The sequence below is a fragment of the Kosakonia oryzae genome, from assembly GCF_001658025.2.
Taxonomy (GTDB): Bacteria; Pseudomonadota; Gammaproteobacteria; order Enterobacterales; family Enterobacteriaceae; genus Kosakonia; species Kosakonia oryzae.
This window is the reverse complement of record NZ_CP014007.2, coordinates 1-115343: the sequence shown is the minus strand read 5'-3', so window position 1 is coordinate 115343 and position 115343 is coordinate 1. Positions and strand designations below refer to the sequence as shown.

General features: G+C 53.1%; 110 protein-coding genes, 1 tRNA gene and 2 pseudogenes (1 of these 113 running past the window's edge). 54 read left to right on the top strand and 59 right to left on the bottom strand.

The annotated features are described in order from the left end of the window. The 6 genes in view from rfaD to AWR26_RS00540 are tightly spaced (at most 4 nt apart) and all read left to right on the top strand, a layout consistent with a single transcriptional unit that may run on beyond the window. Nucleotides 1–97: the final stretch of an ADP-glyceromanno-heptose 6-epimerase gene (gene rfaD, locus AWR26_RS00565; RefSeq protein WP_064562760.1), read on the top strand. 836 nt of this gene lie to the left of the window's left edge; only the last 97 of its 933 coding nucleotides appear in the window; its start codon lies off the left edge, out of view; the stop codon is at nucleotides 95–97. A gap of 2 nt (nucleotides 98–99) precedes the next feature. Further along, nucleotides 100–1146: an ADP-heptose--LPS heptosyltransferase RfaF gene (gene rfaF, locus AWR26_RS00560; RefSeq protein ID WP_064562757.1), complete on the top strand. Its 1047-nt coding sequence runs from the start codon at nucleotides 100–102 to the stop codon at nucleotides 1144–1146. A gap of 3 nt (nucleotides 1147–1149) precedes the next feature. Then, on the top strand, nucleotides 1150–2130 hold the full coding sequence (gene rfaC / locus AWR26_RS00555) for a lipopolysaccharide heptosyltransferase RfaC (protein ID WP_064562755.1): 981 nt from the start codon (nucleotides 1150–1152) through the stop codon (nucleotides 2128–2130). Between the two features lie 3 nt (nucleotides 2131–2133). Then, nucleotides 2134–3243, top strand: a complete 1110-nt coding sequence (locus AWR26_RS00550; RefSeq protein ID WP_064562752.1) for a glycosyltransferase family 9 protein — start codon at nucleotides 2134–2136, stop codon at nucleotides 3241–3243. A 4-nt stretch (nucleotides 3244–3247) separates the two neighbouring features. Continuing rightward, complete coding sequence (locus AWR26_RS00545) at nucleotides 3248–4156, top strand: glycosyltransferase family 2 protein (RefSeq protein ID WP_064562750.1); 909 nt, start codon at nucleotides 3248–3250, stop codon at nucleotides 4154–4156. Beyond that, nucleotides 4144–5352 carry an O-antigen ligase family protein gene (locus AWR26_RS00540; RefSeq protein WP_064562744.1) on the top strand — a complete coding sequence of 403 codons (1209 nt, stop codon included), beginning with the start codon at nucleotides 4144–4146 and terminating at the stop codon, nucleotides 5350–5352. Before AWR26_RS00545 ends, AWR26_RS00540 begins: the two co-directional genes overlap by 13 nt. Nucleotides 5353–5385: 33 nt before the next feature. On the opposite strand, the gene AWR26_RS00535 is transcribed toward AWR26_RS00540, so the two are convergent. After that, nucleotides 5386–6339, bottom strand: a complete 954-nt coding sequence (locus tag AWR26_RS00535; protein ID WP_064568933.1) for a polysaccharide deacetylase family protein — start codon at nucleotides 6337–6339, stop codon at nucleotides 5386–5388. Nucleotides 6340–6492: 153 nt separating this feature from the next. Here AWR26_RS00535 and rfaQ point away from each other — a divergent pair, with 153 nt between their 5' ends. The 7 genes from rfaQ (at nucleotide 6493) to coaD (ending at nucleotide 13388) form a co-directional block, all read left to right on the top strand. Then, nucleotides 6493–7560: a putative lipopolysaccharide heptosyltransferase III gene (rfaQ, locus tag AWR26_RS00530; RefSeq protein WP_064562741.1), complete on the top strand. Its 1068-nt coding sequence runs from the start codon at nucleotides 6493–6495 to the stop codon at nucleotides 7558–7560. Beyond that, on the top strand, nucleotides 7557–8684 hold the full coding sequence (locus AWR26_RS00525) for a glycosyltransferase family 4 protein (RefSeq protein WP_064562738.1): 1128 nt from the start codon (nucleotides 7557–7559) through the stop codon (nucleotides 8682–8684). Before rfaQ ends, AWR26_RS00525 begins: the two co-directional genes overlap by 4 nt. Before the next feature lies 1 nt (nucleotide 8685). Then, entirely contained in the window at nucleotides 8686–9789 is a 1104-nt protein-coding gene (locus tag AWR26_RS00520) for a glycosyltransferase (RefSeq protein WP_064562735.1), read from the top strand. Nucleotides 9790–9800: 11 nt separating this feature from the next. Further along, a complete protein-coding gene (locus tag AWR26_RS00515; RefSeq protein ID WP_064562732.1) occupies nucleotides 9801–10790 on the top strand; it encodes a glycosyltransferase in 990 nt (329 codons plus the stop codon). Between the two features lie 67 nt (nucleotides 10791–10857). Next, nucleotides 10858–12132 carry a lipid IV(A) 3-deoxy-D-manno-octulosonic acid transferase gene (waaA, locus tag AWR26_RS00510; RefSeq protein WP_139227962.1) on the top strand — a complete coding sequence of 425 codons (1275 nt, stop codon included), beginning with the start codon at nucleotides 10858–10860 and terminating at the stop codon, nucleotides 12130–12132. Next, nucleotides 12132–12902, top strand: a complete 771-nt coding sequence (locus tag AWR26_RS00505; protein WP_064562726.1) for a glycosyltransferase family 2 protein — start codon at nucleotides 12132–12134, stop codon at nucleotides 12900–12902. Before waaA ends, AWR26_RS00505 begins: the two co-directional genes overlap by 1 nt. A 3-nt stretch (nucleotides 12903–12905) precedes the next feature. Then, nucleotides 12906–13388, top strand: a complete 483-nt coding sequence (coaD, locus tag AWR26_RS00500) for a pantetheine-phosphate adenylyltransferase (protein ID WP_064562724.1) — start codon at nucleotides 12906–12908, stop codon at nucleotides 13386–13388. Nucleotides 13389–13480: 92 nt separating this feature from the next. Here coaD and mutM read toward each other — a convergent pair whose 3' ends face one another. From mutM to radC, 4 genes are all read right to left on the bottom strand, one after another. Continuing rightward, nucleotides 13481–14290, bottom strand: a complete 810-nt coding sequence (mutM, locus tag AWR26_RS00495; RefSeq protein ID WP_064562721.1) for a bifunctional DNA-formamidopyrimidine glycosylase/DNA-(apurinic or apyrimidinic site) lyase — start codon at nucleotides 14288–14290, stop codon at nucleotides 13481–13483. Nucleotides 14291–14364: 74 nt separating this feature from the next. Beyond that, on the bottom strand, nucleotides 14365–14532 hold the full coding sequence (gene rpmG, locus AWR26_RS00490; protein WP_003024094.1) for a 50S ribosomal protein L33: 168 nt from the start codon (nucleotides 14530–14532) through the stop codon (nucleotides 14365–14367). Nucleotides 14533–14552: 20 nt separating this feature from the next. After that, complete coding sequence (rpmB, locus tag AWR26_RS00485; RefSeq protein ID WP_002436699.1) at nucleotides 14553–14789, bottom strand: 50S ribosomal protein L28; 237 nt, start codon at nucleotides 14787–14789, stop codon at nucleotides 14553–14555. 339 nt (nucleotides 14790–15128) lie between these two features. Further along, nucleotides 15129–15797, bottom strand: coding sequence for a RadC family protein (radC, locus tag AWR26_RS00480; protein ID WP_064562717.1), 669 nt, complete (start codon nucleotides 15795–15797; stop codon nucleotides 15129–15131). Between the two features lie 170 nt (nucleotides 15798–15967). Here radC and coaBC point away from each other — a divergent pair, with 170 nt between their 5' ends. The 3 genes from coaBC to slmA all read left to right on the top strand — a co-directional run bounded on the left by coaBC (nucleotide 15968) and on the right by slmA (nucleotide 18339). Then, nucleotides 15968–17182, top strand: a complete 1215-nt coding sequence (gene coaBC, locus AWR26_RS00475; RefSeq protein ID WP_064562713.1) for a bifunctional phosphopantothenoylcysteine decarboxylase/phosphopantothenate--cysteine ligase CoaBC — start codon at nucleotides 15968–15970, stop codon at nucleotides 17180–17182. Next, nucleotides 17160–17618 (top strand): dUTP diphosphatase, encoded by a 459-nt coding sequence (gene dut / locus AWR26_RS00470; protein WP_035886792.1) that lies wholly within the window; start codon nucleotides 17160–17162, stop codon nucleotides 17616–17618. The genes coaBC and dut overlap by 23 nt, the downstream gene beginning before the upstream one ends. Nucleotides 17619–17742: 124 nt before the next feature. Beyond that, on the top strand, nucleotides 17743–18339 hold the full coding sequence (gene slmA, locus AWR26_RS00465) for a nucleoid occlusion factor SlmA (RefSeq protein WP_064562711.1): 597 nt from the start codon (nucleotides 17743–17745) through the stop codon (nucleotides 18337–18339). 181 nt (nucleotides 18340–18520) lie between these two features. Here slmA and pyrE read toward each other — a convergent pair whose 3' ends face one another. Continuing rightward, entirely contained in the window at nucleotides 18521–19162 is a 642-nt protein-coding gene (gene pyrE / locus AWR26_RS00460; protein ID WP_064562708.1) for an orotate phosphoribosyltransferase, read from the bottom strand. A 150-nt stretch (nucleotides 19163–19312) separates the two neighbouring features. Continuing rightward, a complete protein-coding gene (gene rph / locus AWR26_RS00455; protein WP_064562705.1) occupies nucleotides 19313–20029 on the bottom strand; it encodes a ribonuclease PH in 717 nt (238 codons plus the stop codon). Nucleotides 20030–20151: 122 nt separating this feature from the next. Between rph and AWR26_RS00450 the strand changes: the two genes are divergently transcribed. Then, a complete protein-coding gene (locus AWR26_RS00450) occupies nucleotides 20152–21015 on the top strand; it encodes a YicC/YloC family endoribonuclease (protein WP_064562702.1) in 864 nt (287 codons plus the stop codon). 178 nt (nucleotides 21016–21193) lie between these two features. Here the strand turns inward: AWR26_RS00450 and AWR26_RS00445 are convergent, their stop codons facing one another. Then, nucleotides 21194–23737 (bottom strand): two-partner secretion domain-containing protein, encoded by a 2544-nt coding sequence (locus tag AWR26_RS00445; RefSeq protein ID WP_064562699.1) that lies wholly within the window; start codon nucleotides 23735–23737, stop codon nucleotides 21194–21196. Nucleotides 23738–24375: 638 nt separating this feature from the next. On the opposite strand from AWR26_RS00445, the gene AWR26_RS00440 reads away from it, so the two are divergent. Further along, nucleotides 24376–24651 carry a hypothetical protein gene (locus AWR26_RS00440; RefSeq protein WP_064562696.1) on the top strand — a complete coding sequence of 92 codons (276 nt, stop codon included), beginning with the start codon at nucleotides 24376–24378 and terminating at the stop codon, nucleotides 24649–24651. 124 nt (nucleotides 24652–24775) lie between these two features. On the opposite strand, the gene ligB is transcribed toward AWR26_RS00440, so the two are convergent. Continuing rightward, entirely contained in the window at nucleotides 24776–26467 is a 1692-nt protein-coding gene (gene ligB / locus AWR26_RS00435; protein WP_244256222.1) for an NAD-dependent DNA ligase LigB, read from the bottom strand. A 258-nt stretch (nucleotides 26468–26725) separates the two neighbouring features. On the opposite strand from ligB, the gene gmk reads away from it, so the two are divergent. The 8 genes from gmk (at nucleotide 26726) to lpxO (ending at nucleotide 36974) form a co-directional block, all read left to right on the top strand. After that, nucleotides 26726–27349 (top strand): guanylate kinase, encoded by a 624-nt coding sequence (gene gmk / locus AWR26_RS00430; RefSeq protein ID WP_043956075.1) that lies wholly within the window; start codon nucleotides 26726–26728, stop codon nucleotides 27347–27349. A gap of 54 nt (nucleotides 27350–27403) precedes the next feature. Continuing rightward, entirely contained in the window at nucleotides 27404–27679 is a 276-nt protein-coding gene (gene rpoZ / locus AWR26_RS00425; RefSeq protein WP_007369481.1) for a DNA-directed RNA polymerase subunit omega, read from the top strand. Between the two features lie 18 nt (nucleotides 27680–27697). Further along, complete coding sequence (spoT, locus tag AWR26_RS00420) at nucleotides 27698–29818, top strand: bifunctional GTP diphosphokinase/guanosine-3',5'-bis pyrophosphate 3'-pyrophosphohydrolase (RefSeq protein ID WP_007369480.1); 2121 nt, start codon at nucleotides 27698–27700, stop codon at nucleotides 29816–29818. A 4-nt stretch (nucleotides 29819–29822) separates the two neighbouring features. Then, nucleotides 29823–30512, top strand: coding sequence for a tRNA (guanosine(18)-2'-O)-methyltransferase TrmH (gene trmH / locus AWR26_RS00415; protein ID WP_043956074.1), 690 nt, complete (start codon nucleotides 29823–29825; stop codon nucleotides 30510–30512). Nucleotides 30513–30515: 3 nt separating this feature from the next. Next, on the top strand, nucleotides 30516–32597 hold the full coding sequence (recG, locus tag AWR26_RS00410; protein ID WP_064562693.1) for an ATP-dependent DNA helicase RecG: 2082 nt from the start codon (nucleotides 30516–30518) through the stop codon (nucleotides 32595–32597). Between the two features lie 124 nt (nucleotides 32598–32721). After that, nucleotides 32722–34107 carry a nucleobase:cation symporter-2 family protein gene (locus AWR26_RS00405; protein WP_064562690.1) on the top strand — a complete coding sequence of 462 codons (1386 nt, stop codon included), beginning with the start codon at nucleotides 32722–32724 and terminating at the stop codon, nucleotides 34105–34107. 120 nt (nucleotides 34108–34227) lie between these two features. Continuing rightward, complete coding sequence (locus AWR26_RS00400) at nucleotides 34228–35964, top strand: AsmA family protein (RefSeq protein ID WP_064562687.1); 1737 nt, start codon at nucleotides 34228–34230, stop codon at nucleotides 35962–35964. 101 nt (nucleotides 35965–36065) lie between these two features. Then, nucleotides 36066–36974: a lipid A hydroxylase LpxO gene (lpxO, locus tag AWR26_RS00395; RefSeq protein ID WP_064562684.1), complete on the top strand. Its 909-nt coding sequence runs from the start codon at nucleotides 36066–36068 to the stop codon at nucleotides 36972–36974. Nucleotides 36975–37017: 43 nt separating this feature from the next. On the opposite strand, the gene yicI is transcribed toward lpxO, so the two are convergent. Both yicI and AWR26_RS00385 read right to left on the bottom strand, forming a co-directional pair. Then, nucleotides 37018–39336, bottom strand: coding sequence for an alpha-xylosidase (gene yicI / locus AWR26_RS00390; protein WP_064562681.1), 2319 nt, complete (start codon nucleotides 39334–39336; stop codon nucleotides 37018–37020). 10 nt (nucleotides 39337–39346) lie between these two features. Next, nucleotides 39347–40738 carry a glycoside-pentoside-hexuronide family transporter gene (locus AWR26_RS00385; protein ID WP_064562678.1) on the bottom strand — a complete coding sequence of 464 codons (1392 nt, stop codon included), beginning with the start codon at nucleotides 40736–40738 and terminating at the stop codon, nucleotides 39347–39349. Between the two features lie 289 nt (nucleotides 40739–41027). Here AWR26_RS00385 and AWR26_RS00380 point away from each other — a divergent pair. The 3 genes from AWR26_RS00380 (at nucleotide 41028) to AWR26_RS00370 (ending at nucleotide 43136) form a co-directional block, all read left to right on the top strand. After that, nucleotides 41028–41122 (top strand) — tRNA-Sec (locus tag AWR26_RS00380). Nucleotides 41123–41209: 87 nt separating this feature from the next. Continuing rightward, the gene (locus tag AWR26_RS00375) at nucleotides 41210–42319 is read left to right on the top strand and encodes a DUF262 domain-containing protein (RefSeq protein ID WP_064562675.1); all 1110 of its coding nucleotides are present in this window, start codon (nucleotides 41210–41212) and stop codon (nucleotides 42317–42319) included. Further along, nucleotides 42309–43136, top strand: a complete 828-nt coding sequence (locus AWR26_RS00370; protein WP_064562672.1) for a HEPN domain-containing protein — start codon at nucleotides 42309–42311, stop codon at nucleotides 43134–43136. Before AWR26_RS00375 ends, AWR26_RS00370 begins: the two co-directional genes overlap by 11 nt. Here AWR26_RS00370 and AWR26_RS00365 read toward each other — a convergent pair. Next, nucleotides 43129–43344 (bottom strand): hypothetical protein, encoded by a 216-nt coding sequence (locus AWR26_RS00365; protein ID WP_064568931.1) that lies wholly within the window; start codon nucleotides 43342–43344, stop codon nucleotides 43129–43131. The genes AWR26_RS00370 and AWR26_RS00365 overlap by 8 nt on opposite strands. Nucleotides 43345–43480: 136 nt before the next feature. Here AWR26_RS00365 and AWR26_RS00360 point away from each other — a divergent pair, with 136 nt between their 5' ends. Then, a complete protein-coding gene (locus AWR26_RS00360) occupies nucleotides 43481–43789 on the top strand; it encodes a SymE family type I addiction module toxin (RefSeq protein ID WP_007369470.1) in 309 nt (102 codons plus the stop codon). Nucleotides 43790–43896: 107 nt separating this feature from the next. After that, nucleotides 43897–44441: pseudogene (rhuM, locus tag AWR26_RS00355) on the top strand (RhuM family protein). A 143-nt stretch (nucleotides 44442–44584) separates the two neighbouring features. Here the strand turns inward: rhuM and AWR26_RS00350 are convergent. Beyond that, nucleotides 44585–45268, bottom strand: a complete 684-nt coding sequence (locus tag AWR26_RS00350; protein WP_064562669.1) for a hypothetical protein — start codon at nucleotides 45266–45268, stop codon at nucleotides 44585–44587. Nucleotides 45269–45737: 469 nt separating this feature from the next. Here AWR26_RS00350 and AWR26_RS00345 point away from each other — a divergent pair, with 469 nt between their 5' ends. Further along, nucleotides 45738–46019, top strand: coding sequence for a hypothetical protein (locus tag AWR26_RS00345; protein ID WP_064562667.1), 282 nt, complete (start codon nucleotides 45738–45740; stop codon nucleotides 46017–46019). A 101-nt stretch (nucleotides 46020–46120) separates the two neighbouring features. On the opposite strand, the gene AWR26_RS00340 is transcribed toward AWR26_RS00345, so the two are convergent. After that, nucleotides 46121–46750 carry a LuxR C-terminal-related transcriptional regulator gene (locus AWR26_RS00340; RefSeq protein ID WP_064562665.1) on the bottom strand — a complete coding sequence of 210 codons (630 nt, stop codon included), beginning with the start codon at nucleotides 46748–46750 and terminating at the stop codon, nucleotides 46121–46123. 758 nt (nucleotides 46751–47508) lie between these two features. Between AWR26_RS00340 and AWR26_RS00335 the strand changes: the two genes are divergently transcribed. Then, nucleotides 47509–48561: an AbrB family transcriptional regulator gene (locus AWR26_RS00335; RefSeq protein ID WP_064562662.1), complete on the top strand. Its 1053-nt coding sequence runs from the start codon at nucleotides 47509–47511 to the stop codon at nucleotides 48559–48561. Between the two features lie 32 nt (nucleotides 48562–48593). Here the strand turns inward: AWR26_RS00335 and AWR26_RS00330 are convergent, their stop codons facing one another. Together AWR26_RS00330 and AWR26_RS00325 are read right to left on the bottom strand one after the other, a co-directional pair. Further along, nucleotides 48594–49481: a dihydrodipicolinate synthase family protein gene (locus AWR26_RS00330; protein ID WP_064562660.1), complete on the bottom strand. Its 888-nt coding sequence runs from the start codon at nucleotides 49479–49481 to the stop codon at nucleotides 48594–48596. Between the two features lie 18 nt (nucleotides 49482–49499). Further along, nucleotides 49500–49744, bottom strand: a pseudogene (locus tag AWR26_RS00325) (hypothetical protein); the annotation flags it as partial. Between the two features lie 169 nt (nucleotides 49745–49913). On the opposite strand from AWR26_RS00325, the gene AWR26_RS00320 reads away from it, so the two are divergent. After that, nucleotides 49914–51080, top strand: coding sequence for a multidrug effflux MFS transporter (locus tag AWR26_RS00320; RefSeq protein ID WP_064562658.1), 1167 nt, complete (start codon nucleotides 49914–49916; stop codon nucleotides 51078–51080). A 163-nt stretch (nucleotides 51081–51243) separates the two neighbouring features. After that, on the top strand, nucleotides 51244–51639 hold the full coding sequence (locus tag AWR26_RS00315; protein ID WP_064562656.1) for a (R)-mandelonitrile lyase: 396 nt from the start codon (nucleotides 51244–51246) through the stop codon (nucleotides 51637–51639). A 130-nt stretch (nucleotides 51640–51769) separates the two neighbouring features. Here AWR26_RS00315 and AWR26_RS00310 read toward each other — a convergent pair whose 3' ends face one another. From AWR26_RS00310 to AWR26_RS00280, 7 genes are all read right to left on the bottom strand, one after another. Continuing rightward, entirely contained in the window at nucleotides 51770–52651 is an 882-nt protein-coding gene (locus tag AWR26_RS00310; RefSeq protein WP_064562654.1) for a hypothetical protein, read from the bottom strand. After that, entirely contained in the window at nucleotides 52651–53391 is a 741-nt protein-coding gene (locus tag AWR26_RS00305) for a DUF3944 domain-containing protein (RefSeq protein ID WP_064562651.1), read from the bottom strand. Before AWR26_RS00305 ends, AWR26_RS00310 begins: the two co-directional genes overlap by 1 nt. Next, a complete protein-coding gene (locus AWR26_RS00300; RefSeq protein ID WP_043956053.1) occupies nucleotides 53381–54067 on the bottom strand; it encodes an OmpA/MotB family protein in 687 nt (228 codons plus the stop codon). Before AWR26_RS00300 ends, AWR26_RS00305 begins: the two co-directional genes overlap by 11 nt. An 8-nt stretch (nucleotides 54068–54075) precedes the next feature. Further along, nucleotides 54076–55830 (bottom strand): YggN family protein, encoded by a 1755-nt coding sequence (locus AWR26_RS00295; protein ID WP_064562648.1) that lies wholly within the window; start codon nucleotides 55828–55830, stop codon nucleotides 54076–54078. After that, nucleotides 55827–57092, bottom strand: a complete 1266-nt coding sequence (locus AWR26_RS00290; protein WP_064562644.1) for a hypothetical protein — start codon at nucleotides 57090–57092, stop codon at nucleotides 55827–55829. Before AWR26_RS00290 ends, AWR26_RS00295 begins: the two co-directional genes overlap by 4 nt. Before the next feature lie 12 nt (nucleotides 57093–57104). Next, nucleotides 57105–58034, bottom strand: a complete 930-nt coding sequence (locus tag AWR26_RS00285; protein WP_244256221.1) for an ATP-binding protein — start codon at nucleotides 58032–58034, stop codon at nucleotides 57105–57107. Between the two features lie 81 nt (nucleotides 58035–58115). Beyond that, entirely contained in the window at nucleotides 58116–58997 is an 882-nt protein-coding gene (locus AWR26_RS00280) for a helix-turn-helix transcriptional regulator (RefSeq protein ID WP_064562638.1), read from the bottom strand. 371 nt (nucleotides 58998–59368) lie between these two features. Between AWR26_RS00280 and AWR26_RS00275 the strand changes: the two genes are divergently transcribed. Further along, nucleotides 59369–60262, top strand: a complete 894-nt coding sequence (locus AWR26_RS00275) for an extracellular solute-binding protein (protein ID WP_407658799.1) — start codon at nucleotides 59369–59371, stop codon at nucleotides 60260–60262. A 17-nt stretch (nucleotides 60263–60279) separates the two neighbouring features. Then, nucleotides 60280–61032 (top strand): molybdate ABC transporter permease subunit, encoded by a 753-nt coding sequence (locus tag AWR26_RS00270; protein ID WP_064568929.1) that lies wholly within the window; start codon nucleotides 60280–60282, stop codon nucleotides 61030–61032. A gap of 118 nt (nucleotides 61033–61150) precedes the next feature. Here the strand turns inward: AWR26_RS00270 and AWR26_RS00265 are convergent, their stop codons facing one another. The 4 genes from AWR26_RS00265 to AWR26_RS00250 form a co-directional block, all read right to left on the bottom strand. Further along, entirely contained in the window at nucleotides 61151–61324 is a 174-nt protein-coding gene (locus AWR26_RS00265; RefSeq protein ID WP_167287388.1) for a hypothetical protein, read from the bottom strand. Between the two features lie 154 nt (nucleotides 61325–61478). Beyond that, nucleotides 61479–61988 carry a hypothetical protein gene (locus AWR26_RS00260; RefSeq protein ID WP_139227961.1) on the bottom strand — a complete coding sequence of 170 codons (510 nt, stop codon included), beginning with the start codon at nucleotides 61986–61988 and terminating at the stop codon, nucleotides 61479–61481. Nucleotides 61989–62108: 120 nt separating this feature from the next. Then, complete coding sequence (locus AWR26_RS00255; protein ID WP_064562635.1) at nucleotides 62109–63062, bottom strand: aldo/keto reductase; 954 nt, start codon at nucleotides 63060–63062, stop codon at nucleotides 62109–62111. Between the two features lie 79 nt (nucleotides 63063–63141). Next, nucleotides 63142–64077 (bottom strand): LysR family transcriptional regulator, encoded by a 936-nt coding sequence (locus AWR26_RS00250; protein ID WP_064562633.1) that lies wholly within the window; start codon nucleotides 64075–64077, stop codon nucleotides 63142–63144. 188 nt (nucleotides 64078–64265) lie between these two features. On the opposite strand from AWR26_RS00250, the gene nfsB reads away from it, so the two are divergent. Beyond that, a complete protein-coding gene (nfsB, locus tag AWR26_RS00245; RefSeq protein ID WP_064562630.1) occupies nucleotides 64266–64919 on the top strand; it encodes an oxygen-insensitive NAD(P)H nitroreductase in 654 nt (217 codons plus the stop codon). Between the two features lie 153 nt (nucleotides 64920–65072). On the opposite strand, the gene AWR26_RS00240 is transcribed toward nfsB, so the two are convergent. After that, entirely contained in the window at nucleotides 65073–65978 is a 906-nt protein-coding gene (locus AWR26_RS00240) for an AraC family transcriptional regulator (RefSeq protein ID WP_064562627.1), read from the bottom strand. Nucleotides 65979–66103: 125 nt separating this feature from the next. Here AWR26_RS00240 and AWR26_RS00235 point away from each other — a divergent pair, with 125 nt between their 5' ends. Further along, entirely contained in the window at nucleotides 66104–66640 is a 537-nt protein-coding gene (locus AWR26_RS00235) for a carboxymuconolactone decarboxylase family protein (protein ID WP_007369443.1), read from the top strand. Nucleotides 66641–66669: 29 nt separating this feature from the next. On the opposite strand, the gene AWR26_RS00230 is transcribed toward AWR26_RS00235, so the two are convergent. The 10 genes from AWR26_RS00230 to AWR26_RS00185 all read right to left on the bottom strand — a co-directional run bounded on the left by AWR26_RS00230 (nucleotide 66670) and on the right by AWR26_RS00185 (nucleotide 76891). Beyond that, nucleotides 66670–67647: an ABC transporter ATP-binding protein gene (locus AWR26_RS00230; RefSeq protein ID WP_064562624.1), complete on the bottom strand. Its 978-nt coding sequence runs from the start codon at nucleotides 67645–67647 to the stop codon at nucleotides 66670–66672. Further along, nucleotides 67644–68624, bottom strand: coding sequence for an ABC transporter ATP-binding protein (locus AWR26_RS00225; protein ID WP_064562621.1), 981 nt, complete (start codon nucleotides 68622–68624; stop codon nucleotides 67644–67646). The genes AWR26_RS00230 and AWR26_RS00225 overlap by 4 nt, the downstream gene beginning before the upstream one ends. Next, nucleotides 68621–69568, bottom strand: coding sequence for an oligopeptide ABC transporter permease (gene opp4C / locus AWR26_RS00220; protein WP_064562618.1), 948 nt, complete (start codon nucleotides 69566–69568; stop codon nucleotides 68621–68623). Before opp4C ends, AWR26_RS00225 begins: the two co-directional genes overlap by 4 nt. Continuing rightward, nucleotides 69568–70527, bottom strand: coding sequence for an ABC transporter permease (locus tag AWR26_RS00215; RefSeq protein WP_064562616.1), 960 nt, complete (start codon nucleotides 70525–70527; stop codon nucleotides 69568–69570). The genes opp4C and AWR26_RS00215 overlap by 1 nt, the downstream gene beginning before the upstream one ends. Nucleotides 70528–70572: 45 nt before the next feature. Beyond that, a complete protein-coding gene (locus AWR26_RS00210) occupies nucleotides 70573–72276 on the bottom strand; it encodes an ABC transporter substrate-binding protein (protein WP_043956034.1) in 1704 nt (567 codons plus the stop codon). A gap of 389 nt (nucleotides 72277–72665) precedes the next feature. Next, nucleotides 72666–72866, bottom strand: a complete 201-nt coding sequence (locus tag AWR26_RS00205) for a hypothetical protein (RefSeq protein ID WP_139227960.1) — start codon at nucleotides 72864–72866, stop codon at nucleotides 72666–72668. 11 nt (nucleotides 72867–72877) lie between these two features. Continuing rightward, nucleotides 72878–73948, bottom strand: coding sequence for a butyrate kinase (gene buk / locus AWR26_RS00200; protein WP_064562610.1), 1071 nt, complete (start codon nucleotides 73946–73948; stop codon nucleotides 72878–72880). Between the two features lie 2 nt (nucleotides 73949–73950). Further along, nucleotides 73951–74841: a phosphate acyltransferase gene (locus AWR26_RS00195; RefSeq protein WP_064562607.1), complete on the bottom strand. Its 891-nt coding sequence runs from the start codon at nucleotides 74839–74841 to the stop codon at nucleotides 73951–73953. Nucleotides 74842–74922: 81 nt separating this feature from the next. Next, the gene (phbB, locus tag AWR26_RS00190; RefSeq protein ID WP_064562603.1) at nucleotides 74923–75663 is read right to left on the bottom strand and encodes an acetoacetyl-CoA reductase; all 741 of its coding nucleotides are present in this window, start codon (nucleotides 75661–75663) and stop codon (nucleotides 74923–74925) included. A gap of 40 nt (nucleotides 75664–75703) precedes the next feature. Next, nucleotides 75704–76891 (bottom strand): acetyl-CoA C-acetyltransferase, encoded by a 1188-nt coding sequence (locus tag AWR26_RS00185; RefSeq protein ID WP_064562600.1) that lies wholly within the window; start codon nucleotides 76889–76891, stop codon nucleotides 75704–75706. Nucleotides 76892–77127: 236 nt separating this feature from the next. Between AWR26_RS00185 and AWR26_RS00180 the strand changes: the two genes are divergently transcribed. Together AWR26_RS00180 and fabV are read left to right on the top strand one after the other, a co-directional pair. Next, nucleotides 77128–77550 (top strand): MaoC family dehydratase, encoded by a 423-nt coding sequence (locus tag AWR26_RS00180; RefSeq protein ID WP_064562597.1) that lies wholly within the window; start codon nucleotides 77128–77130, stop codon nucleotides 77548–77550. A gap of 16 nt (nucleotides 77551–77566) precedes the next feature. After that, nucleotides 77567–78760 carry an enoyl-ACP reductase FabV gene (fabV, locus tag AWR26_RS00175; protein ID WP_064562595.1) on the top strand — a complete coding sequence of 398 codons (1194 nt, stop codon included), beginning with the start codon at nucleotides 77567–77569 and terminating at the stop codon, nucleotides 78758–78760. A 48-nt stretch (nucleotides 78761–78808) separates the two neighbouring features. On the opposite strand, the gene AWR26_RS00170 is transcribed toward fabV, so the two are convergent. Then, nucleotides 78809–79765 carry a LacI family DNA-binding transcriptional regulator gene (locus AWR26_RS00170; RefSeq protein WP_064562592.1) on the bottom strand — a complete coding sequence of 319 codons (957 nt, stop codon included), beginning with the start codon at nucleotides 79763–79765 and terminating at the stop codon, nucleotides 78809–78811. 296 nt (nucleotides 79766–80061) lie between these two features. On the opposite strand from AWR26_RS00170, the gene AWR26_RS00165 reads away from it, so the two are divergent. The 6 genes from AWR26_RS00165 (at nucleotide 80062) to AWR26_RS00140 (ending at nucleotide 86557) form a co-directional block, all read left to right on the top strand. Continuing rightward, entirely contained in the window at nucleotides 80062–80376 is a 315-nt protein-coding gene (locus AWR26_RS00165; protein WP_064562589.1) for a PTS sugar transporter subunit IIB, read from the top strand. Nucleotides 80377–80388: 12 nt separating this feature from the next. Beyond that, a complete protein-coding gene (locus AWR26_RS00160) occupies nucleotides 80389–81717 on the top strand; it encodes a PTS sugar transporter subunit IIC (RefSeq protein ID WP_064562586.1) in 1329 nt (442 codons plus the stop codon). A gap of 37 nt (nucleotides 81718–81754) precedes the next feature. Beyond that, nucleotides 81755–83143, top strand: a complete 1389-nt coding sequence (locus tag AWR26_RS00155; RefSeq protein ID WP_064562583.1) for a glycoside hydrolase family 1 protein — start codon at nucleotides 81755–81757, stop codon at nucleotides 83141–83143. 5 nt (nucleotides 83144–83148) lie between these two features. Beyond that, nucleotides 83149–83460 carry a PTS lactose/cellobiose transporter subunit IIA gene (locus AWR26_RS00150; RefSeq protein WP_175518632.1) on the top strand — a complete coding sequence of 104 codons (312 nt, stop codon included), beginning with the start codon at nucleotides 83149–83151 and terminating at the stop codon, nucleotides 83458–83460. A gap of 146 nt (nucleotides 83461–83606) precedes the next feature. After that, entirely contained in the window at nucleotides 83607–84986 is a 1380-nt protein-coding gene (locus AWR26_RS00145) for a carbohydrate porin (protein ID WP_064562580.1), read from the top strand. Between the two features lie 359 nt (nucleotides 84987–85345). Further along, nucleotides 85346–86557 carry an oxalate decarboxylase family bicupin gene (locus tag AWR26_RS00140; protein WP_064562577.1) on the top strand — a complete coding sequence of 404 codons (1212 nt, stop codon included), beginning with the start codon at nucleotides 85346–85348 and terminating at the stop codon, nucleotides 86555–86557. A gap of 126 nt (nucleotides 86558–86683) precedes the next feature. Here the strand turns inward: AWR26_RS00140 and nepI are convergent, their stop codons facing one another. From nepI to ivbL, 5 genes are all read right to left on the bottom strand, one after another. Beyond that, nucleotides 86684–87862: a purine ribonucleoside efflux pump NepI gene (gene nepI, locus AWR26_RS00135; RefSeq protein ID WP_064562574.1), complete on the bottom strand. Its 1179-nt coding sequence runs from the start codon at nucleotides 87860–87862 to the stop codon at nucleotides 86684–86686. Between the two features lie 98 nt (nucleotides 87863–87960). Beyond that, the gene (locus tag AWR26_RS00130) at nucleotides 87961–88413 is read right to left on the bottom strand and encodes a DUF1198 domain-containing protein (RefSeq protein WP_007369421.1); all 453 of its coding nucleotides are present in this window, start codon (nucleotides 88411–88413) and stop codon (nucleotides 87961–87963) included. A 126-nt stretch (nucleotides 88414–88539) separates the two neighbouring features. After that, entirely contained in the window at nucleotides 88540–88824 is a 285-nt protein-coding gene (gene ilvN, locus AWR26_RS00125; RefSeq protein ID WP_064562571.1) for an acetolactate synthase small subunit, read from the bottom strand. 3 nt (nucleotides 88825–88827) lie between these two features. Continuing rightward, a complete protein-coding gene (gene ilvB, locus AWR26_RS00120) occupies nucleotides 88828–90516 on the bottom strand; it encodes an acetolactate synthase large subunit (RefSeq protein WP_064562568.1) in 1689 nt (562 codons plus the stop codon). Nucleotides 90517–90619: 103 nt separating this feature from the next. Then, complete coding sequence (gene ivbL, locus AWR26_RS00115; protein WP_139227959.1) at nucleotides 90620–90718, bottom strand: ilvB operon leader peptide IvbL; 99 nt, start codon at nucleotides 90716–90718, stop codon at nucleotides 90620–90622. A gap of 514 nt (nucleotides 90719–91232) precedes the next feature. On the opposite strand from ivbL, the gene tisB reads away from it, so the two are divergent. The 3 genes from tisB (at nucleotide 91233) to emrD (ending at nucleotide 93637) form a co-directional block, all read left to right on the top strand. After that, nucleotides 91233–91322: a type I toxin-antitoxin system toxin TisB gene (gene tisB, locus AWR26_RS00110; protein WP_064562565.1), complete on the top strand. Its 90-nt coding sequence runs from the start codon at nucleotides 91233–91235 to the stop codon at nucleotides 91320–91322. Nucleotides 91323–91441: 119 nt separating this feature from the next. Further along, entirely contained in the window at nucleotides 91442–92275 is an 834-nt protein-coding gene (locus AWR26_RS00105; RefSeq protein ID WP_064568927.1) for a DMT family transporter, read from the top strand. 177 nt (nucleotides 92276–92452) lie between these two features. Further along, entirely contained in the window at nucleotides 92453–93637 is a 1185-nt protein-coding gene (gene emrD / locus AWR26_RS00100; protein WP_064562561.1) for a multidrug efflux MFS transporter EmrD, read from the top strand. Here emrD and AWR26_RS00095 read toward each other — a convergent pair. Next, on the bottom strand, nucleotides 93540–94628 hold the full coding sequence (locus AWR26_RS00095; protein ID WP_064562556.1) for a cellulase family glycosylhydrolase: 1089 nt from the start codon (nucleotides 94626–94628) through the stop codon (nucleotides 93540–93542). The two genes, emrD and AWR26_RS00095, sit on opposite strands and share 98 nt — an antisense overlap. Before the next feature lie 160 nt (nucleotides 94629–94788). Here AWR26_RS00095 and AWR26_RS00090 point away from each other — a divergent pair, with 160 nt between their 5' ends. Next, nucleotides 94789–96105, top strand: coding sequence for a D-serine ammonia-lyase (locus AWR26_RS00090; protein ID WP_064562554.1), 1317 nt, complete (start codon nucleotides 94789–94791; stop codon nucleotides 96103–96105). Nucleotide 96106: 1 nt separating this feature from the next. On the opposite strand, the gene AWR26_RS00085 is transcribed toward AWR26_RS00090, so the two are convergent. From AWR26_RS00085 to AWR26_RS00065, 5 genes are all read right to left on the bottom strand, one after another. Then, nucleotides 96107–97210: an anaerobic sulfatase maturase gene (locus AWR26_RS00085; protein ID WP_064568926.1), complete on the bottom strand. Its 1104-nt coding sequence runs from the start codon at nucleotides 97208–97210 to the stop codon at nucleotides 96107–96109. Nucleotides 97211–97238: 28 nt separating this feature from the next. Beyond that, a complete protein-coding gene (locus AWR26_RS00080) occupies nucleotides 97239–97589 on the bottom strand; it encodes a DUF202 domain-containing protein (protein WP_007369412.1) in 351 nt (116 codons plus the stop codon). Next, a complete protein-coding gene (locus AWR26_RS00075; RefSeq protein ID WP_064562552.1) occupies nucleotides 97579–97926 on the bottom strand; it encodes a YidH family protein in 348 nt (115 codons plus the stop codon). Before AWR26_RS00075 ends, AWR26_RS00080 begins: the two co-directional genes overlap by 11 nt. A gap of 162 nt (nucleotides 97927–98088) precedes the next feature. Next, nucleotides 98089–99411 (bottom strand): 6-phospho-alpha-glucosidase, encoded by a 1323-nt coding sequence (locus tag AWR26_RS00070; protein WP_064562550.1) that lies wholly within the window; start codon nucleotides 99409–99411, stop codon nucleotides 98089–98091. Then, nucleotides 99408–101024: an alpha-glucoside-specific PTS transporter subunit IIBC gene (locus AWR26_RS00065; RefSeq protein WP_064568925.1), complete on the bottom strand. Its 1617-nt coding sequence runs from the start codon at nucleotides 101022–101024 to the stop codon at nucleotides 99408–99410. Before AWR26_RS00065 ends, AWR26_RS00070 begins: the two co-directional genes overlap by 4 nt. 222 nt (nucleotides 101025–101246) lie before the next feature. Between AWR26_RS00065 and AWR26_RS00060 the strand changes: the two genes are divergently transcribed. Then, nucleotides 101247–102014, top strand: coding sequence for a GntR family transcriptional regulator (locus AWR26_RS00060; protein WP_064562548.1), 768 nt, complete (start codon nucleotides 101247–101249; stop codon nucleotides 102012–102014). On the opposite strand, the gene AWR26_RS00055 is transcribed toward AWR26_RS00060, so the two are convergent. Continuing rightward, on the bottom strand, nucleotides 101961–103622 hold the full coding sequence (locus AWR26_RS00055; RefSeq protein WP_064562546.1) for a putative transporter: 1662 nt from the start codon (nucleotides 103620–103622) through the stop codon (nucleotides 101961–101963). The two genes, AWR26_RS00060 and AWR26_RS00055, sit on opposite strands and share 54 nt — an antisense overlap. Before the next feature lie 276 nt (nucleotides 103623–103898). Between AWR26_RS00055 and oxlT the strand changes: the two genes are divergently transcribed. Next, complete coding sequence (gene oxlT / locus AWR26_RS00050) at nucleotides 103899–105161, top strand: oxalate/formate MFS antiporter (RefSeq protein ID WP_064562544.1); 1263 nt, start codon at nucleotides 103899–103901, stop codon at nucleotides 105159–105161. A 42-nt stretch (nucleotides 105162–105203) separates the two neighbouring features. Here oxlT and ibpB read toward each other — a convergent pair whose 3' ends face one another. Both ibpB and ibpA read right to left on the bottom strand, forming a co-directional pair. Further along, the gene (gene ibpB, locus AWR26_RS00045; protein WP_064562540.1) at nucleotides 105204–105632 is read right to left on the bottom strand and encodes a small heat shock chaperone IbpB; all 429 of its coding nucleotides are present in this window, start codon (nucleotides 105630–105632) and stop codon (nucleotides 105204–105206) included. Between the two features lie 111 nt (nucleotides 105633–105743). Continuing rightward, a complete protein-coding gene (gene ibpA / locus AWR26_RS00040) occupies nucleotides 105744–106157 on the bottom strand; it encodes a small heat shock chaperone IbpA (protein WP_007369404.1) in 414 nt (137 codons plus the stop codon). Nucleotides 106158–106469: 312 nt separating this feature from the next. Here ibpA and AWR26_RS00035 point away from each other — a divergent pair, with 312 nt between their 5' ends. Continuing rightward, nucleotides 106470–106799 (top strand): YceK/YidQ family lipoprotein, encoded by a 330-nt coding sequence (locus AWR26_RS00035; protein WP_043956006.1) that lies wholly within the window; start codon nucleotides 106470–106472, stop codon nucleotides 106797–106799. Between the two features lies 1 nt (nucleotide 106800). Here the strand turns inward: AWR26_RS00035 and AWR26_RS00030 are convergent, their stop codons facing one another. The 6 genes from AWR26_RS00030 to dnaA all read right to left on the bottom strand — a co-directional run bounded on the left by AWR26_RS00030 (nucleotide 106801) and on the right by dnaA (nucleotide 115343). Beyond that, nucleotides 106801–108027 (bottom strand): DUF3748 domain-containing protein, encoded by a 1227-nt coding sequence (locus AWR26_RS00030; RefSeq protein ID WP_064562538.1) that lies wholly within the window; start codon nucleotides 108025–108027, stop codon nucleotides 106801–106803. A 115-nt stretch (nucleotides 108028–108142) separates the two neighbouring features. After that, nucleotides 108143–108955: a sugar-phosphatase gene (gene yidA, locus AWR26_RS00025; RefSeq protein WP_064562536.1), complete on the bottom strand. Its 813-nt coding sequence runs from the start codon at nucleotides 108953–108955 to the stop codon at nucleotides 108143–108145. A gap of 223 nt (nucleotides 108956–109178) precedes the next feature. Then, nucleotides 109179–111593 carry a DNA topoisomerase (ATP-hydrolyzing) subunit B gene (gene gyrB, locus AWR26_RS00020; protein ID WP_064562529.1) on the bottom strand — a complete coding sequence of 805 codons (2415 nt, stop codon included), beginning with the start codon at nucleotides 111591–111593 and terminating at the stop codon, nucleotides 109179–109181. A 28-nt stretch (nucleotides 111594–111621) separates the two neighbouring features. After that, the gene (gene recF / locus AWR26_RS00015; RefSeq protein WP_007369399.1) at nucleotides 111622–112695 is read right to left on the bottom strand and encodes a DNA replication/repair protein RecF; all 1074 of its coding nucleotides are present in this window, start codon (nucleotides 112693–112695) and stop codon (nucleotides 111622–111624) included. A 145-nt stretch (nucleotides 112696–112840) separates the two neighbouring features. Further along, nucleotides 112841–113941 (bottom strand): DNA polymerase III subunit beta, encoded by a 1101-nt coding sequence (gene dnaN / locus AWR26_RS00010; protein WP_007369398.1) that lies wholly within the window; start codon nucleotides 113939–113941, stop codon nucleotides 112841–112843. A gap of 4 nt (nucleotides 113942–113945) precedes the next feature. Next, nucleotides 113946–115343 carry a chromosomal replication initiator protein DnaA gene (gene dnaA / locus AWR26_RS00005; RefSeq protein ID WP_043956000.1) on the bottom strand — a complete coding sequence of 466 codons (1398 nt, stop codon included), beginning with the start codon at nucleotides 115341–115343 and terminating at the stop codon, nucleotides 113946–113948.

Sequence of the window (115343 nt, the reverse complement as noted above, 5' to 3'; positions counted from 1 at the left end):
TCTCACCAACCTGCGCAAAACGGGCTATGACAAGCCGTTTAAAACCGTTGCCGAAGGCGTAACCGAGTATATGGCCTGGCTGAACCGCGACGCGTAAGTATGAAAATTTTGGTCATTGGCCCGTCCTGGGTCGGCGACATGATGATGTCGCAAAGTCTCTATCGCACGCTCAAAGCGCGCTTTCCCCAGGCGATAATCGATGTGATGGCACCCGCGTGGTGCCGTCCTCTTTTATCACGTATGCCGGAAGTCAACGAAGCGATCCCGATGCCACTGGGCCACGGCGCGCTGGAAATTGGCGAGCGCCGTAAGCTGGGCCATAGCCTGCGGGAAAAACGCTATGACCGGGCATACGTCCTGCCAAACTCCTTTAAATCGGCGCTGGTCCCCTTCTTCGCCCGAATCCCTCATCGTACCGGCTGGCGTGGCGAGATGCGTTATGGCCTGCTGAACGATGCACGGGTACTGGATAAGCAAGCCTGGCCGCTGATGGTCGAACGCTACGTCGCGCTGGCCTACGACAAAGGCACCATGGCCTCGGCGAGGGATTTACCGCAGCCGCTGCTGTGGCCGCAGTTGCAGGTCAATGACGGGGAAAAATCACAGGCCTGTGCCGCGTTTGCCCTCTCAGCAGAGCGCCCGATAATTGGCTTCTGCCCCGGCGCGGAGTTCGGCCCGGCCAAACGCTGGCCGCACTATCACTATGCGGAACTGGCAAAGCAGTTGATTGACGAAGGTTATCAGGTGGTGCTGTTCGGTTCCGCGAAAGACCATGAAGCGGGCAACGAGATCCTCGCCGCGCTGAATATCGAGCAACAAGCCTGGTGCCGCAATCTGGCCGGGGAAACCCAGCTGGAACAAGCCGTGGTGTTGATCGCCGCCTGCAAAGCGGTTGTCTCCAACGACTCCGGTCTGATGCACGTCGCCGCCGCGCTCAACCGCCCGCTGGTGGCGCTGTATGGCCCAAGCAGCCCGGATTTTACCCCGCCGCTGTCGCACAAAGCGCGCGTCATCCGTTTGATTTCCGGCTATCACAAAGTGCGTAAAGGTGATGCTGCCGAAGGCTATCACCAGAGCCTGATCGATATTACGCCGCAACGCGTACTGGAAGAGTTAAATGCACTGCTGCTGGATGCGGAAGGATAATCAATGCGGGTATTGATCGTGAAAACCTCCTCGATGGGCGATGTGCTGCATACCTTGCCCGCGCTGACAGATGCCATGCAGGCGATTGCTGGGGTCCGCTTTGACTGGGTGGTCGAAGAGGGATTTGCCCAGATCCCCTCCTGGCATGCCGCCGTTGATCGCGTCATTCCGGTGGCAATCCGCCGCTGGCGTAAAGCCTGGTTTTCCGCGCCCATTGCGGCAGAGCGCAAAGCCTTCCGCGAAGCCGTGCAGGCCGAACGGTACGATGCCATCATTGATGCGCAAGGATTGGTGAAAAGCGCCGCGCTGGTCACCCGGCTGGCGCACGGAGTGAAACACGGGCTGGACTGGAGCAGCGCACGCGAGCCGCTGGCAAGCCTGTTTTACAATCGTCGCCACCACATCGCAAAACAGCAACATGCGGTGGAACGTATCCGCGAGCTGTTTGCCAAAAGCCTCGGTTACGCAAAACCGCAAACCCAGGGTGATTATGCGATTGCACGCCATTTTGCCGCTGCCGATACGGCGCATCCGCCGTATGCCATCTTTTTGCACGCCACCACCCGCGACGATAAACATTGGCCGGAGAACCGCTGGCGCGAGCTGCTGGCCTTAATGCAACCAAGCGGCATCCATATTAAACTCCCCTGGGGCGCAGAACATGAACGCCAACGAGCGGAACGGATGGCTGCAGGCTTTGATCATGTTGAAGTTTTGCCTAAACTTTCGCTGGCGCAGGTTGCGGCACAACTTGCCGGCGCGCAGACTGTCGTTTCCGTCGATACGGGGCTGAGCCACTTAACGGCCGCGCTCGATCGCCCTAATATCACGCTGTTTGGCCCAACCGATCCGGGGCTAATTGGCGGGTACGGCAAAAATCAGCATCAGGTGGTAAGCCCAACCGGGCGGATGGGAGATATAACAGCGGATGAGATTTTCACGTTTCTTCAGAACCACCAGCCACTGCGCGACAGAGATGCCTAATCAATGAGTTATATTTTTTTGCTGATTTTATTACTGCCGGTGAAAATTATCGGCAAGCTATCCCGTAAGAAAACCGGGCGCAATCTGGTCATTCAAACGGCTAAAATCGGCGATTTTATTAACGTGACCCCCTTACTGGCGTACCTGCAGAAAAGTGACGTACTGATGAGCCGAAGCGTCAGCATGCTGGCACAGCATGATGAGACCATTGAAACGGCTTTTTTTATTGAGCAGCGCAAACGCAATCTGTGGCAAAAACTCAGTTTCGCCTGTCATATCATGAACCGCTACGACAATGTTTATCTGCTGCAACCGAATAGCGCAAACCTGTTCTTTGCCGCTGTTTGTAATGCCAGTAATAAGCAATTCCTCAGTACCTACGCACGCAAGTGGTATCACTGGGTTTTCTATGCAACGGCAGACGGTATCGTCGATCATGGAAAAAAGACGCTGTCCGTAACCAACTATCTGCAACTGGCAGACCGCTCACTTTCCTGGGAGATGTCTCCCAAACACGCGACTAAACCGCTCTTCAGGCCTGCCGTCTATCCGGAGATCCTCGATAAACCTGGCGTCATTCGTATCGGTATCAGCATTTCCGCAGGTAACAAAGCCAAAACGGTTCCTCCGGTTATCTGGAAACGGATTGTTGATTGCCTGGCAACGCTACCCTGCGTGTTTTACGTGTTTGGAACGCCGAATGAACAGTCGTGGATGGATGACATTATCGCAGCCTACGGCAACTTCCCCAATTTCGTTAATATGATAGGTAAAGTCTCACTTGAAGAATTGCCCTGGGCTATTTCCAAAATGGACTGCTATATCGCTTCGGATTCGGGGAATATTTATATCGCCGATGCGGTTAATGTTCCGGTCGTTATGCTGTTCGGGCCGTGTTGTCATTACGAACAACGCCCCCTGGGCAAGACTCTTTTGATTGGTGATGATAAGAATATTTGCTCTTATGTTTTTGAAACACAATACTATTTTTCGCAGGATCGTGAGGAGTTATTCGCCGTTACTGATACCTCGCTTGAGCAGATTGAACAATTCATTCGTGAATTACCCAAAGCCAGCGCATTACTAAATGTTCGCGACGCACAAGGTAACTAATTCTATGGCTTTTCTTAGCGTCATCATCGCAGCACATAACGCTGAAAAAACACTTACCGCGACCCTTGAAAGCCTGCAGGCAGCAATCGACACATGTGCTGAAGATCTTGAAGTTATTATTTTTAACGACAGCTCAGAAGATGCAACGCAAACCATTATTGAGGCGTGGAAGGATAAACTCCCGCACGTTATTAGCCATCAGGTAAGCTACCGCAATGTCGGCCAGGTTCGTAATAGTGCTGTTTCCCTGGCCTCGGGTGAATACATCACCATGCTCGATAGTGATGACCAGCTAAAACCCAATAGTCTGCGTGATGCAGTGAATTTCCTCAAAGCACAGCAGCCAGATATGCTATTGACGCGTTTGCTTGAGATCCGCGATACCAGCAAAATTTCCACCTCGTGGCAGGGTTTTAATCCGATACCGTTATCAACCCATGATGCCGTGCGACGTTTTCTGCTGCATAAAGATTTTCAGGCGCATCTTATTGGGCAGTTTATACGCCGGGAGCTCTATAACAGCAATCCTATTCCTGCAATGATTTGTTATGAAGATTTTGCTGTCTTTCCCGGGATGTTGATGCAGGCTAAGAAAATATTTTATCAGCGTCAGGGATATTATTATTACATTAAACGTAACGACAGCCTCTCCAGCACCCTGAACGCCAGCAAAATTGCGCCGCTTATTGAATGTACGTTACAGATGGAAAAAACCTTTCCACGTCAATTCCGGCACCTGGTTAATTGCCACTGGTTTGATATTTACAGTAATCATAAAAAATATCTTACTGATAAACAGTTGCTCATAGTCAGGCAGCGTGTCAGCGAGCTTTATTCGCTTTCATTTTATCTGTCCAGCGATGTTCGTTTCAGCTATAAAAAAAGGGTCATTGAGGCACTATGGAAAAAGTAAGATTACGGCTTTATCAGTTCACACTTGTTTTAGCATTTGCCTCGGTGGCACTTGCCCTTGTCAATTCAGGCATGCAGAGACAATGCTTTTATATTGCCGTATACGCCAGTATTATTGGCTTACTTTTTGAATACAAAAGAATTTCTCTTCGTCCTTTTAGCATCGCACTGCCAATTTTACTTATCGGCGTGTTAAATCTGGCGTGGTACTTCATTTATGAGTACCAGACGGAAGGCATTAACAGATATAGCGACTACCTTGGCGCCAGCAAGAAGCTGATGCTGGCAAGTTTGTTAGTTTTCTATGTTGACCGATTTAAGTGCTATATAACCAAAGAGAACTTCCAGAAATATTTTCTGATCGCCACGGCAACGGGTTTTACGCTGGCAACGGCTTACGGCCTGTGGCAAGCCTCACAGAAAGTGGATCGCGTTATGATGGCGATTGATCGCCCAACCGTGGCCGCTTATGTATATTCCGTTCTTTCGTTGGCCTTCGTTTATAGCCTCTATTTGCAGCAAAGCGTAAAACTCTACGTGCTGGCTGGCGTTACTATTTTGCTTTCCTGGTTCATTATTCTGCTGACCGGTACGCGAGCGGCCATGGGTCTGTATTTAATTCTGGCCATTGTGCTGACACTTTACCATTTCCGTAAATTCCATCTTAAATCCATGGTGATTTTTTGCTGCATCGTGGCAGGTATTTTCCTCGTAAGCTATAAGCCGCTGATTGCGCCTAAGATTGCACAAACGCAATCGGAGATTGAGGATTACCAGCAGGGCCAGGATGGCACTTCGCTCGGCGCGCGCTTCTCCATGTGGATTATTGGCGTACAAAACGGCCTTGCACATCCATTGGGGCAATCCATCGGGAGCCGTGAAGTCTGGTCGCAGAATTACGTCAAAGAGGGGCATCCTCATCTTGTGGCCTCGCTGCACTACATCAGGATTCATTTGCACAATGAATTTATCGAGAAGTACTCGCTTCAGGGTATCCCGGGATTGCTGCTGCTCTTGTTCTTCTTTATTTCGGTGATTGCTAACGCCATCCGCAATAATAACGGGTTGCTGTTGGTAACGGTGCTGCTTTTGCTACTGTACGGAATGACTGACGTCATACTTCTGAGTTCGGAGGCGGTGCTATTCTTTATGGCCATCTTTGCGCTGGCCACATCCTTTTCGCGAAAGGAAGCGTGACGATAAAAAAATGCCCGATAAATCGGGCATTTTTTATTTCTGCTGCTGATAAAACCCGGCCAGCGTCATACCTTGTGTTCTGGCAGCCAGCCACTCAAACAACTCTTCAAGATCCCGGTACAGCCCCTCGATCGCGGCTTCATCCTTAAAGGTTGGGCTGCCGCCCGGCATAAATTCCGATGAATGCAGCATAAACTCGACGTATCCATTCCCTTGCGCCAGACATTTTTGCGCAACATCAATCATCTGTGCTGTATTCCCGCCGGAAGGGCGTAGCCAGTTCACCGAAGGCGAACGGTATTTGCCGCGCAACCGATCGTAACTCTGCTTAATCGCATTGAGCCACGCGGGATGCTTATATTGAATGCTCATCGGAACCTCAAGCAGAGAACTGGTTCCGGGCTTAGAAATATCATCAACATCAAGGAAATAGGCGTGTTGCGGGAAGTGCTGGTAATCCGTACCGCCAAAACCTTGCGGCGCGCCTTTCGCATTGCGCCAGTTAACACGAGGTGTAACCGAACAGTCTACTTGGTAGCCCAGTTCGATAAGCAATTTCGCGTAGCGGCTGTCGAACGCCCAGCGTCCGGCGCGATGACTCAACATTTTGGTGCTGAATGTATCCTCAAGTAACTGCGTCATAAAACAGACTTTTTCACGCAATACTGCCGAGGGATACTCAATCAGATAGGGCTGCCAGCGCCAGTCATCGCCCGTTAAATCATGATCCGGGGGGCTATTCCACGCATGAAGGTGCATGCCAACCTCCCCTTCCCCCCGGGCAATGACATCTTTCGCGAACTCAACAAACACCGGATCGGTTGCCATTTCATAATTGGTTAGCCAGACAGGTTTAAACCCGAAACGCTCACACAATGACTGAAAACGTGCCAGATACCGCGCGTTCTCCGTTTTGATCTCGCGGCGATTTTGCCAGAGGTTATCACCCTCTGTATCAATCGTGATGATAAACGCCGGTTTATCCATATTTAGCCCAGGTAAAATAAAGGTCAGCGCTATGTTACGCACTCTCATCACAATGAGTAAACCCTTAGAGATAAAATCCTGACGGCATGGAGAAAGAGTGCAAGACAACAGCAGGTCTATTAGAATTGCAGGCAGGTTGTTGCCGATAAGACGATGATGAATAACATACTGAATACGCCTGATTTACGCATTTTATTGATTAAGCTTCGTCATCATGGCGACATGCTGCTGACGACACCGGTGATAAACTCGCTTCGCCAGCGCTTGCCGGGCGCGCAAATTGATGTCCTGCTGTACGAAGAAACACGCGATATGCTGGCAGCGCACCCGGCGATTAATACGATTTATGGTATCGATCGCAAATGGAAGCAACTTGGTACGCTCAAACATTTGCAAAAAGAGTGGCAGTTGCTGTGCGCCCTCAGGGCCCGCCAATATCATCTGGTGATAAACCTTGCCGATCAATGGCGCAGCGCTATCGTTACTCGCTTTACCGGCGCACCGGTTCGTCTCGGCTTCGGCTTCAATAAGCGTAAAAACGCCTTTTGGCGCTTTTGTCATACCGAACTGGTTTCCGTTGCAAACCATAATGCGCTGCATACCGTCGAGCAGAATTTATCTATTCTTTCTCCCTTATCGGTTCCTCCCGTTTCCACAGTGACGATGAGTTACAGCGCGGATGACTGGAATGTCGCCCGGCAACAGCTGGCAGCACAGGGCATCAGCGATCGCTATATCGTCATTCAGCCGACATCACGCTGGTTCTTCAAGTGCTGGGATGAAAACAAAATGGCGCAAACTATCACGGCGCTGCGGCAGGAAGGCCATACCATTGTGTTGACGGCCGGACCGGATAAAAAAGAGCTGTCGATGGTCGATAGGATCCTTAGCGCATCGCCGCAGACCGGCGTTATCTCGCTGGCAGGCCAGCTCTCGCTGCGCCAGCTTGCGTCGCTTATCGATCATGCCGACCTGTTTATCGGCGTTGATTCTGTGCCCATGCATATGGCCGCAGCATTGCAAACACCCTGCGTTGCGCTTTTCGGCCCGTCAAAACTCACGTTCTGGTCGCCCTGGCAGGTCAATGGCGAAGTGATCTGGGCGGGTAATTTTGGACCGCTTCCCGACCCTGACGCCGTTGATACCAAAACCAGTGAACGTTATCTCGATGCCATCCCCGTTGATGCGGTTGTCGATGCAGCGAAGAGGTGTCTGGCATGAAACGTCATCGTCTGGCTATTGTTCGTCAAAAATATCGTCCTGATGGCGGAGCGGAGCGCTTTGTTTCCCGTGCGCTCATGGCGCTGGGTGATCAGGATCTGGAATTAAACGTCATCACCCGCGAATGGCAAGGGGAGCGCCAGGACGACTGGCACATCCATATTTGCAATCCTGCCAAATGGGGGCGTATTAGCCGGGAACGGGGCTTTGCTAACGCTGCGCGCGCGCTATGGCAGGAGCAGCAATTTGATATCGTTCAGAGTCACGAGCGTATTGCGGGATGCGATATCTATCGCGCCGGCGACGGCGTGCACCAACGTTGGCTCCAGCAGCGTTCGCGTATTCTTCCCGGTTGGCGTGCCAAAATGCTGATGCATGACCGCTATCACCGCTATGTCATGCACGCCGAACGCGAAATGTATCAATCGCCAGAGCTGAAAGCCGTCATCTGCAATGCGGAGATGATTAAGCGGGAAATCATCGAAGACTTTTCCGTTGACGCAAAAAATATTCACGTCATTTATAATTCAATAGATTCCAGCCGTTTCATTCCGGCGGAGAGCGCACAGCGTGCAGCGTTGCGCCAGCAGTATGGGCTTCCTGCTGCGGCAACTGTTTTTTGCTTTGTTGGCTCAGGTTTTGAACGAAAAGGCCTCGCGGCGGCGATTGAGGCGGTAGCAGGGACTACGGCTTATCTGATTGTCATAGGCCAGGATAAAGCAGAAAAGCGTTATCAGGCGCTTGCCCAGTCACTGGGCTGTAAAGAACAGATCCGGTTTATGGGTATGCAAAAAGAGACGTTGCCTTTTTATCAACTTTCCGATGGCCTGTTGCTACCAACGTTGTATGATCCTTTCCCAAACGTCATTCTGGAAGCGATGGCATGCGGTTTACCCGTCATCACTTCGAATAGCTGCGGTGGAGCGGAATTTATAGAACAAGGAAGGAATGGTTTCTTCTGTGATGCCCTTGATATCGGCAGGTTAAGAGAGGCTGTGATGGCCATTCCATCACTGGAAAAGAGTAATGACATGGGCAGGAAAGCCCGCGATAAGGTTAAGGACTCAACCCCAGGAAAGCTGTCAAGCCAGCTAATTTCGCTTTATCAAAATATTCTGGATTAATATGCGCATCCTGATGATTATTGATGGCTTACCCGGTGGAGGCGCAGAAAAAACCGTCCTCACGCTCTCCAGCGGCTTAGTGGAAATGGGACACCAGGTCTCGCTTTTCTCACTGCGTAAAGTGTGCGATTACCCCATTCCCGAAGGTGTGGATTTCCAGGTAATTCAGGATAAATGCAAAAAACCCTGGCGCAAGCTTACAGAGATCCCGCGTCGGGCAAAGCTGTTAGATGAAGCGATTACTACGGCAGAACGTAGCGGAAAGTTTGATATTATTTTTTCCCATCTACATAAAACTGACCGTATTGTCGCCCACAGCCGCGCGCTTGATCGCGACAAAGTCTGGTTTTGTATTCACGGCATGTTCTCATTTTCCTACCTTTACCACCGCCGTGGGTTTTCCCGCTGGTTTAAACATCTGAAGATTCGGCACATCTACGAAAACCGCAATGTGGTGGCCGTCTCGTCAGCCGTGCTGCACGATCTTTCCGACACGCTGGCAATCCCTCTGCGTCGCAGCGCGGTTATCCATAACCCCTTCGATATTGAAGCTATCCAGCAACTGGCCGGACAGCCGTTTGAAATGCAGGGGCAGGATTACCTGATTCACGTTGGGCGTTTCCACGAACACAAAAGGCACGACCGCTTGCTGCGCGCTTATGCGCTTAGCAAAATCGAGGCGCCTTTAGTGATGATGGGTAACGGCTCAGAAGCAAAAATCGCCCAGTTAAAGGCGCTTGCAAGCAGTCTTGGAATTGCTGACAGAGTGGTGTTTCGTTCATTTGTACCTAACCCCTATCCCTGGATCAAAGGCGCCCGCCTCTTAGTGTTAAGCTCAGACTGCGAAGGTTTTGGTAATGTTCTGGTCGAGGCGATTATCTGCCAGACACCACCGGTCAGCACTAACTGCCCTGGTGGGCCTGCGGAGATTTTGACCGGGCCACTTGCTCGCGGCCTTAGCGGCCTGAGCGACGAGTCGCTGGCAAAAACGTTATCCGATATGTATGCCAATACTTCCCATGGAATAGATGGCGAGAAAATTTCATCTTACGGTATCAACGCGATTTGCCAGCAGTATCTTGCTCTGGCGGAAAATAATAAGTAATCAGGTTTCTTATGCAAATTTCAGCGCCAATGTTAAGCGTGGTGGTTGCCGTCTATAACGGCGAAGCATTCCTCGACCAGTTTTTCACTTGCCTCGTCGCGCAAAAAATCGACAGCATGGAAGTGATCATCGTTAATGATGGTTCTACGGATGGATCGATGCGGATCGTGGAGCAATGGCGCGATCGACTACCGCAATTACAGATTATTGAGCAAGAAAACCAGGGCGTATCGGTTGCCCGCAATTCCGGGCTGGCCTGCGCAAAGGGAAAATACCTCTCTTTCCCGGATATTGATGACGTTTTCAAACCCGGTATGTATCAGCGCCTGCTTGATATGGCCAACACGGGGAATCTGGATGTTGCGACCTGTAACGGTAACTATGTCTGGGAAAATGATAAAAAACCCACCCGTCCGATTTTTCCGCCTGAAAAATTACAGTCAACGGGTGTAATGACCGGCCCGGCCTGGCTTAAGCAGGCTCTGGATTCACGTAAATTCCTGCATGTCACCTGGCTGAATATCTATCGCCACGATTTCATTCGTCAGCATAATTTTCATTTCGAACCGGGCCTTCGCCATCAGGATATTCCCTGGACAACAGAAGTCCTGCTCGCTGCCGAGCGCGTGCAATACACCAGTGAGCAATTTTACGATTACTACATCCACTCAGCGTCTGTTTCGCACATGCCGGACACTGACGACACGCTGATTCGCTCGGCGCGCCACTACATGAAAATCCTGCAAATGCTGGACGCCATTAACCAGCGCTATGCGGATAAAGTGAAAAATATACCGGCATGTTACTGGCAGATAGCCAAAGAAGGGCTCGGCATTATCCATACCTTTGATAACATGAAGGATGAAAGCAAGAAGGCGATGATCATTCGCGAGTTTTTCGAGAAAGGCATCTGGAAGCTCATCTGGAAAAGCGCAAAAAGTCCGCGTTTGCGCTGGCGCCTTGGTCGCCGCTACTTCCGTCTCAAAAGGTATCTGGCATAAGGTATAGCTTTAGCTGCCCTAAATGCTTAGAATTTGCCCGCCGAATCTTAAAAAAACGGATAGTCGCTTGGAATTGTTGTATACCACCCTGCTTTACTTAATACAGCCTCTGGTGTGGTTGCGATTATTACTTCGCAGCCGCAAAGCCCCTGCTTACCGTAAGCGCTGGGCTGAACGCTATGGATTTTGTCGTAACAAAGTGAAGCCGGACGGTATTTTGCTGCATTCCGTCTCGGTAGGCGAAACGCTGGCGGCCATCCCGCTGGTGCGCGCGCTGCGTCATCGCTACCCTGCATTACCGATCACCGTCACCACCATGACACCAACCGGCTCGGAACGCGTGATGTCCGCGTTTGGTAAAGACGTTCATCACGTTTATTTGCCCTACGATCTACCGTGTGCCATGAACCGTTTCCTGAATACCGTGCGCCCGAAGCTGGTGATCGTAATGGAAACTGAGCTATGGCCGAATATGATTTCTGCCCTTCATGCCCGGCAAATTCCGTTGGTAATTGCTAACGCGCGCCTTTCCGAGCGCTCGGCGAAAGGCTATGCCCGGTTGGGTAAAGCAATGCGTCGTCTGCTCAGCAAAATCACCTTAATTGCCGCGCAAAATCAGGAAGATGGCGACCGTTTCCTGCAACTGGGCCTGAAACGCAATCAGCTGACCGTCACCGGTAGCCTGAAGTTTGATATTTCTGTGACGCCGGAACTTGCCGCGCGCGCCGTGACTCTGCGCCGCCAGTGGGCGCCGCGCCGTAAAGTATGGATTGCCACCAGTACGCACGACGGTGAAGAAACCATCATTTTACAGGCGCACCGCAAGCTGCTGGAAACCTTCCCCGATTTGCTGTTGATCCTGGTTCCTCGCCACCCTGAGCGTTTTCCGGATGCGCGCAACATGACGCAAAAAGCCGGATTCAGCTATATCCTGCGCAGCTCGGGCGAGATCCCGTCCGGCAGCACCCAGGTGGTCATTGGCGATACCATGGGCGAACTGATGCTGCTGTATGGTATTGCCGATATTGCTTTCGTCGGCGGCAGCCTGGTTGAGCGCGGCGGTCATAATCCTCTGGAACCCGCAGCCCATGCCATTCCGGTGCTGATGGGGCCATATACCTTTAACTTCAAAGATATTTGCGCGCGTTTGCAGGAAGCGGAAGGGTTGATCACTGTGACCGATGCCGATTCGCTGGTGAAAGAAGTTTCCACACTGCTGACGGATGAAGACTACCGCTTATGGTACGGTCGCCATGCCGTTGAGGTTCTGCACCAGAACCAGGGCGCGCTGGCGCGTCTGCTGCAACTCCTGCAACCGTATTTGCCTCAGCGGAGCCATTAATGTCCAGACGTTTGTCGGTGGTGATGATCGCCAAAGATGCGGCGGATCTGCTGCCCGATTGCCTTGCGTCAGTGGCCTGGGCAGATGAAATCGTGCTGCTCGATTCCGGCAGCAGCGACGACACTTCCGGCATTGCCAGCCGCGCCGGGGCTAAAGTCTTCAGCCATACCGACTGGCAGGGCTATGGCATTCAGCGTCAAATTGCCCAGCGTTATGCCAGCGGCGACTATATTCTGATGATTGATACCGACGAGCGCGTAACCCCTGAGCTGGCAGAACAACTGCGTCAGACGCTGGCTGCGCCGCAGCCCGGCGCGGTTTACAGTATTGCCCGTCGCAATTACTTTCTCGGGCGTTTTATGCGCCACAGCGGCTGGTATCCGGATCGCGTCACGCGCCTGTACGAACGCGAACGTTACCAGTACAACGATAACCGCGTTCATGAGTCACTCGATGCACCGCAGGCGCAGACCATCGCCCTGAGCGGTGATTTACTGCATCTGACCTGTCGTGATTTCGCCAGCTTCCAGCGCAAGCAGCTCAATTACGCCACGGCGTGGGCGCAGGAACGCCATCAGCGCGGGAAAAAAACCTCGCTGCCGGGGATTTTCGCTCATACTTTGGGCGCATTCGCAAAAACATTGCTGCTGCGCGGCGGCGTGCTCGATGGCAAACAGGGCTGGCTGCTGGCGGTGGTTAACGCGCAGTATACGTTTAATAAATATACCGAGCTGTGGGCGCTGAACCACGGTTATTCCGAGAAAGGATAAGCGATGAGTACAAAAGCGATTTATCCAGGTACTTTCGATCCGATCACCAATGGCCACATTGATATCGTGACCCGCGCTGCAAACATGTTTACTGAAGTTGTACTGGCCATTGCCGCCAGCCCAAGTAAGAAGCCGATGTTCAACCTTGAAGAACGCGTAGCGCTGGCACAATCAGCGACGGCGCATTTGCCGAACGTTACCGTGGTGGGATTCAGTGATTTGATGGCGAACTTTGCCCGCGCACAGCAGGCAAATATTCTGATCCGCGGTCTGCGTGCCGTTGCAGATTTCGAGTACGAAATGCAGCTGGCGCATATGAACCGCCATCTGATGCCGGAACTGGAAAGCGTGTTTCTGATGCCGTCGAAAGAGTGGTCGTTTATCTCTTCATCGCTGGTGAAAGAAGTGGCGCGCCACCAGGGCGATGTCGCGCACTTCCTGCCGCCGAACGTGCACCAGGCGTTGCTGGAAAAGCTTAGTGCCTGATGGCGCTTCGCTTATCAGGCTTGCAACACCGGTGTGCCTGAAAAACAGAGCTGCCATTTAGTAAAGCACAAAGCATCCGGCAAAAAACGCGCTTATTTCTGGCAGCGGCGACAGTAAAACGTTGAGCGCTGTGCGTGCTTAGCGGCCATAATCGGCGTACCGCAGACGCGACAAGGTTCCCCTTCCCGCCCGTACACCTGTAACTCCTGCGCAAAATAGCCTGGTTTCCCGTCGCTTTGCAGAAAATCTTTCAGCGTAGTTCCGCCCTGCTCAATGGATCGCAACAGTACGGCTTTGATCACCCGCACCAGCATTTCACACTCCTGACGCGACAGCGAAGAGGCCAGGCGATCCGGATGGATCCCGGCAGCGAACAGCGATTCGCTGGCGTAGATGTTTCCGACGCCGACCACCAGCTTATTATCCATCAGCCAGGGTTTGATGGCCGTTTTTTTCTTCGCGCACTTCTGCTGCAAATAATCGGCATTAAAAGCTTCGCTTAACGGTTCAGGGCCAAGATGTGCCAGCACATTGTGGCCTTCCAGCTCTTTGGTCCACAGCCATGCGCCAAAGCGGCGAGGATCGGTGTAACGCAGCACTTTGCCGTTGCTCATCACCAGATCAACATGGTCATGCTTTTCAGCCGGAAGCTCATGGGGAAGAATGCGTAAGCTGCCGGACATACCCAGGTGGATGATGATCCAGCCATCCGGCAGCTCCAGCAGCAGATATTTCGCGCGACGCTGAACGCTCAGCACCGGTTTATCGCTCAGGGCGTGGATCTCATCGGAAACCGGCCAGCGTAATCGCCCGTTGCGTACCACCGCATGAAGAATGGTTTCGCCAACCAGGTGCGGTTCGATACCCCGGCGGCTGGTTTCTACTTCGGGTAATTCAGGCATCTCATCTCCGCTTGCGGGTTATCAGAAATGCAAAAACCCCGACAGTGCGGGGTTTTTGTGCAAGAAAACTAAAATTATTTGATTTTAGCTTCTTTGTACAGCACGTGCTGACGGACAACTGGATCGAATTTTTTCAGTTCCAGTTTTTCCGGCTTAGTACGTTTGTTCTTCGTGGTGGTGTAGAAGTGACCAGTACCAGCGGAAGAAACCAGCTTGATTTTCTCACGAATACCTTTAGCCATGATTTATATCCTCTAAGTACTTAGTACTTTTCGCCACGGGCACGCAGTTCAGACAGAACTGTATCGATGCCTTTCTTATCAATTACACGCATACCTTTAGCAGATACGCGCAGGGTGACAAAACGCTTCTCGCTCTCAACCCAGAAACGGTGAGAGTGCAGGTTCGGCAGGAAACGGCGTTTAGTCGCGTTCAGTGCGTGGGAACGGTTGTTACCGGTCACCGGACGCTTGCCAGTAACTTGGCAGACTCGGGACATGTCTATTCTCCAAAAATCAAATTAGCTCGAGCTTCGTATGGGGTATCGGCGCCTCGTCAGGCTTTACAGCCCGGTCATCGCAGTTCTACACGTCATCCTTCAGGCTGCTTCTGCATTGGCTGCACTCGCTTATCCAGGTCACGTACTTCTGTACGCTCGCAGGGATTCACTCTCTTGCCGCCTTGATGCAACTTGAATGATTTAGCGTCTAAGTGAACTCTCGATTGCCAGGCCCAAATGCCAAACCCGAGATTCTCAAAGGTGGCGTAGTATACGCTGAGTCGGCGGTGTGCTCAAGTCCCGAACAGACAAAGATCCCGATGGATCGTCTAAAATGACTTAAATCCAGCCGCGTTCTGCAAACGAAACGCACTCTCCGCGACCAACGATCAGGTGATCAAGCACACGGATGCCCATGAACTGGCAGCATTTTATCACTCGCTCAGTGATTTGCTTATCCGCCTTGCTTGGCTCAGCGTTACCTGAAGGGTGATTATGCGCGAGGATCACGGCGGCTGCATTCACTTTTAACGCTTCACGCAGAATTTCCCGCGGATGCACTTCGACATGGTTAATGGTGCCACTAAACAATCGGCAGTGCTTCAGTATCCGGTTCTGGTTATCCATCAGGATCACCATAAAGATCTCGCGCTCTTCTCCCGCTAACTGACTCTGCAGGAATTCACGCGTCATATCAGGACTCAGCAGCGAGCTCTCTTCCAGCAGGCGCGCATTATAGTAACGACGCGCCAGCTCGCCGATGCCTCTTAACTGCGCATATTTCGCCACGCCGATTCCGTGTACATCCTGAAAATCTTCCAGCTCAGAAGAGAGTAATGTATAAAGCGAACCAAATTGCTTCAGCAGCTCGCGGGCAACGGTTAATACACACTTTCCTCGCGTTCCGGTGCGCAGAAAAAGCGCTAATAACTCCACATCCGATAGTGCCTCAATGCCGTACTGCAGCATCTTTTCGCGCGGCTTCTGGGGTGTCAAAACAATGTCCATATTCCCTCCTCCCGATCCCACATTTATGTTGCCATTTCACGCTCCCTCCTTCGACAGCCAATTTCAAAGCCTGCGTAGCGCCTCGCAAAGTGCTCTGCGGGCAAAAGCACGACAACATCAGGATTGTGATAAAATGCCCAGCTTCTGGTGAAATCCAACAGGAAAGAATCATGATCAGTCTGGCGGGTAAAAAAATTGTCCTCGGCGTAAGCGGCGGTATTGCGGCTTACAAAGCGCCTGAGCTGGTGCGCCGTTTGCGCGATCGCGGCGCGGAAGTTCGCGTGGTAATGACCGAAGGTGCTAAAGCTTTCATTACCCCGCTGAGCCTGCAAGCCGTTTCCGGGTATCCGGTTTCCGATAGCCTGCTCGATCCCGCTGCCGAAGCGGCAATGGGTCATATCGAGCTCGGTAAATGGGCCGATCTGGTGATCCTGGCGCCCGCCACCGCCGATTTGATTGCCCGCGTCGCTGCCGGAATGGCCAACGACCTGGTTTCCACGATTTGCCTCGCTACCCCTTCGCCTGTCGCGGTAGTACCGGCGATGAACCAGCAAATGTATCGCGCCGCAGCAACCCAGCATAATTTGCAGGTACTGGCCTCACGCGGTCTGCTGCTGTGGGGGCCGGACAGCGGCAGTCAGGCCTGTGGCGATGTTGGCCCTGGCCGCATGCTGGATCCGCTGACGATCGTTGATATGGCAGCCGCGTATTTTTCGCCTGTCAAAGATCTGCAACATCTGAACATCATGATTACCGCCGGCCCAACCCGTGAGCCGTTGGATCCGGTGCGTTACATTACTAATCTCAGCTCCGGTAAGATGGGCTTCGCTATTGCCGCCGCTGCCGCCAGCCGCGGAGCGAACGTTACGCTGGTTGCAGGCCCGGTCACGCTGCCAACACCTGCGCTGGTGCAACGCGTAGATGTCACCACCGCGCTGGAGATGGAAGCGGCCGTGCAGCGTAGCGCTCAGCAACAGCACATTTTTATCGGCTGCGCCGCCGTCGCGGATTACCGCGCTGCCAGCGTGGCGGAAGAGAAAATTAAAAAACAAGGCGATGAAATCACGATAAAAATGGTAAAAAACCCGGATATCGTCGCTGGTGTTGCCGCACTTTCTGAACATCGTCCCTTTGTTGTGGGGTTTGCCGCCGAAACAAATAATGTGGAAGAATATGCCCGGCAGAAACGCGCCCGCAAAAACCTTGACCTGATTTGCGCTAATGATGTTTCTCAATCAGATCAAGGCTTTAATAGCGACAACAACGCCTTACATCTTTTCTGGCAGGAAGGCGACAAACGCCTGCCGCTGGAACGCAAAGAACTTCTGGGCCACCAATTACTGGACGAGATCGTTACCCGTTATGATGAAAAAAATCGACGTTAAGATTCTGGACCCGCGTGTCGGCAAGCAATTTCCGCTACCGACTTATGCCACCTCCGGTTCCGCCGGACTTGACCTGCGCGCCTGTCTCGACGACGCCGTAGAGCTGGCGCCTGGCGCAACAACGTTGCTGCCAACCGGTCTGGCAATCCATATTGCCGATCCGTCGCTCGCTGCGGTTATTCTGCCGCGTTCGGGGCTGGGCCATAAGCATGGCGTGGTGCTGGGTAATCTGGTTGGTCTGATTGACTCGGATTACCAGGGGCAACTGATGGTTTCCGTCTGGAACCGCGGCCAGGACAGCTTCACTATCGTTCCGGGCGAGCGCATCGCGCAAATGGTGTTTGTACCCGTTGTACAGGCAGAATTTAATCTGGTGGAAGAGTTCGACGCGACTGAACGCGGCGAAGGCGGCTTTGGCCATTCCGGGCGTCAGTAAACCGCTCTATTTAACGCATCACACGGCGAAATAACGCGATAACATCACCGCAAACGCACATTGTTTGCGGTCGCCGTGTGGTCGCTCGCCTGACAAGTGTTTATTTTCAGGGGTATTTTAGAACATGGCAGAAAAACAAACTGCGAAAAGGAATCGCCGCGAGGAAATACTTCAGTCTCTGGCGCTGATGCTGGAATCCAGCGATGGAAGCCAGCGTATTACTACCGCGAAACTGGCCGCTTCCGTTGGCGTATCCGAAGCCGCGCTGTACCGTCATTTCCCCAGTAAAACGCGCATGTTCGATAGCCTGATTGAGTTTATCGAGGATAGCCTTATCAGCCGCATTAACCTGATTTTAAAGGATGAGAAAGACACAACTACGCGCCTGCGCCTGATTGTGCAGCTAATCCTCGGCTTCGGTGAACGTAATCCTGGCTTAACGCGCATTATGACTGGCCATGCGCTGATGTTTGAGCAGGATCGCTTGCAAGGGCGCATTAACCAGCTATTCGAACGTATTGAAGCGCAACTGCGCCAGGTTCTGCGCGAGCGCAAAATGCGTGAAGGCGAAGCCTATGCCACTGACGAAACGCTGCTGGCAGGCCAGCTGCTGGCGTTTTGTGAAGGGATGCTCTCGCGCTATGTGCGCAGTGAATTTAAATACAGCCCAACCGACGACTTTGACGCTCGCTGGCCGCTGCTCGCCGCGCAACTGCAATAACCTTTCTTTATGCAGCCTTTGTGGCTGCATTCTCACTTTCCGGCAATCTGTGAAAAAAGCAACGCAATTCGTTGACTGTTGATGGCCTCAAGCACTTCAGTTTATTTACTCTATGTGAACGCGCAGGGCACAAAACTGTTATGGCACACGCCCGGCAGGCACCTCCTGCCGGGCGCTACGGTTATACGCCGTACTGTTCGCGATACGCGCGAACCGCAGCCAGGTGATCGGCCATCTCCGGCTTCTCTTCCAGATACGCAATCAAATCTTTCAGCGTAATGATTGAAATGACTTTGCAGCCGTAATCACGCTCCACTTCCTGAATCGCGGAAATATCAGCGCGGCCGCGTTCCTGGCGATCCAGCGAAATCAGCACGCCAGCCAGCGTCGCGCCATTGGCCTGAATAACTTCCATCGACTCGCGGATAGCGGTGCCCGCAGTGATAACGTCATCCACCAGCATCACACGCCCCTGCAATGCGCTGCCAACCAGATTACCGCCTTCACCGTGATCTTTCGCCTCTTTACGGTTAAAGCAGTACGGCACATCGCGCTCATGATGTTCCGCCAGCGCCACCGCGGTGGTAGTCGCAATCGGAATACCTTTATAAGCCGGGCCAAACAGCAGGTCGAAATCAATCCCGGAATCCACCAACGCTTCGGCATAAAAACGGCCTAACAGAGCCAGATCGCGCCCGGTATTAAACAGCCCGGCGTTGAAGAAATAGGGGCTTTTACGCCCGGATTTCAGCGTGAATTCGCCAAACTTCAGTACCTGCTTATTAAGCGCAAATTCAATAAACTGACGCTGATACGCTTTCATGGATTCGCTCCTCATCTCACTTTTCAATTTACAGATTACGCAAAATAGTTCGCGCAGCAATGTGCAGGCAACCAGAGCCTGCCGCTGACAAAAAGGCTGCGTGAATTATGACGCGCAAAAAAAAGGGCGACTCTCAGTCGCCCTTGATAATTAATTCGCCAGCGCCGCTTTCTGCGTCGCGATAATCGATTCGATTCCCCCTCTGGCCAGCGCCAGCAGGGCCAATAACTCTTCATGGGAGAACGGCTCGCCTTCCGCCGTGCCCTGAACTTCAATCATGCGCCCATCTTCGGTCATCACCACGTTCATATCGGTCCCGGCGGCGGAGTCTTCCACATACTCCAGATCGCACACGGCCTCGCCGTTAACGATACCCACGGATACGGCGGCAACCATGCCTTTCATCGGATTGGTTTTCAGTTTCCCGGCCGCAACCAGTTTGTTCAGTGCATCCGCCAGCGCCACACAAGCACCGGTGATAGAAGCGGTACGGGTGCCGCCATCGGCCTGGAGCACATCGCAGTCGAGCGTAATGGTGAATTCACCTAATGCGTTCAGGTCAACTGCTGCACGCAGCGCACGCGCAATCAGACGCTGGATTTCCATGGTGCGACCGCCCTGTTTGCCTTTCGCGGCTTCACGCACGTTGCGGGTATGGGTGGAACGCGGCAGCATGCCATATTCCGCGGTGATCCAGCCCTGTCCCTGACCTTTCAGGAAACGCGGCACACCCTCTTCAATAGAGGCGGTGCACAGCACTTTGGTATCACCAAATTCAACCAGCACGGAGCCTTCAGCGTGTTTTGTATAGTTACGGGTCAGGGTGACGGGACGTACCTGAGTGGCGCTACGACCTGCTGGACGCATGATGATTTCTCCGGCTATTCGAATGTGGCTGCGCATTATACTGGCTTACCGTGGTTATTCCTATCCTGATAAGGCCACGAAAGCTATAATCCCCGCATATCTCTTTAATAACGGGAACGTCTATGATCCGCAGTATGACCGCCTACGCCCGGCGTGAAATCAAGGGTGAATGGGGCTCAGCCTCCTGGGAACTGCGCTCGGTAAACCAGCGTTATCTGGAAACTTACTTCCGCCTGCCGGAGCAATTCCGCAGCCTTGAACCGGTTGTCCGTGAACGTCTTCGTACCCGTCTGACCCGCGGCAAAGTGGAGTGCAACCTGCGTTTTGAACCCGATTCCAGCGCACAAGGGGAACTGATCCTCAACGAAAAACTGGCTAAACAGCTGGTATCTGCCGCTAACTGGATCAAATTGCAGAGTGACGAAGGGGAAATTAATCCGGTGGATATCCTGCGCTGGCCTGGCGTAATGGCCGCACAAGAACAGGATTTAGATGCCATTGCGACACAAATTCTCGCTGCGCTGGACGGCGCGCTGGATGACTTTATCGTCGCCCGTGAAACCGAAGGCCAGGCGCTGAAAGCGCTCATCGAGCAGCGTCTGGAAGGTGTGAGTACCGAAGTTGCCAAAGTGCGTACGCATATGCCGGAAATTCTGCAATGGCAGCGCGAACGGCTGGTTGCCAGGCTCGAAGAGGCGCAGGTACAACTGGAGAATAATCGCCTTGAGCAGGAACTGGTGCTGATGGCGCAGCGTATTGATGTGGCCGAAGAACTGGATCGGCTCGAAGCGCACGTAAAAGAAACCTACAACATTCTGAAGAAAAAAGAAGCCGTGGGTCGTCGCCTCGACTTTATGATGCAGGAATTTAATCGCGAGTCGAACACGCTGGCATCCAAGTCGATTAATGCTGAAGTCACCAATTCAGCTATTGAACTGAAAGTGTTGATTGAGCAGATGCGCGAGCAGATTCAAAATATCGAGTAATCTTTTTCGCTCTGTAGCGTTATCATTAAAAAAAGCCATTTAAAAATGGCTTTTTTGCTGAGTTTTATACCGGATAGAGAGCACATCATCCACGAATTCACTACGGATGATAATCGTCCGGTACTGTTCCATAAAAGCAGCATTGCTGCTGCTTTTATGTTGAACATGGATATCAGAATTACTTACCGACAACCGTACCCAAAATGTTGCTCACAGGAACACTGGAGTTTAATCCCTGAACACCGCCAATAACCCCGAGCAGGTTATTAATCGACTGTGCTGTGATATTGACTACACCGTTGCTGAAAAGGTTGCTGTAGTTATAAACACCGCCACCTGCATTGATATTAATAACTTTCCCGGCAAAAATATCACCATAGTTATTCAGATTGTTTGCTAAGTTAAAGTTCATTTCATTATCAGAAGAAATAGTATTTCTGTTAGTTAATGAACCCTTTGTCGTGGTAAACGAAACCTTATTTTTACCAACAAGGTATCCTTTGTTCTCAAAAGAATTGCTCATTGTCACGACCAAATCTTTATCCGCAGTGATAACACCCGTCAGATTGCCATTTTTGGCGCTACCGGAGCTATCGTTATCCAGTGACGCGGCGGTGATATTAACATCACCATAAGACTTGATAATGGCATAGTCATTATTTATAGCGTTAGCTTTAATATTTGCTGCCGCGCCTCCTAATGTCTGGCTATTTGCATTATAAAACAGGCCTGTGGTATTGATATCTAAAGTACCTGCCTGAGCAATAATGCGGCTATCTTCACTATAAATATTTTTAGCAGTCAGATTAACTGAACGTTTACCGATAAGCCCGCCTCTTTGGTCAGCCATGCCAAAATAGAAGCCATAGGGATCACCGTAGATATTACCATTATTATTGAAGAGGTTACCTTTAGTGGTAATGTTGATATCATTAACAGCAACAACCAGGGCTGCGTTACTATTCACATCACCTGTAGCAGTGATATTAATATCTTTACCGAGCAACAGACCGCCGTAGTTATCAATTAACCCGCCATTTATGTTCAGTATTCCTTCATCAGAGCGGAGCGCACCAACATAGTTTTCAAGCTTGTCGGATACCGAAAGACTCACATCGCCAATAGCACCAATGCTGCTTGCATAGTTAACCAGGTTTTTTGTCTCAATGTTAACTTTCTTCTCTGAAGAGATTTTCCCGTAGTGGTTATCGATATTGTAGCTGCTCTTGATATCGATATTACCATTCGCCGAAATCTGACCATTATTTTCCAGCGAATACGATGAAATCATAATGCCGCCATCGCCGGCAATAATCCCGCGAGAATCACTGCTGACAACATCGGCGGTCTTTGTATTATTGTTAATCAGCGTACTGTTTTTAGCATCAATTTTGATATGACCATTTACAGTACGGATACGACCACCGGTATTGTCGATAGTATTATAACTATTATTAACTAACTCGATATTCTGAATCGCATCCATAGTACCATTTCTGTTTGCTGTATTCAGAGAGTTAATGCCAATATAGCCGCCGTTAATCTGTCCATCGCTATTGTCAAAGAACCCTGTTTCGAGGGCAACGATCCCACCGGTCAGACCGTATGTTTTTTCCGTTCCGGAGTTACGCAGTGTATTACCATTGGTGTTGATCGCCAGCAACCCAGCCGAAGCCATTTTGCCATTCATGTTGTTCAGATAGCCGCTACTGATTGCAATGTCTTTACCTGCCTGGATATTACCGAGGCCAGAGTTGTCCAGCGTATTTTTTGCGGTATCAATATAGACTGATTCGTCACTGACAATACTGCCGCCAGAGTTATTAAGAACACCGGCCAGCTTCAGCAGAACAGTGGCGTTTGATTTAATAGCCGCATTTTTATTTTGTAACTGACCACGGGCATCAAGAGTAAAGCCACCCTTACCTGCGGCGATCACACCGCTATTATTGACGCCAGCGCCTTGTTCTGTGCTGATAAGCGTAATTTTGTCCGCATACATTCCGCCCAACTTAGCAACGTCGAGGCTATTGCTTTTACGGAAACCTTCAGCTCTCACGCTGCCCGTGATTTGATTGTTCGTATTGACATAATTATTACCCAGAACGAGTGTCAGATCTTTAGCTACGCCGACATAACCATTGACCGTTACAGAGCGAGTAATAAGTTCCGTTGGGGACTCATTAAGCAACTGAGCCTCAATGCTAATATCACCGCCATTAACGGCGTATCCTTTCAGTACACCATTCTGTACATCAGGCGTCCCGGAGGTTAACGTTACTTTATTCGTATTAATAAAACCGCAGCTTGAACAGGTTATGCCCGATGGGTTTGCAATGATCAGATGCGCTTCATCACCTGCGACTTCCAGCATGCCAGCCAGGTTTGTACGACCTGAACGTACTTCATTAAGAATAATTTTAGCGCTACCGGAAGTAAGGTTGCTGTTACCGCTTATCGCTCCACCGAGAATAGTATTGGTACCATTGGTGCTGTTATTAAATATTACACCTTCCTTTCCCACATTAAATTTGTCATAAATATTATGCGAAAGCCCATTTTCATTCGCTTTATTGATATCTATAACCGGCACATTATTAACAGCTCTGGCCGCTGCTGCGCGATTGCTGTTAATCATGTCCGCATGTACGGCCAACGGTAATGACAAGATAACCGCAGTAGCAATAGGTGTTACTTTAACTAAATAACGTTTTTGTTTCATTGTAACCTCTGAATATGATCTTTAGTTATTTGTGCATGTCTATATATGAAAGTTGTCGTCAATCAGTAATTAAAGAAAAACTGACACCCAGATAAATAAGTCAGTATTTGTCCGGGGAAAATAATTAAAGCCATGATTATAAATGCTGTTGCTATTCATTTAACAACCGCACCAATAAAATGAATTTAATAACACAACACAGTAAACATCTTAACGTCCTGTCACTTGTTATTCCTTCATTTATCGATAAACATCGACCCACAACTCCACCCACAAATAAAGTGACAATAGGCCATGCTCAAATCGCATTAAAATTCCGATAAACCATTACTATAAAATAAAAATTTCTATAGCCAGCCTTCCTTTATTTACCAAAGGCGATACTAATTGTATTGTCACAGTTCTGGCAAGCCTGTTTTATCCCGAGAACTAAAAATCATATTTTTCTCGCGCTCTGCATAAGACATATTGTCATAAAAAATAAAAACAATTAAATTATTAATATCAAGAAATAAACCACACCATTAAAAATAGAAAATGTTCGATAAATACAAATCAAAAGAATAAATATTGACTTGTCCTTCCGGAGAAAAATAAAATTAAAACGTCACCAATACATTTATTTATGGGAAAAAGAAATGCGTGAATTAAATACTCAAGAAATTGCAGCAGTATCCGGTGCCAGCCTGGCCTCCGTTGGAGGTTTTTTAGGTTTTCAGGCAGGAAATATTTTCGACTTCCTCACATCAAAAATTGGTCTGTCTACTAACTTCGGCAGCTATACCAGCCAGATTGGTACAGGTATCGGTCAATTATGTTCGCTGAATTTTACTGATGCTAAAGCAAACATTGCCAATGGTTATAACGGTCTGGTAAGTGCAGTAATTACAGCCATTGGTAACCTTTTTAAATAAAAAAACTGTAATTAACAGGAAGAGCCAGTGTATTACCGCTGGCTCTTTTTATTAAAAAACCGCATTGTTGTCCAAATTTAATGTGATGCTGTTCAATTGATTTATCTCTAAAAATATCGAATGGCTACTCACCGCCGACAGTAAATCCTTGTACTTTCTGTTTTGCCAACCAGTCCGCCAGAAATGTCACTTCCGGCAGACTCAACCAGCGCTGTATTTGTCGAAAACGCTCTGCCCCCACGCCAGGCAACGCAAGCCATTCTTGTTCTGTCTTGCCGATAAGTTCTTGCCAGCGGCTGATGCCCTGTGCATTTAATGCAGCCTGAGGCAAAGGAATTCCTAACGCGTTAATCCAACGGATAAAAGGATATTGACGTACTACGTTAAAACGATGCCAAAGCTTTAGCCCGCGGACAGGAGAAATGCCTGGCGTCGCCTGCAACTGCTCCTTTGTTAATGCCAGCCAGGAAAAGAGATGTTCGAAATGATGTGCTTTATGCAACATCCGCCAACCGCTTTCTCCCAGCCCTTCGATCCCCAGCGCCTTTGCAGAACTTAGCCATACCAGCCGGGCAATAAACTGTTCATTGCACTCTGCCGTGGCATAAAAGCAGCTAAGCGATGAAAAAAGCGGAGCCGGTGGAACGGGTTTTTCGCGAATAAGGCTGCGCCAGACCACGCGGTTAAGACGGGGAATCCCTTGCCCGGCAAGGCTCACGGAAACCTGATCGCCCGGTGCGATGTCCAGTTCCTGCCAGCGCCGGACAGAACCAAGATTTACCCTCTGAACGCGTTTATCATCCAGTTGTACAGCTTCAAGCTGTGCAACGACGGCAATTTTCCCGGTACGCCCAACGGTAAACTGAATATCTTTTACGCTGGCGACTTCCTCTATCGGATCATATTTCCATGCCACGACCCAATCACCGTGCCCAGGCAACCACGCCTTGCCCTGAGGTTCAGACCCCGAGCGAACGATGATACCGTCTGTCACGAAGGGCAAGGGGGAGGTAAACCAGCGGACACGTAAACGCTCTACGTCCTGCACAGTATTGACCGGCACGCTGTAATCGAGCACCTCACTAAATCCGCTCTTGCTCAGCGCAACCAGCCGTTGTGCCAGCGTTGTTGGGCCATCCGGCCATGCCCATACAAAGAAATCCAGTTCACGAAGCGGCTCTGGTGCGTCGCGTCGCATCATCGCACCTGCAACCCTGGCTCGGGCATTTAAGCCACCCGACTGCTTCTGGATATGGTTTTCACGGCGCAGAAAGAGTTCACCCTGCAAAACGCTGTTTGCCAGCTCGCCACTAACATTGTTGGGAATGGCCGGGATCGCGAGGACTTTTGCCGTCCAGTCCTCGCCCGCCAGCCCATTTCCACGGCTGATAGCCTGCACCAGCTTGCCCTGACGGTAGACCAGCGTGAGCGCTACGCCATCCACTTTTGGCTGTACCCAGAGATCTTTTTTCCCGGCCATCCACTGTTGCAGCAACTGCTTATTCGCCAGTTTGCGCACACCGGTATGCGCAACAGGATGAACGGTATTACCGCCAGGCGGTATTGATGAGTTGTAGGATATTTCGAGCGAAAAGCAGCGCTGCCAATAGGCAAGCCGGGCGTTTAGTCTATCGTAAACATCATCGCTGACGTCGCTTGCTCCCGATTTCCAGTACGCCTCATTCCACTGCGCGAGCTGCTGCTGCAAACGGCTTACTTCTTCCTGCGCCCGCGAAGGCGACCAGACAGGGCAAGTTGCAAAGCTGAATACGCTCCATAGCAACAGACAAACTGCAGCTCCGGCTCTTCTCCACATAGATATTTCTCCCTTTTGATAGCGCAATCGTTATAACGCCAGGAGGGAATGGCTTTCGATCAATAAACAGAGCTGTTGCGAGGCAGGTTCCGGAGATTCGCTACGGCGGTGAAAATTTGCAAACAAAACAGGAAAGCGGGCCGCAAAATGCCATACTGAGAGGGAAAAAGTGTGACAAATGCTACGTCACGTAGCGCTGATGTGTATAATAGGCACGTATGTAAGTTTCCTTTCGCAATTCACATACAAAAGACTCTCATGGCTCAAGGCACGCTATATATTGTTTCCGCCCCCAGCGGCGCGGGTAAATCAAGCCTCATCCAGGCTTTGCTGAAAACCCAACCGTTATACGACACTCAGGTTTCTGTTTCGCACACTACGCGCGCACCGCGCCCGGGTGAAGTGCACGGCGAACACTATTTCTTTGTTAATCATGACGAATTTAAAGCCATGATTGATGATGACGCGTTTCTTGAGCATGCCGAAGTATTTGGCAACTTTTACGGCACCTCCCGCGCAGCCATCGAGCAAGTGCTGGCGACCGGCGTGGATGTGTTCCTTGATATCGACTGGCAGGGCGCGCAGCAAATTCGCACCCGCATGCCGCAGGCGCGCAGCATCTTTATTCTGCCGCCGTCGAAGTTGGAGCTGGATCGCCGTCTGCGTGGACGCGGCCAGGACAGCGAAGAGGTAATTGCAAAGCGGATGGCGCAGGCCGTTGCGGAAATGAGCCATTACGCAGAATATGATTACCTGATTGTGAATGATGATTTCGATACCGCTCTGGGCGATCTGAAAACCATTATTCGCGCTGAACGCCTGCGTATGAGCCGCCAGAAGCAGCGACATGACGCTTTAATCAGCAAACTATTGGCAGACTGAGCCTGGTTTCAGTATCATGCCCAGTCATTTCTTCACCTGTGGAGCATTTTAAGTATGGCACGCGTAACTGTTCAGGACGCTGTAGAGAAAGTAGGTAACCGTTTTGACCTGGTGCTGGTCGCCGCGCGTCGCGCTCGTCAGATGCAGGTTGGCGGTAAAGATCCGTTAGTACCGGAAGAAAACGATAAAACCACCGTTATCGCGCTGCGCGAAATCGAAGAAGGTCTGATCAACAACCAGATCCTTGACGTGCGTGAGCGCCAGGAACAGCAAGAGCAGGAAGCCGCAGAACTGCAGGCCGTTACCGCCATTGCTGAAGGTCGTCGTTAATTAACCTGCAGGTCACCCTTGTATCTGTTTGAAAGCCTGAATCAACTGATTCAAAACTATCTGCCTGAAGATCAAATTAAACGTCTCAGGCAGGCGTATCTCGTTGCACGTGACGCTCACGAGGGCCAGACACGTTCAAGCGGTGAACCCTATATCACACACCCGGTAGCGGTGGCCTGTATTCTGGCCGAGATGAAACTCGACTACGAAACGCTGATGGCCGCGCTGCTGCATGACGTGATTGAAGATACCCCAGCCACTTACCAGGATATGGAACAACTGTTCGGCAAAAGCGTTGCCGAGCTGGTGGAAGGGGTATCCAAACTTGATAAGCTCAAGTTTCAGGATAAAAAAGAAGCGCAGGCCGAAAACTTTCGCAAGATGATCATGGCGATGGTGCAGGATATCCGCGTCATCCTGATCAAACTGGCCGACCGCACCCATAACATGCGCACGCTGGGCTCGCTTCGCCCGGACAAGCGTCGCCGCATCGCCCGTGAAACCCTCGAAATCTATAGTCCGCTGGCGCACCGTTTAGGTATTCACCACATCAAAACCGAGCTGGAAGAGCTGGGTTTCGAGGCGTTGTACCCGAACCGCTATCGCGTGATTAAAGAAGTGGTGAAAGCCGCGCGCGGCAACCGCAAAGAGATGATCCAAAAAATCCTCTCGGAAATCGAAGGGCGTTTACAGGAAGCGGGCATTCCCTGCCGCGTTAGCGGACGTGAAAAGCACCTCTATTCCATCTATTGCAAGATGGTGCTGAAAGAGCAACGCTTTCACTCGATCATGGATATTTACGCTTTCCGCGTTATCGTTCATGACCTGGATACCTGCTACCGCGTCCTGGGGCAGATGCACAGCCTGTACAAACCGCGTCCCGGTCGCGTGAAAGACTACATCGCCATTCCGAAGGCGAACGGCTATCAATCCCTGCATACCTCGATGATTGGTCCGCATGGCGTACCGGTCGAGGTGCAGATCCGTACTGAAGATATGGATCAAATGGCGGAAATGGGGGTTGCTGCGCACTGGGCCTATAAAGAGCACGGCGAGAGCAGCACCACCGCGCAAATCCGCGCCCAGCGCTGGATGCAAAGCCTGCTGGAGCTGCAACAGAGCGCCGGTAGCTCATTTGAATTTATCGAGAGCGTTAAATCTGATCTCTTCCCCGATGAGATTTATGTTTTCACCCCGGAAGGCCGCATTGTCGAGTTGCCCGCTGGCGCGACGCCGGTGGATTTTGCCTACGCGGTACACACGGATATCGGCCACGCCTGCGTCGGCGCACGCGTTGATCGCCAGCCATATCCGCTGTCGCAATCGCTCGCCAGCGGCCAGACGGTAGAGATTATTACCGCGCCGGGTGCCCGCCCGAATGCCGCATGGCTGAACTTTGTCGTCAGCTCAAAAGCGCGCGCGAAAATCCGTCAGATGTTGAAAAACCTCAAGCGTGACGACTCGGTAAGCCTCGGTCGCCGCCTGCTGAATCATGCGTTAGGCGGCAGCCGCAAGCTGGCCGAAATTCCGCAGGAGCATATTCAGCGCGAGCTTGAGCGTATGAAGCTGGCGACGCTCGACGATCTTTTGGCTGAAATCGGCCTTGGCAACGCCATGAGCGTCGTGGTCGCGAAAAACCTGCAGCAAGGGGAAGCGGTGCAAGCCGCGCCAACGCCGTCCAGCTCCAGCGGCAACGGTCATTTGCCGATTAAAGGCGCAGATGGCGTGCTGATCACCTTTGCCAAATGCTGCCGTCCGATCCCCGGCGACCCGATTGTCGCCCATGTCAGCCCCGGTAAAGGGCTGGTTATCCACCATGAGTCCTGCCGTAATATTCGTGGCTACCAGAAAGAGCCAGAGAAATTTATGGCTGTAGAGTGGGATAAAGAGACCGCGCAGGAATTTATCACCGAAATCAAGGTGGATATGTTCAACCATCAGGGAGCGCTGGCGAACCTCACGGCGGCAATTAATACGGCCTCATCCAATATTCAGAGTCTGAATACGGAAGAGAAAGATGGCCGCGTGTACAGCGCTTTCATCCGACTGACGGCGCGCGATCGCGTCCATCTGGCGAATATCATGCGTAAAATCCGCGTGATGCCGGATGTGATTAAAGTCACCCGTAACAGAAACTAATTGTATGAATTCTCAACGTTATGCGCGTATTCGCGAGATGCTCGCCAGACGTCAGCCCGATCTGACAGTTTGCATGGAGCAGGTTCACAAGCCCCATAACGTCTCTGCCATTATCCGCACCGCAGACGCCGTCGGCGTGCATGAGGTCCACGCTGTCTGGCCGGGCAACCGCATGCGCACCATGGCCTCCTCCGCCGCAGGCAGTAATAGCTGGGTGGAAGTGAAAACACACCGTACCATTGGCGATGCTGTCGGCGTGCTGAAAGCGCGCGGCATGCAGGTGCTCGCCACACATCTGTCGGACAACGCGGTCGACTTTCGCGAGATCGACTACACGCGCCCGACCTGCATTCTGATGGGCCAGGAGAAAACCGGGATCACGCAGGAAGCACTGGATCTGGCGGATCAGGACATCATCATTCCGATGATCGGCATGGTGCAGTCGCTCAACGTTTCCGTGGCCTCAGCATTAATTCTGTATGAAGCGCAACGTCAGCGGCAAAACGCCGGTATGTACCAGCGCGAAAACAGCATGCTGCCGGATGAAGAGCAGCAGCGCCTGCTGTTCGAAGGGGGTTACCCGGTGCTGGCGAAAGTCGCGAAACGCAAAGGGCTGCCTTACCCGCACGTCAATTCGGAAGGCCAGATCGAAGCCGATCCGACGTGGTGGGCCACTATGCAGGCGGCAGGATAACCGATGAAAGGTAAGCTGCTCGACGCGGTGCCCTTAAGTTCGCTGACCGGCGTCGGCGCGGCGCAGAGCAGCAAACTGGCGAAAATCGGCCTGCACACCGTGCAGGATCTGCTGCTTCACCTGCCACTGCGTTACGAAGATCGCACCCAGCTTTACCCCATTGCTGACCTGCTGCCGGGCATCTACGCCACGGTGGAAGGCGAAGTGCTGAACTGTAATATCACTTTCGGTGGTCGCCGAATGATGACCTGCCAGATCAGCGACGGTTCCGGCATCCTCACCATGCGCTTTTTCAACTTCAACGCGGCAATGAAAAACAGCCTCGCCACGGGCCGCCGCGTGCTGGCCTATGGCGAAGCAAAGCGCGGAAAGTATGGTGCGGAGATGATTCACCCGGAATACCGCGTGCAGGGCGATCTCAGTACTCCCGAATTACAGGAAACGCTTACGCCGGTTTACCCCACCACCGAAGGGATTAAGCAGGCGACATTGCGCAAACTGACCGACCAGGCGCTGGAACTGCTGGCGACCTGCGCCATCAGCGAACTGCTGCCGCCTGAGCTGGCACAGGGCATGATGAGCCTGCCGGAAGCGCTGCACACGCTGCATCGCCCGCCGCCGTCATTGCAACTGGCCGAACTTGAAGCGGGTACGCATCCGGCGCAGCGTCGTTTGATCCTTGAAGAATTACTGGCGCATAACCTGAGTATGCTGGCGCTGCGCGCCGGGGCTCAGCGCTATCATGCTCAGCCGCTCATTGCTAAAGATGAACTGAAGCAAGGCTTGCTGGCATCACTACCGTTTAAACCAACCGGCGCGCAAGCGCGGGTCGTGGCGGAGATCGAGCGCGATATGGCGCTGGATATCCCGATGATGCGCCTGGTTCAGGGCGATGTCGGCTCCGGTAAAACGCTGGTTGCCGCACTGGCCGCGTTACGGGCGATCGCCAACGGTAAGCAGGTGGCGATGATGGCACCAACCGAACTGCTGGCTGAGCAGCACGCCAACAATTTCCGCAACTGGTTTGCGCCGCTCGGTATCGAAGTGGGCTGGCTGGCGGGAAAACAAAAAGGGAAGGCGCGCCAGGCACAGCAGGATGCCATTGCCAATGGCGAAGTACAGATGGTGGTCGGCACGCACGCTATTTTCCAGGAGCAGGTGCAGTTTAACGGCCTCGCGCTGGTGATTATCGATGAGCAACACCGCTTTGGTGTCCACCAGCGTCTGGCATTGTGGGAGAAAGGCCAGCAGCAAGGATTCCATCCGCACCAGTTAATCATGACGGCCACCCCGATTCCGCGCACGCTGGCGATGACCGCCTACGCCGATCTCGATACGTCGGTTATCGACGAACTGCCACCGGGTCGCACACCGGTAACCACCGTCGCCATTCCGGATACTCGCCGCAATGAGATTATCGATCGCGTGCGCAACGCCTGCATCGACGAAGGCCGCCAGGCATACTGGGTATGTACGCTGATTGAAGAGTCCGATCTTCTGGAAGCGCAGGCGGCAGAAGCCACCTGGGAAGAGCTGAAGCTCGCGCTGCCAGAGCTGAATGTCGGGCTGGTGCATGGCCGCATGAAGCCAGCGGAAAAACAGGCAGTCATGCAGGCGTTCAAACAGGGTGAGCTGCATCTGCTGGTCGCGACCACGGTAATTGAAGTCGGTGTGGATGTGCCAAACTCCAGCCTGATGATTATCGAAAACCCGGAGCGGCTTGGCCTTGCGCAACTCCACCAGCTACGCGGGCGCGTCGGGCGCGGCGCGGTAGCCTCGCACTGCGTTTTGCTCTACAAATCCCCGCTCTCAAAGACAGCGCAAAAACGCTTACAGGTGCTGCGCGACAGCAACGACGGCTTTGTCATTGCGCAAAAAGATCTGGAAATTCGCGGCCCCGGCGAACTGCTGGGAACCCGCCAGACCGGCAATGCAGAATTCAAAGTCGCCGACCTGCTGCGCGACCAGGCGATGATCCCGGAAGTTCAGCGCGTCGCCCGCCATATTCACGAGCGTTATCCGCAGCTTGCAGCGGCATTAATCGAACGCTGGATGCCGGAAACAGAACGCTACTCCAACGCCTGAGTTTCAGAACCTTATCCGGTAGAAAGAACATCCCTTCGAAAAGTGTGTTTTTAACATAGCAACCGTTTGCTTTTACCAAACAGTCCGATAAAATCAGCGCTTTTCCATCAGGGGATTGTCTGAGATGTCCTTAAACACCATCGAGTCCGAAAATGCGCAACCGGTTGCGCAGACTCAACCCAGCGAGCTGATCTATCGCCTTGAAGACCGCCCGCCGCTGCCGCAAACCCTGTTTGCCGCGCTGCAACACCTGCTGGCGATGTTTGTTGGCGTGATTACGCCCGCGCTGCTGATCTGCCAGGCGCTGGGGTTACCGGCTCAGGACACTCAGCACATCATCAGCATGTCGCTGTTCGCCTCCGGCGTCGCTTCCATCATCCAGATTAAAGCCTGGGGCCCGGTGGGTTCCGGTCTGCTGTCGATTCAGGGGACCAGCTTCAACTTCGTTGCGCCGTTAATCATGGGCGGCACGGCGCTGAAAACCGGCGGTGCGGATGTGCCAACCATGATGGCTGCGCTGTTCGGCACCCTGATGCTGGCAAGCTGTACCGAAATGGTTATCTCGCGCATTCTGCCGCTGGCACGCCGCATTATTACTCCGCTGGTTTCCGGCGTGGTGGTGATGATTATCGGCCTGTCGCTGATCCAGGTTGGCCTGACTTCCGTCGGCGGTGGTTTTGCCGCAATGGGCAACCACACCTTCGGCGCGCCGAAAAACCTGCTGCTGGCGGGCGTGGTGCTGGCGATCATTATTCTGCTCAACCGTCAGCGTAATCCGTACCTGCGTATTGCTTCACTGGTGATCGCCATGGCGGTCGGTTATGTTCTGGCGCTGTTTATGGGCATGCTGCCGGAATATAGCGCGCCAGCGAACGCCTTTATGGTACCAACGCCGCTCTATTACGGCCTGAGCATCGACTGGAACCTGCTGCTGCCGCTGATGCTGGTATTTATGATCACCTCGCTGGAAACCATCGGCGACATCACCGCCACCTCTGACGTTTCCGAGCAGCCCGTCGCCGGCCCGGTATACATGAAGCGCCTGAAAGGCGGCGTGCTGGCGAACGGCATCAACTCGTTTGTTTCGGCGGTGTTCAACACTTTCCCGAACTCCTGCTTTGGCCAGAACAACGGCGTGATTCAGTTGACCGGCGTCGCCAGCCGCTATATCGGTTTCTTCGTGGCGCTGATGCTGGTTGTGCTGGGTCTGTTCCCGGCGGTCAGCGCTTTCGTTCAGCAGTTGCCTGAGCCAGTGCTCGGCGGCGCAACGCTGGTGATGTTCGGTACGATTGCCGCATCCGGCGTGCGTATCGTCTCCCGCGAGCCGCTGAACCGCCGCGCGATTATGATTATCGCGCTGTCGCTGGCCGTGGGCCTTGGCGTTTCCCAGCAGCCGCAGATCCTGCAATTCGCGCCAGACTGGCTGAAAAACCTGCTCTCCTCCGGTATCGCCGCAGGCGGTATCACCGCAATTGTATTGAATCTGATTTTTCCGCCAGAGAAAAACTGACCGCGCCACGGCAGCCGGGCTTACCGGCTGCCGCTGTCATCTCCTTTCATCATTCCGCCCTTGAGCATTGCGCATAAATCGTGCATAACTGCCTGATTGACACTTCGGGGATGGAAGATCATGAAATTTCTTGGAAAGCTGCTTTTAGTTGTCGTTATCGTCCTGCTACTGGCGATAGTGGCCGCTTATTTTCTGCTGCAAACCCGTTGGGGCGCGACACAGGTCAGCAACTGGGTAAATGACAACAGCGACTATCACCTCACCTTCGACGTGATTGATCACCGCTTCTCCTCGCCTTCCCATGTGTTACTGAAAAACGTCAATTTCGGCCGCAAAGGTAACCCGGCGACACTGGTCGCTAAAACCGTGGATATTGGCCTGAGCAGCCGCCAGTTGACCGATCCGCTGCACGCCGACACTATTTTATTGCAGGATGGCACGCTCAATTTCTCCCCGTCTGCCGCGCCGCTTCCCTTCCAGGCCGATCGCCTGCAGCTCAATAATATGGCGTTCAATAGCCCGACCACGGGCTGGGATCTGAGCGCGCAACGGGTGATGGGCGGCGTCTCGCCCTGGCAGCCGGTGGCCGGCAATGTGCTGGGCAGTAAAACGCAAATTCAGATGAGCGCCGGTTCGCTGACGTTAAACGGTGTTCCGGCCAGCAACGTGCTCATTCAGGGCAGTATTGACAAAGATGTTGTTACCCTGACGACTATCGGCGCGGACATGGCGCGCGGCTCGCTGACCGGCGATGCAAAACGCACTGCTGATGGCGGCTGGGTGGTGAATAACCTGCGCCTGAACGATATTCGCCTGCAAAGCGATAAAACCCTGCTCGATTTCTTCAATCCGCTGACCACGTTACCGTCATTACAGATTGGCCGTGTCGACGTGACGGACGCGCGTTTACAGGGGCCGGGCTGGGCGGTTACCGACCTCGATCTGAGCCTGAGCAATTTGACGCTGATTAAGGGTGACTGGCAGAGCGACGACGGCAGGCTGTCGATGAACGCCAGCGAGTTTATTTACGGCTCGCTGCATCTGTTCGACCCGATCCTGAATGCCAACTTTTCTCCGCAGGGAATTGCGCTACAACAGTTCACCTCGCGCTGGGAAAACGGCATGGTGCGCACCTCCGGTAACTGGTATCGCGCGGGCCATGCGCTGGTGCTCGACGACGCCGCGTTCGCCGGGCTGGAGTACACGCTGCCGGAAAACTGGAAGCAACTGTGGATGGACGATCTACCGCCGTGGCTGAACACGGTAACGCTGAAGAAATTCAGCGCCAGCCGCAACCTGGTGATTGATATCGATCCGACGTTCCCGTGGCAGCTCACCGCGCTGGATGGTTATGGCGACAATCTGCAACTGGTGCGCGAAGGAAAATGGGGCGTCTGGAGCGGTAGCGCAAAACTGAATGCCGCAGCGGCAACATTCAACCGCGTGGACGTGCGCCGCCCGTCGCTGGCGCTGAATGCCAACGGCAACGTGGTCAATATTACCGAACTGAGCGCTTTCACCGACAAGGGGTTGCTGGAAGCGAAAGCCGTGGTCTCGCAAACGCCGGATCGCAGCGTCAATGTCAGCCTTAACGGACGCGGCGTACCGCTGAATGTGCTCCAGGAGTGGGGCTGGCCAGCGTTACCGATTAGCGGAGATGGCAACCTGCAACTGACCGCCAGCGGCAGCATACGCGCCGATGCCCCGCTGAAGCCCAGCGTTAACGGCGAGTTATCTGCGGTGAACGTACAGAAACAGCAGGTAAAACAGAGCATGCATGGCGGCGTGGTATCGGGCGGCGTAGTGGCGCCTCCCGCAACTGAGGCTCCCGCACAGCCCGCCCCTGCCCAGCCCTGAAACATTGCTTTAACAAAAATTGCGCCTTCCCCGTGCGAATGTGGAAGGCTTTTTAACGGTGATCTACGCTTCTTCTCAATTTTTCAGGAAGGACTGTTACGATGACCGCCGTTATCATTCTCGCCGTTTTTCTTATCAGCGTGTTTTATGCGCATTCCCGCGGCATAGAGAAACAAAAGCTTTCGCGCCAGTTGTTTGATCATTCGACGTTTATGGCGCCGATCAATATGTTTATGACCGGTTTTTCGCGCCTGCCGCCAAAGCAGCCTTTTTTTGATACCGCCGAGTTTCCCGAGTTACAGCCAATTACGGATAACTGGCAGGTAATACGTGAAGAAGCACTGCGTTTGCAGGATCACATCAAAGCAGCGCAGACCAATAATGACGCCGGTTTTAACACCTTCTTTAAACGCGGCTGGAAGCGTTTTTATCTGAAATGGTACGACGATGCCCATCCTTCGGCGCAGGCGCTCTGCCCGGTCACTACCCGGCTGGTAAACCAGATCCCCTCCATTAAGGCGGCGATGTTTGCCGAGCTTCCTCCGGGGGCTTATCTTGGTAAACACCGCGACCCGTATGCCGGTTCCGTGCGTTACCACTTAGGCTTATCCACGCCGAATGACAATCGTTGTTTTATCGAGGTCGATCGCCAACGCCACAGCTGGCGCGACGGAGAAGCCGTGATTTTTGACGAAACATATGTTCACTGGGCGGAAAACAAAACGGACCAGACACGCATTATTCTGTTCTGCGACATCGAACGGCCAATGAAATGGCGATGGGCGCAGGCGATCAACCATTGGGTTGGTGCCACGCTGATGTCTGCCGCCAGTTCGCCGAACGACGAAGGCGACCGTACCGGCGCCATCAACCGGATCTTCAAATATGTTTATGCCCTGCGAGAAGGCGGCCAGCGCCTTAAAAAACGCAGCCGCAAGCTCTACTATGCGTTGAAATACCTGGTTATTATCGCGATTTTCGCCGCGATTATTGTGCCGGGTTTACTGTAATCGCTCCCTCTCCCGGCCAGGAGAGGGAAATACCCCCGCAAAATTAGAGCGTAATACGCACTTCACTCCCTTGCGGCGTAATCACCACACCCAGCTCGCTGCCGGACTGCGTTGCGCCCTGCACTCCGGCAATCTGCGCAATATTGCGCAGGCACAGCGTCCAGTTACGCCCTGCACCGTCAGCCTGAATCGTAATCACGCCATTTGCACGTTTCGCCCGCAGACGGAAGATCACCGCGCCGCGGGCATCCGGTACTTCGCACAACGCTTCGTGCCCATCATCCAGCGCGAAAAGCTGAAATGCCGTACCCTCGTGCCAGGCATAATCCGGGCGTTGATCGTTACTGCCCAGCGCCAGCAGCGTGTTATCGCGCACGTAAACCGGCAGGCTCATAAAGTTGTGGCGCTGTTTATGCCAGCGGTTGCCGATCTGTACGTCGTTATGCCACAGATGCGTCCAGCATCCTTCCGGCAAGTAAAACTGCACATCGCCCGCTTCGCTGAACACCGGCGCGACCAGCAGCGCATCGCCGAGCATATACTGCCTGTCGAGATAGTCGCAGGCCGGATCGTCCGGGAAGGCCAGCACCATGGCACGCATCATCGGCACGCCAGATTCATGCGCCTGCGCAGCCTGGCGATAAAGGTATGGCATCAGGCAGCATTTCAACTGTGTGAAGTGGCGTACCACATCGCAGGACTCTTCATCGTACGCCCACGGCACGCGGTAGGATTTGCTGCCATGCAGGCGACTGTGGCTGGAGAACAGCCCGAACGCGCACCAGCGTTTGTAAACATGCGCAGGCGCAGTATTTTCGAAGCCGCCGATATCGTGGCTCCAGAAGCCAAAACCGGAAAGACCAATCGATAACCCGCCGCGCAAGCTTTCGGCCATCGATTCGTAGTTGGCGTAGCAGTCGCCGCCCCAGTGGACCGGGAACTGTTGCGCGCCCACGGAAGCCGAGCGGGCAAACAGCACCGCTTCCTGCTCGCCAACCGTCTCTTTCAGCACATTCCACACCAGTTCGTTGTAGATGTACGCATAATGGTTGTGCATCTTCTGCGGGCACGCGCCGTTATGCCACGCAACATCGGTCGGAATGCGTTCGCCGAAATCGGTTTTGAAGCAGTCCACGCCCATCGCCACCAGGCCTTTGAGCTTATCGGCATACCACTGGCAGGCTTCCGGGTTGGTAAAGTCGTAAATCGCCAGCCCCGGCTGCCATTTGTCCCACTGCCACAGCGAGCCATCCGGGCGTTTCAGCAAGTAACCCTTCTCTTTAAGCTCGCGGAAAACGGGCGATTTTTGCCCGATATAGGGGTTAATCCAGACACAGATTTTCAGCCCGCGCGCTTTCAGCCGCTTCATCATGCCGGCCGGATCCGGGAAGGTCAGCGGGTCCCATTCGAAATCGCACCACTGGAAGGCTTTCATCCAGAAGCAGTCAAAGTGGAACACATGCAGCGGCAACTGGCGTTCGGCCATGCCATCGATAAAGCTGTTCACCGTCGTTTCGTCGTAGTTGGTGGTGAACGAAGTGGTCAGCCACAGGCCGAATGACCACGCGGGCGGCAGCGCCGGACGGCCAGTGAAGCGGGTATAGCGATCCAGCACCGTCTGCGGCGTCGGCCCGTCGATAACGAAATACTCCAGATACTCGCCTTCAACGCTGAACTGCACTTTGGAGACCTTCTCCGAACCGATTTCAAATTCCACGGCTTCCGGGTGATTAACCAGCACGCCATAACCACGATTGGTCAGGTAGAAGGGGATATTTTTGTACGACTGCTCGGTGCTGGTGCCGCCATCGCGGTTCCAGGTTTCCACCGCCTGGCCGTTGCGCACCAGCGCGGTAAAGCGCTCGCCGAGGCCATACACCGTTTCACCCACGCCGAGATCCAGCCGCTCAAAAAGGTAGTTGCGCCCGCTGTTGCCATTCTGCACATAGCCATTATTTTTCAACTGGCTGCCGGTGATGCGCTCGCCATCGCGCAGAAAATCGATCGCCCAGTTGTCGCCTTTCCCCACGCGAACACTAAGCGAACCGCTTTGCAGCTCGGCAAACGCTTCCGTGTTACGTATCTCCACGTGAACGTTTTGCGCAACGTTAAGCGGGAAGTGCGGGCCGTTATCCAGCGCGCCCTGAAAGTGCTCAATGCGCACACCGATAATCCCTTCCTGCGGCGAGGAAAAGCGCAGCGTAAACAAAGGGGTATCCAGTTGCCAGGTGCGCTCACGCACATCGCGCGGTGCGGCATAGACCACCATCTCATTGCCCTGTTGTTCAACCTCAAATACCTGAACCGGCTGGATTAACGTCAACCCCGGCTGGATAAGCCAGTTGCCATCACTAATTTTCATCTGTCACTCCTTACAGTAATTCTTCCCGGGCAGAAACATGGCCAAACCCCTGTTTGCCGCGGTACTCGCCACGCGCCAGTTGCGCCATGATCGCTTTCAGGAACGGCGTTTTCAGCGTGTAAAAGCGTTTGGCGATAATGGCGCTGAGCAGGTAGCAAAGCGCCGGAACCAGCGTGAACAAGGCAATAATGATGCTGATGGTGGTACTGTTCTGGCTGTGAGCCGCGGCATCGTAACCGCCACCAGCCAGCGCCCAGCCAATCAACGCGCCGCCAAATGCAAGGCCGAGTTTCAGCACAAACAGCGTACCGGCAAAGCTGATGCCGGTAAGGCGCTTACCGTTGCACCATTCGCCGTAATCGACGGTGTCGGACATCATCACCCACTGGATTGGCGTCACCAGCTGGTGCAGCACGCCGATGACAAAGATAAAGATGAACATGGTGACGCTGGCCTGGATCGGCACGAAGAACATGGCGATGCTCAGCACGGTGAGCGCGGCGTTAGTCCACCAGAAGATGGTGACTTTGCATTTCCAGTCGGTCAGCGGTTTCGCCAGCGCGCTGCCAATCAGGTTGCCGACGCAGTAGGTGGTGAGGAACGCGGTAAAAATAGCGGCATCGCCCATGATCCAGGTGACGTAATACATCATCGCGCCGCCGCGCACGCAGACGGCGAGGATGTTGAGGATGGTCAGCACGCCGACGATGCGCCACTGGTCGTTCTGCCAGATATCGCGCAGATCTTCACGCATTGAGGTGGTGCTCGGCGGTGCCTGGATACGCTCTTTGGTGGTGAAGAAGCAGAACGCCAGCATCATAAAGGCGACCACCGAGAGCACCGCTATCCCGCCCTGGAAACCGGCGACTTTGTCTTCGCCGCCAATTAATTTCACCAGCGGCATCATCAGCACCGTAGAGAGCATGCCGCCTGCGGTGGCGAGAACGAAGCGCCAGGATTGCAGCGAGATGCGCTGTGTCGGGTCATTAGTGATAACGCCGCCGAGCGCGCAATAGGGAATATTGACCACGGTGTAAAGCAGGGTGAGTAACGTATAAGTTACAGCGGCATAAATCATTTTGCCGCTCATGCTGAGATCCGGCGTGCTGTAGGCCAGCACGCAGACCACGCCAAACGGCAGCGCGCCGAAGATGATCCACGGGCGGAATTTCCCCCAGCGGCTGCGTGTGCGGTCGGCAAGCAGCCCCATGCACGGGTCGGAAATGGCGTCTAAGGCGCGCGCCAGCAGGAACATGGTGCCGACAAACCCGGCGGGAATACCGAAAATATCGGTATAGAAAAACATCATGTACAACATCACGTTATCGAAGACGATATGGCTGGCGGCATCGCCCATCCCGTAGCCAATTTTTTCTTTCACAGAAATAATCTGACTGTCCATTTTTGTTTCCTTTACGCGTGAAAAGTGCACAGAGAGCGGTTTCACACGTTGTAAACGATTGGTTTTCAGCCGGGTATTGCGATTTCTTGTTATCAATTTACGTTTATTCTTTTCTGTGATCGCTCCCCCTTTCACCGAAGCGAAGCGGCTAAGCAATGGAAAAGATAGGGATTTATCTTAAACGGTCTATTTTACTGGCCGCACAATGAGAAAAATTCTGATGAGGGTATGTGGTAAATGACTGAAAGTAGCTATAATGCGCCCCGCCTCCATGTAGCAATGCAGGCGCGGAAGATCGTCATCTCCGGTGAGGTGGCTGGACTTCAAATCCAGTTGGGGCCGCCAGCGGTCCCGGGCAGGTTCGACTCCTGTGATCTTCCGCCAAAGTTGCCAATATATTTATTTCCAATTCCACCTCTAAAGTATTATTTTATCATCTCATGTATTAATAAGAGATTGAGAGTTTAGGATATGGAAGAGCAAATTTATAACGTTGCGCCTGATGACGAGCAGACATCTAATGAATCAATAGTCCAAACGGAAGAAGAAATTGATGATGCTCCTTTTGTAGAATTTGATATCTCCGTTTCGCCAGCAGATCCCACTTTAGAATTACTTGTAAATCAAATCAATAGAAACGACATAATTATACCTTTTTACCAAAGGAATTATGTATGGAAAATAGAACAAGCATCAAAACTTATTGAGTCCTTTTTAATGGGGTTACCTGTTCCACAAATATTCTTATATGTAAACGACGATGATCAACTTGAAGTCATTGATGGTCAACAGAGAATTATGTCGGTAAAATATTTCATCGATGGATATTTCGGTGATGAGATAAAAGGGAAAAGACAAATATTTAAGTTAAAAGGTTTGTCTGAAGTATCTCAATATAACGGTTTAACTTTTGCTGATTTATCGCCAAAGGATCAACGAAAAATAAGGAATTCAACATTACGTGCAATACATATCAAGCAATTAAAGCCAAGTAAACGAAATGATAGTGTATTCCATATTTTTGAACGACTTAACACCGGAGGGACACAACTGAAACCTCAAGAAATACGGAATGCTGTTTATCGAGGGCCGATTGTCGAAGAGTTAAAAGAATTATGCAATGACCCAAACTGGAGGAAAATATTAAATATTAAAACCGGTGATAAACATCAAAAAGATATGGAAATTCTCCTGCGCGTTTTCTCATTATTTCAGAGCTGGAGAGAATATGAAAAACCTATGATTCGTTTTCTCAATAATACAATGCAAGAAGAAAGAACGTTCAATAGTCATAAGGCTACAGTTTTCAAAGAAAGATTTCCTCAAGCTATTAAATTTATTATTGAAAAACTTGAAAGACCATTTAGACCAAGAAATGTCGTTAATTTAGCTGTCCTGGATTCTATATTAGTTACTTTGCTCGAAAACCCACAATTTATGAATGATAAATTTGAGGAAAAATATTTTTCTCTTGTAGGTGATCAACGGTTTATAAACAACTCCTCAATTTCAACAGCAGATGTATCTGTGCTGCATGAACGCTTTCACCTTGCAAAGGAGTTACTTCAAGATGATGAATAGCTGTTTGGTTGAATATTTTAGAAAAATAGATATTCTTTTTTTAGAGCTTGATAAATTAGCTCCTGAAAACGATGTAAAGAATCGTTCAATTCGGAATGAATTTGCAGGTTTAATGGTCATTAGTTTAGCTGCAAACTATGAAAATTGTGTTAAAACTATTTTAATAAACTATGCTGATCTTTTTCATGATAAATTCTCTCATCAAGTTGAAAGGAAATACAGCTATCTTAATAGTAGGATTAAATACGAAACACTAAAGGAATATTTAAGCCATTTCGATGGCGATCTTTTTAATTTTGAGAACAAAGTTTCCAAGTATTCTATAAAACTCAAAAATGAAATCAATAAAACTTATGATCAAATATTAACTTGGCGGCACTCTTACGCTCATGCAAATTCAGTGATAACTTCATTAACTGACGCGTATAAGGCACACCGATATGCCAAATATATTCTTTATTCTTTCGAGGATTCGTTATTAGGCCATGCAAAGAGAGATAGCGTTAGGCTGATAAATATTTTCAATCGTAATTCTTCCTTTGCATTTGATGCAATTGAAAGCAACTATGAAAAAATTAAAGACAGGATCAATAATGAAACTAATTTAATTGCACAGAAAGATGAGGCCAACTACCTTTTAGCAACCGCGAGGAAATTCAAAACTATTTGTGAAGAGGCGCAGCAGAAAGCTAATGAATGTTCCATTAACATTCTTCCATCAATTTTAAACCAAGCTCAAAATGCTGCGACAGAATGCCAAAAAGCCTCAAAAGCATTCTCAGCATTAAAAAATGGATTATGCCAAGCGGCTACTTAGAGATTTTGCTAAGTTCAGCATTTAACGGCTCAACACCCAACCTTTCCAGTTCCTTTCTACCAAGGGTTTTGAGCCAATTCCCCAAACTCATCCCCGCGTCATTTGCAGCCGCTTCAAACTGCGCTTTCAACTCTGGTGTGATCCTAATTTGAAATGTGGGAGCTTTGCCGCATTTTGACTGATTAGTGTCACGTTTAGCTTTTGTCATGTACGTACCTAAAGCATAATCTTTAACCACTCAGGCACGTCCCCTGGCATAAGTCGTCCTGACATTTAAACGCCCTCGCCAGGTACTTGCGATACCAGACGAGAGCTAACCATCCCCAACTATCAAGGAGTTGATAATGGCTGATCCGCATTCTACCCCAGACTTTACGCCCACCGGAACCGAGCACAGTGTAATTGTGCGCTATCGCCCGAATCAGGGCGACACCAGTACGCCGTGCATTATGCTTTCCGGCAAGTGGTTGCGCGATGCCGGGTTTGATACCGGGCAACATCTGCTGGTGAAAGTGATGCAGGGTTGCATTGTGCTAACCAAACACAGCGAGAAGGAAGAGTGGCTGGCAAGCGAGCTGGATAAAACCCGCAGGCAACTCAGGGAAGTGAAAAGCGTCATGAAAAACGCCTATCTGCAATCAAAGCCTAACTGAGCGCCCTTTCTCCTTTATCTTCATAGTGGTTGCGCTAATGAAATGCAGTATGAGTATCTGGCATACTGCATAGCTTATTCAGCAATCAGAACGCATATCGCGCAGGCATGGCAGATGAACGCTTAACCCAATCCCCGGCAGGTGAATTTATCATGTTCGCCAGCGGTGACGGGAAAGTACGCATTACATGCCGCTTCGAGCATGAAACCTTATGGCTCCCGCAGGCGTCCATTGCCGCACTTTACCAGGTCAGCCCGCAAGCAATAACCCAACATATCAAAGCCATTTATGAAGAAGGAGAGCTTGAACAAAACACAACCTGTAAGTCTTAATTACAGGTTCAGCAGGCAGAACCCGCCAGGTTAGCGAACTCAACCGCGTGGTCAATATGTGGCTGGACTTTGCCGAAGACCAGGCCCGCCGTCGTCAGCAGGTATTTCTGCGTGACTGGCAGTTAAAGTTGGATCAATTTCTGCAATTCAACGACCGTGATGTTCTGCAAGATGCAGGAAAAATAACTAAAAAAGCAGCAGATGAAAAAGCACAAACGGAATACGTCCAGTTTGCTGAGCAACAGCGGCGCTTAAAAGAGTCGGAAGGAGAGAAAAGCATCGCAGATTTACTTCCGTGGAGTAAAAAGCCACGTGAATAGTGGAATCTTTTATTTTCATTAATATAATGGCTAAAGAAATAATCACAATTTTATATATAATAAAATTGTTTTTTAATACCCTTGATTGTCAATCGGAGGTATAAAACACCCCCGAGACGTTATGGTTCATCAGTTTTTTATAATCACGATCTTGTTTTTTTCAAGCGCATAAAAACATGTCCATCCCAGCGCAGATCATAGTTTATATTTCCGATACCGGATAAACCAAGGTTATGGGCGATAACATTAAAAACAGTTTCGCATGAGCAGGCACTATTTTTTCTCAGCCTGTAAACCCCCTCGTTAACATCAAATAAATAAACCGATCCGCCACAATTTAACAGTGCCGTAGAATGTGAAAAGCTGGAATACGTATGCTCAAGGGGATGCAGGATCCTTTCGCTTAATGCCGTGGATATAACAATGGCAGTATTATTATATGCTGGGACATTGTTCAGAATACATTCCATGTGAAATCTCGCAGCAGTATCGCCCGCCAACTCATAATGTAATCTGTAACCGGCTCGCTTTGCTAATAAATCCTCCTGCCTGTTTAACGTTTGCAGAAGTTGTATACGCCCTTCTGTTGTTCTGTGCATTTTTATGGCAGAATTTTGCACATAATTACCAAAATCAAAAAAACGCTGTTTGTCATTAATGGCAAATCCAACTGTATTTTTATCATTGGCAATTTCTCGCAGCGCATCAGAAGTCCAGTACAGCGAGGAACCGAAGCAAATACCATTAAGCTGATGCTTATCAAGATAATTATTGTAATCCCTATAAATATCGACGCACTTCTCAAATCCATTTAATATTTCATTCATTTACATTGCACCTTAATTTTATAAGTTATTAACCCATTAAAAAGTACATTAAGATCTGATCGCATGAATGAAAACTATATAAGTATGCACTGTAAGAATCTTCTAAAAACGCTTTAAATAAGAATTACAATAAACACTAACGCGTTTAACACAATGATTTTTATTTGATGATTTGTTATTTGCGTTAAGACGCAACGCAAACTGCATTAACAATGCAATACACTATTTTCCCTTCACCTCTAATGGGCCCTTCTGTATTTGCAAGGGTGACGATAATAATAGAGGATGAGGAAAATATTACCGTATTCGCCAAACGCGCCCGGCCAGCAAGACGAACCCCGTCCTCACCAACGTTATCTGCGCATAAAACAACCGATATCGGGCGCCACCGTGATTTATCACTCAGGGCGTTCAGGAGTAACATAGGCACTCCAAAAACCGATAGATAACAACCAACAGACAACAACCGATGAAACGCTCATTTTTTATCGTCGCCACCGTTTTTTACTTCAACACCGCTTTTGCCGCAGCACCGTTACCGAAAGATGTCAGTGATTTCCGCGCGCTTGCCGAGCAGTGCGAACATTTTGCCAGCGAACAGGACAGCGATCTCGATGAGCAACAGCAAAAAGCGCTGGATGCCAACCTTGAAGCCACCTGCGGCAAAGCCGTGGTTCAGCTCAAAACGTTACGGGAAAAGTATAAAAACGACGAGGAATTAATGAAGATCATCAATGCCTATGATTTTTGATGGCCCTGATGGCGTGAATACGTCACGAAGATCCAACAGAATCTCCTGGTACGTGGTAGTGGCAGTGCACCAGGTGACCTGAACCGTTTTGTGAATAAGTCTTATTGCATATGCATTAACAAACGTCGGGTAGGGGGAGCAGGGAAATTGTAGCGCGTCGGGGATCTGACCATTTTCAACTCGTTGCTGTCTTTGCGCTCCTGAAAGGTCGCCTCCGGTACAACTTTACCGGCAATACAGCAAAAACAGTCATTCCAGTTATTGTAGATCTGGATCAGTTCCGCGACGCTGTTTAACCCGAGTTTTCGCAGGATCGAGTTTTTGTAATTACTGACGATTTTCTTATCCAAACCGAGCGCTTGCGCAATTTCATCACCCGCCTGGTAATCCAGAAGCAGGAGTAAAATTTTATGCTCCGTTTTATTCAGGTGGATTTCTCGGGTAATATCAAACTTTGATTTTCCTTTCAATAACTTAATGGTTTTCTTAAGCTCATGCTTCAGGAAAGATAAAGAGGAAGATTTATCCACTTTTATGAATCGTGAACATATAAACGAAGGAAAACTTTTTTCTTCACTCAGGATTAAAATGAGTTTATCCACGCTAAAGAATAATATTTGTTCATCCCCACGATCGTACGCAATCAATGTATGTGTTGCGCAAGGATTAATCGTTTTGAGCAGTATATCCATGCCCATCACAAAGTAACTATCTTGTGAGATGATATACATATTCAGCCTCCCGATAAGGTTATTTCTCGCCTCGTCCACATGACTGATACGTTTGTCAGAGTAGTGTTAACGTTTGCTGCAGGATTTACCTTTCCCATTGAAAAATAAAGGTTTTCCACCCATAATATTATGAATAAATAATGACCAGGTATTCTACTCTACCGTCTCGCCTGCACCGTTAGAGTTGTTAATAATACATTATATTTCCGTTAAAAACTTCGCAAGCTAATCGGTAAAATAAAACGAAAAAAAATAACTGGAATATATCAAAGCAATGCACTATGAGCGCTAAAGCGCTTATTCATACGGAATTTTGTAACACCGTATTAATTAACAGGTTGATTAACGTATCTTAATTATTAAAAAAGAAAAAAATGGATGAAGGGAAAATTTTATTTTCTAACTTTTGCTACCTGTCGAATAGTTACCTACTAAAATTAGTTATCTTTTTCTTAATAGCAAGAATGCCGATCATGTTTTAGGATTTTTCATACAGCAAGCGAATGATTAAGAAATTAATTAACAATTGCAGATTACACAAAGCTGACAAACGACGTTGTTAACCAGCCTCTTAAATTTTATCTGTAATAGTCAAAAGCGAACTCTGCTGCCCAGTGCCAGATGAAAGATTGCACTACCCGTATAGAACGCTTACATTCGAAAGACATGCCTTGCTTTTCAAACTGTTATTGTTCAGGGAGTGTTATGTCTTTCGCTGATCCCACGGTTATCACTGCCACTCATCCGGAGTGCTGCTGATGGCGATGCCCAAACTGCGTAACTGGTTGCCGCTACTTTTCCTCTCACTGCTCTTTGTCGCCATGATGGAGCGGGTCCATCTGCCCGCTGCGCTCCTGCTGGGGCCGATGTTTGCCGGGATTATTCTCGCCATCCTTAACCGACCGGTAGTGGTAAGCAAAACCAGTTTCGGCGTTGCGCAGGCGGTGGTTGGCGCAATGATCGCCCATGCCATTCCCCCCTCGGTGTTCGGTCGTATTGCTGCCGACTGGCCGCTGTTTATCAGTTGCATTGTCTCGGTGATTTTCGCCAGCGCCATTCTCGGCTGGATTATGGCGAAGCTACAGGTTTTTCCAGGCTCCACGGCGATCTGGGGGTCGTCGCCGGGCGCGGCGGCAGCCATGACCATTATGGCTGAGAGTTTCGGTGCCGATGTCCGCCTGGTGGCATTTATGCAGTATCTGCGGGTAATGATTGTGGCGCTGGTCGCGGTGCTGGTAACCCGCATATGGATGGGCGCGACCAGCCCGGATCACGCGGTTGCGACATTTACCCTGTTCGGCCCGGTGCGCTGGCTGCCGTTTGCCGGTACGTTGCTGGTCATTGCGGCAGGTTATCTGATCGCCCGGCGAGTAAAACTTCCCTCCGGTCCGATGCTGATAACGTTAATACTGGGGACCATTATCGAAGATACCAGGGTGTTGTCGCTGGAATTGCCGCCGTGGCTGCTGGCGCTCTCCTACGCGGTGATTGGCTGGAGCATCGGGTTGCGCTTTACGCGGGAGATTGTCTGGTACGCCGCCCGCGCACTGCCGCGCGTGTTGCTGTCGGTGCTGACACTGGTAGCCGTGTGCTGCGGCTTTGCATTTTTGCTGGTGCAGTTCGCCGGTATCGATCCGCTCACCGCCTATCTCGCCACCAGCCCCGGCGGGGCAGACACGGTGGCGATCATCGCCTCTTCAAGCCACGTTGATATCTCGTTTGTGATGGCGATGCAGACCGGACGCTTTATTCTGGTGCTGATCACCGGCCCGGCGATTTCACGTTTTGTGGCGAAGAGGCTGGGAGCTTAACCCCGGCAGGAACGTCAATGCCGGGGCGACAATCACTCTGCAGCCAGACGCAGCCTTTCGATCACCCCAGCCACTTCACGGCGCGCGTCACCTTGCAGCGTCTGTAATGGCGGCGGCAGACACGGCGCCGTCACCACACCGAGCAATTCGGCGGCAGTTGCGATCACCCGCAGGCTGCCACCATAGCGTTTGAATAGATCCCACAGCGGTGCCAGCGCGTCGGAATGCGCCCGCGCCTGCGCCATGTCGCCAGCCTGCGCCGCGCGGGAGATGGCCAGCGCCGCTTGCGGGAAGAGTCCGCCCAGCACCGAATACCAGATCCCGCAACCAGCGCTCAGACCGTCCACTGCGATAGCATCGCCGCTGATGCCGAGCGTAATATGTGCCGGAATGTGCCCCCGCAGCGCCGCAATCCGCTCCTGCGCACCAAGGGGAGGAATTTTGATCGAGCCAATATTGGGTAACCGGGCGATGCGAGCAAGCAGCGCATCGCTGAAGGTGAAATGCGTCGCACCGGGATTATCGTAAACACATAGCGGCACCGACAATTCGCGAGTCACCGCCGCGTACAGGCCAAAGACTTCCTCTTCGGTTAACGCGTGATAGGAAACCGGCGCCAGCAGCACCGCGCTAACGCCCGCTTTTTGCGCATCCTCCGCCAGCCACAGCACATCGCGGGTACGCAGTGCGCCAATCCCGGCGATCACCGGCACCGCGCCGGAGTGCTCCGTCGCCAGACGCAGCGCGGCAGCGCGTTCATTACGGCTGAAATAGGGATAGCAACCCGTCGATCCTAACGCGCCAATCGAATCCACCCCGGCCACGCGGAGCTTCTCGATCAGCCGAACGTATGCAGCTTCATCCAGCCGCTCATCAACCAGCGGCGTCAGCGGAAATGCGCTCAGCCCCGTGAAATCCATGCTTTACCCCCTTCAGAGTCATAAACCCAGCGCTGTTTTCTCACAGCAATAGCCTGGCATCATACGTTGCAATCCGGCGAAAAGTTCGTCGCCTGCCTCACATAATGCAGCCTGCGGCATTTCCGGCAGGCTCTCGAGGATGAACCCCAATTTCCGTCGCCAACCGGAACAGCGTAGCGCAGGCGAATAGCGTTGTAGAGATCCACCACCGGGTGAATGGCCGGTACCACGCCGTAGCGCAAACAGATATCCCGCACCACTTGCCAGCCACCGCGCGCAGCCGGTGGTCTTTACCATAACGGCCAGCGAATGCCATTCATGAACATCGCTCATAACGTCATTATGATTTAATGACGTTATCATTTGTGTCGCTCTGATTAAGATAACGTTCCGCCTTTGTCGGTACCCTCCTCGTTATTGAATCAGGATCCTATGAGCAACAAGATACACGGGCCGCTGTTCCTCGCGATCCTCAGCGCGCTGATGGCCTTTACTTCTCTGTCGACAGATATCTATCTACCCGCCATGCCGCTAATGGCCAGCGAGCTGCAAGGGGATATCGAACTGACCATTACCGGTTTCTTAATCGGCTTCGCGCTGGCACAACTGGTATGGGGACCGATCAGCGACGCCATAGGCCGCCGTCGGCCGCTGTTTATCGGTATGCTGCTGTTTATTATCGGTTCCGCTGGCTGCGCCCTGTCGACGGATATTGAGCAAATTGTCTTCTGGCGCGTGTTTCAGGCCTTTGGCGCCTGTACCGGGCCGATGCTGGCGCGGGCGATGATCCGCGATCTGTTTGCCCGCACCCGCGCCGCGCAGATGCTCTCGACGCTGACCATCATTATGGCTATCGCCCCGATTATCGGGCCGCTGGCGGGCGGGCAAATCATTAAGATCACCAGTTGGCACGCCATTTTCTGGCTGCTGGCGGTGATTGGCGGGTTGATGTTCCTCTCCCTCTATGCGCTGCCGGAAACCCTGCCGCCGGAAAAACGGGTCAACACCTCGCTGGCGGGCGCATTTACCAACTATTTCTCGCTGCTGCACAATCGCGCCTTTATGCGTTTTACGCTGTGCCTGACTTTTTTCTACGTTTCCGCATACGCATTTATTACCGGGTCGCCATTCGTCTATATCCGCTATTACGGTATCGATCCGCAATATTACGGCTGGCTGTTCGCCATCAATATTGTGGGGCTGATGGGGATGAGCGTGGTGAACCGGCGGCTGGTACAGCGCCATCCGCTGGAACGGCTGCTGAAAATCGCTGTAGCGGGTGCGGCTGTTGCAGCCGTCGCATTGGCATTGGTGGTGAAGCTGCAACTGGGCGGCATTGCTGCGGTCGTTGTCTGCGTCTTCTTGTTCTTCTCGATGAACGGCATTATCGCTGCAACCTCCACCGCCGCGGCGCTTGATGCCGTACCAACCATTGCCGGGTCAGCCGCCGCATTAATGGGTTCCTTACAGTACGGCAGCGGCATCATTTCGTCCCTGCTGCTGACGTGGTTTCGCGACGGTACGCCGTGGACAATGGCATGGGTCATGGCACTCTTCACGCTCGCCAGCGCGGCGATGGTATTGCGCCGCCATTCATGATTCCGGCTCATAAGATCATGCCGATTTCCCCCAATAGTCGCAGGTAATTGGCAGGGCTATGATCGCTGTTCCCGGAAACCGTGCGGGGCATCGGTCATGCCAGCCGCCACCGATTTTCCGCCCGGTGAGTAAACTTAACGATAAGACCACACTGGAGAAAACCATGAAGATCACCCGCAATGCTTCCATTCCTTCCGCGCAAGGCCCGCAGGAATATTTCACTGGCCGCGTGCGGATCGACGCGCCGTTTAAGGCCGAAGAACCTGCCCGCGTGGGCGGCGCAACCGTGACGTTTGAACCGGGCGCGCGCACCGCGTGGCATACCCATCCGCTCGGCCAGACGCTGATCGTCACCCACGGTAAAGGCTGGATCCAGTGCGAAGGCGAAGCCATTCAGGAGATGAACCCGGGCGATATCGTCTGGATCCCGGAGGATGTTAAACACTGGCACGGCGCGACAGCAGATACGGCGATGACCCATATTGCCATCGCCGAGTCGTTAAATGGCAGCCCGGTGACCTGGCTTGAACAGGTTACCGACGAGCAATATCGCGGCTAACGAAGAAGTCATGAATAACGGTGAGAACAACGTGGTGGTGATCGCCGACGATGTGGATATCAACGAAATTCTCTTCCGCCCGACGCGGCAAGCGCTGTAAAACCGTGGCGCAGGGCGTGCCTGCGCCGGTTTAACGTGGCAACAATTCCGGCGTAAAACGCTGCAACTCACTCAGCAACAGCGGGTTATCCGGCGAGTTAAACAGGTCGCTCAGTTCCGTTTTTTTGTTATGGAAAGCCAGCGCTTCCGGGTTCGCTTTACCACTGATCGCCTGTTTCGCTTTACGGTTACACCATTGGCGGTACTCTTCCAGCGTGGCGCGGTAGCGCTGTGCATTCTCACGCATTAAGTGTTCAGCCAGCCGGAATTTGCCGTAGCGGTCGCAAAGCTGGCTTTCGATGTAGATCGCTTTCGGCAGGATATCCATCATCAGGGTGATAAAATCCAGCACCTGCTCAAGGTGGCGATCGGTCAGCTCATCGGCGAACGAGAGCAGATTATCAATCAGCGACAACACTTCATTACGCTCGCAGGCCAACTGCGCCAGCAGGCTTGCCGCTACGTCTTTGGTCTCTTCCACCAGCGCTTTATCCAGCAGCAACACGCGGGCCGATTCCACCACGCCAAAATAGCGCGACAGTTTTTCCATATAAAAGATGACGTTCTGCGCATGAATATCGGCGGAGATCACGTCAATGCTCTGCTGTAGCTTGTCGATTTTTTTCGCCAGATACAGGGTTTGCACCACAATTGCGCCGACAACAATACCCGTCGAAAGGCCGATCGCCGCCAGTTGCGTGGCTTGCGCCATCTGCACCAGTTGCTTCAATTCGGTGATGGATTCCGGGTTAAAAGGGATCTGTTTGAGCGGCATATGCTGCGCAATCCCTGATTTTTCCGCCAGTTCCGTCCAGTACGCCACACCGTCGCGCAGCACCGCTTTCCCGTTTTGCAGCGCTTCCAGCACGTCCGGATAGACCTTAAGCCAGTCAAACGTGAATATCGTATCCATTAAAAAATGTCCTCTTCAGGTTTCAGAAGCTGCTGGCGCATCGCCGCAATTTGCACCACCGCCGGTAACGTAACGCGATAAGCCGGGCCGGTCAGCGCCGGTAGTGTGAGCAGCGCGGAGATCGCCATTCCCACTGGCCCGGCGAAAATACCGATCGCCCGCACCAGCCCCGCATTGGCAGCCAGCGCCAGCCCGCGTCCCAGCAGCGCTCTGGCGACAGCATTGGCCACAATCAGCGACACCTGGTAAGACATAAACCCGCCGAGGCGAATCGCCGCGATAATGGCGGACAGCGCCGCGCCGCCCGCCAGATTGCCGTTGATTTTCAATTGTGCGCGCACGCTGGCGCGTTCGGCTTCACTCATGTTTTCCCAGGAGTCCTCAAACAACTTCGCCAGCATCGCTTTCTCGATTTCTACCGTATCGGCGGAGAAATCCGTTTTCACGCCGATTTTTTTACACACATCGGTCAGGATCTCTTTGTACGGCACGCCGTTGCGGCGAATGAAGTTCATCAGCGAATCACCGCCAAAATGCTGTAATTCCGCGCCGATAAGCTGCCAAACTTTGCGAAAATCGCCGTTTGCCGCCTTGAATGCCTCATCGCCGGTTAACGACTCGGTGTAACGCGTGGAACCATCTTTGTCGGTGGTTAAATAGTTCACCAGTACGCCCAGCATCTCCTGGTCTGCATAGCGCAGAAGCTCCAGGTCTGTATCCTGCCTGTAGTTATTTGCCATCGGTTGTTGACTCTGTGGTAGCGCTGTCCTGACGTGCGGCAGCATGGGTGAGAAATTGAACTTCAACGCGGCGGTTGCGCTCATCATCAGGCGAAATGCCGCTGAGCGGTTGTGAATCGCCAAAACCGGCGACAATCACGCGCCGCGATTGTTGTTCATCCAGCGAGGTGACCAGCAGTTTGCGCGCTTCCCGCGCACGGGCGGCTGAGAGCGTGTAGTTGTCGTCATAAACGGTACAGAAACGGGAAATATCGGTGACCGGATTGCTGACCTGCAAGTTGTCGGTATGCCCTTCAACAAACACCTGGGTATTCGCCGCGCTGCCAACAAACTCAGCAATCCGCGGAGCCAGACGCGCCAGCGCATCTTTTGCCTGATCGGTGATACAGGCGCTGCCTTTGGCGAAAATTTTGTCGCGCAGGGTGATTTTGCCGCTGGCCATATCAAACCCCACCAGCATCTCTTCTCCGCGATCGGTCATCTCCTTTTGCATGCTGTGCATCAGGGTGTTCAGCTTCTGCTGCGCTGCCGCCAGGCCACTGTTTTTCTCCTGCTCGCGCTTCACTTCCGCCACTTTATTTTGCAGCACCGATAACACCAGCATCAGCATGACCACGGCCATCACGCCCGCCATCAGATCCGAGATAGAGACCCACTCATTTGGTTTATCTTTCATCGGCTGATTTACGCCTCTGCGCTTTCAGGCAGCGGATTCAGCCTGTAGTGTTGCGCTTCGGTCAGCAATGTCGCGAGCTTACGCTGCATATCCATCACCGCCGCAATCAGCGCCTCTTTTTCTGCCGATGGCAACTGGCTGGCGAGCTGTTTCGCCGTAACATCGCACAGATCTTCCAGCTTCTCATGCAGCGTGACGATGACCTTGCAGGCGTTTTCCAGCGCGGCTTGCGACTCATTAAAGCGCTTCGGCAGCGACTCCAGCCGCTGGTTGCTGACGGAGACGGCCATCAGGCTGGTCTGGATCTCTTTGGTGACTCGCTTGATGTATTGCGTCATCTCCTGCACTTCAATGTTGAGGTTTTCACTGGTGATGGAGAAGTCGTTCATCACCCGGCTCTGTACTTTCGCCGCCTCGTTGGTTTTCTCGCTCAGCTCCGTCATGGTGCTATCAATACGCGCCGACATGGTATCGACCGACTGGCTGATCACCGTGGTCGCCGAGGTGAGCTGGCTGGCCATCTCCGACATATTGCTGCTGAAGGCATCGCCCATCTCGCCAATCGCCGCTTTGAGGGATCGTTCGATGGTTTCCATGGTGGCGCTTAGCTGGCGGGTGGAAGCAGACAGCATCTCGCTCATCTGCTGTACGTTGCGGGTAAAGTCGCTGTTCATCTCTGTCACCACAGCAGAAAGCTCGCTGCGGATATCGTTCATCACGCTGCTTAAATCCTCGCCCAGCGTGGAAACAACTCCTTGCAGGCTTTCCGCGGAATCCGCCACTTTCTGCGAAGCGTTACTCATCGCGCCAGCCGCCTGTTGCAGCGCCTCCAGGTTCTGCTGGCTGCTGCGCGTATAGCTCTCCAGCAGACTGCGGGATTGTCCGTTGATATCGGCAATTTCCGTCAATGTCGCCAGTTGATGCGTATGGCGCTGCGCTTCGTACTCTTCGGCGCGTTTCGCCTGCTGAACAAACTCATCGCGTAATGTCTGAGTTTGCTGCGCCAGCGCCGCGACGAGGCTTTCGGTGGCCGTTTTCTGCGCCTGCTGTTGCTGCACGTGGCGCTGCGCTTCGGCCTCTTCGCCCTGTTTTACCTGCTGCGCAAACATATCGCGCAGCGTTTGGGTTTCCTGCGCGAATGCCGCAACGAGCGTGTCAGTCGCCGTTATTTGCGCCTGCTGCTGTTGTTGAAGTTGCGCACGGCGCGCGGCCTCTTCCGCTTCACGGCTTTCATCAATTGCCTGCTGCAACCGGGCCATGCACCAGCTTAAGCGGCGCTCTTCATAGCCGTTATGGGTTTCCCACCACTTCAGGACAATAAAGGCGATAATCCCCCAGGTAGAGGTTTTAAATTTCACCCCCAGCCCCTGCATCATATTCATCAGATCGCCCATGGCGCTGTCCATCGCGCCAATGCTGTTGCCGGTGTTATGCAGAATGCCGGAGGCTTTATCCAGCGCCAGCCCGAGGCCAAGAAACGTGCCCAGCAGGCCGACAATTAACAGCATCCCCGGCATAATGGCGGCGATCTTCTCCGCTTTCGTCGCCACCGACTGGCTAAGTTCAGCAGCAGAACCCAGCCCGGAATTCATTTTTCCCTGCGTCTGACCATCCCATAATGTTTGCCAGTTCGCCTCTTTCGCACGACGCTTCACGCCGCGAATGGTCAGCGTCACGCCAGCCACCATCGCTATAAAGAAGATAAGCTGTAACACATCCAGACCGGGAATCAGGAAATGACCGACCTCGACCAGCAGGTTCATGCCATCACCTCAACCATCAGCCCTTTTTCGGTACGTTGTTCGCAATCGTTGGCAAAGATGATCGCAAAGTCATTGATCAGATACTGTTCTTCCGTCGAGAGCGCCGACCACGGGCGGTTATCCTGCGAACACTGAATCAGCAGACGCCCCACTTCCGCGCCGCGCTCCAGCAGAAATTCATTTCCTTCATCAATCAGTTGCTGTTCGTCTTTTTCCAGCATTTGCAGGAAGCCTTCGGCCGCATTCACGTAACAGCGACGCGCCTGCAAGGTATCTTCCAGCGCATTCAGTTCTTGTTCTTCGCGCGGCAGGGAAATCTGCAAGTCGTTGAGCATAGCCATATCTTCCGCGCTCAACGTTTCATTGTTCTGGGCGCGCAACAAGCGATCGCGCAGCATGCGGCTGCGGGAGAGCACCTTGCTATCGCGTTCCCAATCCGCCTCCAGTAACTGGCGGCTTTTCTCCCAGGCGATGATCATCTCTTCAAAGATAAACGGAATGATCGGCTTACCGAACTGACGAGTCGTCAGCGCATCCAGTTGTAGTGTGTGCGCTTCGCTGAACTCCGCATCCTGTTTAATCAGTCGGTTAGCGGCGAAAATGATAAACAGCAGGTCATCATCAATCTCTTCCACACGGGTAACGGATTCCATACGGCTTTCGTAAAACGCCAGCAGTTTCTGCACCGCACGCAGGCGCAGGTAGTATTCAAAGTCCTGCAAATCGTCGCGCTCAAGGGCGATGTCCACTTCCGCTTTGGCAATCATGTAGTTGTTCAGCATCGCAATGGCGGAAACGGCGGATTTCTCCTCGCCATGCAGTTCACGTTCCGCTTCAGCCAGCGCTTCTGCATGGCGGCGAGCCTCTTCCAGCGCGGCTTTATCGAGCTGCTGCTGATGCGCGCCTTTGCACCAGTCAATCACCCATTGAATCGCTTTCTGCGCGCGACGCACCAGCGGGTGTTTATCGGCTTTCTCCAGCCACGCCAGCCCTTTATCCAGCAATGCCAGCGCTGTTTTGACCCAGGGATGCGTAAAGTACGCGCCTACCATCTTCAGGAAAGTGCGGCCTTTGCTGATGTGCGGTTTAATGCGCGTCCACATCTGGCTGACTTTACCGACAAAACCTTCCGCTTTTTCCGCCATCCAGCCAATGGCGCTACTGACGTACTCTTTCGCCTTGCTCACCGCCGACGAAACAAAGCTGCCAACCGAGGAAACCACAGAGGAAGCAAAACTGCATACCGAACTGAAAAAACCCATTTTTTTAATCCCTTAGCTCACGCCGAGCATTTTTCTTGCTGTGTCAATGTGTGGAGGTATGTGTGATGCAGAAGAGGCGATCGCGCGATACGCTTCGCGGATCTGCGTCAGCGCGCTTTCAATATGCGCCAGCGCCAGTTGTTGTTGCGGGCTGCGAACGGCTTTCGGCAATGCCAGCCGCATCGCATTGCGCATATCGCGCCCGGAAAGGCCATCGGAAAGGGTAACCGCCTGCGCGATCAGGGTTTCGCGGTCATCCGCCAGTGGAATGGCCGCGACCAGCAGTTTGTCCCAGATGCGCTGGCGCTCAGGCTCGCCGGGCAGGGTAAAGCCGATATGATGGGTGATGCGGCTCAGGAAGGCGCTATCGTAATTTTTCACAAAGTTGGTGGCGAAAATCACGATACCCGCGTGTTTTTCCAGTTCGATAAGCAAGGTGGAACGCATGGCATTGACCTCATTATCAATACCCTGCGTGACAGAAGAGAGGCGTTTACCAAGCAGCGTGTCGGCTTCGTCAAAGAACAATACGGCATTTTCGCGTTCGGCCTGGCGAAAAAGCGCAGCAATATTCTTCGCTGTTTCGCCCATGAATTTGCTTTCCAGGTCGGTAATGCTCACCAGCATGATATTGCGCGCCAGCGAACCGGCCAGCGCCTCGGCGGTCAGGGTTTTTCCGGTGCCTGGCGGGCCGTAAAAATTAAGGACAATACCTTTTCCTTGCGGGTCAACGGCAGAGAACCCCCAGTCAAGGTAGATCTGCTGGTAGTGCTCGATTTTGGCTTTCGCTTCATCCAGTTGTTCAATCACTTCCGCCGCCAGGGCGACATCGCTTTCCAGCGTAAAACGCGGCGCAATCGCTGGAGCGAAAAGGGATGTCTCCTCGTCATCGGCTTTTTCCCGCTGCCGGGAGAACTGCGGGCTGATGCGTCCGGATGTCATACTGTCGCCTCTCTGTGTTAACGGTTTCGGTTTACGCGAACCAAACATATAAAATCCCTGTCCTTGATAACGTCGCGGTCGCTATATGGCGTGAAAACGGGTATGTAAATCCTGTTCAAATTGCTCGCGCAGCGAGGCGGGCGAAAGAATGCCGATGTCCGGCAGCCAGTAGCGCAGCCAGCGAAACAGCGTATGCGGATCGCTGATCGCCGTGGAGAGCGTCAGGCTACCGTCGTCGTGGTGTTCAATAATGCGTTGCGCGGGGAACAGCGCCCGGCGGGTAACATATTCCGCGGCATGCGCCGATACGCGCAGTACCGTCTCCACCCGCGAGCCAAAGCGAATACCGACATGATTTTCCAGCTCGGCGACCACCTCAGCGAGCAGCTCAAAGCGCTGTTCGGTGCTGGTTAGCCGCTCAATACGCGCCACTTCAAACGCCTTTAACTGCCCTTTTTCTATGGCCGCCAGGTACCACAAGCCGTACTGGTTAATCAGCCGGTAAGGCTGCGCGCGCCGGGCTTTGTCGCGGTAGCGATATTCCACTTCTGTACGCTGGCTAATGGCCTGATTTAACTGGTTAAGCAACGGCTCAAGCTGCTGGTTTTGCCGGCTGCTCGGTGCGTGAAAGGCGATATTGCTGCGCTGTTTCATGCTGTTACGCAGCGATTGTCCGTCCTGCCGCGGGAAGAGATGCGCCACGCCGGTAAAGTCAGCGAATTCCGCCAGATGACCGCTGTGTAATGTCGGAAGAAGGTGGGCGCTGAGTTTATAGCGTCCTGGCGAAACCTGATCGAGGATATGCCCCAGCCGCGCAAGGTCGCGGTAAGCCGTGCGTTCCGTTATGCCGAATTTATCGCACAGCCACGCCTTATCGATGGTTTTGCCCTGATAGAGCGCAGCGAAAATTTCGCACAGCCGCTCAATCAACGGGTCGTGTTTTCTGTCGTGACTTTCCTTCATTGCTGCGGGTTCCGGAATAAAGTCTCACAAGACGTTAAAAGTACAGCCTGACTATCGCGCCACGGCCCGAAGTTTCAGGTAAAACCTTGTTTTTGTTCATAGGGATTAACGGCAGAAAACAGGAAAACTAAAATGAAATTTCCGCGTGCTATGCAATCCCCTGATTCTATTAAGGGAAAGATAAACGTCCTCGCTGACAGGAGATGTCAGTGCACGGTAATTGCCGCCTGCCGTTTCGCTAACTTCAACAAAACATCAACGAATCGGCCACTTACGTTGTTCATTCCCCGTGCGGAAAAGATAATCGTTATTTACTTTGGTATATAACGAGAAGCATGATGAAAACGATGGCAGGTAAGTGTGCAGCGGTGATGGCGCTGGCGGTGTTTAGCGCTACGCCCGTTCTGGCAAAAGATATTCGCGTCACTTATGCCGGTTCGATGGGCAAAGTGATGGATCAGGGACTGGGGCCGGTGTTTGCGAAAGCGGAAAACGGTGCCTGGCAGGGCCAGGGACAGGGCGCTTACGGGATGGCGCGTTTGCTGGCGAGCCATAAACTGACGGCGGACGTGTTTGTCTCCATCAACCCTGGCCCCATGCAAATCCTGAAAGATGCAGGCTTAATCGATGATGCCGTCCCGGTCGCCAGCACCAGCATGGTGATAGCGTACAGCCCGAAAGGGAAATATGCCGCGCAGTTTGCCGACTCCAGTAAACATCATGATGCCGGCTGGCTGAAGCTGCTGGCGCAGAAAGATATTCACTTCGGCCGTACCGATCCGTATGCCGATCCGAAAGGGCAGAACATTGTCTTTACTCTGCTGCTGGCGGAAAAATATTACCACCAGCCGGGCATCGCGCAGAAAGTGCTGGGCGACCTGCAAAACCCGGAACAGACTCACCAGGAAGGCGGCCTGCTGGCGCGCCTCGAGAGCGGCCAGATTGACGCTGCAGCCGGTTACGAAAGCGAAGTGCGTTCCGCCCATCTGCCATATGTCGCGCTGCCGGATGAGATCAACCTCAGCAACCCGGCGCTGGCGAAGCAGTGGTATGACACCGTCAGTTTCACCATTAAAGATAGCGCAGGTAAAGATCAAACCCTGCACACGCAGCCGATGGTGTTCTATGCGGCAGTGCTGAAGAACGCGCCAAACGGCACCGATCAGGCGAAGAAATTCGTTGAATTTATGCAAAGTGCGCAGGGGCAACGGATCTTTAACCAATATGGTTACGCCGCGCCGAAAGGCAACGCGCTGTATCGCTGATGCGCCAGGCCGGGCGTATGGCGGGCTGGTTGTCGCTTCCCGCATTGCTGCTGTTGTGCATTCCGTTTGTTACCCTGCTGCATGAAACGCCGTGGGGCCACTTCCGGCTTGCCTGGCGGGATGACCATGCGATTGCCGTGTCGCTCGGCCTTGGGCTGCTGGCCCTGTGCCTGATTATCCTGATCGGCCTGCCGGTAGCCTGGTGGTTGGCGCGAGCTACCGGGCGCAAACGTCTGATCGCCGAGCTGCTGGTGATGGTTCCGCTGCTGACGCCGCCGCTGTCGATGGGCATTTTGCTGGTTTCTGCATGGGGGCCGTACGGCCTGTTTGGTCAGTGGCTGTCGCAGGTCGGCATGACGCTGGTCAACAATCCTGCCGCCTTTGTGCTGGCGCAACTTTACGGCGCACTTCCCTACTTTATTGTGGTGGCGCGCAGCGCCTTCAGCACCGTACCGAAAACGATTCTTGAAGCCGGGCAGACGCTTGGCGCGGGCGGCTGGCAGCGCTTTCGCTATCTGGCGCTGCCAATGGCGATGCCAGGGCTGGCCTCGGCTATTGCGCTGGCCTGGGTGCGGGCGGTTGGCGAGTTCGGCATTGTGATGATCTTCGCTTACTTTCCGCAGGGGATTCCGGTCAAGCTCTACACCAACCTGCAAAACGACGGCGTCGATTCCGTTTATACCCTGCTGTGGCTGCTGCTGATCGTTACGCTGCCGCTGCCGATGATCTGTATGGCGCTGGGTAGGCGGGCGCAGGTGAGTCAGCTTTGAGATAAGCTGCTAACTCTTGTCGCATTAGCGCAATCTGTTCGCGTTACCCTACAAGAGAACGGAGAGGGTAAAAAAATAAGGCTCCCTGTGGGAGCCTTATCTCTCTACTTAAAACTAATCAGGCGGTCCTGGCGAATTTCGCCTTCTTTGCCAGCCCTACAATATCCATCTCTTTGTTATTTTTACCGAATTTAGCAAGCTTGCTACTATCAATGGCGGACCAAAAATCTTCAGAGCGTTTGGCCGCAGCCATCGCTTTTACGGAATCGATTTTTTTCTTTTGCGTGATCATAACGCCTCCTGTCCGGCTTTCAGCCATGACGCAATACTATCTTATCCCTGCTCACTTAACAAACAACCGGCTCGGCACATAACGGTATCCGTTACTCTTCGCCAGCAACGGTCCCATTCATTTTCCGTCGAATAGTCTCAAGTATATCAAACACTTACGCTGACATCCTGTTATGAGCGTTTGCAGCATGCGCAAAACCATAGGCTCTATAATGGGGTTGAGCTGCAACGATCGGATCCTGAAGGTAAATCTCTTCAAGGCCCACCATGTCGCAAAAAGTTGTTGAGTAAATAAGTGCGATTACCAGCACATTGCCTGTTAAAACCGTGTCTTCATGAGCAATAAAGTTTTCGAGCATACAAATAGCAAACTCGTTACGTCGAAAATCATATTTGCAAATGATAACGGCGTGCAGCGAATCAGGATCGACCCAATCGGCAATTTTTAAATGAATGTCCAGGATCCCATCATCGGCAGAACCCCTGTAGTGCTGCATTGCCCACGTCCAGTTGAGGACACTTGAGTCAATCTTCTTTTCAAGGCGAGCTCTGTCATCTTCACTCAATACCCCAACAGAAAGCGTATCCCACCCGAAACCGTTAATAATTTTCTGGGTCGTCTCAAGGCAAAAATTATGAATCTCTTGAATCGATAAATCGCTCACCCGTCCATCCTTGTTAGCAATGCGTCCTGGAGGGCATCATAAATGAGCGTCGTTCATATGTTAACCAGATGACGGTCAAAAACCGGCCCGGCACGCTTTCCATCGCCGGGCCTCTGAGGATCAGTCGCCCGCTTTGGTCAGGGTTGCCAGTTCATCAGCAGAGAGGTTTAACGCTACGGCAGTGACAAAACTTTCAATGTGGGCAACGTTGGTGGCGCTGGCGATCGGCGCGGTGACGCCCGGCTGGTTAATCAGCCAGGCGAGGGCGACTTCGGCCGGTTTTACGTTGTGTTTTGCGGCAATGGTTTCCAGCGCATCAATAATGGCGAAACCGCGTGGATTCAGGTATTTGGCAATGCCCTGCCCGCGCTGGCTCTGGCTGAGATCTTTTTCGCTGCGGTATTTCCCAGAGAGGAAACCGGAAGCGAGACTGTAGTAAGTCACCACGCCGATATTCTCCCGCACCGTTAAGTTCTGCAACGCGCCTTCAAAACCGGAACGATCGTAGAGGTTGTATTCCGGTTGCAGCACCTGGTAGCGCGGCAACCCTTTCGCATCCGCCACTTTTAGCGATTCCGCCAGTTGCTCCGCATTGAGGTTCGACGCGCCGACGGCGCGGATTTTCCCCGCTTTCAGCAGCTTCTCATACGCGCCAAGGGTTTCCTCATACGGCGTGTCGTTATCCGGCCAGTGGGAAAAGTAGAGATCGATATAGTCGGTTTGCAGACGGCGCAGTGAATCCTCAACCGCCTGCGCTATCCAGCGGGCGGAAAGCCCTTTTTTACCCGGTTCGCGCAGATCGGCTCCCACTTTGGTAAAGAGTGTCACTTTGTCGCGCGCGCCCGGATGCGCCGCCAGCCATTTGCCGATAATGGTTTCTGATTCGCCGCCTTTGTTGCCCGGTGCCCATGCCGAATAGACATCGGCGGTATCAATCGCGGTAAAGCCGCGTTCGAAAAGCGCGTCCAGCAGGCTGAAGCTCTGCTTTTCATCTACCGTCCAGCCGAAAACATTGCCGCCAAAAACCAGTGCGGGGATCTGCAAGCCAGTTGTACCCAGTGAACGTAAAGCCATTTGCTCATACCTCCGTGAAATAGCGTATCTGTTTACGCAAAGACTTTAATCCTGGCCTGCTGAGCCGTGCGTTTTTTGGTCATCCGTGCGGTTTAAACACCGGATGCGTCTGCAATAACGCGGTGATCGGTCGCAGATTTTCGCGCAGTACGCTATGCAGGTGGCGAATGGCCGGGTTGAACTGTTTGCGGTGCGGGCACACCAGATTCAGCGGCGCGGCTTCGCCAGCATGCTGCGGCAGCAGCACCTCCAGCCGGCCTGCCAGCACATCCGCGCTGATATCGATCCAGGATTTATAGACGATGCCCATTCCGTCCAGCGCCCAGCGGCGGGCAATATCCGCGTCATCACACAACATACGGCTTTTAACAATAAGCTGACGCCGCATGCCGTTTTCCGGAAAGCTCCATTTGTCATACACCTGGTTGTTCATGGTGAATAACAGACAGTGGTGATTCACCACTTCATCCAGCGTTGTTGGGCGACCGTGTTGTGCCAGATAATCAGGGGAAGCGGCCAGCACACGGCGATTATCCTCGGCCACCGGCAGCGCAACATAGCTGCTGTTATCCAGCACGCCGTAGCGAATGGCAATGTCGACCGGATCGCGAAAGACATCGCTTATCTGATCGGAAAGCGACAGGCGCAGCGAAATTTTCGGGTACTGCTGGCAAAAACGGGTGATCAGCGGCAGCAAGACATTGCGGCCAATGTCCGAAGGAACGGCAACGCGCAATTCGCCACGGATCTCGTTATCGCCGCTGTGCAAGCTTTCAGCGCCCGCCTGCACCACTTCCAGCATCTCCTGGGCGAAGGGCAGATATTTTTCTCCTTCCGCGGTCAGACGCAGGCTGCGCGTTGAGCGCACAAACAGGCGCTTATCCAGATCGCGCTCCAGCCGGTTGACGGCGGCGCTGACCTGGCCCGGCAGTAATCCGGCTTCCCGAGCGGCATTGGAAAAACTGCCCAGTATGGCCGAGCGAACAAACAGCGTGACATCTTCCAGGCGAATCATGGCGGCTCCCGTAGCACAAAAACCCTTCTGTTTTGCCAGAAAACCCTTCAGTGGGAAATGTTATTTTCACTCCTGGAGTGAAAGTGCTGCCTTTTTACACTGATTTATCTGGTTATGTTTTGCGTTTATGCTCGCTGCAATCAATAGTACCGTCCCTGATTTGTTTATATTTTCACCAGGAGAGAAAAATGACCCTTGATGATGCCGTCGTTGCCCGCCATACCGTGAAAGCGTTCGAACCAGGCCAGACCCTGCCGCAGGATAAAATCGAAACGCTGCTGAACGTGCTGCAAAACAGCCCCTCTTCCGTTAACTCGCAGCCGTGGCACTTTGTTGTCGCCTCCACGGCGCAAGGGCGTGAAGCCATTGCCAAATCCACCACCGGCGCTTTTTCCTATAACGAGCCGAAAGTCCTGAACGCTTCTCATGTGATTGCGCTGTGCATCCGCAGTGATATTGACGATAAACACCTGCAAAACGTCCTCGCGCAGGAGCAGAAAGATGGCCGCTTTGTCGCAGAAGGCGCGCAGGCGGGCCAGGATAAGAGCCGCCGTTCTTACGTCGATATGCATCGCTATGAACAGCGCGATCTGCCGCAGTGGATGGAGAAACAGGTGTACCTGGCGTTAGGCGGCCTGCTGCTGGGCGCGGCAATGCTTGGCATTGACGCCACGCCAATGGAAGGTTTTGACCAGCGCGCGCTGGATCTGTCGCTGGGCCTGCGTGAAAAAGGGCTGACCAGCGTGGTGCTGGTCTCGCTCGGCGTACGCAGCGATAAAGACTTCAACGCCGCGCTGCCGAAATCCCGCCTGCCGCGCGACGAAATCTTCACCTTTATCTAACCACGATATGCCCGGTAGCGCGACGCTTACCGGGCCTGCAACGTAAACCGGGTTTAATACAACCCGGAAATCACCGGCAGTGCATCCATGACGATTTTTATCACATCGTCTCGTTCGCCTTTTTCTGCCATGAATCTGTGACTAAAAACCATGCTATGTACGCCGGTATTGCGCGGGCGTTTGCTGGTAGCGCTGTTTAAACGCGCGGGAAAACGAAGAGAGGGAGAGAAACCCACAGCGTTCTGCAATGACATCGACCGTCAAACTACGCTGCTGATGTAGCAAACGCGCGGCCTGCGCAAGGCGGATTTGCGTCAGCCAGCTTTGTGGCGTCAGGTGATAACAGCGGGAAAAATGGCGGGCAAAAGTTGCGCGGGAAAGAAAGCAGCGTTGCGCCAGCATCTCCAGCGTCCACGGCTGCGCCGGATCGGCCAGCGCCGCCAGTACCGCTGGCGCGAGGCGCGGATCGCTCATCAACCGCAACAGCCCGGCTGGCGGCTCCTGCGCGGCCAGTAAGATGCGCAGCAGCATCGTTAAAAACGACATCGCCAGGCTTTGTACCATCTTCGCCCCGCCGGGCTGGTTACTCAGGCTTTCACGCACCAGCATCGCCAGCAGGGTTTGCAGCTCCGGGAAATCCTGCTGCCCGTCGGTATGCAAATGGACAACATCGACTTCATGGGCAAACAGCCAGCCGCTATGCGGGCCAAAATTGAACTCGCCGCATAACACTTCCACCGCGCTGCCTTCACCTTCCGCAACAACCTCCGTCAGCGTGCCGTTGTACTGGCTGGACACCGGCGCAAGGTGTCCCCAGTCAATCAGCCCCTGCAACAGATGCGGCGAGCCGTGCGGCAGCAGCAGCACATCTCCCGCGCGCACATCGTAGGTTTTACCCGCTACATTCAGCCGCGCTTCCCCTTTCAGGATCACATGCCAGGGCACCGCACCGGGTGCGAGTTGAACGTGATCGGCCTGCCAGCGCCCGGCGAAACGGCAGTGAAGATTTACCGCGCAGACTGGCGCAAGCAGAGTGAGCATCTGGCTAAGAGTATCCATCTTTCCCCTGAGACGATAAGACAAAAAACAGAGACGATTTGGCGCATTCTACACCGTCCGCGCAGCCTAACATAAGCCCAACGCCGCCACAGCGGCCCGTATTTAAAACTGAACAGGAGAGAATCATGAGCCGTTTAACCCACATTCAGGCTGAAGAAGCCACCGGTAAAGCCGCAGAATTATTTACTGCCATCAAACGCGCAATGGGCAAAGTGCCGAATGCTTATCTGACCATCGGCAGCCACTCGCCGGAGGCGCTGGGCCAGGCGCTGCAACATAATGCCATGCTGACGAAAAGCAGCCTGAGCGCCAAAGAGCGTGAAGCCATTAACCTTGCCGTCAGCGAAGCAAGCGGCTGTGATTACTGCCTGGCCGCCCACACGCTGGCAGCCAAAGGCGCGGGCTATAGCGAAGAGCAGACCCGGCAGTTGCGTCGCGGCGAATACCCGCAGGATGCGCACATTGATGCGCTGGTGAAATTCGTGCAAACGCTGGTCACCACGCGCGGCACACTGGCTGACGATACCGTTGCCGCCTTTCGCAATGCCGGTTTCGACGATCGCCAGGTGGTAGAAACCATCAGCGCCGTCAGTGCGATTCTGTTCACCAATATGATTAACCGCGTCAATGATACGGTGGTGGATTTCCCGAAAGTGAATTGATCAACCCGGGAGGCGGAAGCCTCCCTTTTTTATTGCCCCGATTCCACCCAGTGGCACGCCACCTGATGGCCGGGCCGTACTTCGCGCAGCTCCGGGATTTCGCTGCGACAGCGTTCCGTTGCCTGCGGGCAGCGGGAAGAGAAGCGGCAACCGGAGGGCGGGCGCGACGGATCGGGGATTTCCCCCTGCACCACCGCCACGGGTTCGCTTTCCGGATCGAGCGTCGGCACCGCCGCCAGCAGCGCCTGGGTGTAAGGGTGCAGCGGCTGGCTGAACAGCGCATCGCGGCTGGCGGTTTCCACCAGTTTCCCCAGATACATCACCGCTACGTCATCACACAAATGTTCCACGACACCGAGATCGTGGGAGATAAACAGGAAGGTGACGCCGTGGTCATCGCGCAAATCGGAAAACAGATTAATGATTTGCGCCTGAATGGAGACATCCAGCGCTGAGATCGGTTCGTCGGCGATAATAAAATCCGGGTTGAGGATCAGCGCACGGGCAATGCCGATACGCTGGCGCTGGCCGCCGGAGAACTCATGGGGAAAGCGATTGTAATGCTGCGGGGCCAGGCCACAGATTTTCATCACCTCCAGCACTTTGTCGCGCAGTTCCGCTTTGCTGCACAACTTGTGTTCCAGCATCGCTTCGCCAATCGCATCGCCAATGCGAATGCGCGGGTTCAGCGAGCTGTAAGGATCCTGAAACACCAGCTGGATTTTCGGGCGCAGCGCACGCATCTGTTTCGGCGTCAGATCCTGCAACTCCTGCCCGCGATACTTCACGCTACCCGCCGTTTTGTCGTACAGCCCCAGCAGCGTGCGCCCGACGGTGGTTTTACCGCTGCCGGATTCGCCCACCAGGCCAAAAATGGTGCCGGGTCGAATATTAAAACTGACGCCGTCCACGGCGCGTAGCTGCCCGGTTTCCTGACCAAATAGCCCGTCGCGCAGCGGGAAGTGTTTTTTCAGCCCCTCGACTTCAATCACATATTGTTGGCTCATGCGATCGGCTCCGCTAACTCACTGTGAATACATGCGGCTTGCCGCGTTTGCCCAATAAGCGGCGGAATACCCGCGCGGCACTGCGCCGTGGCGCGTTCACAGCGATCGTAGAACGCGCAGTACGGCGGCAGTTCGGCCAGATCCGGCACCTGGCCGGGAATGGAATAGAGGCGGCGTCGGCGCTCGCCCGGAACAGGACGCGACGCGATCAGCCCTTTGGTATAAGGGTGCAGCGGGTTGCGCAGCACATCGGCGGTCGGACCTTGCTCAACAATGCGCCCGGCGTACATCACCACGACATGTTCCGCCATCTGCGCGATAACCCCTAAATCATGGGTGATCAGCATCAGCGCCATCTGCTGCGCCCGCGCCTGGTCGCGCAGTAAACGCAGGATTTGCGCCTGTACGGTGACATCCAGCGCCGTGGTGGGCTCGTCGGCAATCAGCAGTTTCGGCTGGCAGCTTAGCGCCATGGCAATCATGATGCGCTGCAACATACCGCCGGAAAGCTGGTGCGGATAGCTGCTCATCAGGCTCTCCGCCCGCGCCAGCCCGACATCGGCGATCAGTTGCGTGGCATGCGCCCAGGCCGCTTTTGGCGTTTCACCACGATGGCGAATCAGCGGTTCGCAGAGCTGCTCGCCGATGGTCAGCACCGGGTTGAGCGCCGTCATCGGCTCCTGAAAAATCATCGCTAACTGATTACCACGCAGATCGGCCATTTTCGACGGCTTCAGGCGCAGCAGATCGCTGCCCTGAAAGCGGATTTCTCCGCCGTCGATACGCGCAACCTGCGGCGGTAACAGCCCCATCAGCGACATGGCGGTAACGCTTTTGCCGCAACCGGATTCACCCACCACGCCAATGGTTTGCCCGGCCTGAATGGCAAATGAGACCTCCTGTACCGCACGCACGCGCCCCTGCTCGCTGGCGAAGGAGATGGATAAGTTGTTAAAGGTAATTAGCGGCTCGCTCATTTCAGGCTCCGTTTCATCTTCGGATCCAGCGCATCGCGCAGGCCATCACCCAGCACGTTAATGGCGATGACGGTCAGAAAAATGGCGATACCCGGCGGCATCCACAACCATGGGCGACGCTGAAAGTCGATCAGGCTGTTGGCCGCATCCATCATATTGCCCCATGAGGGCGTTGGCGGTACGACGCCAAGGCCGAGATAGCTGAGCGCGGATTCCATCAGGATGGCGTTTGCCACCGCCATCGTCGCCATCACCACCAGAATGGGAATGGTGTTCGGCAACAGATGGCCGAACAGGCGGCGGCGCGAAGAGAGGCCCAAAACCTGTGTCGCCAGCATAAAATCGCGTTCGCGCAGCGAGAGGATTTGCCCACGCACCAGCCGCGCCAGCTTCGGCCACTCCAGCAGGCTGAGCATCACCACCACCATATAGATGCGCGAATCAGACGAGAAATCGAGCTCTGACAACATCGCTCCGGCGACAATCAGCAGCGGCAGGCTGGGAATCGTCATCACCAGATCCGCGAGGCGCATAATCAGTTTGTCCGTCCAGCCGCCGGCATAACCGGAGATCGCGCCCAGCAGGTAGCCCAGCGCCACCGACAGCAGCATGGTCAGCAGGCCAATAATCAGCGAGATACGCCCGGCAAGCAGCAAGCGGGTATAGATGTCGCGGCCAAGAAAATCGGTGCCCAGCCAGTGCTCTGCGCCAGGCGGTTTGTTGATCATCAGCGCGTCGGTGGCGTCATCTTTCCACGGCGACCACACTGGCCCCAGCACGCACCAGATGGTCATGACCACCAGCAGAACCAGGCACAGCATCGCCAGATGATTGTGGCGCAGCGCTTTCCACGCCTGACGCCACGGAGAGGGCGTGGCCTGCGCCAGCGCCGGAATGTCCGCCTTGCGCAGGCGGCGATTCGTTGAGAAAAGAGAACCGAACATCACGACCTCACGCGAATGCGCGGGTCGGCCCACGCGTACAGCACATCGGCAATCAGGTTGCCAACAATGGTTAATACCGCCAGAAACAGGGTAAACCCCATCAGCACCGGGTAATCGCGGGCGGCCAGCGAATCAATATGGATATGCCCCGCGCCCGGCCAGTTAAACACCTTTTCGGTGATGATCGCGCCGGAAAACAGCCCCGGTAGCTCAAAACCGAGCAGGGTGATGATCGGCAGCAACGCATTGCGCAGCGCGTGTTTGAGGATCACCGTCCGTTCGCGCAGCCCTTTGGCGCGCGCGGTGCGGATAAAATCCATCTTCACCACGTCCAGCATGCTGGCGCGGAAGTAGCGCGTCAGGCTGCCCGCCTGCAACATCACCAGCGCCATGACCGGCAACACCAGATGCGCAGCGACCTGCATCACCCACGCCCAGCCGCTGTCGTCGCTGCCGGTGTTGGTCATGCCGCCCACCGGCAACCAGTGCAGATCGACCGCGAACCACTTAATCAGCAGCAGGCAGAGGAAAAAGGTCGGGAATGACATGGCGGCGAACACCACCACGCTGACCAGATGATCGAACAGCGAATTGGGTTTCAGCGCCGAGGCAATGCCCACCGCCAGCCCGATGCCCCAGTAAAACACCAGCGCAACGCTTGCCAACAGGAACGAGTTCCAGATGTACTGATTAAGTAGCTGACTCACCGGGATTTGGTATTGCAACGAGAACCCCAAATCGCCGCGCAGCAACTGGCCGAGCCAGTGCAAATAACGGCTGAAGAGCGGTTGATCGAGTCCATAAATGGCTTTCAGTTCGGCGGCGCGGGCGGCGGTGAGGGTAATGTTACCGTCGATAAAGTCACCCGGCGTTTTCGCGAACAGCATAAAAATAATCAGTGATGCGAGCAGCAGCATTGGCAGGGTTTGCAGCAGTCGCCTGAGGATAAAATTTCGCATAGCTTTCTCATGACAACTGCCGGGGAGCCCCGGCAGTTGTTAGTGTTACTTGACGATTTTCACATCCGGCAGGCTACCGGTCAGTCCGTTGTAGATATCCGGCTTAAAGCCGGTGACGCGGGCGCTGCTGGCCGACAGAATCTCGCGGTTACCCAGCAGAATCGCCGGTGGATCGTCCGCCAGCACTTTATACAGCTGGTGATAAATCGGTTTGCGTTTTTCCACATCCAGCACCGCATTGCCCTCGTTGATCAGCTTATCAACCTGCGGATTGTTATAGCCGGACTCTTTCGCTTCCGTGCTGTAGTAATCCCACACGCCATCATGCGGATCGTTGAGCGTGCTGGTGCTGAAAGAGGCCAGGTCATAGTTGCCCGCTTTACGCTGCGCCATCAGGGCGTTGAAATCCACCACCTGCGGTTTCAGCAGCACGCCAATCTGCTGCCAGTTCTCTTTGGCGATGGGGATCAGTGCATCGTTCAGCACTTTCTTGCTCACCAGCAGCGTCAGCTCCAGGCGTTTACCGTCTTTCACGCGGATGCCATCCGGCCCCGGTTTCCAGCCCGCTTCATCGAGCAGTTTCTTCGCCTGCGCCGGGTCGAATTTGTACGGGTTCACGCCGTCGGTGTTATACGCCCATGAAATCGGGGCGATAGGTTCAATCGCTACTTTGCCGTAGCCCTGATAAACCACATCGATCAGCTTCTGGCGGTCAAGGCCGTAAATCAGCGCCTGACGCACTTTCACGTCCTGCAACGCCGGGCGACGTACGTTGAATTCCACTTTGCTGTAGTCGCTGGAGCCATACAGGTTGATATTGGCGAAGCCCAGCATTTTCAGTTGTTCGATATCATCCGGACGCGAAGTAAACGCGTCGTAATCGGTTTCGCCGGTCTGGAACAACTGGAAGTTAGTGGACGGGTTGGTCACGCGGTAGATAAAGCGCGGCGTCGGCGGTGTGCCACGGTAGAAATGGGTATTGGCGTGGAAACGAATCTCCTGGCCCGGAATATATTTTTCATAGACATACGGCCCGTTGCCCAGCGGTTTACCGTGCAGCGTGCGCAGATAATCGAGGTTGCCGCGTTGATACCCTTTACCGTAATACGCTTTCGACAGCACCGGGCCGCCGATTTTCGCCAGCGTTGTCGCACCTGGCTGCGTGGTGGTGACCTGTAAGGTCAGCGGGTCGATCACTTTCAGGCCGCTAACGCTATCAGCTTTCCCGGCTTTATACTCCGCGCCGCCCGCAATATTAGCGAGGGTGATATCGGTATCGCCATCGTATTTCGGGTCATACAGCACGGTCAGGGTAAACGCCACGTCTTCGGCGGTCAGCGGCGAACCGTCGCTGAAAGTCAGGTTCGGGCGCAGCTTAATGGTATAGACCTTGTTGTCCGGGCTGACGCTCCAGCTTTCCGCCAGGCCAGGCACCAGATTGCCGTGGCTGTCCCAGTCGATCAGGCGTGAGAAAATCACGTTGGTGACGTTCTCGTCCCAGCCGTTAACAAAGAAATAGGGGTTAAAAATACCCTGCGGTTCAGAGATGCCTGCCACCACCGTGTCTTTACGCAGCTTAGCCGCCGCCGGAATTTGGCTGGCATCGGTGGCTGGCGTAATGCCCTCTTTTAAGGGTTCATCGGCGAAAGAGGCTGAAGAGAAAGCCACCAGGCTGCTGAGTAACGCGATTTTCAGCGCCAGAGTAAAGCGCGTGGGTTTTGTTTTTAAGCTATTCAGTAAGCTGGACAAAATTGCTCCCTCATCAAATGATTGCGTGGAATTTACAAATCATGACGAACGATAAAAGCCGCACCGCACCCTGTCTAACAACGAAAAAATCTGGCTTATAGCAAATTGTCATTAGTAAATTAATGGCAAATCAATGCCATTAATTTGCTAAGTGGCTGGCAAACCGTATTGTGCCGACGAGTTAAGGAACCCGCAGAATCCGGTCAAAACCCTCTCTGGTCGTAAGCGCTTTCATGGGTGGTTTTAATGACTGAGGTCGCTTTATCGCAGTGAAAAAAAACAGGCAAACAGAAAGAAGCGCTTCCTGTTTGCCTGTGGCTGCATGCGTGGTTAATTACGTTACTGAGGAATAACGTCCGTAGCACAGAACTTTGCGATTGGCTTGTTGGCTAATTATATTCAGAGCTAATAAGGATCCGCTGATTTAAGTCATCAAACTCATCGGCAAGATAATTCACTTCAAACATACCAAGTTTAATTAAAACATTACCTCTCTTATCATTAAATGCGAGAGAAAGATAAACATTGCCATTCGACTCGATCAATGTTGTTCTGTCAGGGGTCAGCGTTGTATTGCTTTTATCTAACATAATGTTCTCCATTAATATTCCAGTAATTCTCTTCGGCCTTCTATTGCCGACAGTGCTCCGTCAACCAGAGCAAACAATTCATCCTCGCCGGGGTAAACGATAATTTCTGGGGTAATAAAGCTGATGCGTTTACGAATGTCATTAATCACTCTGCCGCTCCAGGCAACGCCTCCGGTGAGGATAATGGCATCGACGCGGCCCGCGAGAACAGCCGCGCATGAGGCGATCTCTTTGGCGACCTGGTAAGCCATCGCCTCAAGCACCTCTAACGCTTTTTGATTTCCATCGCTGATTAGCTGCTCAACATCGCGAATGTCTTTCGTGCCTAAATAGCCAAACACACCGCCTTCACCAATGAGCTTTTTCTTCAGCGCATCATAAGTATATTCACCAGAAAAACAGAGCTTTAATAAAGCCAGGCAAGGGAGACGACCCACTCGCTCCGGCGAGAACGGTCCATCGCCGCCTAATGCGGAATTCACATCAACAATCCGTCCATCGCGGTGAGCGCCGACGCTGATGCCACCCCCCAGGTGCGCAACGATTAAATTCAGGCTGGCATAGGGTTTTTCCACCTGAATGGCGTAACGATGGGCAACCGCTTTCTGGTTAAGGGCATGAAAAGCGCCGACCCGCGATATTTCCGGCATGCCGGAGATTTTAGCGATGGGATCACACTCATCCACCACCACCGGATCGACGGTATAAGCCATATTCTCTTTATCAGCGTCTTTTGCCAGTTCCCAGGCCAGAATTGCGCCGAGATTTGAAGCATGCTCACCGTTAAGACCCACGCTTGCATCGTGTAAGTAGGCGTCGTTAATACGGTAAACACCACTTTCAAGATAGCGGACCAGCCCGCCGCGCCCGACAAACAGATCCATATCTTTGGTTCGGAAACCATGCTCATGTAACATGCGAAGAATGATTTCTTTGCGGAATTGTTTTTGTTCCAGGATATTTGAATACGGGCCTAACTCAGCTTCGTTATGGCTATATGTCCGGCAAATCAGTTGCGTTCTGTTGTTATAAATCGCCAACTTAGTTGAAGTTGATCCAGGATTAATGACCAGAATATACATAACTAGTCCTTACACTGAGCTATTGCACAAGCAATAGAAAAATACTTCGTGGTGGCCGTGTCCGAGCGCGAAGTAAATACCACGGGAGCGGAAGTACCTGTCAGGACACTGGCGCTTGAAGCGCTGCCGAGCTGCATCACGGTTTTATAGAAGACGTTTGCGCTGTTGACATCGGGCAGCACGATTAAATCAACATCGCCGCCGACCCGCGTATCCAGCCCTTTATGCCGACAGGAATCGTGGCTAAACGCCAGATCGACAGAGAGCGGCCCTTCAACAATGCAGTTTTCGAAACGTTCTTCGCTTAATTCCGCTGCATCTACCGTTGCCTGGATTGCAGGCGTGGCGTGTTCCACGGCGGCGATGAGCGCAACTTTCGGATTACTGATGTCCAGCCGATGGAGTAAATCCACCGACTGCGTAACCATGATTTTTTTATCCTGTTTTGTCGGGGAAATATTAATTCCGGCATCAGTAATAGCGAATAATTTTCTATAAAAAGGACTCTGAATAAAAGCCATCTGCGTGACCAGGCTGGATTCAGCAATCCCGAAGGTCTTATTGAGGATTGCCCGCAGATAAACAGGGCTGTCGACCAGGCCTTTCATTAAAATATCGGCCTTTCCTGACTTCACCAGCTCCACAGCTTTATTACACGCTTGCGTTTTATCGGGAAGATCAATAATTTCAACTTCTCTGATATCAAAATCCAGACGCCCGGCAATAGTGACGATCTTTTCGCGGCAACCAACTAAAATAGCGCGACCTAACCCCTGCACGATGATCATCCTGATCGCATCAAGCGCAAAAGCATCCTCCGCAGCAGCTACTGCAATGGTTTTCTGACTTTTTCTTTTGGCTAACTCTAAAAATGAATCTAGCTGCTTTAGCATAATGGAATGTCCTGAATACTCACTCAAAGCTCAGCAGGCATGAGCCATCATACCTGCTGAAATTCGGCAATCACTTGCCTGTTAACACATATGCTGGCCACCATTAATGGCAATGTTAGAGCCGGTGATATAACCTGATTTATCACCGCAGAGATATAACACAAGCTCTGCGATTTCATCGGCTTCGCCAAGACGGCCAACCGGAATTTGCGCTTTAATATTTTCCAGCACATCATCCGGAATCGCCTGCATCATTTCCGTATTGATATATCCTGGAGAAATGGTGTTTACGGTAATGTTTTTACGCGCGACTTCCTGCGCCAGCGCTTTGGTAAAACCGTGCACGCCAGCTTTAGCCGCAGAGTAATTAGCCTGGCCAAACTGCCCTTTCTGACCGTTAATAGATGACATGTTAATTATGCGACCGCGTTGATTGGTTAACATATTCTCAATCACCGGTTTGGTCATATTAAACATGCTATTCAGGTTAACCTGAATCACCGCATCCCACTGGGATTTATCCATTTTCTTAAATGTGGCATCCCGGGTGATGCCGGCATTATTAACCAGGGCATCAATGTGGTCGTATTTATTCAATACCGAGGCAACGGCCGCCTGACATTGTTCATAATCACTGACATCACAAACAACCGTATCAATTTTTTCAAAGCCTGCGGCTTTTTGCGTTTCAGCCCAGTCATTCAGCCGACCGGCATCATTATCAAACGCAACGACCCGGTAACCTTCTTTAAGAAATCGCAGGCTAATTTTTTCACCAATGCCCCGAATTCCGCCCGTTACCAGTGCAACTTTTTCTTCCATGACCTGTTTCCTGTATCAAATAAAATTCCGGATCGCAGCGTTAATCCATCTCAACCGTGACAGCAATACCCATGCCGCCGCCAATGCATAATGTCGCCAGACCTTTTTTACTTTTCCGGCGCTGCATTTCATGAATTAACGACACAAAAATACGGGCGCCAGACGCGCCAATAGGGTGACCGAGAGCAATGGCGCCGCCATTAACATTCACTTTCGTCAGATCCCAGCCCATTTCTCGATTAACCGCGATAGCCTGCGCCGCAAACGCTTCATTGGCTTCAATGAGATCAAGATTGCTGACCTGCCAGTTTGATTTTTTAAGTACATTTCGGGAAGCTTCAATCGGCCCGGTTCCCATTATTTCCGGTGCAACGCCTGAGGTCGCAAATTCAACGACCCGGCCAAGCGGCGTAATACCCAGTTCTCTGGCTTTTTTCGCAGTAGCCAAAATAACCATAGCCGCGCCATCATTTACCCCGGAAGCGTTGCCGGCGGTTACGGTTCCCTCTTTCTTGAAAGCCGGGCGTAATTTTGCCAGCCCTTCACGCGTAGTTTGCGGACGCGGAAATTCATCTTTTTCAACTACGATGGGTTCTTTACCGGGTTTGATAATAACAACCGGCGCAATCTCGCTGTCAAAACGGGAAGTCTCAAGAGCCGCAGCGGCTTTACGCTGTGAGGCCAGCGCAAATTCATCCTGCTCTTCACGCGTAATGCCATATTTCTCCGCGATATTTTCCGCGGTCATCCCCATGTGATAATCATGGAATGCGTCCCATAATCCATCATTAACCATGCTGTCCTGCATTTGCCAGTTGCCCATTTTCATTCCATTACGGGAGTGAGGGAGAATATGCGGCGACTGACTCATATTTTCTTGCCCGCCCGCAATAATCAGCTCCGCTTCACCGCACTTTAATGACTGATATGCAAGCTGTAATGCTTTCATTCCTGAGCCACAAACTTTATTAATTGTCAGCGCGGGAACATCCTGTGAAATACCGGAATGAATTAATGTTTGTCGCGCTGGATTTTGCCCACACCCCGCCGTTAAAACCTGACCAATGATTACTTCATCCACCTCTTTTTCTGAAATATGAGATTTTTCAAGAAGTGATTTAATCACTATAGATCCCAGTTTAGGTGAAGATATATTGGCAAGGGAACCATTAAGCGAGCCAATAGCTGTCCTTGCTGCACCAAGTATAACAATATCAGTGTCCTTCATTATTTTAGCCTTTCGCTTAATTAAACTAAGGGAATTTTTATCCTAATTAGGTGAAAGGGTACTTTGATTAATGTCAATGTTTGAGTAAAAGCTGACCCATACAATTTATTCAATCTTCAATATGAATTTTATATAAATGCGGCGGTTTCAGGATTGATAGTATTTAAATTTGATAATTCTTATCGCCGCCTACAAAGGATGTTTACATGATATATTTAAACGGAGGTTTTTAAAAAATGACAGAAAGAGCCGAATGTTTACAAACAGGGCAAAAAGCGCAATTTACAAAAAAACTCACTGAAGAAGATGTGATAAATTTTGCAGAGGCCTCAGGTGACATGAACCCTGTTCATCTTGATGATGATGCGGGTAAAAAAAGTATATTTGGCCAACGTGTCGTTCACGGAATTTTGGTAAGCGGTTTAATCTCTGCGGTTATTGCAAATAAACTGCCCGGCAAAGGCTCTATTTATTTGGCGCAAGATCTTAAATTTACCAAACCAACCTTTATTGGCGATACGGTGACAGCAACCGTGGAAATTATTGCTATTGATACGGAGAAAAAACGGGTCAGCCTGAAAACCACCTGCACAAACCAGCATGGTGATGTCGTCATTAAAGGAGAAGCACTTGTGTTATCTCCCGCCGTAAAACACTAACCGGAGATAACACAGTATGAAACCGATTATTCAGGGTAATGTCGCTAAAAATTGCCACCCGGAAGGGCTGCTGAAAGCCATTGATAAACAGATTGCCTATGTCGAATCACACGGCGAGATCTACGGGCCTAAAAAGGTTCTGGTGATTGGCGCATCCTCCGGTTATGGGCTGGCTTCACGTATTGCACTGGCATTTGGCGGCGGCGCCGACACCATTGGCGTCTCGTTTGAAAAAGGTCCTGGTGAAAAGGGCGCTGGCAGCGCGGGCTGGTATAACAACGTGCTGTTTCAGCGCCGGGCGAGTGAGAAGGGGCTGATCGCGAAAAACTTTATTGCCGATGCTTTTTCCGATACCACGCGGCAAAACGTGATTGATTTTATCCAGCAAGAATTTGGCGGGAAAATTGATCTGGTGGTGTATTCCATTGCGTCTGGTATACGTATTCATCCTGACGGTACGCGTTATCAATCAACGCTGGGCGTTTGCGGCCAGGCTTTCTCCGGCCCTGGTTTTGAACTGGAAAGTCAGCGCATGGTAGAACAGACGCTGGAGCCGGTTACCAAACAACAGCTTGCCGATACGGTAAAAGTGATGGGTGGCGAAGACTGGCAGCGCTGGATCACCATGCTGGAACAAGCCGATGTATTAGCCACAGGGTTTAAAACGGTTGCCTATTCGTATATTGGCCCGGAATCAACCTGGCCGCTTTATAAAGATGGCTCTTTAGGTGCTGCAAAAGCGCATTTACATAACACCGCCGATGAAATTAATGCGCAGTTGCAACGTATTAGCGGCAATGCTTATGCGGTTGCTTGTAAAGCGCTGGTCACCAAGGCCAGTGCGTTTATTCCTGTGTTTCCGCTTTATATCACCCTGCTATATAAAGTCATGAAACAGAAACGGTTACATGAAACCTGTATTGAGCAAATGCACCGGCTGATGCTTGATCATCTTTATCCCCCCCTTGGCAACGTGATTACCGATGCCCAACGGTTGATTCGCATGGATGATTATGAACTTCGCCCGGATGTGCAAAACGTGGTGGAATTACTCAGAAAACAGGTGACTGCGGATAACTTTAAAGTCATCGGCGATTTTGCTGGTTATTTGCAGGAGTTTCATGAACTGAACGGCTTTGGCATGGCGGGTGTGGATTATTCGGATGAACTGGATATTAACACGCTGGTGAAAGAATATAGCCTTGCGTAAGGCCTGAGATGCCACTAAAAAAGCCTCCGCATGGAGGCTTTTTCTTTATTAGCGCTTACCGACGTCAGGAATAATTAAATCGCCGCGCACGCGGTACGAACCCAGCACGCTCTGCGTTTTCTCATTCAGCCATGCCACAATGCGCGCCGCCATCGCATCCATTGAATATTCAATCGCCGGGATGGTTGGAATGCCCGGTAAATGCAAGGAGCCAGCAAGGCTGAAGACCATAATGTCGCCCGGCACGGATTTATTAAACGCTTGTAGCTGCGGGATCACGCGCTGCGCTTCCTGCTCGTCAGCTACCAGCAACGCGTTAAAATTCAGCGTGGTGGCATTATTGAGCAGCACCTGCAACGCCACCGATGAACTGGTGTCATCCATAAAGACCAGGTTGCGGTTAAACGGCAGGAAATTGTTTTCCAGCGCCAGTTTGTAGCCGTGCAGTACCTGCTCGGCCGCAGCGGTGTCGGGATGGATAAGCGCTATCTGTCGGCGGCCCTGACTAATCAGGTAGTTACAGGCGGTTTCCGCCGCAAAAGCGTGATCGAATTGAATGCTGTTGGGCGTGGAGTCGATGGACTCTTCGCAATCGACCAGAATCACATTTTCATCTTCAATTTTCAGAGGGAAACGCGCGCCGATAATCAGTACATCGTCGCACAACCCGCAGGTCAGCTCATCCAGCGCGCTCATCACCCCGGCTTTGGTATTGGCGAATCGCAACAGCAAATGTTTCTGGCTCTGGCTGAGATGTTTTTCCAGCGCATACAGGTAACCGGTGGTCTGGTTAATATTCTCCTGAGCGCAAATCACCCCGATGCAGCCTGTCGACTGGCTGAGCAATGACTGGGCGATAACATTGGGCCGATAATTCAGCTCTTCGACCGCTTTCAGTACCGCGAGGCGACTGGCTTCCTTAACGCCGCGCGAACCACTCAACACCCGTGAGACTGTGGCTTTGGAGACCCCAGCTAAACGTGATACATCGTTGATTGTAGACATCTTTCTCCCCTGAGCGGCGCGTAGCCTGCGCCTGAAAATTCGTCCTGCAAAATCGGTTCAATCTATAACCACTCGCAGTATAGCGGTTTCCCTTTTTGATGGAAACCGATTTTCCATTTCACCTCTTTTGCTATCAACGAAGCGCAAAATTCCGTGATGTAAATCCAATAAAAAAGCCTTATGGGTAGTAGATGTTGATAGCTATCACACTTCTGTGGAGAAAAAATGGAAACCGGTTTCCATATGATATCCAATCATCCCCGCAATAACTTTTTACACTTCGAGGATGGTTAACGATGTTCAGGATTATGTTGTGCTGCTCTGCCGGGATGTCCACCAGCTTGTTGGTGAGGAAAATGCTTGAGGCGGCGAAGGAACGGGGGCTGGAAGTGGAGATCGACGCGTACGGCGTCGCGGAATTCGACACGCAATTTCCGCGTTATCAGGTCGTGCTTCTCGGACCGCAGGTTAAGTACATGTTAAATACGCTGTCAGAAAAGGCCGCCGCACACGGCATTCCGGTTCAACCCATCAATCCGATGGATTACGGCATGCAACGCGGTAATGAGGTACTGGACTACGCTTTGTCGCTGATTGAAGCGGCGCATTAAAAAGGTGTTCTTATGAGTTCCTTATATCAATCAATGATTACGCTTATTGAGCAATCCATTACGCCGCTGGCCGGTCGTCTTGGACAGCAGAAGTACGTTATCGCCATCCGCGACGGTTTTACCGCTGCGCTGCCGTTTATGATCATCGGCTCCTTTATGCTGGTGTTTATCTTCCCACCGTTTTCCGCCGACACCACCGTCGGTTTCGCCCGCGCCTGGCTCGATTTCTCTACCGAATACCGCGCGCAACTGATGCTGCCGTTTAACCTCAGCATGGGGGTGATGACGTTTTTTATCTCCGTCGGAGTTGGCGCCAGCCTCGGTCGTCAGTTTAACCTCGACCCGGTGATGACCGGCCTGCTGGCGTTTATGGCGTTTCTGCTGGTTGCCGCGCCGTATGCGGACGGCAAAATCTCCACCCAGTATCTCTCCGGTCAGGGCATTTTTACCGCCTTGCTGACCGCCATCTACTCGTCGCGCGTTTACGCCTGGCTCAAACAGCACAACATCACCATCCGTCTGCCGAAAGAGGTCCCAACTGGCGTGGCGCGTTCGTTTGAGATTTTGATTCCGGTAGTGGTGATCATCGGTACGCTGCACCCGCTGAATCTGTTTATCGAAGCGCAAACCGGGATGATTCTGCCACAGGCGATTATGCACCTGCTGGAGCCGCTGGTTTCCGCCTCTGATTCCCTGCCCGCCATTCTGCTCTCCGTGCTACTGTGCCAAATCTTCTGGTTCGCCGGTATTCACGGTTCGCTGATTGTCACCGGCATCATGAACCCGTTCTGGATGGCCAACCTCTCCGCCAACCAGGCCGCGCTGGCGGCTGGCGCTGCGCTGCCGCACGTCTATCTGCAAGGCTTCTGGGATCACTATCTGCTGATTGGCGGCGTGGGGTCGACCTTACCGCTGGCATTCCTGCTGCTGCGCAGCCGCGTCGCGCATCTGCGTACCATTGGCAAAATGGGCGTTGTGCCAAGCTTCTTCAACATCAACGAACCGATTCTTTTCGGTGCGCCCATCATCATGAACCCGATGCTGTTTGTGCCGTTTGTCTGCGTGCCGCTAGTTAACGCCGTGCTGGCTTACACCGCGACAAAAATGGGCCTGCTGGCACAGGTGGTTTCGCTGACGCCGTGGACAACGCCTGCGCCAATTGGTGCCTCATGGGCGGCGAACTGGGCCTTTAGCCCGGTGGTGATGTGTCTGATTTGTATGGTGATGTCTGCCCTGATGTATCTGCCGTTCCTGCGGGCGTATGAACACTCGCTGATGAAAGCGGAAGAACAAAAAGCGCAGACCAGCGCACCGATGACGGAAACCGTCCGCAGTAATTAAGCCGTAACGCATTAGCAGTAACGAAAAGGAGTCGGTAATGAAATACGTTTTTCCCGCAAACTTCTGGTGGGGCAGCGCCTGCTCGGCACTGCAAACCGAAGGGGAAAGCCTGCAAGGCGGTAAAAGCGCCACCACCTGGGATACGTGGTTTGCCCGCGAACCGTGGCGTTTTCACCAACAGATTGGGCCGCAGGAGACCTCGACGTTTTACCGTCACTGGCGGCAAGACATCGCGCTGTTGAAGCAGCTTAATCACAACAGTTTTCGTACTTCGCTGAGCTGGTCGCGCCTGATCCCGGATGGAACCGGTGAAGTGAACCCGCAGGCGGTCGCCTGGTACAACGACGTCATCGACGAACTGCTGGCGCAGGGAATTACGCCGTTTATCACGCTGTTTCACTTTGACATGCCGATGGTGATGCAGGAGAAAGGCGGCTGGGAAAGCCGCGAAGTGGTTGAGGCTTTTAGTCGCTACGCGCAAATCTGTTTTGAACTGTTCGGCGATCGGGTGCAGCACTGGTTTACCTTTAACGAGCCGATCGTGCCGGTCGAAGGCGGCTATCTGTACGATTTCCATTATCCGAACGTGGTGGATTTCAAACGCGCGGCGACGGTGGCGTACCATACGGTACTGGCTCATGCCAGCGCGGTCAGAGCGTTTCGCGCCGGGCACCACTCCGGCGACATCGGCATTGTGCTAAACCTGACGCCATCTTATCCGCGCTCGCAACATCCTGCAGATGTGAAAGCGGCACACCACGCGGATTTGCTGTTTAACCGCAGTTTTCTCGACCCGGTACTGCGCGGCGAGTATCCCGCTGACCTGGTGGCGCTGCTCAAAGAGTACGATCAGCTCCCCGCCTGCCAGCCGGAAGATATCTCGCTGATTGCAGAAGGGAAAATCGACCTGCTCGGCATCAACTATTACCAGCCACGGCGGGTAAAGTGCCGGGACAGCGCGGTTAATCCCGATGCGCCATTTATGCCGGAGTGGTTGTTTGATTATTACGAAATGCCAGGCCGTAAAATGAACCCGTATCGCGGGTGGGAAATTTACGAGCCCGGTATTTACGATATTCTCACCAATCTGCGTCTGAATTATGGCAACCCACGCTGTTTTATTTCTGAAAACGGTATGGGCGTCGAGAATGAAGAACGCTTTATTGAAAACGGACAAATTAACGATAGTTATCGTATTACCTTTGTTCGCGATCACCTGAAATGGCTACATAAAGGAATCAGCGAAGGCTGTAATTGTCTCGGCTACCATATGTGGACATTTATTGATAACTGGTCATGGTGTAACGCATATAAGAACCGCTACGGTTTTGTGCAATTAGATCTGGCAACTCAGCAACGCACTATTAAGAAAAGTGGAGAGTGGTTTGCCGCCACCGCCGCGCTTAATGGTTTTACTCAGGAATAATGATTATGGTCGCACTTGAAGAAGCGGTAATGGAAATTATCGTCAACGCCGGACAGTCGCGAAGCCTGTGCTTTGAGGCGCTGCGCTCGGCCAGGGAGGGCAATATTGAAGAAGCCCGCAGCCTGCTGCGCGAGGCCGATGGTTATTCACGCCAGGCGCACAAAATGCAGACGCAATTGATTGAGCAGGATGCCGGGGAAGCTCGTCAGCCAATGACATTAATTATGGTGCATGCCCAGGATCATTTAATGACATCATTATTGGCCCGCGAATTATCCGAAGAAATCATTCAATTGCATTCATTATATCGGCAGTAATAAATGGAGAATTGATTACGGTAAATCTTAATTAATCTGTACCCGACTCTACAAAATAAATATTAGTTTTTGGTGATGGCAATATTTTTACCCTGCCAGCGCAGGGTAACTATTGTCTGCGAATAACTTACTAAATTGAGATAACCATGAGAATAAATAAAATACTTCCAGTGGCGCTGGCGGTTGCGGCCACCCTTTGCTCTGGCTCCGTCTTCGCACAAGAATTTACGCAAGAGCAAATCGATGCCATTGTCGCCAAAGCGGTCGATAAAGCGCTGGCGGAACGGCAGGCTAAAATGGATGCCGCCATCAATAAAAAAGCAGATGTCATTGTTGAACCACAAACCACCGCCCAGGAACCGGATAAAGCCATTCCTTACGGCGTGAAATTCAGCGGTTATGCCCGCTACGGCGCGCACTTCCAGTCTGGCGATCAGAAATATGTCGGCGTCGATGGTTCCTATAATGGCGCCTCCGCCATTGGCCGCCTCGGTAACGAAGGCAACGGCGGCGAGTTCCAGCTCTCCAAGGCATTCAAAGGCGATAACGGCGCAATCTGGGACGTTAACGTGATGTTCGATCACTGGGGCGACGAAGTTAACCTGAAAAAAGCCTATGCCGGGGTAACCAACTTGCTGGCCTCGAACCCGAATGCTTACTTCTGGGCGGGACGCGACTTCCACCAGCGTCCGCAACAGGGCATCAACGACTACTTCTGGATGAACCATGATGGTCAGGGTGCCGGGGTGAAAAACTTCGATATTGGCGGCGTGCAATTTGACGTAGCCGCCGTGGCCGCCGTGGAATCCTGTAGCCCGGAAGTGCTGGAGGATGAAGCCAACCCGTCACGCATTACCTGTACGGGCGGTTCGAACGTCGGGGACAAGGGTAACTATGCGGTCACCTCGAAAATTCACGGCATGAAGGTCGGCCCGCTCGATCTGGAGATCTATGCCAACTACGGCTTTGACTCCAAAGCGATCGAAAGCGAAGACCGCCTGCGCGCCTGGCAGGGCGGCGTGGTACTGAGCCACACCAATGACCACGGCGTGAACAAAGTGATCGCCCGTTATTCCGATAACGCGGACAACAGCGTATTCAACAAAACCGACGATCTGACGGCGATTTACGCCAGCTTCGAAGGCAACTACAAGTTCAGCCAGCAAACCCAGGTGGAATACCTGCTGGCCTTCCACGATTACGATAACAGTGCCAACAAAGCCGATAACCGCCGCAACTATGGCGCGATTATTCGCCCGATGCACTGGTGGAACGATGTCCATTCAACCTGGCTGGAAGCCGGTTATCAGCGCGTTGATTATGACAATGGCGGCGATAACCACGGCTGGAAATTGACGCTGTCGCAGAACATCTCGATTGCGATGGGGCCGGAATTCCGCCCGATGCTGCGCTTTTACGTGACCGGCGGCGAAGTGGATAACAAACGTACCGCGCGAGTCAATGGCACCGACGACAGCACGCTCGATTCGTTTAACGTTGGCGCGATGTGGGAAGCCTGGTTCTGATGATACGCCGGAGGCGGCGAACCTGCCGTCTCCGTTTCTCATGGCGGAAAATATATTCTCGCGAGAAGATAAATATCTTTTTTATCCAATGTTACTTAACGTAAAAATGCCAAAGAATTTACCTTAAGGTGTAGCAATAACTTTCTCTTTTCATTTTTTATTACTGCAAAAAACGGCAGTGAAAATAATTAGCAAGCTATTTAATTTAATTAGTTAGTCATTTCTTGCAAAGAGCGCCTCGCTTTAGCGGGAATTGTTCCTGTTACAAAAACAACCCTCCATACCATACCAGTTTATCTATAACCAAATTGCCACTTAATAAAATCACCGAACTAATAATGGTTGGAGGAATTTCTCTTATGCAAAAAATATCCCGAAGAGGCTTCATGGCTTTTGCAGCGGGCGGTACGGTCATGTTAGCTGCGGGACAAGCGCTTGCGCATGATGACACTGTAAAAACTTATCCAGTTGGACAACGCGATCCCGGACCACACGATCCTATTCGTGAAGGAGAAAACCCGGATATCGTAAATCCACCCGCAACGGATAGTGGTACGTTACCGAATCTGCGTTATTCCTTCAGTGATTCACATATCCGCAAAGGAAGCGGAGGCTGGACCCGGCAAGTTACCCAGCGCGAATTAGGAATATCCACGACTATTGCTGGCGTGGATATGCGACTGAACGCGGGCGGGATCAGGGAACTTCACTGGCATAAGGAAGCCGAATGGGCATATATGCTCTATGGAAACGCACGAGTTACCGCGTTTGATACTAAAGGAGGATGGTTTGTCGATGATATTGGTCCTGGCGATATATGGTATTTCCCGTCGGGTATTCCGCATTCCATTCAGGGTCTCGGCCCCGATGGTTGTGAATTTCTTTTAGCATTTGATAGTGGCGGATTTGATGAGGACAGTACCTTCCTGCTCTCTGACTGGTTTAAACATGTTCCACCTGAAATATTAGCGAAAAACTTTCAGGTTCCTGTGGCAACATTCGCTAATCTCCCTTCGCCCGCGAACGAATATATATTTGCGGGTAATGTGCCCGGTTCACTTTCATCGGACAGTATTAAAGGGTCAATGAAATCAGATATTGCCTTTACCCATCACATGCTCGGTCAGGATCCCATAAAAGCACCGGGAGGCACTGTCAGAATAACGGACTCCTCTAATTTTCCGGTGTCTAAAACCATTTCCGCAGCCTTAGTTGAAGTACTACCCGGCGGGATGCGAGAACTCCACTGGCATCCGAATAATGACGAATGGCAATACTATCTCGAAGGCGAAGGAAGAATGGGTGTTTTCGCGTCGTCAGGCCAGGCCAGAACGTTTGACTATCGGGCCGGAGATGTGGGCTATGTTCCTTTTGCGATGGGGCATTACATCGAAAATACCGGGAACTCGCCGCTGCGTTTTCTTGAGCTGTTTAAAAGCGATTACTATGCCGACATTTCACTCAATCAGTGGCTGGCAAATACGCCGCCGGAATTAGTGAAGCAACACCTGCAACTTGATGATAATTTTATGAAGGCGCTAAATCTGCAGAAAAATCCTCTCGTAAAATAACCGACTCACACGCAATGTACTGCTCTATCAGCAAGAGGTCGCCTGAAGCGACCTCTCCTTACGCGGCCACACGGCTGGAAGTTCGGTACACCACCAATCAACTCTTCAGTGCTGCCGCTCTCGCCGTCACGCTTTTACTCGCACTTTCGCCGCCACCAGCAGCGCCGTCAGCAGCATCAGGCTACCGGAGAGCACCAGCGGCGACAGCAAACCATAATGGTCCAGCGCGAAACCGCCAATCGCCGCGCCACAAGTGTTGGCAAGCTGAATCACCGCCACCTGAATGGAACCGGCTTTTTCCGCCTGATCGGCAAGCGTACGGGTGATCCAGGTTGACCAGCCCACCGGCACCAGCGCAAAACCCAGCCCCCAGACGATGGCGATCCCCGCAGCAACGACTTTATCGCTGCCCCACAAAATCAGCACCAGCGCGCTGACAGCCAGCGTCAGCGGTGCAAGAGCGAGCGCCATTTTGACCGAACGCTTCATCACCACCGAAGAGAAGGACGTTCCGACAAAACTGGCGATACCAAAGCTCAGCAGCACCAGCGTTAAGCCATCGACACTAAACCCGGCCAGGTTCATATACACCGGACGAATATAGGTAAAGAACGAGAACTGCCCGGCGAAGACCATAAAGATGGCGATCATTCCCGCCAGCACACCGGGGCGTTTCAGCAGGCCAAACATGTTCTCATGATGTTCGGTTTTACCCGGCAGCGACGGCAGCGCCCGCCATACCCAGAGAATGCAGATCGCCCCCATCAACGCCGCGCCGTTAAAGACATTGCGCCAGCCGATAATGCCGCCGAGGAAGCTGCCCAGCGGCGCGGCGATCACTAACGCAATCGACACCGCGCCAAAAATCACCGACAGCGCTTTCGGCACGGTACGCATCGGCACCAGACGTATGGTCAGCGAAGCCGACATCGCCCAGAAACCGCCGAGCGCCAGCCCCAGACAGGCGCGGCCTGCCAGCAGCAGCATAAAGTTAGTGGCAAAAGAGACCAGCAGGCAGGAGAGGGTCAGCAGCACCGCAAAGGCGATCACCACATAACGCCTGTCGGCGGCGCGGATCACCGTTGTAATAAACAGGCTGGCAAACATAGCCACAAACGCGGTTACCGTGACCGTTTGCCCGGCAACGCCTTCGGAAACGCCCAAATCCAGCGCCATTGGTGTCAGCAGGCTCACCGGTAAAAACTCCACGGTGATCAGACAGGCAACGCAAAAAGCCACCGCGAAAACGGCTGACCAGTTAGGACGGATTACCGCGTCCGATTGCGCCACAGTTTGCTCACTCATTTGTCACCTGCTTAGTTATTCGTCGTGAAGGTCGCGCAGTGTAACATTCATCATCTGTGACGCAATTAACAATTCGGCAACTCATTTTATGATGGGGATCAGTGCAGCCAGTGGACGCCCTCTTGCGGAATAAACTGGGCGTTATAACGCAACTGGAAGTTGTTCAGTTCGATGGTATCCGGCTCCAGCTCGCGTAAAAACCCGAGCGCCAGCCGCACCTGCGCATCGGTTATCGGTGCGGCAAGCCGCGCTTTTTGCATCAGCCGGTGCCAGTATTGCAGGTTCTGTTCGCTGCTATCGACAATGGAAACCTGCCAGATCAGCAGCACCTGCGCTGCATTTTGCAGATGTGCTTCATCCGGGCGCGCCAGGTAACTTAAGTACTCGTTGCCCGCCGTTTTGCCCATCTGATCCATCATTGATTCCACCGGAACAGGTTGAATGTTAAGCCGGTCGGTGAGACGGCGGATCGCCCGCCGGGAATCAGAGGTTAACACTCTGAAGCCAATCACAAAAACAACCACCAGCGTTGCCAACATCAACCAAATCATACCTGCTCCCGGCGCGTAAAAAAGGCTCATCATACGGGGAAATCCCCTCTGACGCACAGCCGTAAAGACAGCCGTAAGCCGACAGTTAATTATCGGCTTACCGGGCGCTTCGCATAAATAGCGCGATTACTCGAAGAATTGCCCCAGTTTGTTAAACACGCCTGGATCGCTCTGATGACGGATGATTTGCACCACATCTTCCAGTTTGTCGATCTGGCTTATCATCTGCTCCAGCCGCTGGTCGTTGGCAACCTGTAGCCAGATGCGGCTCTGTTCACCATTTTGTAGCGGTAAACAGAGAATGCCTTCCACGTTGAACGCTCGTCGCGCAAAGAGCCCGCAAACATGCGTCATGACACCCGGATGGTTACGCACGGTGAGTTCGAGAATGACGTTATCAGTTGTTTGCATGGCTTATTCCCCCACCATTTCTGTATTTGCCGCGCCCGGCGGTACCATCGGATAAACTTTTTCTTGCGGGTCGATACGGACATGGATCAACGCCGGGCCAGGACGGGCGATGATCTCCTGCAACGCGGCCTGCGGATCGGCGGCGGCGTTTAAATCACATGTTTGCAGGCCGAAACCTGCGGCGATCTGCATAAAATTAATCATTCCCGGATAAGTTGCCGCAAACACGCCCGATTTATAGAACAGGCTCTGCTGCTGGTGAACCAGCCCCAGCGCTTCGTTGTTCATCAACACGATCTTCACATCGAGGTTATTCTCTGCGGCAGTGGCCATTTCCTGAATATTCATCATCAGGCTGCCGTCGCCGGAAAAACAGATAACTTTGCGATCCGGGTTCGCCAGCGCGGCGCCAATGGCGGCAGGAAGCCCAAAACCCATGGTGCCCAGCCCGCCGGAAGTCAGCCACTGGCGCGGACGGTTAAGCGGATAAGCCTGCGCCGTCCACATCTGGTGCTGGCCCACATCGGTCGTAATAATGGCGTTATCGTCCACGCAAGCCGCAACGGCGTTGATCAGACCGTAGTGGCTCAGCGGATCACCACCCTGCGGAATGGCGCCCGGAAACTCGCGTTGCAGTTGCTCAACCGTGTTACGCCAGGCGTGGCGGGAGTGCGCCTCAACGTGCGGGATCAGCGCGTCAAGCACTTCACCGACATCGCCCTGGATCGCCACATGGGCCTGCTTCACTTTGCCCAGCTCCGCGCGGTCGATATCGACATGGATAATTTTGGCATTCGGGCAGAACTGCTCCGTTTTACCAATCGCCCGGTCATCAAAACGCGCCCCCAGAACCACCAGTAAATCCGCCTCTTGCAGGATAAAGTTGGTGCTGCGTGCGCCGTGCATCCCCAGCATGCCCAATGACAGCGGGTGTTGCTTCGGCAGCATGCCGAGCGCCATCAGCGTCATGGTAGTCGGCAGATTGGCTTTCTCCGCCAGATGACGAACTTGCTGCGGCGCATTGATTACCCCGCCGCCGAGATAGAGTACCGGGCGCTGCGCGGCATTGATCATCTCTGCGGCTTCGCGTACCGCCTGCGCATTCCAGGCCGGAGCAGGGGCTTTGTAGCCAGGTTCCGGCAACTCGCTCAGGGTGATTTCCGCCGTCTGCACATCTTTAGGAATATCTATCCACACCGGGCCGGGGCGGCCAGACTGCGCAATGCGAAACGCATCGCAGATCACCTGCGGCAGTTCAGCGATATCACGCACCAGGTAGTTGTGTTTGGTGATGGGGATAGAGATGCCGTAAGTGTCCACTTCCTGGAACGCATCGGTGCCGATCATCGAGGCGGGTACCTGGCCGGTAATGCAAACCAGCGGGATGGAATCGAGGCGCGCATCGGCAATGGAGGTCACCAGGTTGGTCGCTCCCGGCCCGCTACAGGCCAGACAGACCGCTGGTTTACCCTGCGTACGCGCCATGCCCTGCGCAATAAAACCTGCGCCCTGCTCGTGGCGCGCCAGCACATGGCGAATCTGTTTGCTCTGGCTGAGCGCGTCGTACAGCGGCAGAACCGTACCGCCAGGAATACCGGTTACCGTGGTGATGCCCTGTCGTTCCAGTAAATGAACAATCAGTTGCGCGCCAGTGTAGCGCGTGGGTTGTGATGTGCTGCCCGAACTTGCCATGCTCCAGTCCTTTTCTTCTGGGCCAGCTTTCCGGAGGGTGTTGAACGAAAAACCCCGCCGGTTTGCGCCGGCGGGGTTTTGGAATCGTGTGTTGTTCCGGACCCTACGGCGCATTGCCGACGACCACCACCACACGCACGACGACCACCGCGGCGTTATGCGCGGTTTTTAGTAGGTTCATCGACATTGTGGAAGCGTTCATTAGGGACCTGTCTGTCATGTAATTAACAGGATTTATACAAACACAGGATTTCGTCGCCGACAACTGCTTTTTACGCACCCGCAGAAAACTGCGCGGCGGATCACGTTTGGTTATGCAGCCGCTGAAAACAAAAAAACCCCGCCGGAGCGAGGTTTTTATACAGTTTTTTGCGGTTGGTGGCCGCAAACACACTGCGTTACGTCAACAGGGAAACTATACGCGGAAACAGGCCGCCGTGCAATTTTCAGGCGTTTTTTCCCGCATTGAGTATGGATCAAGGTCAAAATTTCGTCCAATAAATACTGTATATATAAACAGTGTTAATATATACTGACCTTGCTAATCGGTGTGCAGGGGCCGCAACTCTACGGCGCAAAGAAGTCCTGGCTGAAACGGGTGGTGCCGTCAGCGCCTTAACCCCTAAGTGAGCACACTGCGTTACGCCAACAACACGGCTGACAACAGGCAGCGGAAAGGTAAGCCAGCCGGTGCTCCTGAACCAGAGGAGACGCGTATGAGCGGAATGGAACTGTTTATTCTGATCCTGAAACTCATTGTTGCTTTGTTGCAACTGCTTGAAGCTGTCCTGAAATTCCTGCGTTAATTCAGGTTCAAGCCGCACCAAAGAGGGGCGGGCAACCGCCCCTCTTTAACACCGCTAATATGGTATCCGCTGCGGTCGGCATGTTACATTTTGTTGACAACTCACTCGCCCGGGCCACCATGACACTCTCCGTTTTCTGCATTTTGCTGTTTGCCGCTCTGCTTCATGCCAGCTGGAATGCCATCGTGAAATCCGGCAGCGACAAACTCTATTCGGCGATTGCCGTTAGCGGTTCCGCTGCGCTGATCGCACTGATTTTGTTACCCTTCTCACCACAGCCGACGCTCGCCAGCGTGCCTTATCTTGCCGTCTCGTGCGCGTTGCAGGTGGTTTACACGGTGCTGGTGGCGAAAACGTACCAGGTTTCGGATATGAGCCAGACCTATCCGCTGATGCGCGGCACCGCGCCGCTGTTGGTGGCGCTTGTCAGCGTGCTGATCCTCGGCGATTCACTTTCTGGCGTGGCGTGGGGCGGTATTGCCGTGATCTGCCTGTCGATATTGGCGATGGCGTTTAACGGACGCACGCGGTCCCGCAAAGGGATCTGGCTGGCACTGATTAATTCGGGGTTTATCGCGGGTTACACGCTGGTCGATGGCACCGGCGTTCGTCTTGCCGGTTCTGCGCTGGGTTACACATTATGGACCTTCTTCCTCAACGGTTTTTGCCTGTTGTTCTGGGCAATGCTGGCGCGGCGGCAAGAGGTGACGCGTTATCTGCTCGCCAACTGGAAAAAGGGCATTCCCGGCGGCATCGGCACCATGGGTTCTTACGGCCTGGCGCTGTGGGCAATGACGCAAGCGCCGCTGGCGGTGGTTGCTGCGCTGCGCGAAACCTCAATTCTGTTCGGCGCGCTGATTGCCTTTGTTCTTCTCAAAGAGCAGGTTGCCGGGCTGCGGATTGCTGCCGCTTGTGGCATTGCCGCTGGCGCGATACTGCTGCGCCTTTCCTGAAACTTACTGGCAACAAAAGTTGCCGAATGTTGTCTATAAAACCTGCCTCTCTCCTGCCTGTCTTTGCACCGGATAATTGTGGTTCTGTCATCTGGCTGTGCTAGATTTCTCCGGAATTAAGGCTTTATCGCAGCCATATATTCTTTAATCTTCCATTTTTTAAAAGTAATCATCGACATGAAAAGGCAGAGAAACGTCAATTTGTTATTGATGCTGGTGCTTCTGGTGGCTGTCGGGCAGATGGCGCAAACCATCTATATCCCGGCGATAGCGGATATGGCGCTCACCCTGAATGTTCGCGAAGGCGTGGTACAAAGCGTTATGGCAGCGTATCTGCTGACTTACGGCGTCTCCCAGCTCTTCTATGGCCCGCTGGCAGACAGAGTCGGTCGCCGCCCGGTGATCCTTGCCGGGATGAGCATCTTTTTGCTGGCAACACTGATCGCCATTACCACGCACAGCCTGTCGATATTAATTCTGGCCAGCGCCTTACAGGGCATCGGCACCGGCGTGGGCGGCGTGATGGCGCGCACGCTGCCGCGCGATCTGTATGCCGGTACGGAACTGCGTCACGCTAACAGTTTGTTGAATATGGGGATTTTGGTTAGCCCGCTGCTTGCGCCGCTGATCGGCGGTGTGCTGAATACGCTGTTTAACTGGCGCGCCTGTTTTATCTTTTTGCTGGTGCTGTGCCTGGTCGTCACCTGGAGTATGGCGCGCTGGATGCCGGAAACCCGGCCCAAAGACGCGCCGCGCATCCGCCTGCTGGCCAGCTACAAAACCCTGTTCGGCAATGGCGCATTTAATTGTTATCTGCTGATGCTGATTGGCGGTCTGGCCGGAATTGCGGTCTTTGAAGCCAGCTCGGGCGTGTTGATGGGCGGCGTGCTGGGCCTGAACAGCATGACGGTCAGCGTCCTGTTTATTCTGCCGGTGCCAGCGGCCTTTTTCGGCGCGTGGTTTGCCGGGCGGCAGAACAAGCGCTTTACCTCGTTGATGTGGCAGTCGGTGATCTGCTGCCTGGCGGCCGGTCTGATGATGTGGATCCCGGGCATTGTCGGGGTGATGAATATCTGGACGCTGATCGTGCCCGCCGCGCTGTTTTTCTTCGGCGCCGGGATGCTGTTCCCGCTGGCGACCAGCGGCGCGATGGAGCCATTCCCATTTCTGGCGGGCACCGCGGGCGCGCTGGTTGGCGGGTTGCAGAACATCGGATCCGGCGGCCTGGCGTGGCTCTCTTCACAGTTGCCGCAGAACGGCCAGTTTAGCCTTGGGATGCTGATGACGCTGGCGGGGCTTTTAATTCTGTTGTGCTGGCTGCCGCTGGCGACGCGTTTTTCTCGCCATGAACCGGTGATTTAACCTCATGATGGCCCGGCCTCGCGTCGGGCTTGTCGCACTCCGGCGCAATCATCATTTTCAGTAACGGCTCCGGCCCTGGCCGCCATGCGCCCTCTTCCCCGTCATAAAATTGCGTATCGGTATTGATAGCATAAGGAATTTTTACCTTATTCAGTTCGCAGGCCATAAACCGGGCGAAAGCCATTTGCGATTCGGTGGGCGCGTTTTTAATGGATTCGCCTACCGCCCAGCCGCCAACCCAGCTGGCATGCCCGGATTTCTGCTGCCAGCGCACCGCCGTATTAATCCGCGCGCGGATGGTGGCTTTTTCCGCCGCCGTGCCCGATGTCCACGGATATTTACCGTTATTTTTCAGCGGCCCCCACGGGAAAATGTGCCACTCAGCCAACAAATAGTTCTGGCTGTGCGGCGGCAGTTTCAGCGAGGAGAGATCTTCCGGCGCGGCGCGCATACGCGGGGCAATAAAAATCATGCGTTGAGCGTCGACATCATGCAGGGTGCGCACGACATTTTCATAAGCGCGATTCAGGGCAGGCAAATCGCGGTTAAGTTTGTCAGCCGGTTCATAAATCACATCAAAACCGAGCATCGGGTGCCCGGTACCGAAAAAGTTCGCTACCGTTGACCACCACGCCACCAGCTGCGCTTCGTTTTTGGCATCCGGATCGGCTTTGAAGCTGTCTGCCTGATAGGCAATTATCGGAATCACCCCATACTGTTCGCAGGCCTCCACCAGTTTACGCAGGTGGATAAGCCGCGCTTCCGTCATATTATCGGCAACGCGAATGCGCACATGACGGATACCGGCGTCGTAGAAATCACGCACAATCAGCGGGTCGAACTCGCGGATACCCCGATCGGTACGCGCCCAGTCGACATCCATCCCCACCCCCAGCTTTTGCGCATATTGCGCCGCCGTCAGCGGAGTATCAGCGGCAAACGCAGAGGTTCCCGCTAACAGCATAACAACTGCAATCAGTGGTTTTAACACAGTTGACCTTGTGAAAATCAGGGATGAATACATGTATTTAGCATGCTTGCGTTTACACGTGTAGCAGCAATACGTAATAAATTCTCAAAACCGCGGCCCACTTGCACCGTTGGCCGATTCCTGTTTTCTTTAACGCTCCGATTCTTACGAAAATGAACCGATGAAAAACGCCGACATTCAGAAACTCATCCAGCAGTTTCCGCTTATAGAGCAGTTGATCGCGCTGAAAGAAACGCAGTGGTTTAACCCTAATAGTACCTCCGTTGCCCGGGCTTTGCCGCATGTTGGCCTGACACAACAGGATGTTAGCGAAGCCCACGCGCGGCTTGCCCGCTTCGCGCCGTTTATCGCTCAGGCTTTCCCGGAAACGGCGGCAAGCGGCGGCATGATTGAATCTGACGTGGTTCCGATCCCGGCAATGCAGCGCCGTCTCGGCCCGGATATCATCGGCGAGCTGTGGCTGAAAAAAGACAGCCATTTGCCGATTTCCGGTTCTATTAAAGCGCGCGGCGGCATTTATGAAGTGCTGACCCACGCGGAAAAACTGGCTTGTGCGGCCGGATTACTGACGCCAGATGACGATTACAGCAAACTACTGTTGCCTGAGTTTGCCCGTTTCTTCAGCCAGTACAGCATCGCCGTTGGCTCGACGGGAAATCTGGGGTTATCGATTGGGATTATCAGCGCGCGGCTCGGTTTTCGCGTCACGGTGCATATGTCGGCCGATGCCCGGGCATGGAAAAAAGCGCTACTGCGCAGCCACGGCGTAAACGTGGTGGAGTATGCCGAAGATTACGGCGTGGCCGTTGAACAAGGGCGCAAAGCGGCGGCAGCGGATGCGAACTGCTTTTTCATTGATGATGAGAACTCCCGCACCCTTTTTCTGGGCTATGCCGTCGCCGGACAGCGCCTGAAAGATCAGTTCACGCAGCTTGGCAAAGTGGTGGATAACGCGCATCCGCTGTTTGTCTATCTGCCGTGCGGCGTCGGCGGCGGTCCTGGTGGTGTCGCCTTTGGTCTGAAGCTGGCATTCGGCGGCGCGGTACACTGCATTTTTGCCGAACCGACGCATTCTCCCTGTATGTTACTGGGCGTGTATACCGGGCTGCATGACGGCATTGCGGTGCAGGATCTGGGGATTGATAACCAGACGGCGGCCGATGGTCTGGCGGTCGGGCGCGCTTCCGGCTTTGTCGGACGGGCAATGGAGCGCCTGCTGGACGGCTTCTACACCGTTGATGACAACACGCTTTTCCAGCAGCTCGGCTGGCTGGCGCAGGAAGAGGGCATTCAACTGGAGCCATCGGCGCTGGCGGGAATGTCCGGGCCGCAGCGAATTTGCAGCGACAGCGGCTATCATCAACTGCACGGCTTTAGCCCGGAACAACTGGCGCAAGCCACCCATCTGGTATGGGCCACCGGCGGCGGAATGGTGCCCGCCGATGAGATGGCGCACTATCTGGCGCAAGCTCGCTAAATCAGCCGCTCTGGCGTAGCCAGGCCATCAGCTCAACAGGGGAGCGCCGTTGGCGCAGCAGATCGCGCATCACGCGCATATGCGGCGCGCTGTGGCTAAAAAAGTGGTGATAACCGTGACACAGCGCGCTTCTTCCCTCGACGATGCGGTGCTTCGGGCAGTCGCCCCGGCAAAAACGCAGCATGTCACAACGCAGGCAGGCTTCGCTGAGGCTGGCTTTTTTACTCTGCCCGAAAGCGGCAGCTTCGTGGCTGGCGTTGAGGGTTTTAATCGGAATCTGATGCAGATTGCCCAGCCGGTAATCCGGGGCGACATAGTGATCGCACTGGTAGAGATCGCCGTTCGCCTCCAGCGCAAAAGCGTGGCCGCAAGTCTCGCCAAAGCTGCACATTTGCGACGGATAGCCGCTCCAGACGCCGAGCGTGGAGTCAAATAACTGCACGTAAACGCGGCCAATATCTTCCCGCGCCCATATGTCGAATATCGTGGTAAGAAAGTTTCCCCAGGCTTCGCCGCTGACTGATTCGGCAGACAAGCGCCCCTGCGCGTCCTGCTCCACCAACGGAATAAACTGCAAAAACGGCGTTCCGAGCGCGCGTAAATAGCGATACAGGCGTTGCGGCTGCTGGCTATTGAGATTATTGACGACGCACAGCAGGTTGTACTCGACCTGATGTTTATTCAGTGTCGCAATGGCAGTAAGCACTTTCGCATGTGATGGTTTGCCGCTGCGGTTCACACGGTAAGCATCATGCAAATCCGCCGGGCCATCGATGGAAACGCCTACCAGCCAGCCGTGGTCGTGAAAAAAGCGGCACCACTCCTCATTCAGCAGAAGGCCATTCGTCTGGAAGGCATTTTCAATACGTTTGCCGTTGGCATGCTTTTTTTGCAGGGCGGCAACGCGCTGAAAGAATTCCAGCCCGCAGAGCGTCGGTTCGCCGCCCTGCCAGGCAAACGGCACTTTTTCGCCCGGCTGGGCGTCGATCTGCTGGCGAATAAATGCCTCCAGCGTGGTGTCATCCATAACATTTTGCTGCGGTTTTTCGAGGTAAAAACAGTAGCGGCAGTTAAGGTTGCAGCGTGAACTGGCGGGCTTAGCCATAACGTGGCAGCCTGGCATGCAAACATCCTCACAAGATAAGAATAAGCTGACGGATATGCGTTACAGCAAACAGTAATGCGAGGGAAAGCACCGCGAGGGAGATCAATAATTTGTCACGTATTGCGCCGGGCAAGGCGAAATCGCTTTTATTGACGTCCATTAAGATACGCTTATGGGTGTAGCGCCAGAGCAGTAACGCGGCCAACGCCAGAATGATGAGCGAGATCCAGAAAGGCATGCCCGAATGTTGCCAGTTATGCCTGACCGCCAGCGCCATCAGCGCGCCGTAGCCGAACAGCGTGCGCAACCATGCCAGCGATGTTCGTTCCGGTTGCAGGCCAGGATCCGTTTCGCGCCGGGCTTTGCGGTTATCCGGCATAGAACACCAGCACCATCACCACCAGCGCAACCACCAGCAGCGCCACGCTTATTACCATCAGCACGCGGGTATAGGGCAGATCTTCTTTCAGGCGCATCGCTTTTTCATTGCGCAGCCAGCGCAGATAGCCATAGAGCGCCAGCGCGCCGGAGAAGAGACACAGCAGCAGCGCCAGCACTTCACGGATCAGCGGCGTAGCGAACTGCGGCGCTAACTGGTCCAGCCCAACGCCCGCCGCGAGAAACCCCAGAGCGGTGCGGATCCAGGCAAGAAAAGTGCGCTCATTCGCCAGCGAGAAGCGGTAGTCCGGCGCTTCACCGACGCGGGAAATTTTCATCTGTTCTCCTTCCACGTTGATAACCCTGCCGGCATTGCCCTTTCTTGCAGCGGTAAAGGGAAAACCGATCCGGCTTGGCCTTCAAAGTAGCGGATAAACTGACGCTTTTCGACTCTTTCACGCAATGGAAAGCCGGCACCCTGAAGGTGCCGGACAGGAGAATTAATGCAGCGGCGGCCAGTACGCTTTGTTCGCTTCCAGCAGATCGTCGAGAATCGCTTTCGCCACCGTCGCGCTGGGCACAGTTTTCGACAGCGTAATCGCCTGCCACAACTTCTGGTAGGAGCGCTGTTCCCAGGCATCGACCACCAGTTTTTCCACCGCCACTTGCTGGCTCATCAACCCTTTCTGGAAATGCGGAATATCACCGACCGTCAGCGGTTCCGGGCCGTTTTTCCCCACCAGACAAGGAATTTCTACCATCGCATCGGCATCAAAATTATGAATAGCGCCATTGTTCGGCACGATCAGCAGCATGCGGGCCTGGGTGTTAAAGGCGATGGCGGTAGCCAGATCGACGATGTAAGAAGCATGTTCGTCGATTTCCAGTTCACCGGCGGAAGATTTCCCGGCGGCAATAATCGCCTGGCAGGCGCCAAACACCTGCTTCTCACGATGATCCATCACCTCATTGGCGCGCGTACGTTCCGGGTTACTGTGAGCAACCACGTAATCCGGGAATAAATAATACTTCAGATAAGTGTTTGGCATGGTATCCGGGTCGAGCGCCTGCACATCTTTCGCTTTGGCGAACGTATCGTTCCAGCTTGCTTCAGTGTGCGCGTTATCCGCAGGCGGAACATAGCCGTGTTTCGCCACATATTCGCGCAATTTCGGCATTAGATCGTTACCGTTCAGATCTTCAATCGATGTCCACCAGCCGAAGTGGTTAAGCCCGTAGTAGCGTACCCGCATCTCTTTGCGGTCTTTCAGACCGACGATTTGCGCCATCCGTCCTTCAATGCCGATAGGCATATCGCAGATGTTAAGAATTTTGGCCTGCGGGCGCAGGCGACGCGTGGCTTCTGCGACGATTGCTGCCGGGTTGGAGTAGTTAAGCATCCACGCATTGGGCGAATATTTTTCCATATAATCAACCAGCTCCAGCACGCCGCCGATAGAACGCATACCGTAGGCAATACCGCCAGGCCCGCAGGTTTCCTGGCCTAATACACCGTGGCGCAGCGGGATTTTTTCATCTTTTTCACGCATCGGGTATTTGCCGACGCGGATATGCGCCATCACAAAATCGACGTCGGTAAAGGCTTTTTGCGGGTCGGTGGTGTAGCTGAATTCAATCTCCGGTGCCTGCTCCTGCAGGATAATTTTGCAGGCTTCGGCGATGGTTTCCTGGCGCGCGCCATCGTTGTCATAGAATTTCAGCGCCCGCAGCGGGAAGCGATCGCGGTTAGCCAGCAACATCAAAACGATACCGGGAGTAAAGGTGCTACCGCCGCCGGCGATAACCACTGAAAACTGTTTCATGATACTGCCTCCGTCATGGTGGATGGTTCATTGGTCAAAGGGGTTTTCATCAGGGATTCAAGCTGGTCGCGCAGCAGGGGAACATGCAGGCCGACAATCACCTGGATGGCGTTGCCGCGTCGCACGACACCGTGCGCGCCCAGCGCTTTAAAGACGTCGTCGCTTTGGGTTTTCGCCGTATCGACCAGCGTGATGCGCAGCCGCGTCGCGCAGTTGTTGACGCTTTCGATGTTTGCTGCACCGCCCAGCGCCTGCAAAAATCCGGCGGCCTGGCCCAGCGAGTCTTTCGCTGCCGCCGTGGTTTGTCCGTGCGCCGCTTTGTAATCGGCCTTGCTATAGAGTTTGATTTCACTCTCTTCCCGGCCGGGCGTTTTCAGGTTTAAGACAGTGATCAGCGTGCGGAAAACGACGAAATAGAGCGCGGTAAAACAGAGGCCGATAGCAATCTGGGTGAAAACCGTCGCGGCATGGTTATGGAACATTGGGATCCAGTTTTGCGGCAGGAACTGGTCGAGCAGCCCGCCGCCCATATTGCCCACCACGCCGAAGCTATACATTACCGTCGCCATCGTCGCTGCCAGTACAGCGTGAACGGCAAACAGCAGCGGGGAGATAAACAGGAAGGTGAATTCCAGCGGTTCGGTGATACCCACCAGTATGGCCGTCAGCGTTGCAGGGATCAGCAGACCCGCGACTTTGACGCGGTTTTCCGGCGCGGCGGTATACCACATCGCCAGCGCGATACCGATGGAACCAAACACTTTCGCGTTACCGTGCAGTGCAAAGCCACCTTCCGGGAACAGGACTTTCAGCGGCTCGGTGCTCTGGCTGAATGCCTGTAGATGTTGCGCCCAGTACATCTGAATACCGCCTTCCACCGCCGCCGGGCCGAAGATAAAGGGACCGTAGACAAAGTGGTGCAGCCCGGTCGGGATCAGGATGCGTTCCAGGAAAGTGTAAATCCACACGCCCAGCGCCCCAGCAGAGCGCAGAAAAGCCTGCAATGATTCAATGCCAAGCTGCACTTTCGGCCAGCCCAACAGCGTCAGCCAGGCGCAGGGGATCATCACCAGGAAGGCGATAATTACCACAAACGAGGTGCCCTGGAAGATGCCAAGAAAGACGGGCAGCGGTTTGTCGAAAAAGCGGTTATGGATGGCGGTGACAATGCCGGAAATCGCAATCGCCCCGATAATGCTGGTGTCGAGGGTTTTGATCCCGGCAATCAGCGCAAGACCGCTGCCCGCCGTGGGTTCAATGCTGAAATCGACGCCAAAAAAGTGACCCCAGGTCATTCCCATGGCGTTAATGAAGTAATTCCAGGTCAGAAAACTGATCAGCACCGCCAGGCAAGCTCGCCCTTGCGCCTGTTTTGCCAGACCAATAGGTAAACCGACGGCGAAAATGAGCGGCATATTGCGAAACACCGCCCAACCGCCCTCTTCAATGATATGGACACATTGCGCAAACAGATTGTCGGGTGCGGTTAAGGTTGCGCCGACAAACAGGGGATTACCCAGCATGATGGCAATACCCACCACCATACCGGCAAACGGGAAGAGCAGTACCGGTGTGAACATGGCACCGCCGAAACGTTGTATTTGACTGAGCATCATAGAATCCTCATGTAACAACTTGTAGGGGGTAGAGGCCTTGTAGGTTTTTTGTGGGCCTGTGAGCAGCATAAGAAGCCGCCGCCGCGCCAACATGGCGCGCCGCTGCGATTCGTGATCGCTTTCATGGTTTTATTTCATGCGCTCAGGTCTACTTTTCAGGAAAAACATGGACATATTCAGAGGCAATGCTCCCGCTGACGGGGGCAGAGAGGTCTACAGGTGATCTACAAATCTATCGCCGAGCGATTACGCCTGCGGCTCAATTCATCGGATTACAATATCGGCAGCCCGTTACCGGGCGAAAAGGCGCTGGCGCTGGAGTTTGGCGTGGCGCGAATGACGATTCGCAAGGCGGTTGATCTGCTGGTGGGTTGGGGATTAGTGGTTCGCCGTCACGGCAGCGGGACATTTGTCGCACGCAAAGATGTTCATCATGAAACCACCAATCTGACCGGGCTGGTAGAAGTGCTGCGCCGACAGGGCAAAGAGGTACAGAGTCAGGTTTTGCAGTTCGAAGTGATGCCCGCTCCGCCAGCCATTGCCAGCCAGTTGCGCATACACATTAACGAACGGATCTACTTCTCGCGGCGGGTTCGTTACGTGGAGGGAAAACCGCTGATGCTGGAAGACAGCTATATGCCGGTGAAGCTGTTCCGTTCGCTGTCATTGGGGCATCTGGAGGGGTCGAAATTCGATTATATCGAGAAGGAATGCGGCATCACCATCAGTGGTAACTACGAGAGCCTGACACCGGTGCTGGCCGATAAACAGGTGGCCAGCTTGCTGAACGTGGCGGAACAAACGCCGCTGCTGCGTATTACTTCACTCTCCTACAGCGACAGCGGCGAATTTCTTAACTACTCAGTGATGTTCCGCAACACCAGCGAGTATCAGGTGGATTACCATCTGCGCCGTATTCATACCGACACGCTATTAACCCATCCCCCAGAACAGTACGGCCAGAAGTTGTGGGGTGATAATACGTAAAAACATCACCAGCGGATAAACCGTCGCATACGAGAGTGCCGCCGCGCCGCTGGTGGCATGCAGGCCGTTGGCAAACGCCAGCGCTGGCGGATCGGTCATCGACCCGGCCAACATGCCGCAGAGGGTCAGATAGTTCATCTTCGCCAGCATTCGCGCCAGCAAACCGACGGTGATCAGCGGAATTGCGGTGATAAAGATGCCATAACACATCCATTTCACTCCATCGCCCTGGGTCAGCGTGGCGATAAAGTCACCGCCGGATTTCAGCCCCACCACCGACAGGAACAACACAATTCCCAGCTCACGCAGTGCCAGGTTCGCACTGGGCGGCATAAACCAGTACAGCTTGCCGATCGTACCAATTCGCCCAAGGATCAGCGCCATAATCAGCGGTCCGCCCGCGAGCCCCAGCTTCAGCGCTGCCGGAAACCCTGGTATATACAACGGCAGCGATCCCAGCAGAACACCAAGCCCAATGCCAATAAACACCGGCAGCATTTGTACCTGCTGCAACTTGTGCTGCGCATTGCCGACCTCGTTAGTCACCGCTTCGATTGCCGTCGGACGCCCGACAAGATTAAGGATATCGCCGAATTGCAGGCTGGCGTCGCTGCTGGCAACCAGCTCCACACCAGCGCGGTTCAGGCGGGAAATCACGACGTCGTAGCGCTCCTTGAAGCGCAGATCGCGGATTTTTTTTCCCAGAACTTTTTCGTTGGTCACCACCACGCGTTCGACGCGCAAATCTGTGCCGCGCGTCGACAAAGAGGTATCAACTTCTTTGCCGATCACCAACTGCGCGTTATGTAAATCCTTCGGAAGCCCTACCAGATGCAACAAATCGCCGGACTGAATCAGCGTGCCCGGCGAGGGCACCATCAGTAAATCATTCCGTTTGAGACGCGAGCAGATGATTTTGTCGCTATTGAGAATGGGGACATCCTGAATCGCCATATTATTGAGATTCGGATTTTCCACGCGGATATTGATGGTGCGGATCAGTGAAGTGCCATGGCTGAGTGTTGCGTCGTGCTGTCGCGCCTCTTCATCGACATTAACGCGAAATAACACGCGCAACAGCCACATACTGAACAAAATGCCGCAAATACCAAACGGATATGCCATGGCGTAGCTCATCCCCATCTGGTCGAGCAGCGGGCCAGGAATGCCTAAATCACGCAGGATTTGCTGCCCTGCGCCAAGCGCTGGCGTATTGGTGACCGCACCGGAAAAAATCCCCAGCACCACCGGCAGCGGAATGGCAAAAAGTTTATACAGAATGGTGGTGACAAGACCACCGAGAACAACGATTAAAACAGCGAACAGATTCAGGCGCAGGCCAGAAACGCGTAAAGAAGCGAAGAACCCCGGTCCCACCTGGATGCCGATGGTATAAACAAACAGGATCAGGCCAAATTCCTGCACAAAAAGCAGTATCTGACCGCTTATAGCGATACCCAATTTATCTATAAGGTGGCCGACAATTATCCCTCCAAACAGCACACCACCAATACCAAAACCCACGCCGCGTATCTTCACGTTGCCGATCCACAACCCGACAACGGCTACCAGCGCCAGTACGCTTACCGTTAACGCAATATCACTCATGATCTTTTCCCTGTACATGATGACTGCAAGGAAGTTTGGCAGAACACGTAATAGCTGTATAGGTTACACCCTATAAAGTGTATGGGATTTCTTTGCTTCAGAATGTGGCGCAGATTGCACCAGCAGAAAACGATTGCCCTGAACAAAAGCCCCCCTTGTGACGACACAGGCGGAAAAAACCGTGCGCCTGCTAAGCATTCCGGGAATGTCAGAGACAACAAAAGGTTATGGCATAGTTAATGCAATAGCCCACTTTTGTTAAAAACAGGGGGCGACATGACAAATACAACACTGACTCACGTAGTGGTTACCAGCCAGAAAAAGTGGAGCCAGTTAGCTCTGGGTTTGCTGTGTATGATCTCCATCTCCAGCCCGCAATATGTCTGGGCGCTGTTTACGCGACCCTTTATGGCAAAGCTGAACGTTCCGCTGGCGGAAATTCAGCTCACTTTTTCCCTGCTGATCATTTTGCAAACCTTCTTCTCGCCTTTTCAGGGGCGTTTAATCGATAAGTTTGGCCCGCGCAGATTGATTGCCGTTGGTACTGTGCTGAGCGGCGTAAGCTGGATGCTGACCTCAACCGTCAGCAGCCTGGGCGAACTTTATCTCTATTACGGTGTGCTGGGCGGCCTTGGCACCGGGATTGTGTACATCGGTGTGGTGGGTCTGATGGTGCGCTGGTTCCCGGAAAAACGCGGATTTGCCACAGGGATGGTGGCGGCGGGCTACGGCATGGGCGCGATTCTGACCACTTTTCCGGTCACACAATCGCTGGCCGCGAAAGGGCTGGAAAACACGCTCTGGCAGTTCGGGCTGGTAATGGCGGTCATTGGTTTTATCGCCAGCCAGGGGCTACGCGCGCCGCAGACGCTCAACACCCAGGAGATCAATAGCAGCCTGGCGATGAGTGATAAGAGTTTTTCCCCTGGCGAGATGCTACGCAAACCGCTGTTCTGGCTGATGTTTGTCATGATGACCATGATGTCCACATCCGGCCTGATGGTCACGTCACAGATGGCGATTTTCGCCGAAGATTTTGGTATTACCGCGGTGACCGTAATGGGCGTGGCAGCGCTGCCGCTGGCGATGACCATCGACCGCTTTATGAACGGGCTGACGCGCCCGGTGTGCGGTTATATTTCTGACCGCATCGGTCGCGAAAATATGATGTTTATCGCTTTTGGTCTGGAAGGCTGCGCGATGGCGCTGTGGTTGTTGTGCAAAGACGATCCGCTGCTGTTTGTTCTGCTCTCCGGGGTGGTTTTTTTCGGCTGGGGCGAGATTTTTTCACTTTTCCCTGCCACGCTCACCGATACCTTCGGTACGCAGCATGCAACGACGAACTACGGCTGGCTCTATATTTCGCAGGGGATTGGTTCCATCTTTGGCGGACCGCTGGCGGCGCTGATGTATCAACAAACGGGAAGCTGGAATCTGGTGTTTGGCTGCGCCATCACGCTTGATATTCTCTGCGCGCTGTTGGCCTTTTTCGTGCTCAAACCCTGGCGGCAGCGTTTTTTGCAGCGCGTTCGCGCATAAACAATAAAGGCTCCGCATGCGGAGCCTTTTGTTCTGTAGCCGTTAGCTATTTAACGCAGGGCGATTGCTGATGGCAATGCGTTGCGGCGCTGCGCTTTCCGGCACGTTCCGCAGCAGATCGATATGCAACAAACCGTTGGTAAAGGTCGCGCCGGAAACTTCCATAAAGTCGGCCAGCGTAAAGCTCAGGCTGAACGGCTGTATCACCAGCCCCTGATGTAACCATTTTGGCTCGTTGGCCGGTTTTTCCGGCGTGCCTTTAATGGTCAGGCGGTTATTTTCCAGCTGAATATCCAGCTCTTCCTGGCGGAAACCGGCCAGCGCAAGGGTGATGCGGTAGTGGTTATCGTCGCCTTTCTCAATGTTGTAAGGAGGGAAAGACTGTTGTTCAGCGGTGCTTTGCAGGGCGTTAGCCAGTTTGTCGAAGCCAATCCACTGACGAAGAATCGGGGATAAATCATAGTTACGCATGAGTGTTTCTCCTTCTAAGAAGCGAGTGAGTACCTGCGAGCACAATGGCTCACATATGCCCCCTGTCGGCGAGCATGTCGGGACCAGGCCGCCAATGGCGACCCGGAACAATTAGTTAATTTCGATGCGACGCGGTTTTTTCTCTTCCGGGATCACGCGTTCCAGATCGATATAGAGCAGGCCGTTCACCAGGTTGGCGCCATTGACGTGAATATTTTCCGCCAGCTGGAATTTGCGTTCGAAGTTGCGCTCGGCAATGCCCTGATAGAGGTAAGTACGCTCTTTTTGCTCGTCACTGTGGGAGCCTTTCACCACCAGCAGGTTGTCCTGCGCGGTGATTTCCAGTTCGCTCTCAGCGAAACCGGCCACAGCAATGGCGATGCGGTAGTGGTTTTCATCCACTAATTCAACGTTGTACGGAGGGTAACCGCCATTGCTCTGGTTCTGGTTGTTTTCCAGCAGATTAAACAGGCGGTCAAAACCAATAGCTGAACGATAAAGCGGGGAGAGATCGAAATTACGCATACTTAAAAGCTCCTGAAATCAGCGAGATTTTTCCATGCCTTCCACAAGGGACAGGCCGTTACCGTAACCTAGCACCCTTCCGGCGTGTTTTTGTGGTTACATTCCTAAAATAGGGCTGACGGGTCAGATTTCAAGGGCAGAACACCGACTTTTTTTTGCACTTTCTGGCGCAATGCATAGACTGGGATCACAGCACAAAAGGACAAAGTGCGAGTACCGCCACAGAGCGGAACCCGAATGCTATCTCTTTCCCAAAAGGGAGGCTATAACCGCCTGAGTAGCATTCAAACGACAAACAACGATGATTAATCGATGATGAAAACAACGCTTATAGTTTCTGTTTTGCTCTACGGAATGATGTTGTCAGGTTGCTCAAGCGTCATGTCGCATACGGGCGGCAAAGAAGGGGTTTATCCTGGAACGCGCGCCAGTTCGGCCATGCTTTCCGATGATGATACTGGTATTGGCACCAAATCGCTGGTGGTGCTGGATATGCCTTTTACCGCCGTCATGGATACCTTACTGCTGCCGTGGGATCTCTTCCGCAAGGATGATTCCATCAAATCGCGGGTTGAAAAGAGCGAACAGGCAAACCTGGCAACCAACTCAGTGATCCCGCCAGCGCCCATGCCGGCTCCCTGATTTATAGTCCGGTTTCTGTCATCCAAAGTTGGCGGAAACCCTCCACCTCTTCCATCCAGGCGATCAGCTTCCCGTCCGGTGAAAACACCACGGCATCGGCAGAAGGCGGATTTGCGTGATCGGATGTCAAAAAGGTGATGTTGCCGCTCCCGGCATCGCATAGCGCAATGCGGTTTTCCAGTACAAATCCCAGCGCACTGCCAGAGGGATGCCAGTTAAATGCCGACTGGATACCGCTGGCGGTAAAGGTTAACTGGCGCGGTTCACCGCCGTCCGGGCTTATCAACCACAACTGCACGATACCGCGCTCATCACGCATCAGAAATGCAATCTGTGTGGCCTGCGAATTGCTGCGTACCCAGTGGCGCGGCACGTTCACTAAGCCAGGATAACGGCGTTGGTGCGTGAATGTCAGACGTTTTTGCACCACGCCTTTTGGCGGCGCAGGCAGGGTTTGTTCGCTGCCTGCCAACGGCGCATCACCTGCGGTTTTCCAGCCTTGTTCATCGCCAGGCAGCGCAACGATAAACAACTCCGGCACTTTTTCACCACCAGCCGAAAGCGTATCGCCAATGAACGCCAGCCTGTCATTGCCAACCCATCCCTCTTCGTAAGCACGATTAATATCGTTGCTGCCCGGCACGGGCGTGGATGTTGTACGACTGATCAGTACGCACCAATGGCTGCCGCCATATTCACGCGGATGGGTGCAGGGCGGCGTTACCGGACCAAACGGCACCGCAACGCCGACGTTACGTAGATCTTTTGCCGGAGAAAGCGCATGCATAACGTGGTCGTTATAGGTAAAGCTGACGTTTTCACCGTTCGGGCTGAACACATGCACGTGCGTACCGCCGCGCAATGCGCCCGGCGTGTAAGGCGCGGTGATATCCAGCGCATCCAGATTCCGCGTCACTCCCTTTTCCGTAATAACGCCCCGGCGATGGTGAAAATCATACTGCCAGTTGTCGTCAGGGTTTTCCGGGCCATGGATAAAAACATATTTTTCCGCTTGTGGGCTGACCGTCACCACGCCGACATGCGCGCCGTCCCTTGCGGTATACAGCACTTCAACCTCACCGCTGTGCACATTGACACGCTCAATGGTTTTCCCGGTAAACGATGCACCGGAAGGGCGAACATCGAAAACCAGCCACTGGCTGTCTGGTGTCCAGCTATGAATATTGGTCAGTTGATGGTGACGCGCAGCGAAGGTGAGTTGTTTCATTAGCGGATAGACCCGGAAGCGGAGTAAGCGCTTCAGAGTAATGGATCCGTGGGAAAATGACTACGATTCGGAAGGCTACAGGCAAGAGCAATGCGCTCCTGCCTGCGAGAATCGCTTAGTTCAGGGCAAATTTCTCGATGGCGTAAGCAACGCCGTCTTCAAGGTTGGATTTGGTGACAAAGTTCGCGATTTCTTTCACAGATGGAATGGCGTTATCCATCGCCACACCCATGCCGGCATATTCGATCATTGCGATGTCATTTTCCTGATCGCCAATCGCCATGATCTCGTCCTGCTTGATATTCAGCGCCTCGGCAAGGGATTTCACACCGGTGCCTTTATTGACGCGTTTATCCAGAATTTCGAGGAAGTACGGCGCACTTTTCAGCACGGTATACTTCTCTTTCACTTCCTGCGGGATGCGGGCAATAGCCTGATCGAGAATAACGGGATCATCAATCATCATCACTTTGAGGAACTGCGTTGCGGGATCCATCTTTTCCGCCTCGCAGAACACCAGCGGAATCGTTGCCACGTAAGATTCGTGCACCGTGTAGTAGCTAATGTCCCGGTTTGCGGTGTAAAGCGTATTGCGATCAAGGGCGTGGAAATGGGAACCGACTTCGCGGGAGAGTTTCTCCAGATAGCGGTAATCATCATAGCTCAACGTCGTTTGCGCCACCGTACTGCCGTCGCTGGCGTTCTGTACCAAAGCACCGTTGTAAGTGATGCAATAATCACCTTCCCGCTCCATATGCAGCTCTTTCATGTAGCTGTGAACGCCTGCATACGGTCGGCCCGTGGTCAGCACCACGTTAATACCGCGCTCGCGCGCAGCGGCGATAGCATTTTTAACAGCGGGAGAGATGGTGTGATCGGGCAGCAGCAGCGTGCCGTCCATATCGATTGCAATAAGTTTTATAGCCATGAGATCCCCTGATGAGATTTTTCAGGACCCATGCTAACGCGATTCCGCTCAAAAAACAGCAGCGCAACGGGGTTAAAAGGGGGATAGAAAGGGGAACCGGGATTCCCCTTTTGCGCGATAAAACGGAGGATTTAGCCTCCAGGCCTGATAAGCACAGCGCCATCAGGCGCTTGTCGCCGGCTGGATCTGCGTTTACCCGGCCTATAATTTGGCCCGCGAGCCGTTAAATATCGATATTTGCCGCTTTCAGGGCGTTCTCTTCGATAAACGCGCGACGCGGCTCAACGGCATCGCCCATCAGCGTAGTGAACAGCTGGTCAGCCGCGATAGCATCTTTCACAGTGACGCGCAGCATGCGACGGCTTTCCGGATCCATGGTGGTTTCCCACAACTGTTCCGGGTTCATTTCGCCCAGACCTTTATAACGCTGGATAGCGAGACCGCGACGGGACTCTTTCACCAGCCAGTCCAGCGCCTGCTCAAAGCTGGCGACCGGCTGACGGCGCTCACCGCGTTCGATAAAGGCGTCTTCTTCAATCAGGCCGCGCAGTTTTTCACCCAGCGTGCACAGACGACGGTATTCGCCACCGGTAACAAACTCATGATCCAGCGGATAGTCGGTATCGACGCCGTGCGTACGTACGCGGATGATCGGCTCGAAGTGACTCAGCGCGCTGTTTTCACGCACATCAAACTTCCACTGGCTGCCGTGCTGTTCGTTCTCATTCAGCTCGGTAACCAGCGCGTTCACCCAACGGGTTACTTTCTGTTCGTCGGAAAGATCGGCTTCCGTCAGCGTCGGCTGATATACCAGCTCTTTCAGCAGTGTACGCGGGAAGCGGCGCTCCATTCGACCGATCATTTTCTGTGTTGCGTTATACTCGGCAACCAGTTTTTCCAGCGGCTCTCCGGCCAGAGCTGGCGCGCTGGCGTTGGCGTGTAGCGTTGCGCCGTCCAGCGCGATGGCGATTTGATACTGATCCATCGCATCGTCATCTTTAATGTATTGTTCCTGTTTGCCTTTCTTCACTTTGTACAGCGGCGGCTGAGCGATGTAGACGTGACCACGCTCAACGATTTCCGGCATCTGACGGTAGAAGAAGGTCAACAGCAGCGTACGGATGTGCGAGCCATCGACATCCGCATCGGTCATGATGATGATGCTGTGATAGCGCAGTTTGTCCGGGTTGTACTCGTCGCGGCCAATACCGCAGCCCAGCGCGGTGATAAGCGTCGCCACTTCCTGCGAAGAGAGCATCTTGTCGAAGCGTGCTTTCTCAACGTTGAGGATCTTACCTTTCAGCGGCAGAATCGCCTGGTTCTTACGGTTACGGCCCTGCTTCGCAGAACCGCCCGCCGAGTCCCCTTCCACTAAGTAGAGTTCGGACAGCGCCGGGTCACGCTCCTGGCAATCCGCCAGTTTACCCGGCAGACCGGCCAGATCCAGCGCGCCTTTACGGCGGGTCATTTCACGGGCTTTACGCGCAGCTTCACGGGCGCGCGCCGCATCAATAATCTTGCCAACCACGATTTTTGCGTCGGACGGGTTTTCCAGCAGGTACTCAGCCAACAGTTCGTTCATCTGCTGTTCAACTGCCGTTTTCACCTCCGAGGAGACCAGTTTGTCTTTGGTCTGCGAGGAGAATTTCGGGTCTGGCACTTTTACCGAAACCACAGCAATCAGGCCTTCGCGAGCGTCGTCGCCGGTGGCGCTGACTTTGGCTTTCTTACTGTAGCCTTCTTTATCCATGTAGGCATTCAGCGTACGAGTCATCGCCGCGCGGAAGCCTGCAAGGTGAGTACCGCCGTCGCGCTGCGGAATGTTGTTGGTAAAGCAGTAGATATTTTCCTGGAAGCCGTCGTTCCACTGCAACGCCACTTCCACACCGATACCGTCTTTTTCGGTAGAGAAGTAGAAAATGTTCGGGTGGATCGGCGTTTTATTCTTGTTGAGATATTCAACAAACGCCTTGATGCCACCTTCATAGTGGAAATGGTCTTCTTTGCCGTCGCGCTTGTCGCGCAGACGAATAGAAACGCCGGAGTTGAGGAAGGACAACTCACGCAGGCGTTTCGCCAGAATTTCATATTCGAATTCGGTGACGTTGGTGAAGGTTTCATAGCTTGGCCAGAAACGCACCATCGTACCGGTCGATTCGGTTTCACCGGTGACCGCCAGTGGAGCCTGCGGCACGCCGTGCTCATAAATCTGACGGTGGACTTTGTTGTCACGCTGGATCACCAGCTCCAGTTTCTGCGACAAAGCGTTAACCACGGAAACACCTACACCGTGCAGACCGCCGGAAACTTTATAGGAGTTATCATCGAACTTACCGCCTGCGTGCAGAACGGTCATGATCACTTCCGCTGCGGAAACGCCCTCTTCCGGGTGAATACCGGTCGGGATACCACGGCCGTCATCCTGTACAGAGACAGAGTTATCGCTGTGGATAGTGACGACAATGTCTTTACAGTACCCTGCGAGCGCTTCGTCGATAGCGTTATCTACCACCTCGAATACCATATGGTGCAGACCGGTGCCGTCATCCGTATCGCCGATATACATACCAGGGCGCTTACGCACCGCATCCAGCCCTTTCAGGACTTTGATACTGGAGGAGTCATAAGAATTCGACATCAACGTTTCTCGCTCATTTAATCTTGGGTTAATCCGTTATTTTACCCTTTTCCACGGTGAACATCTTCGAATTTTTGTCCGACATGTCCATTACGTGCTCGGCGCTGATCGCGCTGACAAAAACCTGTGACTGCGTGGCTTTTAACCGGCTGGCTAACAGGCCACGCTTCTCGTCATCAAGTTCGGAGGCAAAATCATCTATCAGGTATAAACAGCGTCGTCCGCTTTCACGCGTTAAAAACTCACCCTGCGCCAGACGCAGCGCGCACATCAGGAGTTTTAACTGCCCGCGAGACAGCGTATCTTCAACCGGCGCACCGTCCGCCCTGATGCGGAAATCCGCTTTATGCGGACCGTGAGCGGTGTAAGTCAGCATGCGGTCGCGCTCAAAATTGCGCTCCAGCACCTCACTGTAATCAGTCTCCTTTTCCCACCCGCGCTGAAATGAAAAGGTGAGGGAGAACTCCGGTAAAAACTGGCGGCAGGTATCTGCCATATCTTCCGCAATGGCGGCGCTGTATTCCGCACGCCAGCGGCTTAGCTGCTCCGCCAGCGGGATCAGCTCTTTGTCCCACGGACGAAGCTGCGCATAGTGGCTCACCTGGCGCAATGCGGCGTTGCGCTGCTTCAGCAGGCGCTTGAGATTGCTCCAGGCGGTAAAAAAACCGCTCTCATTGTGGAAACAACCCCAATCAAGGAATGCTCTTCGATATTTGGGGCCGCCATTGAGTAAAGTAAACCCCTCAGGGGTAATGAGCTGCATCGGCATCAGCAGAGCCAGTTCAGCCACTTTGTGACCGTCGGTGCCGTCAATGCGCACCTTGCTGTCGCCGAGCTTATCTTTGGTCAAACCAATCGAGGTTTCGCGCTCTTCGCCCTGCAATCGCCCATGTAAAACAAACGATTCCTGCTCATGACGAATCACGCGGCCGATTTGCAAACTGCGAAACGCCCGGCCATGACCGAGCGTGTAAATGGCTTCCAGCACGCTGGTTTTACCGCTGCCGTTGGCGCCGACGAGGAAATTAAAGCCGGGAGATAACGCGAGATCCGCATTCTCGATGTTACGGAAATCTTTGATCAGTAATCGCGTCAGAGACATAGTTCAGTACTTCAGTCCAGGGGCGTGAGTGTCGCAGCCAGTTCGTCTACCGCCAGCGCGCAGAAAGCGGAGCGTACACGAAGTACGTGAGCATTTCGAGCACTGCCGGGAGGCGAAATGGCAAGTAAACCAGCCCCTTTAAACACTAAAGACGCATTGGCATGACGACATAGGCTGCGCTTTGACTGGCCGCATCTTCAATCTGCACGCTGGACACTGAATCCGTCAGCAGAATACGCACGTTCTCACATTTCAGCGCATTCAGGACGTCCAGCACATAGCTGACGTTAAAGCCGATTTCCATTTCGCTGCCAGCGTAGGTGACATCGAGAAACTCTTCGGCTTCTTCCTGCTCCGGGTTGTTGGCGGTGATTTTGATCTGGTTCTCACTGACATACAGACGCACACCACGGAACTTCTCGTTGGAGAGGATCGCCGCACGGGCAAACGCCTGCTTGAGCGAATCGCAACCCGCTTCCAGCGTTTTGTCCGGGTTCTTCGGCAATACGCGACGATAATCCGGAAAACGGCCATCAACCAGCTTGGAAGTAAAGATGAAATCACCGACGTGCGCACGGATATTATTGCTGCCAATTTGCACGCGCAGCGGCGTATCGCCACCATCGAGCATACGCATCAACTCAATCACGCCTTTACGCGGCACGATCACCGAATGGTTCGGCAGCGATTCGCCAATCGGCATTGAACAGACCGCCAGACGGTGGCCGTCAGTGGCCACGGTACGCAGCTCTTCGCCTTCGGTTTCAAACAGCATGCCGTTTAAGTAGTAACGTACATCCTGATGCGCCATGGAGAACTGGGTCGCTTCGATCAGGCGCTTCATTGTGGCCTGCGGCAGCGTGAACTCCACTTCGCTTTGCCAGTCGTCCAGATTCGGGAAGTCCGCAGCGGGCAGCGTGGATAACGAGAAACGGCTGCGCCCGGAACGGATCAGCATACGCTCGCCTTCCAGCTGCACGGCGATTTCCGCACCTTCCGGCAGACCGCGACAGATGTCGAAGAATTTACGCGCCGGTACCGTGGTTGCGCCCTGTTCATGCGGCTGAACCAGCGCAACGCGCGCTACCATCTCCATTTCAAGATCGGTGCCGGTCAGCGACAGTGCGCCTTCAGTAACCTGAAGCAGCAGATTACCGAGAATAGGCAACGTCGGGCGACCGCCCAATGGGCCGCTAACCTGTTGCAGCGGCTTTAATAAATGTTCACGTTCAACGGTAAATTTCATAGCGTCACGAAGATAATGTTCTGATTAAATTGGAAAAATCTTCTTTGATATCATGGCTTTCTTCACGCAACTGCTCAATCTTACGGCAGGCATGCAGCACGGTAGTATGGTCGCGACCACCAAAAGCATCACCGATTTCCGGCAGGCTATGGTTAGTCAGCTCCTTTGCCAGCGCCATCGCCATCTGGCGCGGACGGGCTACCGAACGGGATCGACGCTTCGAGAGAAGATCCGCAACCTTGATCTTGTAGTACTCGGCCACTGTCTTTTGAATATTGTCGATGGTGACCAGTTTTTCCTGTAGCGCCAGCAGATCGCGCAACGCTTCACGGACAAAATCGATGGTGATCGCACGACCAGTGAAATTGGCATTGGCAATCACGCGGTTCAGCGCCCCTTCCAGCTCACGCACGTTCGAGCGTAGGCGCTTGGCAATAAAGAAAGCCACTTCGCCCGGCAGACGAATATCGTTTTCATCTGCTTTTTTCATCAGGATCGCAACGCGGGTTTCCAGTTCCGGTGGCTCGATCGCTACCGTTAAACCCCAGCCAAAGCGGGATTTTAAACGATCCTCAACGCCGTTGATCTCTTTCGGATAGCGATCCGATGTGAGGATGATCTGCTGATTGCCTTCCAGCAGCGCGTTAAAGGTGTGGAAAAACTCTTCCTGGGATCGTTCTTTATTGGCAAAGAATTGAATATCGTCAATCAGCAGGGCATCAACGGAGCGGTAGTAGCGTTTAAACTCTTCGATCGCATTGTTTTGCAGGGCTTTTACCATGTCCTGGACAAAGCGCTCGGAGTGCATATACACCACTTTGGCATTCGGCTTTCGCGCCACAATGCCGTTACCCACCGCATGCAGCAGGTGCGTTTTACCCAGACCTGTACCGCCATATAAAAACAGCGGGTTATAGGCGCCGCCGGGGTTATCCGCAACCTGGCGAGCCGCCGCGCGGGCCAGCTGGTTGGATTTACCTTCGACGAAGTTATCAAAGGTATGTTTCACATTAACGTTGGAACGGTAGGTCGGCTCTGCCGGCGCAGGAACATTGTCCCAGCCTGGACGCGCCGCTGGCGCTGCGCGCTGAACGACGACCTGCGCCGCCTGAGCGGGCGCAGAGACTGTCGCAGGTTCTTTCAGCGACTGGCTGACCGGACGGGAACCCACCTCAAAACGCAGCTGTGGGGCATCCGGGCCGCAGAACTCATTCAGCAGCCCATTGATATTATTAAGATATTTATCTCTTACCCAATCGAGCACAAAACGGTTTGGCGCGTACAGTGCCAGCGTGTTATCGCTCAGTTCCGCCTGCAATGGGCGTATCCACATACTAAATTCTGTGGCTGGTAACTCATCCTGCAATCGGGCAAGACACTGCTGCCAAAGCGAAAGTGACAC

Coding starts and splice junctions, on each gene's coding strand:
- rfaF (WP_064562757.1), top strand. CDS start 100: ATGAAAATTTTGGTCATTGGCCCGTCCTGGGTCGGCGACATGATGATG.
- rfaC (WP_064562755.1), top strand. CDS start 1,150: ATGCGGGTATTGATCGTGAAAACCTCCTCGATGGGCGATGTGCTGCAT.
- AWR26_RS00550 (WP_064562752.1), top strand. CDS start 2,134: ATGAGTTATATTTTTTTGCTGATTTTATTACTGCCGGTGAAAATTATC.
- AWR26_RS00545 (WP_064562750.1), top strand. CDS start 3,248: ATGGCTTTTCTTAGCGTCATCATCGCAGCACATAACGCTGAAAAAACA.
- AWR26_RS00540 (WP_064562744.1), top strand. CDS start 4,144: ATGGAAAAAGTAAGATTACGGCTTTATCAGTTCACACTTGTTTTAGCA.
- AWR26_RS00535 (WP_064568933.1), bottom strand. CDS start 6,339: ATGGATAAACCGGCGTTTATCATCACGATTGATACAGAGGGTGATAAC.
- rfaQ (WP_064562741.1), top strand. CDS start 6,493: ATGATGAATAACATACTGAATACGCCTGATTTACGCATTTTATTGATT.
- AWR26_RS00525 (WP_064562738.1), top strand. CDS start 7,557: ATGAAACGTCATCGTCTGGCTATTGTTCGTCAAAAATATCGTCCTGAT.
- AWR26_RS00520 (WP_064562735.1), top strand. CDS start 8,686: ATGCGCATCCTGATGATTATTGATGGCTTACCCGGTGGAGGCGCAGAA.
- AWR26_RS00515 (WP_064562732.1), top strand. CDS start 9,801: ATGCAAATTTCAGCGCCAATGTTAAGCGTGGTGGTTGCCGTCTATAAC.
- AWR26_RS00505 (WP_064562726.1), top strand. CDS start 12,132: ATGTCCAGACGTTTGTCGGTGGTGATGATCGCCAAAGATGCGGCGGAT.
- coaD (WP_064562724.1), top strand. CDS start 12,906: ATGAGTACAAAAGCGATTTATCCAGGTACTTTCGATCCGATCACCAAT.
- mutM (WP_064562721.1), bottom strand. CDS start 14,290: ATGCCTGAATTACCCGAAGTAGAAACCAGCCGCCGGGGTATCGAACCG.
- rpmG (WP_003024094.1), bottom strand. CDS start 14,532: ATGGCTAAAGGTATTCGTGAGAAAATCAAGCTGGTTTCTTCCGCTGGT.
- rpmB (WP_002436699.1), bottom strand. CDS start 14,789: ATGTCCCGAGTCTGCCAAGTTACTGGCAAGCGTCCGGTGACCGGTAAC.
- radC (WP_064562717.1), bottom strand. CDS start 15,797: ATGGACATTGTTTTGACACCCCAGAAGCCGCGCGAAAAGATGCTGCAG.
- coaBC (WP_064562713.1), top strand. CDS start 15,968: ATGATCAGTCTGGCGGGTAAAAAAATTGTCCTCGGCGTAAGCGGCGGT.
- dut (WP_035886792.1), top strand. CDS start 17,160: ATGATGAAAAAAATCGACGTTAAGATTCTGGACCCGCGTGTCGGCAAG.
- slmA (WP_064562711.1), top strand. CDS start 17,743: ATGGCAGAAAAACAAACTGCGAAAAGGAATCGCCGCGAGGAAATACTT.
- pyrE (WP_064562708.1), bottom strand. CDS start 19,162: ATGAAAGCGTATCAGCGTCAGTTTATTGAATTTGCGCTTAATAAGCAG.
- rph (WP_064562705.1), bottom strand. CDS start 20,029: ATGCGTCCAGCAGGTCGTAGCGCCACTCAGGTACGTCCCGTCACCCTG.
- AWR26_RS00450 (WP_064562702.1), top strand. CDS start 20,152: ATGATCCGCAGTATGACCGCCTACGCCCGGCGTGAAATCAAGGGTGAA.
- AWR26_RS00445 (WP_064562699.1), bottom strand. CDS start 23,737: ATGAAACAAAAACGTTATTTAGTTAAAGTAACACCTATTGCTACTGCG.
- AWR26_RS00440 (WP_064562696.1), top strand. CDS start 24,376: ATGCGTGAATTAAATACTCAAGAAATTGCAGCAGTATCCGGTGCCAGC.
- ligB (WP_244256222.1), bottom strand. CDS start 26,467: ATGTGGAGAAGAGCCGGAGCTGCAGTTTGTCTGTTGCTATGGAGCGTA.
- gmk (WP_043956075.1), top strand. CDS start 26,726: ATGGCTCAAGGCACGCTATATATTGTTTCCGCCCCCAGCGGCGCGGGT.
- rpoZ (WP_007369481.1), top strand. CDS start 27,404: ATGGCACGCGTAACTGTTCAGGACGCTGTAGAGAAAGTAGGTAACCGT.
- trmH (WP_043956074.1), top strand. CDS start 29,823: ATGAATTCTCAACGTTATGCGCGTATTCGCGAGATGCTCGCCAGACGT.
- recG (WP_064562693.1), top strand. CDS start 30,516: ATGAAAGGTAAGCTGCTCGACGCGGTGCCCTTAAGTTCGCTGACCGGC.
- AWR26_RS00405 (WP_064562690.1), top strand. CDS start 32,722: ATGTCCTTAAACACCATCGAGTCCGAAAATGCGCAACCGGTTGCGCAG.
- AWR26_RS00400 (WP_064562687.1), top strand. CDS start 34,228: ATGAAATTTCTTGGAAAGCTGCTTTTAGTTGTCGTTATCGTCCTGCTA.
- lpxO (WP_064562684.1), top strand. CDS start 36,066: ATGACCGCCGTTATCATTCTCGCCGTTTTTCTTATCAGCGTGTTTTAT.
- yicI (WP_064562681.1), bottom strand. CDS start 39,336: ATGAAAATTAGTGATGGCAACTGGCTTATCCAGCCGGGGTTGACGTTA.
- AWR26_RS00385 (WP_064562678.1), bottom strand. CDS start 40,738: ATGGACAGTCAGATTATTTCTGTGAAAGAAAAAATTGGCTACGGGATG.
- AWR26_RS00375 (WP_064562675.1), top strand. CDS start 41,210: ATGGAAGAGCAAATTTATAACGTTGCGCCTGATGACGAGCAGACATCT.
- AWR26_RS00370 (WP_064562672.1), top strand. CDS start 42,309: ATGATGAATAGCTGTTTGGTTGAATATTTTAGAAAAATAGATATTCTT.
- AWR26_RS00365 (WP_064568931.1), bottom strand. CDS start 43,344: ATGACAAAAGCTAAACGTGACACTAATCAGTCAAAATGCGGCAAAGCT.
- AWR26_RS00360 (WP_007369470.1), top strand. CDS start 43,481: ATGGCTGATCCGCATTCTACCCCAGACTTTACGCCCACCGGAACCGAG.
- AWR26_RS00350 (WP_064562669.1), bottom strand. CDS start 45,268: ATGAATGAAATATTAAATGGATTTGAGAAGTGCGTCGATATTTATAGG.
- AWR26_RS00345 (WP_064562667.1), top strand. CDS start 45,738: ATGAAACGCTCATTTTTTATCGTCGCCACCGTTTTTTACTTCAACACC.
- AWR26_RS00340 (WP_064562665.1), bottom strand. CDS start 46,750: ATGTATATCATCTCACAAGATAGTTACTTTGTGATGGGCATGGATATA.
- AWR26_RS00335 (WP_064562662.1), top strand. CDS start 47,509: ATGGCGATGCCCAAACTGCGTAACTGGTTGCCGCTACTTTTCCTCTCA.
- AWR26_RS00330 (WP_064562660.1), bottom strand. CDS start 49,481: ATGGATTTCACGGGGCTGAGCGCATTTCCGCTGACGCCGCTGGTTGAT.
- AWR26_RS00320 (WP_064562658.1), top strand. CDS start 49,914: ATGAGCAACAAGATACACGGGCCGCTGTTCCTCGCGATCCTCAGCGCG.
- AWR26_RS00315 (WP_064562656.1), top strand. CDS start 51,244: ATGAAGATCACCCGCAATGCTTCCATTCCTTCCGCGCAAGGCCCGCAG.
- AWR26_RS00310 (WP_064562654.1), bottom strand. CDS start 52,651: ATGGATACGATATTCACGTTTGACTGGCTTAAGGTCTATCCGGACGTG.
- AWR26_RS00305 (WP_064562651.1), bottom strand. CDS start 53,391: ATGGCAAATAACTACAGGCAGGATACAGACCTGGAGCTTCTGCGCTAT.
- AWR26_RS00300 (WP_043956053.1), bottom strand. CDS start 54,067: ATGAAAGATAAACCAAATGAGTGGGTCTCTATCTCGGATCTGATGGCG.
- AWR26_RS00295 (WP_064562648.1), bottom strand. CDS start 55,830: ATGAACCTGCTGGTCGAGGTCGGTCATTTCCTGATTCCCGGTCTGGAT.
- AWR26_RS00290 (WP_064562644.1), bottom strand. CDS start 57,092: ATGGGTTTTTTCAGTTCGGTATGCAGTTTTGCTTCCTCTGTGGTTTCC.
- AWR26_RS00285 (WP_244256221.1), bottom strand. CDS start 58,034: ATGACATCCGGACGCATCAGCCCGCAGTTCTCCCGGCAGCGGGAAAAA.
- AWR26_RS00280 (WP_064562638.1), bottom strand. CDS start 58,997: ATGAAGGAAAGTCACGACAGAAAACACGACCCGTTGATTGAGCGGCTG.
- AWR26_RS00275 (WP_407658799.1), top strand. CDS start 59,369: ATGGCGCTGGCGGTGTTTAGCGCTACGCCCGTTCTGGCAAAAGATATT.
- AWR26_RS00270 (WP_064568929.1), top strand. CDS start 60,280: ATGGCGGGCTGGTTGTCGCTTCCCGCATTGCTGCTGTTGTGCATTCCG.
- AWR26_RS00265 (WP_167287388.1), bottom strand. CDS start 61,324: ATGATCACGCAAAAGAAAAAAATCGATTCCGTAAAAGCGATGGCTGCG.
- AWR26_RS00255 (WP_064562635.1), bottom strand. CDS start 63,062: ATGGCTTTACGTTCACTGGGTACAACTGGCTTGCAGATCCCCGCACTG.
- AWR26_RS00250 (WP_064562633.1), bottom strand. CDS start 64,077: ATGATTCGCCTGGAAGATGTCACGCTGTTTGTTCGCTCGGCCATACTG.
- nfsB (WP_064562630.1), top strand. CDS start 64,266: ATGACCCTTGATGATGCCGTCGTTGCCCGCCATACCGTGAAAGCGTTC.
- AWR26_RS00240 (WP_064562627.1), bottom strand. CDS start 65,978: ATGGATACTCTTAGCCAGATGCTCACTCTGCTTGCGCCAGTCTGCGCG.
- AWR26_RS00235 (WP_007369443.1), top strand. CDS start 66,104: ATGAGCCGTTTAACCCACATTCAGGCTGAAGAAGCCACCGGTAAAGCC.
- AWR26_RS00230 (WP_064562624.1), bottom strand. CDS start 67,647: ATGAGCCAACAATATGTGATTGAAGTCGAGGGGCTGAAAAAACACTTC.
- AWR26_RS00225 (WP_064562621.1), bottom strand. CDS start 68,624: ATGAGCGAGCCGCTAATTACCTTTAACAACTTATCCATCTCCTTCGCC.
- opp4C (WP_064562618.1), bottom strand. CDS start 69,568: ATGTTCGGTTCTCTTTTCTCAACGAATCGCCGCCTGCGCAAGGCGGAC.
- AWR26_RS00215 (WP_064562616.1), bottom strand. CDS start 70,527: ATGCGAAATTTTATCCTCAGGCGACTGCTGCAAACCCTGCCAATGCTG.
- AWR26_RS00205 (WP_139227960.1), bottom strand. CDS start 72,866: ATGTTAGATAAAAGCAATACAACGCTGACCCCTGACAGAACAACATTG.
- buk (WP_064562610.1), bottom strand. CDS start 73,948: ATGTATATTCTGGTCATTAATCCTGGATCAACTTCAACTAAGTTGGCG.
- AWR26_RS00195 (WP_064562607.1), bottom strand. CDS start 74,841: ATGCTAAAGCAGCTAGATTCATTTTTAGAGTTAGCCAAAAGAAAAAGT.
- phbB (WP_064562603.1), bottom strand. CDS start 75,663: ATGGAAGAAAAAGTTGCACTGGTAACGGGCGGAATTCGGGGCATTGGT.
- AWR26_RS00185 (WP_064562600.1), bottom strand. CDS start 76,891: ATGAAGGACACTGATATTGTTATACTTGGTGCAGCAAGGACAGCTATT.
- AWR26_RS00180 (WP_064562597.1), top strand. CDS start 77,128: ATGACAGAAAGAGCCGAATGTTTACAAACAGGGCAAAAAGCGCAATTT.
- fabV (WP_064562595.1), top strand. CDS start 77,567: ATGAAACCGATTATTCAGGGTAATGTCGCTAAAAATTGCCACCCGGAA.
- AWR26_RS00170 (WP_064562592.1), bottom strand. CDS start 79,765: ATGTCTACAATCAACGATGTATCACGTTTAGCTGGGGTCTCCAAAGCC.
- AWR26_RS00165 (WP_064562589.1), top strand. CDS start 80,062: ATGTTCAGGATTATGTTGTGCTGCTCTGCCGGGATGTCCACCAGCTTG.
- AWR26_RS00160 (WP_064562586.1), top strand. CDS start 80,389: ATGAGTTCCTTATATCAATCAATGATTACGCTTATTGAGCAATCCATT.
- AWR26_RS00155 (WP_064562583.1), top strand. CDS start 81,755: ATGAAATACGTTTTTCCCGCAAACTTCTGGTGGGGCAGCGCCTGCTCG.
- AWR26_RS00150 (WP_175518632.1), top strand. CDS start 83,149: ATGGTCGCACTTGAAGAAGCGGTAATGGAAATTATCGTCAACGCCGGA.
- AWR26_RS00145 (WP_064562580.1), top strand. CDS start 83,607: ATGAGAATAAATAAAATACTTCCAGTGGCGCTGGCGGTTGCGGCCACC.
- AWR26_RS00140 (WP_064562577.1), top strand. CDS start 85,346: ATGCAAAAAATATCCCGAAGAGGCTTCATGGCTTTTGCAGCGGGCGGT.
- nepI (WP_064562574.1), bottom strand. CDS start 87,862: ATGAGTGAGCAAACTGTGGCGCAATCGGACGCGGTAATCCGTCCTAAC.
- AWR26_RS00130 (WP_007369421.1), bottom strand. CDS start 88,413: ATGATTTGGTTGATGTTGGCAACGCTGGTGGTTGTTTTTGTGATTGGC.
- ilvN (WP_064562571.1), bottom strand. CDS start 88,824: ATGCAAACAACTGATAACGTCATTCTCGAACTCACCGTGCGTAACCAT.
- ilvB (WP_064562568.1), bottom strand. CDS start 90,516: ATGGCAAGTTCGGGCAGCACATCACAACCCACGCGCTACACTGGCGCG.
- ivbL (WP_139227959.1), bottom strand. CDS start 90,718: ATGAACGCTTCCACAATGTCGATGAACCTACTAAAAACCGCGCATAAC.
- tisB (WP_064562565.1), top strand. CDS start 91,233: ATGAGCGGAATGGAACTGTTTATTCTGATCCTGAAACTCATTGTTGCT.
- AWR26_RS00105 (WP_064568927.1), top strand. CDS start 91,442: ATGACACTCTCCGTTTTCTGCATTTTGCTGTTTGCCGCTCTGCTTCAT.
- emrD (WP_064562561.1), top strand. CDS start 92,453: ATGAAAAGGCAGAGAAACGTCAATTTGTTATTGATGCTGGTGCTTCTG.
- AWR26_RS00090 (WP_064562554.1), top strand. CDS start 94,789: ATGAAAAACGCCGACATTCAGAAACTCATCCAGCAGTTTCCGCTTATA.
- AWR26_RS00085 (WP_064568926.1), bottom strand. CDS start 97,210: ATGGCTAAGCCCGCCAGTTCACGCTGCAACCTTAACTGCCGCTACTGT.
- AWR26_RS00080 (WP_007369412.1), bottom strand. CDS start 97,589: ATGCCGGATAACCGCAAAGCCCGGCGCGAAACGGATCCTGGCCTGCAA.
- AWR26_RS00075 (WP_064562552.1), bottom strand. CDS start 97,926: ATGAAAATTTCCCGCGTCGGTGAAGCGCCGGACTACCGCTTCTCGCTG.
- AWR26_RS00070 (WP_064562550.1), bottom strand. CDS start 99,411: ATGAAACAGTTTTCAGTGGTTATCGCCGGCGGCGGTAGCACCTTTACT.
- AWR26_RS00065 (WP_064568925.1), bottom strand. CDS start 101,024: ATGCTCAGTCAAATACAACGTTTCGGCGGTGCCATGTTCACACCGGTA.
- AWR26_RS00055 (WP_064562546.1), bottom strand. CDS start 103,622: ATGAGTGATATTGCGTTAACGGTAAGCGTACTGGCGCTGGTAGCCGTT.
- oxlT (WP_064562544.1), top strand. CDS start 103,899: ATGACAAATACAACACTGACTCACGTAGTGGTTACCAGCCAGAAAAAG.
- ibpB (WP_064562540.1), bottom strand. CDS start 105,632: ATGCGTAACTATGATTTATCCCCGATTCTTCGTCAGTGGATTGGCTTC.
- ibpA (WP_007369404.1), bottom strand. CDS start 106,157: ATGCGTAATTTCGATCTCTCCCCGCTTTATCGTTCAGCTATTGGTTTT.
- AWR26_RS00035 (WP_043956006.1), top strand. CDS start 106,470: ATGATGAAAACAACGCTTATAGTTTCTGTTTTGCTCTACGGAATGATG.
- AWR26_RS00030 (WP_064562538.1), bottom strand. CDS start 108,027: ATGAAACAACTCACCTTCGCTGCGCGTCACCATCAACTGACCAATATT.
- yidA (WP_064562536.1), bottom strand. CDS start 108,955: ATGGCTATAAAACTTATTGCAATCGATATGGACGGCACGCTGCTGCTG.
- gyrB (WP_064562529.1), bottom strand. CDS start 111,593: ATGTCGAATTCTTATGACTCCTCCAGTATCAAAGTCCTGAAAGGGCTG.
- recF (WP_007369399.1), bottom strand. CDS start 112,695: ATGTCTCTGACGCGATTACTGATCAAAGATTTCCGTAACATCGAGAAT.
- dnaN (WP_007369398.1), bottom strand. CDS start 113,941: ATGAAATTTACCGTTGAACGTGAACATTTATTAAAGCCGCTGCAACAG.